Raw genomic sequence first — 113,105 nt, 5'->3', positions numbered from 1 at the left:
GGCGCATAATATCCAGAACGTGCTCGGCATTCAGTCGATCGATACCGGCATCCTCGGCGCGGTGCTGGTCGGCATTATCGTCTATCTGTTGCATGAGCGTTTTAATACCATCCGCCTGCCGGATGCGCTGGCGTTCTTCGGCGGTACGCGTTTTGTCCCGATTATCACCACCCTGACGCTTGGCGTGTGCGGGCTGGTGGTGCCGCTGATCTGGCCGTGGTTTGCCGCCGGCATTAACGGCCTGGGCTGGGTGATTAACGGCGCCGGCGCTTTTGGTCCGATGATCTTCGGCAGCGGTGAACGCCTGCTGCTGCCCTTCGGCCTGCACCATATTCTGGTGGCGCTGATCCGCTTTACCGACGCCGGCGGCACGCTGGACGTCTGCGGCCACAGCGTCAGCGGCGCGCTGACCATTTTCCAGGCCCAACTCTCCTGCCCGACCACCCACGGCTTTGCGGAAAGCGCCACCCGCTTCCTGTCGCAGGGTAAAATGCCGGCCTTCCTCGGCGGGCTGCCGGGCGCTGCGCTGGCGATGTACCACTGCGCCCGGCCGGAAAACAGGCATAAGATCAAAGGGCTGCTGATTTCCGGCGTGGTCGCCTGCGTGGTGGGCGGCACCACCGAACCGATCGAGTTCCTGTTCCTGTTCGTCGCGCCGTTCCTGTACCTGATCCACGCGATCCTCACCGGCCTCGGTTTTACCGTGATGGCGCTGCTTGGCGTCACCATCGGTAATACCGACGGCAACATCATCGATTTTGTGGTGTTCGGCATTCTGCACGGCACCGCCACCAAATGGTATCTGGTGCCGCTGGTGGCGGCCATCTGGTTCGCCGCCTACTACGCCATTTTCCGTTTCGCCATTTTGCGCTTTAACATTAAGACGCCGGGCCGCGACAGTGACAACGCCGGCAGCGCGGCGCACGCCCCGTCAGGTACGGTGGGCCAGTCGGGCTATAATGTTCCGGCGATCCTCACCGCGCTGGGCGGCGCCGGCAATATCGTTTCGCTGGATAACTGCATTACCCGCCTGCGGCTGTCGGTGGCGGATATCAGCAAGGTCGACGATGCGGCGCTGAAGGAGAACCGCGCCATCGGCGTGGTGCGCCTGAACGCGCACAGCCTGCAGGTGGTGATCGGCCCGCAGGTACAGTCGGTCAAAGATGAATTAGACTCATTGATAGCGGCAAGCCGGCCTGCAGCAGAACTGTCTGGAGCAACCCATGTTTGATTTTTCCACCCCGATCGACCGTCACGGCACCTGGTGCACCCAGTGGGACTATATCGCCGACCGCTTCGGCAGCGCCGATCTGCTGCCGTTCACCATTTCGGATATGGACTTCGCTACTGCGCCCTGCATTCTGGATGCGTTGCAGCAGCGGCTGCAGCACGGCGTGCTGGGCTACAGCCGCTGGCAGCATGAAGATTTCCTCGGCGCACTGCGCCACTGGTATCAGTTGCGCTTCCAGACCGCGATCGATACCGCCGACGCAGTGTATGGGCCATCGGTGATTTATATGGTTTCCCAACTGATCCGCCAGTGGTCAGCGCCGGGGGAATACGTGGTCACCCATATCCCCGCCTACGACGCGTTTTACAAGGCGATTCTCGGCAACCAGCGTCAGCTGTTGGCCTGCCCGCTACAGAAGGCCGGTAACCAATGGCATTGCGATATGGCCCACCTGGAGGCGCTGCTGGCCCGGCCGCAAAGCAAAATTCTGCTGCTGTGCAGCCCGCATAACCCGACCGGTAAAGTGTGGAGCGCCGAAGAGCTGCAGCAGATGGCAACGCTGTGCGAGCGCCATCAGGTTCGGGTCATCAGCGACGAGATCCATATGGATATGACCTGGGGCGAACATCGGCATCTGCCGTGGAGCCAGGTCGGTGCCTCGCCGTGGGCGCTGCTGACCTCCGGCTCAAAAAGCTTCAATATCCCGGCGCTGACCGGCGCCTACGGCTTTATCAGCGATGAGGCATCGCGCGACGCCTATCTGCACCAGCTTAAAGGCCGCGACGGCCTCTCCTCCCCGGCGGTGCTGGCAATTGTGGCGCATATTGCCGCCTACCGCCACGGCGCCCCCTGGCTGGACGCGCTGCGCGACTATCTGCAGGGCAACCTGCGCTACGTCGCCGAACGGCTTAATCAGGCCTTTCCGCAGCTGGCGTGGCAGCCGCCGCAGGCTACCTACCTGGCGTGGATCGACCTGCGTCCGTTGAATATTGACGACCATGCGCTGCAACAGGCGTTGATCGAGCGGGAAAAGGTGGCGATCATGCCCGGTTTTACCTACGGCGAAGAGGGGCGCGGCTTTGTTCGTCTCAACGTCGGCTGCCCGCGCAGCAAGCTGGAGGATGGCATGGACCGGCTGATCGCCGGCCTGCGGTTTGTGGCAACGCCAGTCTGACGCATCACGGCGGGCCAACGCCCGCCGTTGTCGATTACTGCACAGCAGGGATATCCGCCAGTTGACGATAGACCGTCAGTCCCAGCGCCTCAGCCACTTCCACGTCCTTATCCGCCCCTTGCGAAGCGCCCTCAATACGGTAAATCCCCTGACACTGGGCAATCAGCCGATGCGCAACCGGATACAGGTAGGCCTCGCTGATCTCATCCCCCACCTGCTGTGAGCCGGCGGCGCCGGCCAGCGGCAGCGCCAGCCATTCGCCAATCACCGGCACATGCCCGCGCTGATAGACCGCCAGCGCCGCCTGCTCCAGACGATGCAGATTGGCGGCAATACGCGCCGTATTGCCGTTGGTGCCGCTGCGATAAGGGCCAGCAATCAGAATTTGTTGCGCTTTCATAAGGCGTTCTCCCAGTCAGGATTCAGAGCGATAAATTGTAATAACATGATGGTTTTGGCATCGACGATCGTTCCCTGTCTGATGGCCTGCAGCGCCTCTTTCAGCGTCATCTCCAGCACCTCGACATCTTCACCCTCATCCTCAAGGCCGCCGCCCTGATGCATACGCGCCGAGGCGTCATATTCACCGATAAAGAAATGCAGTTTTTCGGTCACCGAACCGGGGCTCATATAAGCCTCAAAGACTTTCCGCACGTTCTGCACGAAATAGCCGGTTTCTTCTTCGGCTTCTGCACGAATACGCTGTTCCGGCGACGCGTTATCCAGCAGGCCGGCCGCCGCTTCAATCAGCATGCCGTCGTGACCGTTGACGAACACCGGAAAACGAAACTGCCGCGTCAGGATCACCGTTTGCGCCTGGCGGTTGATCAGTAAAATCACGGCGCCGTCGCCTCTGTCATAGGTTTCACGGCTTTGCCGCTGCCAGCTGCCGTCGCGACGCAGAAAATCAAAGGTGTTCTTTTTCAGCACATACCAGTCATCGGATAACACCTGCGTTGACACCATGCGTACGCGATCTTTTGTTGGGATCATCTTGTCTGCTCCAAAGGGGTTGAGGGTCGCATTGATACTATCGTGCAGTTTCGTGTATGATCAAGATCATTCGTGCAAACAAAAAATTGACGGGGACGTATGCTGACCAGCCAGCGCAAGAAGCTAATCCTGGAGAAACTTGCCAGCGAGGGCCAGGTATTGGCCAAACAGTTAAGTGAGATGTTCGGGCTGTCGGAAGACACCATCCGGCGTGATTTACGCGAGCTGGACAGCGAAGGCTTACTCCAGCGCGTGCACGGCGGCGCGCTGCCGGTATCCCCCGCCATCGCTCCATTTGCCGAACGCAACAAGCAGGAGTCCGGTGCCAAACGCGCCATTGCCCGCGCCGCCGCCGCCATGATTTTGCCGGGCCAGGTGGCGATCGTGGACGGCGGCACCACTTCTGCCGAGCTGGTGAAACAGCTGCCGCTGTCTTTACAGGCGACCATTGTCACCCACAGCCCCAGCGTGGCGGTCGGGCTGGTGGACCACCCGCAGATCGAGGTGATCCTGATTGGCGGCCGGCTGTTTAAACATTCGATCGTCACCGTCGGCGCGGCCGCGGTAGAGGCGATGTCGCATATTCGCGCCGATCTCTACTTTATGGGCGTGACCGGCGTTCACCCTACCGCCGGTCTCAGCACCGGCGATTTGGAGGAGGCCTATATCAAACGCGCGCTGGCGGCGCGCGCGGCAGAAACCGTGGTGCTGGCTTCCGCCGCCAAACTTAACGCGGCCTCACAGTATGCCATCGGCGATATTACGCTGGCGCAGTCCATTATTGTGGAGCACGCCACCGACGAGGCCTTGATATCCCCGCTGCAACAGGCGGGCGTCAGCGTCATTAAAGCCTGACGGGCGACATCTGCGCGCGCCGTTTAACGGTGCGCCAGACGCCGCTTACCGGCGAAAAATGCCAAATCCGCAATAAAATGCGATGAATCTCACATTTGTATTAAGTTTTTCCGAATTAGCGGAGCGCCCTTCCCGTCAGCCCATGATTTCAGCGGCTAAATCAATCAACTCTTTGAATAAAAATAAAAAAACCTCAGCGTCCCCAGTATGGCCTGATTCTAGAAATGTGATTTAATTCGCAAAAAATGTCCATAAAACTAATGAGTCAATCGCTATAACGACGATTTTTGTCATTATTTTGTGATGTCGCTTGCAAATTTACCCCTATTTAAAATTCAACAATGACGTTAAAGCAACGAAGGGGGCCTACGATGAAAATCGGTATAGTGATTAGCGGCGGCGATGTCAGCGGTATTAATAATTTTATTTTTCAAATAGCCAATCTGACGCAGGCCGAAATAGTTTTATTTGACGGCGGCATTCCGGGGTTATTGGCAAACCGGCACCGCCCTATGACACAACGCGATCTGATCGATTATGCCATTTCCGCTATTCCGCTTCTTAGCTCCGGCAGAACCAGCCGGAAACTCTACGCATCGGAATATGAAGGCATCAGTAAACAACTCAAGGCACTGCGGATTGACGTCATTATTATGGCCGGCGGCGACGGCTCCCTGCAGTTTTTAAATACCCTGAGCGAATTTGGCGTCAACTGTTTTGGCATCGGCATGACCATTGATAATGACGTATTCGGCAGCAGCTATACCGTCGGTTTTTCTACCGCCTGCGAACAAATACTCAAAGAGGTCGCCAAATTACGTAATACCGGCAGGGCACTGCCCGGCCGCGTATTTATGTTGGAATTGCTTGGCGGATATTGCGGCGAACTGACTCTGCAGTCCGCCATTAAATCCAATGCCGATTTTGCGCTCATTCCGGAGTGTCAATATAACCTGCCGGAGCTGGCCGAGAGAATAAAACACAAGCTGACATCGCAAAACAGCGTAATTATTTTGTGTTCCGAGGGCTACACCAAAGAGTATTCACCGGGCTTCCAGGGGGCGATCGACACCATGATCAAGCAGCTGGAGCCGCATATCGGCGTCCGTATTCGCAAGACCATCGTCGGGTATGGCCTGCGCAACGGCGACCCCACCGGCGAAGAGATTTATCAAGGCACGCTGATGGCCAATGAGGTCGCGCGCTGTATTCAATCCGGCATGAAAAATAAAGCCATCGTGATTAATGCCGGCAATCAGGCAATTCCCATTGATTTAATCAGTATGAAAAAGCGTCTGGTAGATACCGAAGGGCACCATTACAAACTGGCCAAACAGTTAAATATTATTTGAGGAGCAACGTCATGTTAAAAATACTCTGCGTATGCGGCTGTGGTTTAGGTTCAAGCTTTGCTATTGAAATGAGCGCCAAGGCAGTACTCAAAAAACTAGAGATCGACGCGGATATCGACCACACCACTATTTCAGAAGCCGGAGCCTTTAAGTCCGATATTATTCTCACTCAAAAAACGTTTGCGGATATTCTCAATGCCGATGCCAGCGAGGAAGAAAAGAAACGGGTCATTATTCTTAATAAGCTGACGGATAAAGCGGAGATTGAGCAGAAGATCGTCGCGTTTCTTAAAGAACGGAATATGCAAGGGCTGCCATCATGAACAGCATGATAAATTTCATCGTAAAGGACCTGCTGGGTCAGGCATCGGTGCTTATTGCGTTGATTGCCATGTTAGGACTGCTGCTACAGAAAAAGTCCGCGGGTAAAGTGGCCGAAGGCACCTTTAAAACGCTGTTGGGTTTTTTAATCATGATGGCCGGCATTAATATTATCGTCGGCGCCCTGACCTATCTAAACGATATATTCACTCACGGTTTCGGCATGCACGGCTATATTACCGACGTCGCCGCAATAGCCGGGGTGGCTAATCGCGAACTGGGTTCTGAAGTGGCGCTGACGCTGTTGGTCATCTTTGTGGTCAATATCATCATCGCCCGGCTGACACCGTTCAAATATATCTTTCTGACCGGTCAGGCGCTGTTGTGGATGGCCACCATCGGCGCAGTGGTCGGCTATAAGGCCGGGCTGAGCGGGCTGCCGCTGATTCTGACCGGCGGGATCTTTGGCGGCGTGATGGCGGTGCTGATGCCCGCGCTGGCGCAGCCGGTGGTGCGCCGTATTACCGACGCCGACGATGTGGCGCTGGGACACTTCTGCACGCTGGGCTATCTGGTGCAGGCGGCGGTGGCCAAAGTGGTAGGCAGAGGCTCCCGCTCCACAGAAGATCTGCAGTTGCCGGACAACTTTAAATTCCTGCAGGACACCTATGTATCGATGGCGGTGGTGATGGTCCCGATGTACCTGATCCCGGCGCTGGCCGCCGGCCCGCAGTATATCGCCCAATACGCCGACGGCATGAACTACCTGATGTACTCCTTTATGCAGTCCATTCAGTTTGTCGCCGGGGTGTTCATCCTCTACAGCGGCGTACGCCTGTTGCTCAACGAACTGGTGCCGGCTTTCCGCGGCATAGCGCTGCGCATCGTGCCTGACGCGAAACCGGCGCTCGATTGCCCGGTGCTGTTTCCCTACGCCCCCAACGCGGTGATCGTCGGTTTTCTCGCCACCACGCTCGGCTCGGTCATCGGCATGATCGTCTTCCCGATGTTTGGCCTGGCGATGATTCTGCCCGGCCTGCTGACCAACTTCTTCGCCGGCGGCACCGCCGGGATCTTCGGCAATGCGCTGGGCGGACGGCGCGGCGCCATGATCGGCGGCGTCGTGCACGGCCTGTTTATCACCCTGCTGCCGGCGCTGTTAGTGCCCATGCTCGAAAGCTACGGCTTCGTCGGGCTGACCTTCAGCGACTCCGACGTCATCAGCAGCGGGCTGGTGCTGGGCAATGCTCTGCAGCACAACTGGCTGTTCGCCGGCCTGTTTATTGCTTTTGTCGCGCTTCTCGCGTGGTTCGTTAACGGTAAATCAACCAAGCACCATGAGGAAAAAGTCCATGAAACTTTATAACTTTCCCGCGTTGTTACAGCTGGCCAAAGCCCGCAACTACAAAGCGCTCGGCTCTTTCAACCTTCACTGTCTGGAAATGCTGCCCGCCTATTTCCGCGCGGCGCAGCGCGCCGACAGCCCGCTGATGATTCAGATATCCACCGGCACCGCCGAATATCTGGGTTATCAGCTGCTGGTCGACGCCGTCTCTTCTCTCGCCGCCAGCGAGCAGATACCAACCTGCCTGCATCTGGACCATTGCTCCGACCCGCGCGCGATCCGTACGGCCATCGACGCCGGGTTCAGCTCGGTCATGTATGACGGTTCCCACCTGAACATCGATGAGAATATCGCCAATACGCGCCTGGTGATTGAGATGGCCCGGCCGCGCGGCGTTTCGGTGGAGGCGGAACTGGGGGCCATCGGCGGCGCCGAGGATGGGAAGATGGTCGCCGCCGAAGACATCAGTTTCACCACGGTGGCCGATGCCAAGCGTTTTGTCGATGAAACCGGCGTCGATATGCTCGCCGTATCGGTCGGCACGGTGCACGGGTTGTATACCGGCAAGGCGCAAATCCAGCATCAGCGCCTGATGGAAATTACCGCCGCCACCGCTACGCCGCTGGTGCTGCACGGCGGTACCGGCGTCAGCGATGATGATATGCGCCGGGCGGTAAGCGGCGGCATTGATAAGGTTAACGTCGGCACGGAAATGAATGTGCAATGGGTCGGGCGCTGCAAAGAAACGTTTGAGAAAGGCAAAGTCAGCGACAGCGTACGTAAATTTCTGATCCCGGCGAATGAAGCGGTGACTAATGTATTAACTGAAAAAATGAATTTATTTCGCTGAATAATTTTATTCCCTTTTAAACGTTGAAAGAAAATCATGCCTGGCGCCCCGGCGCGCTCCGGGGCTGGAGACAACCATGTTTAAATTTATGAAGCGGCATAAAACGGTGATTGCCGATGACGATCAATATCACCGGGAGGCGGCGCAAATCGCGGAAAGTATCGCCCGCCAGGAACGCCAGTTAGACAGCCATCCGCAGGACGGCGAAATACAGAAACAATTAATGTTGGAATATAACCGGGCGCTAAAAATATACGCTAAAAGTAAAGCGTATCGCGATCGGGTTGATGAACTCTTTGTGAAGATTGATGAGTTACGCAATGTCATAAGAAAAAGTATCTGAGGACCAGCTATGTCGATAAAACAATTGTTGATCGAAGCCAACGCCATCCAGCTCGGCGTTAAGGAGCAGGACTGGCAACGGGTGATTACCCTGGCGGCGCAGCCGCTGGTGACACAAGGTTATATTGAAGCATCCTACTGCCAGGCGGTTATCAACAATACGCTGGCGCATGGCGCATATTACGTTTTTGATGAAGGCATCGCCATTCCTCACGCACGGCCCGAGTGCGGCGTGATTAAGAACTGCTTTAGCCTGGTGGTGCTTGACCAGCCCATCGCTTTCCAGGGCAGCGAAAAAGCCGATATCGTGATCCTGTTCGGCGCCACCAGCAGTGATGACCACATTGAAGCCGGCCTGCGTGCGATTGTTGAATGGCTGGACGACCCGCAGACGATGGCAAAACTGCGGGCCGCAACCCAACGGCAGCAAGTTGTGGAGATCTTATGAGTGCAGCATTCTCTACCAACGGCAATAAATGCGTCATTTTGGTCAACGGCGTTCCCGCCTCGGGGAAAAGCACCGTGGCTCGCCACATTGCCGAACGCTTTGGTTTCCCCTATCTGACCATTGACGGCATCAAAGAGCCTTTTATGGAGCTGTTCGCCCCGGTCGATCGCCAGCTGAACCGTAACATCGGCCGGGCGGCGTATCAGACGATCTGGTCGATTGTCGCGCATGCGCCGGCGAACTGCGTCTATGTGATTGACGCCTGGTTCGGTTTCCAGCCCAGAAGTGAATTGCAGCGCTATCTGCAGCAGGCCGGGATCGCGCACGTCGTGGAAATCTGGAACCAGATATCAGGCGATCTGGCGGCTGAACGCTATGCCAGCCGCTTGCACCAGCGTGCCGACGGCCACCCCGGCGCGGAGTATGTACCGGAATTGCGCCAGTTGGCCGAGCGCGCGACGCCGATGGCGCTGGGGCCGGTGCTGACGCTCGATCAGTCCCAGCCACTCTGCCTGCCGCATATTGAACGCTGGCTGCAGACGCACCACCTGCAGCCCGTCCACGCGCACTCAGAACGGCGGTCCGTTGCGGCGCTTGGGGTGCGCGACTGATCCGACGCAACGGCAGGCTTGCCGTCTGCCGTTGCATAAAAACACGCCACAGCGCGGCTTTATTGTGATTGTGGTCACTTTTTTATGTAACAGAATGGCTATTTTCATCAAATTGTTTTTATACTGTTCTGCACTTTACCTTCCCTCATCAGCGAGTGCACAACATGATTGACCCACGCCTCCCGCTTACCGATATCCACCGCCATCTTGATGGCAACATTCGTGCGCAAACCATTCTCGATCTGGGCCGCCAGTTCAACCTCGACCTGCCGGCGAACGATTTGGAAAGCCTGCGTCCGCACGTGCAGATCACCCATACCGAACCGGATTTGGTCAGTTTTCTGCAAAAACTGGACTGGGGCGTGGCGGTGCTGGGCGATCTGGACGCCTGCCGCCGCGTCGCCTATGAAAACGTCGAGGATGCGGTCAACGCCGGCCTGCACTATGCCGAGCTGCGCTTTTCCCCCTACTACATGGCGCTGCAGCATCAGTTGCCGGTAACCGGCGTGGTCGAGGCGGTCGTCGACGGTATTCGTTCCGGTTGCCGCGACCATGATATCGATATTCGCCTGATCGGCATTCTGAGCCGCACCTTCGGCGAGGCAGCCTGTCTGCAAGAGCTGGAAGGCCTGCTGGCGCACCGCGACGCGATCACCGCGCTCGATTTGGCCGGTGACGAGCTGGGCTTCCCCGGCAGCCTGTTCCTGTCCCACTTTAACCGGGCGCGCGACGCCGGGCTGCGTATTACCGTCCATGCCGGCGAAGCCGCCGGGCCGGAAAGCATCTGGCAGGCGATTCGCGAGCTGGGCGCCGAACGTATCGGCCACGGGGTGAAAGCGGTGGAAGACCCGGCGCTGATGGATTACCTCGCCGAGCACGACATCGGCATTGAGTCCTGCCTGACCTCCAATATTCAGACCAGCACCGTAGCGGCGTTGGCGCAGCACCCGCTGGCGACCTTCCTGCGCCACGGCGTGACGGCGTCCATCAATACCGACGATCCTGCCGTACAGGGCATCGAGATTGAGCATGAATACCGCGTGGCCGCGCCGCAGGCGGGACTGACGCCGGAAGAGATGCGCCGCGCGCAGGAAAACGGCCTGACCATGGCGTTTCTCAGCGAGCAGGAAAAACAGGCGCTGCGCGCCAAAGTGGCCGGTTAACCCTGGCTCAATACCTCAGCAAAACAGCGGCCTCACGCCGCTGTTTTCTTATCTGTCCAGCCGAACTTATTCCGCCGCCGCAGCCTGCTGCTCACGCGCCGTTTTACGCGCATAGCGCTGCGCCAGCACCGCGCAGATCATCAGTTGGATCTGGTGGAAAATCATCAGCGGCAGCACCATCGCCCCCACCGCTGCGGCCGGGAACAGCACGTTCGCCATCGGAATACCGTTCGCCAGGCTCTTTTTCGAACCGCAGAACACAATGGTGATCTCATCGGCGGTATTAAAGCCCAGCAGGCGTGCGGCGTAGGTATTGATGATCAGCACCACAGTCAGCAGCACCAGCGACATCACCAGAATCACCAGCAGCGACATGCCGTCGATTTTATGCCAGATGCCCTCAACCACCGCGGCGCTGAAGGCGGTGTACACCACCAGCAGAATCGAGGAGCGGTCGGTCAGGTTAATCAGCTTGCGGTGCCGGTCGACCCATTTGCCAATCAGCGGGCGCGCCAGGTGGCCAATCACAAACGGCACCATCAGCTGCAGGATAATCGCGCCGATGGCGTGCAGCACGTCGGTATTGCCGCCCTGCGTATGCATCAGCGCGCCGACCAGCAGCGGCGACAGAAATACGCCGAGGATGCTGGAGGCCGAAGCGCTGCAGATCGCCGCCGCTACGTTGCCGCCGGCGGCGGAGGTAAAGGCGATTGCCGACTGCACCGTCGCCGGCAGCGCGCACAGATACAGGAAGCCGAGATACACCGTCGGCGTCATAAAGCTCGGCACCAGCAGGTTCATCGCCAGTCCCAGCAGCGGGAACAGCGCAAAAGTGCTGAGAAAGACCACCAGATGCAGTTTCCAGTGGCTCATGCCGGCGATAATCGCCTGTCGCGACAGCTTGGCGCCGTGCATAAAGAACAGCAGCGCGATCGCCGCGGTGGTCAGCCGCTCAAAAAACACCTGCCATACCCCTTCACACGGGAACAGCGAAGCCACCACGACGACCAGAATCAAAACCAGTAAAAATTTATCGATACGCAGACGTTGTAACCAAGACATCAATCAGAATTCCTTGCCAAAAAAACGGGCTCAGCGGCTGAGCCCGTCATAAAAAAGACCTGCGGGTTAGCTGACCGGCAAAGCGGCCTGCTGTTTGTCCGACTCAATCCCCAGTTCGATCATTTCCATCACGGCGATCGCTTCGGCGGCAGGCACCGGATTGGCGCCGTCGCCGTTAATCGCGTCGCGGATGGCGGCGTAGTAGGCCGGATAGTTGCCGGGCAGCGTCAGCAGCGGCTGTTCCGCCAGCACATCATCACGTGACAGCGTCACCACACCGTCGCGCATATCATAGCCCCAGTCGGCCTGCGGCAGCCGTTCGCCGGCCTTCAGCCGGTCTTCCTGCGGGTCCAGGCCATATTTGATATAGCTGCCCTGGGTGCCGTGCACGATATAACGCGGGCCTTCCGCCGCTGCCAGCATGGAAGCATGCAGCACCACGCGCCGTTTGCCGTACTGCAGCAGCGCGTGGAAATAGTCCACCGACTGCGAGCCGGGCCGCAGCTGGCCCAGATCGACAAACAGCGTCTGCGGTTTGCCGAATAGCTGCAGCGCCTGATCGATCAGGTGCGGCCCCAGATCGTACCAGATGCCGCTGCCCGCGCCGCCCTGTTCGCGCCAGCGCTGGCGCACCTGCGGCCGGAAGCGGTCAAAGTGCGATTCAAAGTAGACCACGTCCCCCAGCGAACCTTCCTGCAGCAGCGTTTTCAAGGTCAGAAAATCGCTGTCCCAGCGGCGGTTATGGAATACCGACAGCAGCAGGCCACGCTGCTGCGCCTGCTGCTGCAGCGCACGTGCCTGTGACAACGTCACGGTAAACGGTTTATCCACCACCACGTGCTTGCCCGCCGCCAGCGCCTGCTGCGCCAGCGGATAGTGGGTATCGTTCGGAGTGGGAATGACGATCAGATCCAGTGAGGGGTCGTTGAACAGCGCCTGAGGTTCGCTGACTACCGGCAGCGCCGGCCAGTCGGCGTGCACCTTGCCGGCGTCGCTGCTGACCACCGCCGCCAGTTCCAGGCCCGGCGTGCCGGCAATCAGCGGCGCATGAAAGGTCTTGCTGGCGTAGCCGTAGCCCACCAGCCCAACGCGAAGAGTTTCAGCCATGGTGTTTCCTCTGCAAGGCCAGTTATCACCCTGTGATTTGACACCATGATGCCGGACGGAACAAGAAGTAAATTAAATGTTAATCTGCAGCCGCAACGCCCGGGTTGTTCCAGGCCCGTTCGCGGCCTCGTTGCGCCGGATAATTAATCTCCACGCTGCGGCGACGAAAGTCGCTGGGGCTGACCCCGACGCGCTTGCGAAACACCCGCGAGAAGTAAAGCTGGTCGTCATAGCCCACCACGCGGCCAATGGCGGCGATCGACTCCTGAGTGGTCTGCAGCAGCAGTTTGGCGCGGATCACCCGCTGGTCTTCGCGCCAGCGCAGAATATTGATGCCCACCTGCTCGCGGAACAGGTGCGCCAGCCGCGACGGCGACAGGCAGACGTGGCGCGCCACCTCCTCAATACGCAGCTCCCCCGCCAGATTGCCGGTAATAAACTGACAGGCTTCAATCACCCGCGGGTCCATAATTTTCTGCGGGCTGAGCGGGTCTTCTTCCATCGCGCGCAGCAGCAGACGCTCCAGCAGGTTCATGCTCATCTCTTCCGCCAGCCGCCTGCCGGAACGCTGCGTCTGCTCGATATTGGCGAACAGGCGGTCGAACTCCTGCAGCAGCTGGCCGTTGGGCAGCGTCAGCCGTCCGACCTGATGATTCTTACTGTGCCATTCCAGCCAGTCGGCCCAGTAGGCGCGCGGGCGGAAATAGACCCAGCGATGGTGCCAGCAGTCGCTCTCCGGCGAGCGGCCGTAATAGTGCGCCGCCTTCGGCGGAAACAGCAGCAGATCGCCGGGATTGCAGTACAGCGTCTCCTCGCCGTCAAACACCTTGCCCTGACCCTTGATGGTCAGATTGAGGATGTAGCCCTTCATGCCGCCCGGCCGGTCGATAAAGAAATCCAACGGCCCTTCCGCCATAATCGGCGTCAGGCCGGCCACCAGGTAGGCGTTAAAACTGTAGCCCGGCATCAGCGGGTCTGACTGGGATTCCTGCGCCATACGATGGTACATCTGGCCTCCATAATACTCGGTTATCCTGCCGCGCTGCCGGCCCTGCGCCGACAACGCGATAGCGTGCCTTAAACGGTACGTTTGCTCTGCTGTTTGTAGCGGTCGAAAATCACCGCCGCCAGCAGGATCGCTCCGCGCACCACGTACTGCGAGAACGGTGAGATATTCAGCAGGTTCATGGCGTTTTCCACCGTGCCGAGAATCAGTATCCCGGCAATCACGTACGAAATCTTGCCGATGCCGCCCTTCAGCGAAACGCCGCCCAGCACGCAGGCGGAGATCACAATCAGCTCATAGCCGATCGAGGTCATCGGCTGGCCGCTGGTCATGCGCGACGCCAGAATAATGCCCGCCGCGGCGGACACCAGCCCGGACAGCACGAAGATGATGATTTTGGTGCGCACCACCGGCACCCCGGCCAGGCGCGCCGCCTCTTCATTGCCGCCGATCGCCAGCGTGTTGCGGCCGAAAGTGGTTTTATTCAGCAGGAAACCGAACAGGATCAGGCAGCCGATGGTGATCCAGATTGGCGCCGGCACCCCCAGCCAGTTGGCGTAGCCGAGGGCGAAGAAGCGTTCATCCTCAATCCCCACCGCCTTGCCGTCGGAAATGATATACGCCAGGCCGCGGAAGATTTGCATGGTCGCCAGCGTGGTGATCAGCGCGTTGATTTTCAGCCGCGCAATCACAAAGCCGTTAATCAGGCCGGAGGCTACGCCCAGCAGCAGCCCGGCGCCGACGCCGATCCACAGGCTTTCGCTCATATTGATCACCACCGCCGTGGTCACCCCGGCGCAGGCGATCACCGACGCCACCGACAGGTCAAAATCGCCGGAGGCCAGGCAGAACAGCATGCCGCAGGCCACCATGCCGGACATGGAGATCGCCAGCCCCAGCCCTTTCATATTGATAAATGAGCCGAAGTTAGGCACCAGCAGTACGCAGGCCAGGAACAGCACCGCGAAGACCACCAGCATGCCGTAGCTGTCCCAGATGCGCGACAGCCCCAGGCTGCCACGGTTTTTTACCGAATTGGTCGTTAGGGTCGACATCTTTTTCTCCTCCACGGTCAGGCCACCGCCGCCGCGGCATCAGGGGTAATATCGGGGGTGCGCAGCATCGCCAGGCTGAGCGCCTGTTCCTCGCTGGCCTCATCGTGCGCCAGTTCGCCGGAAATCGCGCCTTCGCGCATCACCACGATGCGGTCCGCCAGCCCCAGCACTTCGGGCAGATCGCTGGAGGCAAACAGCACCGCGATGCCCTGCTGCGCCAGCTGGTAAATCACGTTATAGATTTCATGCTTGGCGCCAACGTCAATGCCGCGCGTCGGCTCGTCGAGCATCATCACTTTCATCTCCTCCGACAGCCAGCGGCCAAGGATCGCCTTCTGCTGGTTGCCGCCGGAGAGGTTCATAATCAGCTGTTCGGCGCTGGGGGTTTTGATATTGAGCGAACGGATATGCTGCTCCGCGTTGCGGTTTTCCCAGGCGTTGTCGAGCAGGCAGCCCGCCCGCAGGCTTTTGCGCCGCGCGCTGATATTGATATTGTCGCGCACCGAGTGCACCGGGATGATGCCGTCGGCTTTGCGGTCTTCCGGGCACAGCATGATGCCGGCGCGGATGGCGTCGATCGGCGAGCGGATGGTCAGCGGCGCGCCGTCCAGCGTCAACCGGCCGCCGCCGACGCGCGTGGCGCCGAAAATGCCTTTCATCAGTTCGCTGCGCCCGGCGCCCACCAGCCCGAACAGGCCGACGATCTCGCCGGCGCGCACGCTGAGGCTGATCGGCGTTTTCACTCCGGCCGCCTGCAGATTATCCAGCTGCAGCCGCACCGGGCCGTGTTCACGCGGCTGATAGCCGTAAATATCCCCCAGATCGCGGCCGACCATCGCCTGCACCAGCCGCTCGTGATCTACCTGACTCATATCGTCAAAGGTACGCACGTAGCGCCCGTCTTTGAATACCGTGATGGCATCGCTGAGGGCGAAGATCTCCTCCATACGGTGGGACACGTACAGAATGACCCGCCCTTCGGCGCGCAGTTCGCGGATCACCCGGAACAGGTGTTCAATCTCGCGCGCCGACAGTGAGCTGGTCGGCTCATCAAAGGCGATAATCTTGGCGTTGCGCGCCAGCGCCTTGGCGATCTCCACCATCTGCCACTGGCCGATGGAGAGGTATTTCAGCGGCGTATCCGGGTCAATATCCAGCCCGAGATGCTCCAGCTGCAGCCGCGCCTCATAGCGCAGCAGTTTACGATCCACCAGGCCGCGCCTGCTGGGCAACTGCCCCAGGTAGATATTCTCGGCCACCGTCATTTCCGGCACCAGATGCAGCTCCTGATAGATAATCGCCACGCCGGCGTCCAGCGCCTCGGTGGTGGCGTTAAAACGCACCGGCTGTCCCTGCAGTAAGATCTCCCCCTGGCTGGGGGCGTAGTTGCCGCTGAGGATCTTCAGCAGCGTGGATTTGCCGGCGCCGTTCTCACCCATCAGCGCGTGAATTTGCCCGGCCTGACAGCTAAAACTGATATCGTCCAGCGCCTTGACGCCGGGGAAGGTTTTGCCGATGCCGCGGAAGGCCAGATAAGGCGTGCTGGCGGTCATAATGCTTTCCTCATGGCTTGCGAAAACACGCCGCCCGGCGTAAACCGGGCGGCTCAGGCATTACATCAGGCCTTTTTTCTGCAGTTCGGTTTTAAAGTTGTCGCGGGTGATCAGCACCACGTCGGTCACTTCGGTAAACTTCTGCGGTTCAACGTCTTTCGCAACCCAGTCATGCAGCATCTGGATACTCTTATAGCCGTGGATATCCGGGCTTGGCAGCAGCGAGCCGTAGAAGCCGGTGGCCTGCCCCTTGGAGAGTTCGCTGACGGCGTCAACGCCGTTGATGCCGATGCCGATCACGTCCGCCGCCTTGAAGCCCTGGCCCTCGGTGGCGCGCACGCCGCCCAGCACGGTGTTGTCGTTCATGCCGATAATCAGCCAGTGTTTCACCTTCGGATGCTGTACCAGCATGGAGTTGGCTGCGTCAAAGGCGCCGGGGATATCGTTGGATTTGGTCGGCACCTGATAGATCTGTTTTTCCGGGAAGCCGGCGGCCTTCAGAGCGTCCATTGAGCCGGTGGTGCGGCGGCGCGCGGTATCCAGCTCGTTGGCGGTAATCGCCATCACGCCGGTTTCTGCCGCGTTCCAGCCGCGCTTGTTCATCTCCTTCCACAGCTCCTGCCCCTGCCGCTCGCCGATTTTGCTGGCCGCCATCATCACCAGCGGTACGCTGTCCATCGGTTTGCCTTTGGCAGTGACGAACTGATCGTCAACGGCAATGACTTTCAGGTCATAGCTGCGCGCTTTGGCGACGATCGCCGAACCCAGTTTCGGATCCGGCGTACAGATTACAAACCCTTTGGCGCCGCTGGCCGCCAGACTGTCAATGGCGTTCAGGGTTTTTTCGCCGTCCGGCACCGCGATTTTTATCACTTCAAAGCCGAGGTCCTTACCGGCTTTATCGGCAAATTTCCATTCGGTCTGGAACCACGGCTCCTCCGGCTGTTTCACCAGAAAGCCCAGTTTCATGGTTTCGGCAATAGCTGATTGTGACATAACCGCCGCCAGTCCTATCGCCGCCAGCGCCTTAGTGAATTTATGCATAGTGCTCTCCGCTGTGTGGTTCTCCCCGGCGCTGAAAATCTCGCGCAGTGAAAACGTTCTCATTAGGGTATTTTCGGTTGCCTCATCGGTAAGGCGCTTATTGGCGCGCCCTGCCCGGCGTCGGCATGCAGACCGGATAAGTTTTAGCGGTTATTTGTTAATGAAATGTAGAGCGCTATCACATCCAGAGATAACAGCAGACAAGTCCATATATTTAGCCGATTCAGTCTGTCGCCAACTTTTGATAGCCATCACAAAATCGCTGCGGGAAGCAGAAATGTGCATACATCCAGCCAACGTATCCTCACCGGCCCGCCCGGCGCGCTTTTATGGTGATAGCCGTCCTTTTTAATCAGGAGTCACTATCATGACGGCAGACGCAATCGCCCTGGGACTGGACTTCGGCAGCGACTCGGTGCGCGTATTGGCGGTAGATTGCCGCAGCGGCGAGGAGCTGGATACCGAAGTGGCCTATTACCCGCGCTGGCAGCGCGGCGACTACTGCGACGCGGCGCAGAATCAGTTCCGCCATCACCCGCGCGACTATATCGACGCCATGGAACAGGCGATTGTCGCGCTGGTGCAGCGTATGACGCCGCCGCAGCGTCAGAGCGTGATCGGCATCGGCGTCGATTCCACCGGCTCTACGCCGGCGCCAATCGACGAACATGGCCAGGTGCTGGCGCTGCGGCCGGAGTTCGCCGATAACCCGAACGCCATGTTTGTCCTGTGGAAAGATCATACGGCGATCGATGAGGCGGAGGCGATCAACCGCCTGTGCCGCAGCGGCGAGTTTGCGGATTACACCCGCTATATCGGCGGCGTTTACTCATCGGAATGGTTCTGGGCCAAGATCCTGCACGTCTCACGCCAGGATGCGGCGGTGCGCCGGGCGGCGGCCTCCTGGGTAGAGCTGTGCGACTGGGTGCCGGCGCTGTTGTCCGGCACTACGGCGCCGCAGCACCTTATCCGCGGACGCTGCAGCGTCGGCCACAAAACGCTGTGGCACCCGGACTGGGGCGGCCTGCCGCCGCGGGCGTTCTTCGCCGCGCTGGATCCGCTGCTGGTTGACTGTCTGCCCTATCCGCTGTTTGAAGAAACCCGGACCGCCGAACAGCCGGTCGGCACGCTGAGCGCCGAGTGGGCGCAGCGGCTCGGCCTGTCGCCGCAGGTGGTGTTGTCCGGCGGCGCGTTCGACTGCCATATGGGCGCGGTGGGCGCCGGCGCCCGTCCCCATACGCTGGTCAAAGTGATTGGCACCTCTACCTGCGATATTTTGCTGGCCGAGCCTCAGCGCGTCGGCGACCGGGCGATCGCCGGCATCTGCGGCCAGGTCGACGGCAGCGTGGTGCCTGGGCTGATCGGCATGGAGGCGGGCCAATCGGCATTCGGCGACATGTACGCCTGGTTCGGCCGCCTGCTGAGCTGGCCGCTGCGCGAAGCCGCCCGCAGCCGGCCGGAGCTGCAGCCGCAGCTGGCGCAGATTGAACAGCAGCTGCTGACGACGCTGACCGACGCCTGGGCCGCCAATCCTTCTTTGGAACATCTGCCGGTGGTGCTGGACTGGTTCAACGGCCGCCGCACGCCGTATGCCAACCAGCGCCTGCAGGGAGTGATCGGCGATCTTAATCTCGGTACCGACGCGCCGACGCTGTTCGGCGGCCTGATCGCCGCCACCGCCTTTGGCGCACGCGCCATTATGGAGTGCTTTGAGCAGCAGGATATTCCGGTGGAAAACGTGCTGGCGCTGGGCGGTATCGCCCGTAAATCGCCGACCATCATGCAAGCCTGCGCCGATGTGATGAACCGCCCGCTGCAGATTGTCGCCTCCGATCAGTGCTGCGCGCTGGGGGCGGCGATTTTCGCCGCCGTCGCCGCCGGACGGCATGCCGATATCCCGACGGCACAGCGCCATATGGCCTGCGGCCTGGAGCGCACCCTGCAGCCCGACCCGCAGCGCGTAGCGCGCTACCAACAGCTTTATCAACGCTATCAACAGTGGTGTCAGGCCGCCGAACCGCGCTATGCCGCGCCGGCATCATGCCCTGACCATGCCCAATAACCGCCAACCGACCTGGAGTTTCTGATGGACGTATTTACACAACGCGAAGTCTGGTTTGTCATCGGCAGCCAGCACCTGTATGGCCCGCAAACCCTGCAGCAGGTGAAACAACACGCCGAACAGGTGGTTAACAGCCTTAATCAGGACGCCGGCCTGCCGGTGAAACTGGTGTTAAAACCCCTGCTCACCACGCCGGATGAAATCAGCGCCGTCTGCCGCGACGCCAACTATCAGCAGGCCTGCATCGGTATTATCACCTGGCTGCACACCTTCTCGCCGGCCAAGATGTGGATCGCCGGTCTGTCAATCCTCAGCAAGCCGCTGCTGCAGTTCCATACCCAGTTCAACGCCGAGGTGCCGTGGGACAGTATGGATATGGACTTTATGAACCTGAACCAGACCGCGCACGGCGGCCGCGAGTTCGGCTTTATCGGCGCACGCATGCGCCAGCAGCACAGTGTGATCACCGGCCACTGGCAGGATAAGCAGGCTCATCAGCGCATTGCGCAGTGGATGCGCGTCGCCGCCGCGCGTCAGGAGAGTCAGCAGCTGAAGGTCGCGCGCTTTGGCGACAATATGCGTCAGGTGGCCGTGACCGAAGGGGATAAGGTCGGCGCGCAGATTCAGTTCGGCTATGAGGTCAACGCGCACGGCATCGGCGACCTGGTCAGCGTGATTAACGAGGTCGGCAACGGCGAGGTGGACGCGCTGATCGACGACTATGAAGCCAGCTACACGCTGAGCGAGGCGGTCACCCTGCACGGCGCCAAGCGGCAGAACCTGCTGGACGCCGCACGTATCGAACTGGGGATGCAGCGTTTCCTGCAACAGGGCGGTTACCACGCCTTCACCACCAACTTTGAAGATCTGCACGGCATGCGGCAGTTGCCGGGGCTGGCGGTGCAGCGCCTGATGCAGCAGGGCTACGGCTTCGGCGGCGAAGGCGACTGGAAAACCGCCGCGCTGCTGCGCATTCTGAAAGTGATGGCCGACGGACTGCAAGGCGGCACCTCCTTTATGGAGGACTATACCTATCACTTCCAGCCAGGCAATGATTTGGTGATCGGTTCTCATATGCTGGAGGTCTGCCCGTCGATTGCCGAGCAGAAACCGCTGCTGGACGTGCAGCCGCTCGGCATCGGTGGTAAAGACGATCCGGCGCGGCTGATCTTCTCCACCCCGGCCGGGCCGGCGGTCAACGCCAGCCTGATCGACATGGGCGACCGCTTCCGTCTGCTGGTGAATCAGGTCGATACCATAGAGCAGCCGCACCCGCTGCCGAAGCTGCCGGTGGCGCGCGCCATCTGGCGGGCGCAGCCGTCGCTCGCCACCGCCGCCGAAGCCTGGATCCTCGGCGGCGGCGCTCACCATACGGTGTTCTCACAGGCGCTGAGCGCCGACTACCTGCGTTTATATGCAGAGATGCACAACATTGAGTTTCTGCTGATTGATAATGAGACGACGCTGCCGGTATTCAAGAATGAACTGCGCTGGAATGAAGTGTATTACCAACTGAACCGCCGGTGATTTTTTCACCACACGGTCCGGATGCCGGTCAGGTTCACTGACCGGCATTTCCTGCTCCCCCCGTAGCGTAAACCGTTATAGAGGATATACGTATACCTGCGATGCGGGTCGATATCGGCCCGTCCCTGAGCCGCATCCCTACCGAATCGCCGGCGCACCTGACCTTGCACACCGGCATCAATAACGCTTACTTCACCATCGCGATTTGTTCACGCATCGCCGCTTTCGCCTTTACCCGCCGCGACCAGATCGCGGTCACGATCGGCACCAGAATCGACGTCACAATCACCGAGGTGGCCACCAGCGCGGTCGCCGCTGGCGCCACCGGCTTAAACTGCGGCACCATTTCGGCAATCAGCACCGGCGTCGCCACGGCAGCGCCGGCCGAACTGGAAGCCGCCACGCCGGCGGTGCCGTCGCCGCCGCCAATCAGTTTATCGGCGACGATCAGCGGAATGCCGGTGACGATAATCACCGCGACGCCCAGCAGGATCCCCAGCAGGCCGGTCTGGGCGATAACGCTCAGATCGATGGTGTTGCCGAGCGCGAAGGCAAAAAACGGAATCAGCGTCTGCACCGCTTTGCCAAACAACTCGCGCAGTTCCGGGTCAAGATTGCCCAGCACAAATCCCACCAGGAACGGCAGCACCGCGCCGATAAACACATGGGGTTCAAACGAGGCGATACCGGCGGTACCGAGAATAATCATCGTCATCAGCGGCCCGGATTCCAACGACATCAGCACAAACGCCCCGGCCTCTTCTTTCGTGCCGTACTGCTGCATAATCGACGCGTACAGGCCGCCGTTGGTCATATCCATCGCCGCCACCAGCGCCAGCGTCGACAGCCCGGCAAAGAAGCCGACTTCCACCCCATGTTCCGGCAGCAGGCGCGAGGCCACCGCCGCCACCACCCAGGCGACGGCGATCTTGGTCACCACCAGCGTACCGGATTTGCGCAATACGGTGCCGGTGGCGCTCAGTTTGATCGCCGCCCCCATACAGAAGAACCATACCGCCAGGATCGGCACCGTGCCGGACATCAACCCGTTGGTAAACGAACCGAAATATTTGCCTGCCCCCGGCGCAAAGGTGTGGCAAGCCGCACCGATGAACAACGGCACCAACATCATGCCGCCCGGGATCTTGTCTATCGCACGTTTTATCTGCATCACTCACTCCGTCTGGATGAACTGGTTATAGCAACGCATCGTCGACTGCCGCCTTCCCGGGCCGCTGCGAAACGATTGGGTTATCCACACTAACGGTTCACGACAGGAATAAAAGTGATCGCATGCATAAAATTAAAACGATGTTTTGTTTTTATAGGGCCGCCATTCCAAAATAAAACACAGCGCACAAAAAAGGCGGCAGCTGCCGCCTAGTGACATGGAGGTCTGCTCAGCTCAATACCGTACTGCCAAACGCCGCCTGCCAGTCCTGCTCAAACGTCGCCAGCGCGGCGTCCACCGCCGGCGTGGCGATCAGCTGCTCGGCCACCTCGATCGGCAGCGTTACCGCGCGGCAGCCCGCCAGCATGCACGCCAGCACCTGACGCGGCGTTTTAAAGCTGGCGGCCAATACTTTGGCGTGCGGCGCATGCAGCGTCAGCAGTTGCTGCAGCTCCCGCACCATTTCAAGCGCATCGCCGCCCTGCGCATCGACACGGTTTACGTACGGCGCGACATACTCGGCGCCGGACAGCGCCGCCAGCAGCCCCTGCGTGGCGCCGTACACCGCCGTGCCCAGCGTCGGAATCGACATCGACTGCAGCTTTTTCATCGCCGCCAACCCTTCGCCCGTCGCCGGGATCTTCACAATCAGCCCCGGTACGCGCTGATTCAGCAGCACCGCGTCCGCCACCATCCGCTCCGCATCGTTCGCCATCACCTGTGCAAACAGTTTGCCGGTGCCGCCCAATGCATCACGCAGCGCCGGCAACACCTCCCAAAGCGGCTTGCCTTCTTTAGCGACAATGCTCGGGTTGGTGGTCACCCCCTGTAACGGCAACACCCGCGCCAGACGCTTTACCGCCGTGACATCCGCACTATCGAGGTAAATCTCCATTTCGGACTCCTGCATAGTTATCTGCTGATTCAAACGCCGTTTGCCCTATGCTAAACCAAAAGCGCGCCGCTGACGATGCGAGGGGCTTTAGCGCATTACCCTGCCGACGCAGCATGCTATTATCCCCCCATCTATCTCTTTGAAAACAGGCGCACTCCGCCCATCAGGAGCCTATGAACGCAAGACAACAGAACATTTTGCAATGGGTCAACGAGCGGCGGCGCATCAGCGTCGGCGAACTGGCGCGCGCGTCTGGCGTTTCGGAAGTGACCATCCGGCAGGATCTGAATCTGCTGGAAAAGCGCAGCTATCTAAAGCGCATCCACGGCGCCGCCGTGGCGCTGGAAAGCGATGACGTCGATGCCCGCATGATGTCCAACTTCGTGCTTAAACAGCAGCTGGCGCGCTATGCCGCGTCGCTGGTCAACGACGGCGAAACCATCTTCATCGAGAGCGGCAGCGCCAACGCCCTGCTGGCCCGCTACCTGGCGGAACGCCGGCATATCACGCTGATCACCGTCAGCCATTACATCGCCCATCTGCTGAAAGAGAGCGACTGTGAGGTGATTGTCCTCGGCGGGATGTATCAGAAGCAGAGCGAAACCGTGGTCGGCCCGCTGACGCGCCTGTGCATTCAGCAGGTGCATTTCAGCAAGGCGTTTATCGGTATCGACGGTTATCACGCCGATACCGGCTTTACCGGCCGCGATATGATGCGCGCCGACGTGGTCAACGCCGTACTGGCGAAAGGCGTGGAGAATATCGTGCTGACCGACGCCTCCAAATTCGGCCAGATACAGCCCAACCCGCTGGCGACGCCGCAGCAAATCAGCCGGGTGATCACCGACACGCGGCTGGCGCCGGCCTATCAGCAATTACTGCAGCATCAGGGCGTGCAGCTCGATATGGTGGGCGAATAACGCCCTGCGCTTACTGGCCGTAGTAGGCATGCTTGCCGTGTTTACGCAGGTAGTGCTTATCCAGCAGGGTCGGCTGCATCTGTGGCAGATCGGGCGACAGCTGGCGTGAAAAGATCCCCATATAGGCGATCTCCTCCAGCACCACGGCGTTATGCAGCGCATTAGCGGCGTCCGCGCCCCAGACAAAAGGACCGTGTGAATGCACCAGCACCGCCGGCACCGCGGCGGCGTCCAGCTGACGCTGGCGGAAGGTTTCCACAATCACCTGACCGGTTTCCCACTCATAGCGGCCTTCGATCTCGGCATCGTGCATTTTGCGGGTGCAGGGAATGTCGCCGTAAAAATAATCGGCATGGGTGGTGCCCCAGGCGGGAAGATCCAGACCGGCCTGCGCCCAGATGGTGGCATGGCGGGAATGGGTGTGCACCACGCCGCCGACGTCGTCAAAATTCAGGTACAGCGCGCGGTGCGTTTCGGTATCGGATGACGGCTTTTTGTTGCCTTCCACCACCTTGCCGCTCTCCAGCTCCACTACCACCATATCTTCCAGCGACAGCGCCTCATATTCGACGCCGGACGGTTTGATCACCATCAGCCCCGCCTGGCGATCCACGCCGCTGACGTTGCCCCAGGTAAAGGTGACCAGTCGGTGGCGCGGCAGCGCCAAATTCGCCGCCAGAACCTGTTGTTTTAGCGCGTTAAGCATCGTCTTTCCTCAATTCACCGGCTTTGCCGCTATTGTCAAAGGCGCCGGCGGCAACGGGTATGGGCAAATTGGCTAAAGACAGGCAGCTTTCTGCTGCCGCGGGCAAAGCGTGCGATCGGGCATACTTCGGATTCTGGCGATAGAACACGCCAAAAGTTTCAGAATATTTACCTGCAAATGGAAATGTAACTATTTATACTGAATTACTGCGGCACAACCTGCCGCGTTTTTATCTGCCGGCATGGCGCCGGCGGTTTATTTGCTACTGTATGGGTGTGAATAGCAGGCTTGATGTATGGTTTACGCCTGTGCCCGGCCCCTTTCTGCAGCATACGCTGGCGGCGGCACTCAACGCCGGCGTCAACAAAAAAGCAGCAGGAAAGTGACAGGGTATATACTTACTTAAGGCACTTCCATATAGCCCATGCTAAGGAGAAGTCATTATGATGATCATTAACAAACGTTTTGCTACCGCCGCTCTGGCGATTACGCTGGCATTTTCGCTGAGCGCCTGCTCCAACATGTCCAAGCGCGATCGTAATACCGCTATCGGCGCCGGCGCCGGCGCAGTCGGCGGCGCAGTACTGACCGACGGCAGCGCGTTAGGTACGCTTGGCGGCGCGGCAGTCGGTGGGATCATCGGTCATCAGGTTGGTAAATAACCCGGCGGATGGCGCAGACCGCTGTCGGTAAACCGGCAAAAGCGGCAAGTTTGTAGATAACGAAAAAAATAATTTCAGGTCGCTCTGTTTTGTCTGTGGCTTTTTCCTGCAGTCACCGGGTTCACCACCCAAACACACGATAAGCCATGCCGCAATGCACCACCGCGGCATGGCAATAAATCCGCTTAACCGCCCGCCAGCTTGACCTTCATGCCTTTTGCTTCCAGCAGCTGTTTGAGCAGATCGCGCTTGTCGCCCTGAATTTCGATGACGCCGTCTTTCACCGAACCGCCGCAGCCGCACTTCTTCTTCAGCTCCGCCGCCAGTTTGTCCAGTGCGCCGTCATCCAGATCGAGACCGCTTATCAGGCAAACGCCCTTGCCTTTACGGCCGCTGGTTTGCCGCTGAATGCGTACGATACCGTCGCCGCGCGGACGCTGCGGTTTGGCCTCTTCTTCTTTCACCCGCCCGCCGTCGGTGGAGTAAACCAGCCGGCTATTGCTGTCTTTCATCCTGACCTCCGAATTATCGCAATGATGCGCGGATAGCGGCCAGCGTGGCGGCCGGATCGGCGGATTGGGTAATCGGACGACCGATCACCATATAGTCGACGCCGGCAGCCTGCGCCTCGACCGGCGTCATTACGCGGCGCTGATCGCCGGTCGCGCTGCCCTGCGGGCGGATCCCCGGCGTCACCAGTTGGAACTGGCTGCCGCAGGCGGCTTTCAGCCGCTGCGCTTCCTGTGCGGAACACACCACGCCGTCCAGGCCACAGTCGCGCGTCAGGCGCGCCAGACGTTCCGCCTGCTCCGCCGGGCTGATGTCGATGCCGATCGCGCGCAGGTCTTCCGCCTCCATGCTGGTCAGCACCGTGACGGCAATCAGCAATGGCGCATCGGCGCCATATGGTTGCAGCGCCTCTTTTGCCGCGCTCATCATGCGCGCGCCGCCGCTGGCGTGGACGTTAACCATCCACACGCCCAGCTCGGCCGCCGCCGCCACCGCATGCGCCGTGGTGTTGGGAATATCGTGGAATTTTAAATCGAGGAATACGTCAAAGCCGCGCTGGTGCAGATCGCGCACCAGCTGCGGGCCGAACAGGGTAAACATCTCTTTGCCCACTTTTAAGCGGCAATCCTGCGGGTCGATGCGATCGACAAAGGCTAACGCGGCGTTCTTATCGGCATAATCCAGCGCAACAACGATCGGAGATGATTTTAAGCCATTGTTATTAACGTTACTTTCAGAACTCATTGCTTTTACCCTTTGTAAAATGGACATCGGCCTTCCCCGGAGTACTCCGCAGGGCGAACCCGCAAAAACGGCACGCCGCATTCTACATGCCGGCCGCCGGAAATCCCAGCCGCAAGACGTTAACTGCACGATGTCTGGGCATTCTGCCCCGCACTTCTTTTACCTGCGGAGCCAGCCTCCGCTGACAGGCCCAATATTAAATTTTTGTGACTCACTAGACGGTGTAGCCTGGCTGGATTAGCGTGAAGTCTCCCTATCTCATACAAGGCTGTGACATGAGCGAGATATCTACCCTAACGATAAAAATCCCTCTTGAGCTGAAAGAGAAAGTCAGAGCCGCAGCGCTGGCCGGCGAATGCTCGCTGAGCGCGGAAGTTTGCCAGCGCCTGGCGGACAGTTTCACCACGCCGGCCGCCGGTCAGAAAAAGGCGCAGCGACAGGCGGAGATTGACAGCCAGGAAACCACAGAAGTGGTTGAAGCCCCATTGAGCCAGAAAGAGTTGAGAAAACTGCGGCAGTTGCTGAAGATAAACGTCAAAAGCGGCAAGAAGAAATAGGTCACGCTTAAAAAAACGGGGCGAAAGATTCACCCCGTTTTTTATTGGCCATCCAGACCGCGGATCGGCTTCACCGAAGCCCAGGAGCGGCATGACGGGCAGTGCCAATAGAGCGAATGGGCGGTAAAGCCACACTTATGGCAGCGATAGCGCGGCTTGGTGCGGATCTGTTCTCCGACCATATCGCGCAGCAGCAGCAGGCTCTCCTTCGCACGGCCGTCCTCCGCGTCAGCCAGGTGGTAGTCCATCAGGCGGTAGAACACCAGCATGGTCGGGTGACGCTGCAGCTGACGGTTGATATACACCTGCACCACGTCGCGCCCTTCATGCTGCTCGATCACTTCGGCCAGCATCAGCTCTGCCGTCGCGCCACAGTTCTCCTCCACGCAGCGCTTGAGGAACTCGGCCCAGGCGGCTTCCTGCTGCGGCAGGTGCTGATAGCATTCCTGCAGCATCGGCAAGGTTTCACTCACCAGATCCTTATCCTGATCCAGCACGCGCTTGAGCGACTCCACCGCCTTGGCATACTCGCCCTGCGCCATACAGATGCGGCCGACCATGATCGATACACGGGCGCACTGCTTGTCCGCGGCGGCGGCACGTTTCAGCAGCGACATCGCCTTATCGAGATCGTCGCTGCCCATCGCCTGCAACGCCAACTCACAGTAGAAATGCGCGATTTCGCCGCGCTGTTTGTCTTTACCCAGCTTGACCAAACGCTCGGCTACTTCAATGGCCTTCTGCCAGTCGCTGGTCGCCTGGTGAATCACCAGCAGTTGCTGCAGCGCGGCCAGCCGGAAGTCCTGCTCACCGGTCAACTGGCTGAACATATCCTCAGCGCGGTCATACAGCCCGGCGGCCATGTAGTCGCGCCCCAGTTGCTGAACTGCCAGCAGGCGTTGCTCAAAGGTGAGCGACGAGCTTTCCATCAGCGCCTGGTGAATACGGATAGCGCGGTCGACTTCGCCGCGGGAACGAAACAGGTTACCCAACGTCAGGTGGGCCTCCACGGTGTTGCTGTCCTCTTTCAGCATATCGAGGAACAGATCGACCGCTTTGTCCTGCTGGTTGGAAAGCAGAAAGTTAACCCCGGCCACATATTCACGCGACAGACGGTTGGCTTCCTGCTGTTTATCCTGCTGAGCACTTCTGCGCCCCATGTACCAGCCATAGGCGGCAGCCACGGGCAGCAACAGAAACAGCAGCTCTAACATAGAAGGTTATTCCTTGCTGACAACGGGCTGAGTCACCGGTTCAGCTGGCGTTTCCAGCTGCGACTCCAGCCTTTTTACTTTCCGCTCGGCGCGGCTCAGGGCAAGGCGCGTACGCAGATAAAACAGGCCGCAGATAATCCAGCCAAGTACGAACCCCATGCCGAACAGCGTCGCCAGAAGTGTGGATACCCGGTAATCGCCCTGCGCCACCAGATAATTAAACGTCACAACCTGATCGTTCTGCGCGCCAAGCGTTACGGAAATAACGAAGATCACCAGAACCAGCAAAAAAATAAGTAAATATTTCACATTCTTTCCCGCGATGCCGAGTTTATCGGATGAATTATGCCCAAGGGTGGCGTCCGTAATACATTAAGTTAGCATTTCCCGCAGCAGCAGGGAAACCCTGGCGTGCGATAAATGCATAAAGACGCTGGTATATTCGGCAATAACGACGTCACCGGACACCCAGATGAGAACGCATCTCAAAATAGTGAATTAATAATGAAATGGGGGCGAAAGCGATCAATTACAAGGCGGGGGGATTAATACGTTGGCGACGGGCATTCGTCGCCAACGTGACATCGTCACAACAACGGCCTAACGCCTGTGGCCGCGATGCGCGATCTCCTGCTGTTCTTCCGGCGGCGGCGTCAACGGCCCGAACCAGCGCTGCGCCAGCCAGCAGACGATCGCCACCAGTAATGCGCTGATTAAGGTCGCCACCGCCAGATCGCGCGGCCAGTGCATCCCCAGCAGCAGACGGCTGATCATCACGCCGGCGGCCCAGACCATCAGCACCGCCACGGTTTTATAGTGCCGGCGCGGCCACAGCAGACCAACGCCCAGCAACGCCCAGGTGGCGGCAAACGTGGTATGGCCGGAAGGGAAAGCAAAGCCGGTTTCAAACTGCCAGTGCTTGCGCAGCCACTCCGGCACCAGCGGCTGCCCCTGCAGCTGATCTTTCACCAGCGCCGCGCGCTGCTTACGCTTCAGCGAATAAAAGTGTTCCTCACTGATATTGTGCTGCTGCTCCAGCCACATCACGAACGGTCGCGGCGCCTGCACCTGCTCTTTTATCAGCGATTTTATCCCCTGGCCCACCAGGATCGAGGCCAGCAGCAGCACCATCAGCCCGATCGCCGGTTTAAGACGAAAGCGCAGGCACCACAAAAACCAGGCCGACAACAGCACGCTGGTCAGTATGCCCCACGGCGCGGTGACCGTTTCCGTCATCCAGAACATCACTTTCAGCAGCGCATTATCGCCGCCGGGCTGCCATTGCCAGCCGGTCAGCCAAACGGCCAGCGGTATTAACAACAGCAACAGGGTTCCGCCGGCGGTGCGTTTTGCGATATCAAACATTTTATCATCCCGGTTATGGTTCAGAGCGCAGTGTAACAACCTTGTAATCTCAAGAACATAGCAGACGGCACGGACGCAGGCCGCCAGGCGGAGGAAAGCCCGGCCCCCTATTGCATCAATAGGTGGCGCACGGCGCCGGATGCTGGTTTGCTGAGCACCACTGGGCAAGAAGTTATGGCAGAATAGTCGATAATAAGCCATTAGAATACGCGGCGGCGCGTTTAATGCTGGTCAGGCGTTCATGTCGGACGTACCATGCGTTGCAGCGATTGAATCGAAAGTGTTGGAGAGTAACATGCAGCTTAAACGGGTGGCAGAGGCTAAACTGCCGACACCTTGGGGCGATTTCCTGATGGTGGGTTTTGAAGAACTCGCCACCGGGCACGATCATCTGGCGTTGGTTTTCGGCGATATCAGCGGCGATACGCCGGTGCTGGCGCGCGTACATTCGGAATGTCTGACCGGCGACGCCCTGTTCAGCCTGCGCTGCGACTGCGGTTTCCAACTGGAAGCCGCGCTGGAGCACATTGCCGAAGAAGGCCGCGGCATCCTGCTGTATCACCGCCAGGAAGGCCGCAACATCGGCCTGCTGAACAAAATCCGCGCCTATGCGCTGCAGGACAAAGGCGCCGATACGGTGGAGGCCAATCATCAACTGGGCTTCGCGGCGGATGAGCGTGACTTCACCCTGTGTGCGGACATGTTTAAACTGCTGGGCGTGGATGCGGTGCGTCTGCTGACCAATAACCCGAAAAAGGTGGAGATCCTGAGTGAAGCCGGGATTAACATTGTCGAACGGGTGCCGTTGATCGTCGGCCGCAACCCGAAAAATGAGCGTTATCTGGCGACCAAAGCGGCCAAAATGGGCCATCTGCTGGACCAGAAGTAACCCACGCTAAAATAATCAGGGCGCCCGCAGGCGCCCTTTTTTATTACAACATTTTCCTGATGACGTAATGCAGGATGCCATCGTTCTGGTAGTAGGTCAGCTCGGTTTGCGTGTCGATGCGGCAGCGGGTATCCACCACCTCTTCACGGCCGTCGGCATAGGTGATATGCAGCGGCACCGTCTGCCCCGGCTGCAGACTCTGCAGGCCGCCGACGCTGATGCTCTCATCCCCGCTCAGCGCCAGCGTTTTGCGCGTCACGCCCTGCGGAAATTCCAGCGGTAGAATCCCCATGCCGATCAGGTTTGAGCGGTGAATACGTTCGAAAGACTCGGCGATCACCACGCGCACCCCGAGCAGGCGCGGCCCTTTGGCAGCCCAGTCACGGCTGGAGCCGGAGCCGTACTCTTTACCGGCGACCACCGCCAGCGGCACCTGCTCTTGCTGATAACGCATCGCGGCGTCATAAATCGCCATCTCTTCCTGTGACGGGATATGGCGCGTATAGCCGCCTTCCACACCCGGCACCATCTCGTTGCGGATGCGGATATTGGCGAAGGTGCCGCGCATCATCACCTCATGGTTGCCGCGACGTGAGCCGTAGGAGTTGAAGTCACTGTCCGCCACCCCGTGCTCGCTGAGGTAACGTCCCGCCGGGCTGTCGTGCTTGATATTGCCCGCCGGGGAGATGTGGTCGGTGGTAACCGAATCCGCCAGGATCGCCAGCAGACGCGCGTTGTTGATATCCTGCACCGGCTCGGGTTTTTCCTGCATGGTGCTGAAGAACGGCGGATGGCGAATATAGGTGGAGTCATCCTGCCAGTTATAGGTTGCCGACGCAGCCACCTCGATTGCCCGCCACTCCTCGTCGCCGTTAAACACTTCGCTGTATTCCTTACGGAACATCTCGGTGCGGACTTCCTCTACCGCCTTGGCGATATCGGTATTGCTTGGCCAAATGTCTTTCAGATACACCGGTTTACCGTCGCGCCCTTCTCCCAATGCATCCTTGGCCAGATCCAGCTGCATATTACCGGCCAGCGCATAGGCGACCACCAGCGGCGGCGACGCCAGCCAGTTGGTTTTTACCAGCGGATGGATACGTCCTTCAAAGTTACGGTTGCCGGACAGCACTGCACCGACGGTCAGATCGCCGGTTTTAATCGCCTGCTCGATCGGCTCCGGCAGCGGGCCGGAGTTACCAATACAGGTGGTGCAGCCGTAACCCACCAGATTAAAGCCCAGCGCTTCCAGATAAGGCATCAGCCCGGCGCTGGCGAAGTAGTCGGTCACGACTTTGGAACCCGGCGCCAGCGAGGTTTTCACCCATGGCTTCACCTGCAGGCCTTTATCCACCGCATTTTTCGCCAACAGGCCGGCGGCCATCATCACGCTGGGGTTAGAGGTGTTGGTGCACGACGTGATGGCGGCAATCACCACCGCGCCGTTGCTGAGCGGATGTGTTGCGCCGTCCAGCGTGAAAGGAACGGAGTCCGCCCGGTTTTTCTGGCCGCCGATGTCCAGCTCGGTCGCGGCCTGGAAGGCCTGCGGCACTGCCGACAGCGCCACCCGATCCTGCGGCCGCTTCGGCCCGGCCAGACTGGTTTCCACCGTCGACATATCCAGCGCCAGCGAACTGGTGAAGACCGGCTCATCGCCGGGATGACGCCACATACCCTGCGCTTTGGCGTAACTTTCCACCAGCGCGATCTGCTCGTCGCTGCGTCCGCTCAGTTTCAGGTAGCCGAGCGTGACCTCATCAACCGGGAAGAAGCCACAGGTAGCGCCATATTCCGGCGCCATATTGGCGATGGTGGCGCGGTCCGCCAGCGGTAATTGCGCAAGGCCGTCGCCGTAAAATTCCACGAACTTGCCGACCACGCCGTGCTTACGCAGCATCTGCGTGACGGTTAACACCAAATCGGTGGCGGTGATGCCCTCGCTGAGTTTACCCGTCAGTTTAAAGCCCACCACATCCGGGATCAACATCGATACCGGCTGCCCCAGCATCGCCGCTTCCGCTTCGATACCGCCGACGCCCCAGCCGAGGATGCCCAGGCCGTTAATCATGGTGGTGTGGGAATCGGTGCCCACCAGCGTATCCGGGTAGGCGATGCGTTTGCCGTCCTGCTCCTCATGCCAGATGGTCTGGCCCAGATACTCAAGGTTGACCTGGTGGCAGATCCCGGTGCCCGGCGGCACCACACGGAAGCGGTTAAAGGCTTGCTGCCCCCAGCGCAGGAAGGTGTAACGTTCGTGGTTGCGCTGCATTTCGATACGCACGTTATCGGTAAATGCCTGCTGGTCGCCGAACTCATCGACGGTTACCGAGTGGTCAATCACCAGATCTACCGGCGACAGCGGGTTGACCTGGTCGACATTGCCGCCCAGCCGCTGCACCGCTTCGCGCATCGCCGCCAGATCGACCACCGCCGGCACGCCGGTAAAATCCTGCATCAGCACGCGTGCCGGGCGGTAGGCAATTTCACGGTCGGCATGTCCGCTGCGCTGCCAGTCGACGATCGCTTGTAAATCCTCAACCTGCACCGTATCGCCGTCGATATGACGTAGCAGGTTCTCCAACAGCACTTTCATGGACTTCGGCAGCCGGTCGATATCTCCGAGCTGTTTGGCCGCCTGTGGCAGGCTGTAATAGTGATATTCGCTATTCAGTGCAACCAGCTTATCCATACTCGTTTCACTAAGATTGGACGACATAGCTCCTCCATTTTTATTATGTCAAAAACAGGGTAATTACTGAGGTCTTGTTTAAAGATAACACAAACGTGATGTAACGTTTTGATAACAACACGATTTGATCACAGCGATAGGCAAAAGCGATGGCGCGCCGACAAGTGTTAGCTAAGTCAAAGGGTTAGGATGAAACCCACCAAAAAAGGAGTAATAAATAACCACATCATTGGCAAGGATTGTGGACGCCGCGTGCGACAAAAGACAGGAAAACACCGAGGCATCGGCAGGCAAAAAGTAACGCCGGGATCCGGCAGGAATTAATCGTTCTGCACTTTGGTCAATACCGCTTCACCAGTGCCGCGATTAAAAGAGAGATAAAAAACCGCGCCGCCATGTCGTTCCTGCTGCGACCAAACCTCATTAGCGCCAAGTCGCCGCTTATCCAGAGCGTAACCCAAGCCCCGCAGATAAATCCTGAGCGGCTCGATGTCAGAGGCACGTTGAAAAATAATAGCGTTTGATGGTGCATGCCCGTCGCCGGGCTGCGAGACAAAAACGTAATCCGCTGAAATACGCGGCGCTTGCGCGATCTCTTTATCCGTCAGGATGCGATAGGTAAAAAAGTCGTTTTCCGTGTATTCAGTCACCTCATTAACGCCTGATGCAACGACATAGATAAACACACCACTAAGAAGAAGCACGCCCATCAGCGTCAAACTGCCCCACTTCAACAACGTTCTCACGGTTACCTCACTCCTTTGAATTCAAATGATGTTCCATTGCCCGTAAGAACGTTGACAGTCCCGGACGTAAAGTCATCCCACGGACGCATCCACGTCATAAAATGTGGAAGGTTTACCTTGTACGGTTGGCGCCTGACACAAGGGTCGCTTGGATCAGGAAAAAGTATCGGTAGAAAACCGCTATTTTTATGGGAGCCGATAGAGCCGTAATAATCCCATCGACGCACAGCCGCAGTATAACTCACGGGCCTGACTCGATAATCATATCGGCCAGGAATCATATAACGATAAAATCCAAACAGGTTAGAAACGAGATCTTCACCACTATAGCCGCTGTCTGTATACCACGAAAAAACACGCTGGCTTTGTAAGTTTTCAAAGAAAAACGATGTATTCAACATCATCGCCAACATAATACGGTTAACATCACTACCGCTGCGCCCTCACTTGATCTGCCACCGTGAAAATTTCCCGATACCCAACCGGCTCCCAAATCTGGCAATACGCATATCTTGGCGATACATCACGGTATAAAAATCTTTCCCGCTATTCTCACCCGCCAAGAACTTGCGTTTCAGGGCAATGATATCATCACCGCGAGCGTGCCCCATATCAAGCCACCCTAAGACCTCGGTGTAAACAAGCCCGCTTGTCAGCCATTCAAATTTCGCTCCATCCTGTATATCCCGTCGAGTACTCATAACCTATATCCTTTCAGGTTAACATATTGATTTTTATTAATATTTAGCACATGCATGCTGGAAAATCTGCAGATTATTTTAAGGGTATAAACAGAAAAAGATGCGACCTGGGTCTAGAGTAAATTTACAGTGAATAGCCCAGATGACACTTTTGAATGCGTGACCCACTCCATGTTAGTAAAAAGCTATCAGACCATAACTCAGCTCTATAGATGATAGCGTCGAGGGCACGTTAGAAGGGATGTGTGGTGAGTATGTAACGTGAATCAATATCGCCTTGGCGCTGCGCTCTAAGGAGATATGAAAACGGGAGGGATAAATGTTCCCTCCCGGTAAGTCTGGCTTTACAGCCTGTTTCAATCAACAGATTGAAACAGGTGAGCGAACACCCGAGTGTTGATCCTGCGGTAAGTCGTTAATTTTACGCCCTACTTCACCGGCAGTTTGATGTCCTTGAACATCGCCTCGATCTCTTCATTCGAGCGCAGCGCCACCGCGGTGTCCACCACGTCGCGCGTCAGATGCGGCGCAAAGCGCTGGATAAAGTCGTACATATAGCTGCGCAGGAAGGTGCTGCGGCGGAAACCGATTTTGGTGGTGCTGTAGGTGAACACATCGCGGGCGTCGACGGTCACCAGATCCGGATCCTGCACCGGGTCGACCGCCATGCTGGCAATCACCCCCACCCCTAACCCCAGGCGGACGTAGGTTTTGATCACGTCGGCATCGGTAGCCGTGAACACGATACGCGGCGTCAGCCCGGCACGGTTAAAGGCGGTATCCAGCTCTGAACGACCGGTAAAGCCGAAGGTGTAGGTCACTATCGGATATTCAGCCAACTCTTCAATGGTGATATGGCTTTTGCCGGCTAACGGATGATCGGGTTTCACCACCACCGCGCGGTTCCAGTGGTAGCACGGCAGCATAATCAGATCGTCGTACAGATGCAGCGCCTCGGTGGCGATAGCGAAGTCGGCGGTGCCTTTGGACACCGCTTCGGCAATCTGCGTCGGCGACCCCTGATGCATATGCAATGAGACGCGCGGATAACGTTCGATAAAGCCTTTGATCACGTTAGGCAGCGCATAGCGCGCCTGCGTATGGGTGGTGGCGACGTACAGGGAGCCTTTATCCGGATAAGTATGTTCGCCGGCAACCGCTTTGATTGCCTCGACCTTGGACAGCACCTCGCGCGCGATGCGGATAATCTCCTGGCCTGCCGGCGTCACCTGCGTCAGGTGTTTGCCGCTGCGGGCAAAGATCTGAATACCCAGTTCATCCTCCAGCATACGCACCTGTTTGCTGATGCCAGGCTGAGAGGTATAAAGCCCTTCCGCTGTCGATGACACATTCAGGTTGTGATTAACCACTTCCACAATGTAACGAAGCTGCTGCAATTTCATATCTTATACCATCCTAGGTTAAACACTGCGGCCAGGCCGCATTCAGGTATATCGGTGTTTCCCGGTATGCTGAAAAGTTGGTGAGCCATAACACAGTGTTAACCCAGATGCTGCAGAAAACGCCGTTGTTAATAAGCTTTAATCATAAATACATATTTTTATATAACCACTATATCACGCCATAGCTTCAAGTATAGATCCACGTCACACTATGATAACGATTATTTCGCATTACTATCAATGCGCAACGCCGGTCCACGGTGATTAAAACGCACCAGAATGGCCGGTTTCCCCGGGCACGGGCATAAAAAAACCAGCCGCCCGGGCTGGTTTTTTAAGATTGCTGCCGTCAGCAACGATTACTTTTTGGTTTCAACCCATTTGCCATCCACGAAGAATGCGGTCCAGCCGGTGGCCTTGCCCTCTTTCTCCGAAGAGACGTACTGCTGCTTGGTCTTACGGCTGAAGCGCACCAGCGTTTTGTTGCCTTCCGGATCGGCCACCGGAGCATCGGCCAGGTAACGCAGTTTTTCCGGCAGACGGTCCTTAAAGCGCTGCAGTTCTTCCACCAACGGCGCACGGGTTTCGCGCGATTTAGGGAACGTATTGGCTGCCAGGAACACGCCGGCCGCGCCGTCACGCAACACAAAATAGGCGTCCGACTTGGCGCATGGCAATTCCGGCAACGGCACCGGATCTTCCTTCGGTGGCGCGACTTCACCGCTGCGCAGGATTTTACGCGTGTTCTTACAGTTTTCGTTGGTGCAGCCCATGTATTTACCGAAGCGCCCCATTTTCAGGTGCATTTCGGAACCACACTTCTCACACTCAACCACTGGGCCGTCATAGCCTTTCAGGCGGAACTCGCCCTCTTCAATCTCGTAACCGTCACAGGCCGGGTTGTTGCCGCACACGTGCAGTTTGCGCTGGTTATCGATCAGGTAGCTGTCCATCGCGGTGCCGCACTTCTGGCAGCGACGGCGCGCGCGCAAGGCGTTGGTTTCCGCATCGTCCCCTTCCAGTATGTTAAGCACTTCGGCTTCCGGCACCAGGTTGATGGTGGTTTTGCAACGCTCTTTCGGCGGCAGCGCATAGCCGGAACAGCCGAGGAACACCCCGGTGCTGGCGGTGCGAATGCCCATCTGGCGGCCGCAGGTCGGACAGTCGATGCTGGTCAGCACCATCTGGTTCGGGCGCATCCCGCCTTCTTCCGGGTCTTTTTCCGCCGTTTCCAGCTGTTCGCTGAACTCGGCAAAGAACTCGTCCAGCACCGCTTTCCACTCCGCGTGGTTGTTCGCCACCTGGTCGAGGCCATCTTCCATGCGGGCGGTGAAATCGTAGTTCATCAGCTCACGGAAGTTCTCTTCCAGCCGGTCGGTGACGATTTCGCCCATTTTTTCCGCATAGAAACGGCGGTTTTCCACCCGCACGTAGCCGCGATCCTGAATGGTGGAGATGATCGAGGCATAGGTGGAAGGACGGCCGATGCCGCGTTTTTCCAGCTCTTTCACCAGCGATGCTTCGCTGTAGCGCGCAGGCGGCTTGGTAAAGTGCTGGCTCGGGATCAACTGCTGCAGATCCAGCTCGCTGCCGATGTCGACAAACGGCAGAGTGCGATCTTCGTCGCCCTTGCGCAACGCCGGCATCACCTTGGTCCAACCGTCGAAACGCAGCGTGCGGCCTTTGGCGCGCAGCTGGTAATCACCGGCTTTTACCGTCAGCGTGGTGGAATCGTACTGCGCCGGCGTCATCTGACAGGCGACAAACTGACGCCAGATCAGCTGATACAGTTTTTGCGCATCCGCTTCCATATCTTTCAGCTGTTCGGCCACCACGTTCACGTCCGAAGGACGAATCGCTTCGTGCGCTTCCTGAGAATTCTCTTTGCTGCTGTACTGATTCGGCGCTTTCGGCAGGTATTTCTCGCCGAAGCTGTCGCCGATATAACCCCGCACCATATTGAGCGCATCCTGGCTCAGGTTGGTGGAGTCGGTACGCATATAGGTAATGTGGCCCGCTTCATACAGACGCTGCGCCATCATCATGGTTTTCTTCACGCCGAAGCTCAGACGCGTACTGGCCGCCTGTTGCAGCGTGGAGGTAATAAACGGCGCGCCCGGCTTGCTGCTGGTCGGTTTGTCTTCACGATCCTGCACCGTGTAGCGCGCTTTCTCCAGCAACGCCACCGCCGCGTAGGTCTGGTCGCGGTTTACCGGTTTGAACGGTTTGCCGTGCGCATGGGTCACTTCCATCTGCAGCGCGGTTTCACCCTGCGCCAGCAGGTCGGCGCGCAGTTCCCAGTACTCTTCCGGCACGAAGGCTTTGATATCGCGCTCGCGCTCCACCACCAGGCGGACGGCCACCGACTGTACGCGGCCGGCGGACAGGCCGCGGGCAATTTTCTTCCACAGCAGCGGCGAGACCATATAGCCCACAACGCGGTCCATAAAGCGACGCGCCTGCTGGGCGTTAACCCGGTCAATATTCAGTTCGCCCGGCTCGCTGAACGCCTGCTGAATGGCGTTTTTGGTGATTTCGTTAAACACCACGCGGCTGAAGCGCTGGTCGTCGCCGCCGATCACTTCCCGCAGGTGCCAGGCAATGGCTTCCCCTTCGCGGTCCAAGTCGGTTGCGAGATAAATGTGGTCGGCGTTTTCCGCTAACGATTTTAACTCTGCGACAACTTTTTCTTTACCAGGCAGGATTTCATAATGCGCTTTCCAGCCGTGATAAGGATCGACGCCCATTCGGTTTACCAGCGCCGTCGTTGCGTCTTTTTTAACTTTTTTCTTGGCCTTGGTTTTGTCTTCGCTTGAGTCAGCGCTCTTTTTGCTGGCTGAGCCACTGGTCGGCAAATCACGGATATGACCGACGCTGGACTTCACCACGTAGTCATTACCCAAATATTTATTAATAGTTTTGGCTTTTGCCGGGGACTCAACTATTACAAGAGCTTTACCCATATTTACCTTTACCTAATTTATTTCTTCTGAAAAGAAGTCTTTTATCTCGCCGTGCCGCGGCAATTCACATCTCTTTTTTATATTGCGGCAGTCTGGCCGGAGATCAACATGTTTTTTTCCGTTGGCTGCTTAACTGCTCAACCTGAACGCAAGTTGCTGATCGCCCCCGCCTTTCAGCCATGCTCCAGAGGTATGGCCGTCTATGGCTCGCCGTTGGCGTAAACAAAAATTTCCACCTGAGGCCGCAAAATCCCACACTGTACCTGATAAAAAGCGCCACGCAACCTAATTAGCACGGAAAACGCTTTTTCGCCAATTTCCATAGCCTGCCAGCCGTCCGGACGGCAGCTAAACCTTAGTTTATTTGCGGATAAACGGAAAGCAGCGCTAGTATATGCGCAGTAAAGATATCCGGAGTGCAATAAATGAACAATGATACTTCACCGATTAACCGCGAAGCGTTACTCAAAGAAGCAAATAACATCATCCGTCAGCATGAGGATTATCTCCACGGCATGGTCGCCACCGATGTCGAACAAAAAAACGGCGTGTTGGTATTTCGCGGCGAATTCTTTTTAGACCCGGACGGTTTGCCGACGGCAAAAACTACGGCGGTATTTAATATGTTTAAACATCTCGCCCACCGACTTTCAGAAAAATACCATCTGATCGATTGAGCGACGGATAAAAAAACGGGGGCCAAGGCCCCCTCGATACTCCCCGGCTTACAGCAGCGGCTTTTCTCCGCGCTGCCACCAGCGCAGCAGCAGGCGATCGGCGCTTTCCGCCGCGCTGCCGGTAAAGCGGTCGATCAGCCGTTTATGGCGGGTATAGCGCACCCCGATCACCTCATGGGTTTCCATTTCGGCAATCAGCAGGTCATCGCTGGTGCCCACCGCGTCGACCAGTCCTTTTTCCCGGGCCTGCGTGCCGAGCCAGTGCTCACCGGTCGCCACGCTGTCGATATCCAGCGAAGGACGTTGCTGATGGACGAACTGCTTGAACAGCAGATGGGTTTCATTCAGCTCCTCGCGGAACTTCTCACGCCCTTCGTCGGTGTTTTCACCAAACAGCGTCAGCGTACGTTTGAACTGGCCGGCGGTGTGCAACTCGACGTCCACATTGTTCTTTTTCAGCAGGCGGTGGAAGTTGGGGATCTGCGCCACCACGCCGATGGAGCCGATGATGGCAAACGGCGCCGCCACAATGCGATCCGCCACGCAGGCCATCATATAACCGCCGCTGGCGGCGACTTTGTCCACCGCCACCGTCAGGCGGATGCCGCCGTTGCGCAGGCGTTCCAACTGCGAAGCGGCCAGGCCGTAACCGTGTACCACGCCGCCAGGGCTTTCCAGACGCAGCAGCACTTCGTCCTGCGCAGTCGCCACCGCCAGCACGGCAGAGACCTCTTCGCGCAGTGAAGAGACTTCATGCGCGTCCATGCTGCCCTTGAAATCCAGCACGTAGAGACAAGGCTTACCCGCCTCCACCGCGCCCGCCTTCGCCCGCTGCTTTTTGAGCTTATCGTCGGCCTTGGTCTGCTTCTTAAACTGCTTGTTCCAGATTTTTTGCTCTGCCGCATCCATCCGCGCCAGACGCATATCACGCTGCATATCGCGGTATTGTTCGCCGAGATCGGTCAGCCGCAGCTCCCCTTTTTGCTGGCTCTTGCGATGTCCCAGACTTACCGCCAGCAGCGCCAGCGCGGCGATAGCGATCGCCACCGTGGCGACCTTGGCCAAAAACAGGCCGTAAACAGATATAAACTCCACAGATTCCGCCTTGATAACAGGTTGTTAGTTGTCTTCGTTCATTCTAGCCAACTGTTCCCCCGGCTGTCGCGGCAAATTCCCCTTCCTGGAATACGCGACGCATCGGATGAGCGTCTTCACCCGGGCGGCACGCTGGGATTGTTCCGTTTTTGTTACAAAAGAATGCCGTTTCGCCCGCCTTATCATTGAAAATGCGATCCGTTTCAGGCATATAACACGCATTATTTATCAATGTGATCATCGCATTCGCTGCGGGGCCAGCGCGACCGTCGAACCGACACGCCCGCCGCCGGCCTCCCACACCCACTGCATTTCCCCGAAAACGGTGGAAATTGCCCGTCACGGCGCGAGGAATTATTGTGCATTACAACCCTAAACACGATCTGCTGGAGCAACGCATCATTCTGGTTACCGGCGCAGGCGACGGCATCGGCCGCGAAGCCGCATTAACCTATGCGCGTTTCGGCGCACAGCTGGTGCTACTGGGCCGCACCGAAAGCAAACTGTTGGCGGTTCGCGACGAAATTGCCGCCCAGGGCGGCGCGCCGGCGCTGACCGTCACGCTGGATCTGCTGCATGCCACGCAGGAGCAATGCCGCCAGGTCGCCGCCGACCTGACGGATCAGCTGCCGCGTCTGGACGGCGTACTGCATAACGCCGGCCTGTTGGGTGATATCGTGCCAATGGCCGAGATCGATATGGCAATGTGGCACGATGTGATGCAGGTCAACGTCAACGCCACCTTTATGCTGACCCAGGCGCTGCTGCCGCTGCTGTTAAAATCCCCTGCCGGCTCGCTGATCTTTACCACCTCCAGCGTTGGCCGCATGGGACGCGCCGGCTGGGGCGCTTATGCCGTCTCCAAATTCGCCACCGAAGGCATGATGCAGGTGCTGGCGGAAGAGTATAAAAGCCGCCATCTGCGGGTAAACTGCATCAATCCGGGCGGAACGCGCACCAGTATGCGCGCCGCCGCCTTCCCGCATGAAGACAAAAACAAGCTGAAAACCCCGGCGGATATCATGCCGCTGTACCTGTATCTGATGGGTGATGACAGCCGCCGTAAAACCGGCATGAGCTTTGACGCCCAGCCCAACCGCAAACCCGGCGCCGCCGAATAGGGAGAATGCCTTATGGCTGAAGATCGCCACCAGCAGCGTCAGCAGCGGTTAAAAGAGCAGGTCGACGCGCGTATTGCCGCCGCGCAGGAAAGCCGGGGGTTACTGTTGGTATTCACCGGCAACGGGAAAGGGAAAACCACCGCGGCGTTCGGCACGGTCACCCGCGCGGTAGGCCACGGCATGCAGGCCGGCGTCATTCAGTTTATCAAGGGCGAATGGCCCAACGGTGAAAAGAATCTGCTGCAGCAGCATGGCGTGGAGTTTCAGGTGATGGCTACCGGCTTTACCTGGGAGACGCAAAGTAAAGAGAACGATACGGCGGCCTGTCAGGCGGTCTGGCAGCACGCTAAACGCATGCTGGCCGATGCGTCGCTGGATGTGGTGCTGTTGGATGAGCTGACCTATATGGTCGCATACGGCTATCTGGAACTGGAAGCGGTAATGACGGCGCTGGCGCAGCGCCCGGCCCATCAGACGGTGATAATTACCGGCCGCGGCTGCCATCGTGATTTACTGGAACTGGCGGATACGGTGACGGAGATGCGACCGGTGAAACATGCGTTTGACGCCGGCATCAAAGCCCAACAGGGCATCGACTGGTAATCATCCTCCGCGTAGCCGTCGATTGGCGGCTACGCGGGGCTGCGGATTAGCTGCGTTTACGCGTCGGCTTGGCGGCAGATTTAGCGCCCGCCGGCTTGCCGCCGCCGTTGCCACGGCGTCCTGGAGAGACCTGGCTGTGACGCTTCACCGCACGGCGAATCTGGTTGGCCTTCACGCGGCGACGCTCACGCTCGACCGGCAGCTTACTGACCGTTTCCGGCTTCAACTCCACCAGTTCGCGCAGGTAGTTGATCGATGACAGATCCAGTTCAGCCCAGCCGCCGCGCGGCAGGCCTTTCGGCAGATCGATATCACCATAACGCACGCGGATCAAACGGCTGACCTGTACGCCGACCGCCTCCCATAAGCGACGCACTTCGCGGTTGCGTCCTTCGGTCAGCGTTACGTTGTACCACTGGTTCAAGCCTTCCCCGCCCTGGAACTTGATGGTGCGGAACGCCGCCGGGCCATCTTCCAGCTGTACGCCACGGCTCAGCTGTTTCACCTTGTCGTCGTCAATCTGACCGAATACGCGCACGGCATACTCACGTTCAACTTCACGGCTCGGGTGCATCAGACGGTTGGCCAGTTCACCGTCGGTAGTGAACAGCAGCAGCCCCGAAGTATTCACATCCAGACGGCCCACGGCCACCCAGCGCGAACCACGCAGTTTCGGCAGACGATCGAACACCGTCGGGCGCCCTTCCGGATCGCTGCGGGTGCAGAGCTCGCCTTCCGGTTTGTAATAAGCCAGTACGCGGCACACAGCCTCTTCCGACTCTTTTACCGACACCACATGGCCGTCAATACGGATTTTCATCGCCGGATTCACTTCCACGCGATCGCCCAGCGTCGCCACTTTACCGTCGACGCTGACGCGTCCGGCTTCAATCATGCCTTCAATTTCACGACGCGAACCGTGACCGGCACGCGCTAAAACTTTCTGTAATTTTTCGCTCATGGAGCAACCTCTTGCGTCGCCTTCACAGGCGTCTGCGTATACTATACGTTCAATCAGTTACGGCAATCGGCGCCATAACCCTATAATCTTGCACACTTTTTGGCACGCTGCATGGCACACGCGGCACCACACCAGCTACCACGCATCATTCAACGTGGCCGCACATTCTACACAAATTTTAGAATTAATGATTCTAAAAAGAATGTTCGTTTTTCACCCAGCGCTGACAGCCTGAAATAAGCCTAATAACGCATAAGCACGTTTCTACGCACACCATGCGCATGACGCCAGCGCAAAGCATGTGGAATGACGGTGTACCGCCAGGAATTATCAGTAACCGCCTCGGCCACAACACAGGCGTTACTTTATGCTAGCCGGATATCACCAGGGATCAGGTGCCAAGGGTAAACGCTGAGAATCTTACAAAGTGGGGAATACGGCATCAGCCGCAAGACAGGGCCGGCGAGCGCCAGCCCTCTGACAACATTAGTGACGCTCGCAAGGATAAGCGGCTGCCAGCGCCAGCATAATCACCGACGGCGCCGAATAGTGCAGTTGTTCAGGATGGTCGTTGAGGTATTGCATCACCGCGTCGGACGCCGTGCCGACGCTCATTCCGGCATCCGGGCAGATGTTGCGGTTGCCCTGCATCGAATAAGTATCGAATACCCCGGCGACATAGCCCATGAACATACCGCCGTTCAACGCCTCGGCGACGGTCGCCACGCCGTTTTTATTCTTCACATAGCCGTCACTTTCCGCTAACAGCGCGCTGCCAGAATAAAAACCGGCGTTCGCCGCCGAAGAAACCAGTAAGGAAGCGACCAGTAAAGTCTGTTTTATCATTGTTACGCGCCCTGCCATTACTTATTATTTTGTTATCGTAGAATAGCGGTTTTCGCCACGTTTGCGGTCGCGAAAGCCGATTTTCAGAATTTCTATAGAGTTATCAGCGGAACGGCGACGGGTCGCCGGCACCCTCGCGCATCACTTCCGGCGCGGCCTCCGTCAGGTCTACCACCGTGGTCGGCTGCTGCCCCAGGAAGCCGCCGTGGATCACCAGATCGACCTGTTTACCCAGGTGATCGCTAATCTCTTCCGGGTCGGATTCGGCAAAATCATTGCCCGGCAGCATCAGCGTGGTCGACATCATCGGTTCATTGAGCGCTTCCAGCAGCGCCAGCGCAATCGGGTTGGACGGTACGCGCAGGCCGATAGTTTTACGCTTGTCGTTCATCAGGCGACGCGGCACTTCTTTGGTCGCCTTGAGGATAAAGGTGTAATGCCCCGGCGTATTATTCTTGATCAGGCGGAATGCCGTGTTATCCACGTAGGCATAGGTCGACAGCTCCGACAAGTCGCGGCACATCAGCGTAAAGTTATGGTGGCCGTCCAGTTGACGGATACGGCAGATACGCTCCATGGCCGATTTCTCTTCCAGCCTGCACCCCAGCGCATAGCCGGAGTCGGTCGGATACACGATCACCCCGCCTTTGCGCAGCACATCAACCGCCTGATTGATTAAACGCGGTTGCGGGTTGTCCGGGTGAATATAAAAAAGCTGGCTCATCTGTTACTCCTAAAAGTGCTGCACGCGGACGCCGCCGCCCGCACTCATGCCTGATGCGTCAGGCTAACCAATCATTGCCGCGCCAGCGGCCAGTCACGCCACACCGGCTCTACGCCGCCGGGCAGCCACAGTTTGCGTCCCAGTTCAATCCAGGCGCAGGGTTGATGAAAATCTGAGCCCTGCGACGCCAGCAGCTGAAAATCCTGGGCATATTGCGCCAGCTGCGTACGTTCATTCGGCGCCTGCTGACACTGGGCAACTTCCATCGCATCGCCGCCGTGTTCGGCAAAATACGCCAGCAGGCGTTTTAGCCATTTCGCCGTCAGATCATAACGACCGGGATGCGCGACAACCGCCTGTCCGCCGGATTGATGAATCACATCAATGGCTTGTTCTATTGTACACCACCGTGGCGGAACGTAGCCGGTTTTCCCCTTGGCCAGATATTTTTTAAACACCTGGGCGATATTGTCGGCGACGCCGACCTGCACCAGGTAACGGGCAAAATGTCCGCGCGTTACCGCTCCGCCGTCGGCCAGCCGCTGTGCGCCTTCAAAGGCGCCTTCGATACGCGCTTTGGCCAAACGGACGCCAATTTCCTGCGCGCGCTGCTGCCGCCGTTCAATCTGCTCCGCCAACAGCTGCACCATCGCCGGATGTGCCGGATCGATGCCCAGACCGACGATATGGATCTCGTGATTTTCCCACAGGGTGGAGATCTCCACGCCGTTGACCAGCCGCAGCGGCAGCGCCTGCTGCTCGATGGCCGCCGCCGCCGCCGCCAGGCCATCGGTGGTGTCGTGGTCGGTAATCGCCAGTACGCCGACGCGCATCTCCGCCGCACGCTGTACCAGTTGTGCTGGCGTGCAAGACCCGTCTGAAGCGGTAGTGTGGCTGTGGAGATCGTACAGGGTAAAGGCGGAGGATGGAGCAGTGGTGTCAGTCAAAAGAAATATCCTGCAATGGCTTAGCTTTTTATCATAACCGCTAATGCCGTCCGGACGGAAATCTATTCTCCGGCCCCGACGATGCGTTGGATGAAAATAATTCACGACGCTGATAAAAACATTGCTGATTAAAAGTATTGACATCGCAGCCATGAACCAGTTAACTAGTACACAAGTTCACGGCAATCCCCGTGTTGGATGATAATTAGCGAGAGCGCGATAATGAGCAAACAAACTTCTCTTCTTCGTTGGTGGCGTACCTCCCTTTCGCGGGCGGTGTAATCACGCATACCTGTCATCCGACAATGCAGATTCTCCAGGCCCGCAGTAATGCGGGCTTTTTTATGGGCAAAATTTAACGGGAAGTACAGTCAATGAGCAAACCACAACTGACATTACTCAAGGCGCAAGCCGACTACCGGGGCGACCCCACCACCCTGTTCCACCAGCTGTGCGGCGCCCGGCCGGCCACACTGCTGCTGGAGTCGGCGGAAATTGAAAGCAAACAGAACCTGCAAAGCCTGCTGGTGATCGATAGCGCACTGCGCATTACCGCGCTGGGGCGTCAGGTCAGCCTGCAGGCGCTGAGCGCCAACGGCGCCGCGCTGCTGCCGCTGCTGGATGAGGCGCTGCCGGCCGAGGTGCAGATTGCCGTACGCCCCAATGGCCGTGAGCTGACCTTCCCGCAGATTGATGCAGTGCAGGATGAAGATGCGCGTCTGCGTTCGCTGTCGGTATTCGATGCGCTGCGCACGCTGCTGAAGCTGGTCGACTCCCCGGCCGACGAGCGCGAGGCAATGATGCTGGGCGGGCTGTTCGCTTACGACCTGGTGGCCGGTTTTGAAGAGCTGCCGCAGCTGCGTCAGGACCAGCGCTGCCCGGATTTCTGCTTCTATCTGGCGGAAACACTGCTGGTGCTGGACCACCAGCGCGGCGTCGCCCGCCTGCAGGCCAGCGTGTTTACCGGCGACGATGCGGAGCAGCAGCGTTTGCAACAGCGTCTGCAACAGATACAGCAGCAGCTGAAGCAAACGCCGCAGCCGATTCCCCACCAGACGCTGGAAAACATGCAGCTAAGCTGCAACCAGAGCGATGAGCAATATGGCGCGGCGGTCAGCGAACTGCAGCAGGCGATCCGCCACGGAGAAATCTTCCAGGTGGTGCCGTCACGCCGCTTCTCCCTGCCTTGCCCGACGCCGCTGGCGGCCTACCAGACGCTGAAGGACAACAACCCCAGCCCGTATATGTTCTTTATGCAGGACAACGATTTCACGCTGTTCGGCGCATCGCCGGAAAGCGCACTGAAATATGACGCCGGCAACCGGCAGATTGAAATCTATCCAATTGCCGGCACCCGCCCGCGCGGCCGCCGAGCCGACGGCTCCCTGGATCGGGACCTCGACAGCCGCATTGAACTGGAGATGCGCACCGACCATAAAGAGCTGGCGGAGCACCTGATGCTGGTCGATCTGGCGCGTAACGACCTGGCGCGCATCTGTCAGGCCGGTAGCCGCTACGTGGCCGATCTGACCAAAGTGGACCGCTACTCCTTCGTGATGCATCTGGTGTCACGCGTGGTTGGTACGCTGCGTCAGGATCTGGACGTGCTGCATGCCTATCAGGCCTGCATGAATATGGGCACGCTGAGCGGCGCGCCGAAGGTGCGCGCCATGCAGCTGATCGCCGCCAGCGAAGGCAGCCGCCGCGGCAGCTACGGCGGTGCCGTGGGCTATTTCACCGCCACCGGCGATCTGGATACCTGCATCGTGATTCGTTCCGCCTATGTGGAAGACGGCATCGCCACCGTGCAGGCCGGTGCCGGCGTAGTGCTCGACTCTGTCCCGCAGGCGGAAGCCGACGAAACCCGCAATAAAGCACGCGCCGTGCTGCGCGCCATCGCCACCGCGCATCATGCCAAGGAGGTGTTCTGATGGCCGATATCTTACTGCTCGACAACGTCGACTCTTTTACCTACAACCTGGTGGATCAGCTGCGCGCCAGCGGTCATCAGGTGGTGATCTACCGCAACCAAATCGCCGCCGAAGTGATTATTGAACGGCTGAGCCAGCTGGAACAGCCGGTGCTGATGCTGTCGCCGGGGCCTGGCGCACCGGCCGACGCCGGCTGTATGCCGGAGCTGCTGCAGCGTCTGCGCGGCCGGCTGCCGATTATCGGCATCTGTCTGGGGCATCAGGCGATTGTGGAAGCCTACGGCGGCCACGTCGGCCAGGCCGGCGAAATCCTGCACGGTAAGGCCTCGGCCATTCGCCACGACGATGACGCAATGTTCGCCGGCATGGCGAACCCGCTGCCGGTCGCGCGCTACCATTCTCTGGTGGGCAGCAACATCCCCGCCGCCCTGACGGTGAACGCCCGCTTTGGCGACATGGTGATGGCGGTGCGGCACGATGACGATCGCGTCTGCGGCTTCCAGTTTCATCCGGAATCGATTTTAACCACGCACGGCGCGCGCCTGCTGGAACAAACGCTGGCCTGGGCATTGGCTCAGCCGCCAAAGGGGGCAGAATAATGCAGCCTATTCTTGAAAAACTGTACCGCGCCGAGTCGCTGAGCCAGCAGGAAAGCCAGCAGCTGTTCAGCGCCATCGTGCGCGGCGAACTGGAAGCCAGTCAGCTGGCCGCCGCGTTAATCAGCATGAAAGTACGCGGCGAGCGGCCGGCGGAAATTGCCGGCGCGGCCAAGGCGCTGCTGGCGGATGCTCAACCGTTCCCTCGCCCGGACTACCTGTTCGCCGATATCGTCGGCACCGGCGGTGACGGCACCAACAGCATCAATATTTCCACCGCCAGCGCCTTTGTCGCAGCGGCCTGCGGCGCCCGGGTGGCCAAACACGGCAACCGCAGCGTCTCCAGCCGTTCTGGATCTTCCGACCTGCTGGCGGCCTTCGGCATCCGTCTGGATCTGCCGGCCGAACAGGCGCGTCAGGCGCTGGACGATTTGGGCGTCTGTTTTCTGTTCGCCCCGCAGTACCACACAGGGTTCCGCCATGCGATGCCGGTACGTCAGCAGTTGAAAACCCGCACGGTGTTCAACGTGCTGGGGCCGCTGATTAACCCGGCGAGACCGCCGCTGGCGCTGATTGGCGTTTACAGCCCCGAACTGGTGCTGCCGATCGCCGAAACGTTGCGGGTGCTGGGCTATCAGCGCGCCGCCGTGGTACACGGCGGCGGCATGGACGAGGTGGCGATCCACACCAGCACGCAGGTGGCGGAGCTGAACAACGGCGATATCACCACCTATACCCTGACGCCGGAGTCATTCGGCCTGCCGAGCTACCCGCTGGAAGCGCTGCTGGGTGGGACGCCGGAAGAAAACCGTGACATTCTTGCGCGGTTGTTACAAGGTAAAGGCGAGCCTGCTCACGCCGCAGCAGTGGCGGCTAACGTCGCGTTACTGCTGAAATTATTCGGACAGGAAGACCTGCGCCAAAACGCGCAGCAGGCATTAGCGATGATTGACAGCGGCCAAGCCTATGAGCGAGTAACCGCGTTGGCAGCAAGAGGATAAATGATGCAGGAAACCGTGCTCAACAAGATTGTTCGTGATAAAGCGCTCTGGGTCGCAGCACGACAGCAACAACAGCCGCTGGCCAGCTTTCAGAACGAACTGGTCCCCAGCGAACGCAGTTTTTACCATGCCCTACAGGGCGCCAAAACGGCGTTTATTCTCGAATGTAAGAAAGCCTCGCCTTCCAAGGGGCTGATTCGGGAAGATTTCAATCCGGCGGAGATTGCCGGCGTCTATAAAGAGTACGCCTCAGCGATTTCCGTGCTGACCGATGAAAAGTATTTCCAGGGCAGTTTTGACTTCCTGCCGCTGGTCAGTAACGCCGTCAGCCAGCCGGTGCTGTGTAAAGACTTTATCATCGACCCTTACCAGATTTACCTGGCGCGCCACTATCAGGCCGACGCCGTTCTGCTGATGCTGTCGGTGCTCAGCGACGAGCAGTACCGACAGCTGGCGGCGGTCGCGCACAGCCTGAAGATGGGCGTACTGACCGAAGTCATCAGCGAAGAAGAGCTGCAGCGGGCAGTTACGCTCGGCGCCAAAGTCGTCGGTATCAATAATCGCGACCTGCGCGATTTGAGCATCGACCTGAACCGCACCCGCACGCTGGCACCGCAGGTGCCGCACGGCGTCACGGTGATCAGCGAATCCGGCATCAATAACTACGCGCAGATCCGCGAGCTCAGCCGCTTTGCCAACGGTTTCCTGATCGGCAGCGCGCTGATGTCGGAGCCGGATCTGCGTGCGGCGGTGCGTCGCGTGATCCTCGGCGACAATAAAGTCTGCGGCCTGACCCGGCCGCAGGACGCGGCGGCGGCGTATCAGGCCGGCGCCAACTATGGCGGGCTGATTTTTGTCGGCCGTTCACCGCGCTATGTGGATATCAGCCGTGCACGCGAAGTGATCGCCGGCGCGCCGCTGAAGTACGTCGGCGTGTTCTGCGACGCGCAGGTCGACACCGTGGCGCAAACCGTTGAGCGTCTGGGCCTGCGCGCCGTACAGCTGCACGGCGCCGAAGACCAGGATTATATCAGCGCCCTGCGCGCCCGCCTGCCTGCCGACTGCCAGATCTGGAAGGCCCTGAGCGTTAAAACGCAGGTGCCGGCGCGCGATCTGCAGCACGTCGACCGCTATCTGTTGGATAACGGCGCCGGCGGCACCGGACAGCGCTTCGACTGGAGCGTACTGCACGCCGAGCCGCTGGATAACGTGCTGCTGGCCGGCGGCCTGAGCGCCGATAACTGTATTGAGGCCGCACAGCTCGGCTGCGCCGGTCTGGATTTCAATTCCGGGGTGGAAAGCGAGCCCGGCATTAAAGACGCGCAGCGTCTGAGCGCCGTCTTCCAGACGCTGCGCGCTTACTGAACGGCAGACATTTTTAACGAATTAACGCATAGGACGGGAACCTCGATGACGCTGCTTAACCCTTATTTTGGTGAATTTGGCGGGATGTACGTGCCGCAAATTCTGATGCCGGCTTTGATCCAACTGGAAGAAGCCTTTGTCAGCGCCCAACGCGATCCAGAGTTTCAGGCCGAGTTTATCGACCTGCTGAAAAACTACGCCGGGCGCCCTACCGCGCTGACGCTGTGTAAAAACCTGACCGCCGGCACCAACACCAAACTGTATCTGAAACGTGAAGACCTGCTGCACGGCGGCGCCCACAAAACCAACCAGGTTCTGGGACAGGCGCTGCTGGCGAAACGCATGGGCAAAACTGAAATTATCGCCGAGACCGGCGCCGGCCAGCACGGCGTGGCGTCGGCGCTGGCCAGCGCGCTGCTGGGGCTGAAGTGCCGCGTCTATATGGGTGCCAAAGACGTTGAGCGCCAGTCGCCGAACGTATTCCGCATGCGGCTAATGGGCGCCGAGGTGATCCCGGTGCACAGCGGCTCCGCCACGCTGAAAGATGCCTGTAACGAAGCGCTACGCGACTGGTCCGCCAGCTATGACAAGGCGCACTATATGTTAGGCACCGCCGCCGGCCCGCATCCCTATCCGACCATCGTCCGCGAATTCCAGCGCATGATCGGCGAAGAGACCAAGGCCCAGATGCAAGAACGCGAAGGCCGCCTGCCGGATGCGGTATTGGCCTGTGTGGGGGGCGGCTCCAACGCCATCGGCATGTTCGCCGATTTTATCGATGAGACCAGTGTTAAACTTATCGGCGTCGAGCCTGCCGGGCTGGGCATCGAAACCGGCCAGCACGGCGCGCCGCTGAAACACGGCCACGTCGGCATCTACTTTGGCATGAAATCGCCAATGATGCAGACTGCGGAAGGCCAGATCGAAGAATCCTACTCGATCTCCGCCGGTCTGGATTTCCCGTCCGTCGGGCCGCAGCACGCCCATCTGAACAGCATCGGCCGGGCGGATTATGTCTCCGTCACCGATGACGAAGCGTTGGAGGCCTTCAAGGCGCTCTCGCGTCACGAAGGCATTATTCCGGCGCTGGAGTCCTCCCATGCGCTGGCGCACGCCCTGAAAATGATCCGTGAAACGCCGCAGAAAGAGCAGATTCTGGTGGTGAACCTGTCCGGCCGCGGAGATAAAGACATATTTACCGTTCACGATATTCTGAAAGCACGGGGAGAAATGTGATGGAACGTTATCAGCAACTGTTCAAGCGCCTGGCGAGCCGGCAGGAAGGCGCCTTCGTGCCGTTCGTCACGCTGGGCGACCCTAACCCGACACTGTCGCTGCAGATTATCGATACGCTGATTGAGAACGGCGCGGACGCACTGGAGCTGGGCATCCCCTTCTCTGATCCGCTGGCGGACGGCCCTACCATTCAAAACGCCACGCTGCGCGCCTTCGCCGCCGGCGTAACGCCGAGCCAGTGCTTTGAAATGCTGGCGGCCATCCGTCAGAAGCATCCCGATATTCCTATCGGCCTGCTGATGTATGCCAACCTGGTGTTCCATAAAGGCATCGATAATTTTTATCAGCGCTGTGCCGACGTCGGTGTGGATTCGGTGCTGGTCGCCGACGTGCCCTTTGAAGAATCCGCGCCGTTCCGCGCCGCCGCGCTGCGTCACGATATCGCGCCGATCTTCATTTGTCCGCCGAATGCCAATGACGATCTGCTGCGCGAGATTTCGTCTCACGGGCGCGGTTATACTTACCTGCTGTCCCGCGCCGGGGTCACCGGCACCGAAAGCCGCGCGCAGCAGCCGCTGAACCACTTGATCAATACGCTCCGTGAATATCATGCCGCGCCTGCGCTACAGGGGTTTGGTATTTCAGAGCCGTCTCAGGTGCGTGAGGCCTTGCAGGCCGGTGCTGCCGGCGCGATTTCCGGCTCCGCCATCGTGAAAATCATTGAGCAGTACCAGCAACAGCCGGCAGAGATGCTCGCCAAGCTGGGCAAATTCGTCAGTGAGATGAAGGACGCCACCCGCGGCTGAACCTTGCTTTACCGGGTGCGCCCCACGCACCCGGCTTTAAGAATAACCTCATCATATTTCCCAATATCCGATTGACTAATCTGTCCTTTGTTTCACACTAATGATGGCTGCGGCAATCCGTACGCCAACGTAGTCTGTCGTTAAAAAAATAACATGGCATGGAGAGTAACTATGAAGCTATTTAAAACCCTTGCGGCACTGTGTATGGCCGGTGTGATGGCGCTGGCGGTAACGGCCTGCGCGCCGACGGCGAAATCAGAGGGAACTGGCGGCTATATTGACGACACAGTAATCACCACCAAGGTGAAATCGGCGCTGCTGGCGGATAAAAACATCAAATCGCGGGAGATCAGCGTGGAAACCTTTAAAGGGCGCGTGCAGCTAAGCGGTTTTGTCAGCACCAGCGCAGACGCCAACCGTGCGGTGCAGGTTACCCGCGGCGTCGCCGGCGTGAAGTCGGTAGAAAACGTGATGCAATTGAAGTAAACCCCAAGGAGGCGCCGCAAGGCGCCTCCCCGTGAAACACGCGCTGCTTAGAAACGGTAGCCGGCACCAAACATGAATACCCACGGATCCAGGCGCGTATCAATGCTGTGATGGCCGCCGGACGCATCGTCAAAGCGGGCTTTGGTTTCGATGTTCATCCACCACACTGACATGTTCAGCATCCAGTGCTCATCCAGGTTATAGTCCAGGCCAGCCTGCGCCGCAACGCCCCAGGAGTCTTTCAGGCTCAGGTTGCTCAGACCGGTGTCCTTGCCTTTCTGATTGAATTTTTCATCAAAGAAGGTGGTGTAGTTGACGCCCACGCCCAGATAAGGACGCAGCTTATCCTGACGGTCGCCAAAGTAATATTGCGCCATCAGCGTCGGCGGCAGGTGGTGCACGGTAGCGATATCGCCGCTGACCGCCTGGCCGCTGAGCGACACTTTATGGCGGAACGGGGTTGCCGCCAGCAATTCAACGCCGATGTTGTCCGTTACCATATAGCCGAAAGTCAGCCCAAGCTGGGTATTGTTACTGGCGTCGAATGAGCCCTGACCCAGCACGTCATCCGAACCGGTGGTCGGACGCACCGTCGCCGCGCCAGCGCGCAGCAGGAAATCCCCGGCCTGATGCGCATTTGCCGCCATTGGCACCATTGGCGCGACCATCGCCGCCAATACCGCTAAAGTAGTCTTCTTCATCATCATCCATTCCATATGTGTGGTTTCTAGCCCTGCCGAATATACCTATTACAAGGTATTTTTGATCGCATAGAGATCACATCTTATGTGTAAAACTATTAATTCGCACAAAAATCAGGGTTACCTAAGCGATTAATAAATCAAGAATTGATCTAAATCAAAAAAGGTCATTTGTTGTGAAAAATGTAAACAAGTGAAATATCAGTTGCAGAAATGCGCGGCGCTGAGTAATTTTTTCGCTCCGTGTTGGTTTTGGTTGGTGACCGTTAGGAGATGGTGGCAATCAAGATGAGCGAAATTCTCAATCCCTGTGTTAGCTGTGGCGCGTGCTGCGCCTATTTTCGAGTGTCATTCTATTGGGCTGAAGGCGATGACGGCGGCGGCGTGGTGCCAAGCGCGCTCACCGAGCCGTTAACCCCGTTCCTGCGCTGTATGCAGGGAACCAACAGCAGGTCTCCGCGCTGCACCGCGCTCGACGGTGAAATCGGCCAGGCCGTATCCTGTTCTATTTACCTTAACCGGCCGACGCCGTGCCGCGAATTTGACGCCTCGGGCGAAAACGGGCTGCGCAATGAAGCCTGCGATCGCGCACGCGAACGCTACGGCCTGCCGCCGCTGCCCGTTCCTCAGCCGCTGGCGCTGCCGGAAACGATAATCGCTGAAGAAATCAGCGCCATAGCGCTTGCGGGGTGCCACAGCGAGCCGGAACAAGGTACAATCCACCACTGATTATCTCTGTTCCCGACGCCAAGGAGTCTGCATGTCCATCACGGCTAACACTGTGTACCGTGACAGTTTTAACTTTTTCCGCAACCAGCTGGCTACGATTCTGCTGCTGGCGCTGCTGACCGCGTTTATTTCGATACTGCTCGATCAGGCATTCCAACCCGACGCCGAACAGCTCAAGATACTGGACGCCGCGTTTAATGAGCTATCTACATCCACCGGAATGGGGCTGCAGGAGTTTGTGGCGCAGATGACCCCGGAACAGCAAATGGTGATGCTGAAAAAATCAGCCGCGGCCACCTTTGCCGCGCTGGTGGGGAATTTACTGTTGGTCGGCGGTATGCTGACGCTGATCCGTCTGGTTTCTCAGGGGCAGCCGGTCAGCGCGCTGCGTGCGATCGGCGCTTCCGCGCCGGAGTTGCCGCGCCTGCTGCTGCTGCTGTTTATCTGCACCTTGCTGATTCAGCTCGGCCTGACGCTGTTTGTCGTGCCCGGGGTGATTATCGCCGTCGCATTTTCGCTGGCGCCGGTGATTTGCTCTGCAGATAAGCAAGGCGTGTTCGCGTCGCTGCGGCAGAGCACCAAGCTGGCCTTTGCCAACGCCCGGCTGATTGTACCGGCCATGATGCTGTGGCTGGCGGCCAAGCTGCTGGTGCTGCTGCTGGTCAGCCACCTGTCGGCGCTGGCGCCAAGCGTTGCCGGCGTGGTGCTGACCGCGCTGAGCAATCTGGTGACCGCGCTGCTGCTGGTATATCTGTTCCGTCTGTATATGCTGCTGCGCAACTGATTACGGCCGTGGAACGCTTTAAGGGCACGCTTCGGCGTGCCCTTTTATTTTCACCGTCGCGCACGGCGCCCCATAAAGTGACAATGTCACTATAATCCTCCCCTCCACAACCCTGCCTCCTCCGACGTTCTGATGCCAACCACTTTCCATGGTAAATTATCAACGGACGCTATTGCTCCAGGTAGACAGCCGCGGGCGGGATGCCCTTTGGTAATTTTATGCAAATTCTTGCCCGGAAAGCGGAAATCTGCGGACAAAACGCCGATAATCAGCGCCCTCCGGCGGTACACAGATCCGGCCGAATCCGGTATAGTCGGCCGACGAACAGATGATGGATTGATTTATGAAGCAGTTTCTTGATTTTCTCCCGTTAATTGTCTTTTTTGCGTTTTATAAGCTTTACGATATTTACGTCGCTTCCGGCGCGCTTATCGTGGCGACCGCACTGGCGTTGGTGTTCACCTGGGTGAAATACCGCAAGGTAGAAAAAATGACGCTGATCACTTTCCTGATGGTGGCGGTATTTGGCACGCTGACGCTGGTGTTCCACAGCGATCTGTTTATCAAATGGAAAGTCACGGTGATTTATACGCTGTTCGCCATCGCGCTGCTGGTCAGCCAACTGGTGCTGAAAAAACCGCTGATCCAGCGGATGCTGGGCAAAGAGCTGACGCTGCCGGACCGTATCTGGAGCAACCTCAATCTGGCCTGGGCGCTGTTCTTCCTCGCATGCGGGCTGGCCAATATCTATGTGGCCTTCTGGCTGCCGCAGAGCGTGTGGGTCAACTTTAAAGTATTCGGCCTGACCGCGCTGACGTTGGTGTTTACCCTGCTGAGCGGCGTCTATATTTATAAGCATATGCCGGAAGAACAGAAAAAATAGTTACAAAATTGTTAATGCCCGCGGCGGCAACTGCGGGCAATATAATGTGATCCACTTCTCAAAAAAATAAACGACTATGACACAACAACGACCTTTACCCAGCGGGGAGCTGGTGCTCCGCACGCTGGCCATGCCGGCGGATACTAACGCCAACGGCGATATTTTTGGCGGCTGGCTGATGTCGCAAATGGATATCGGCGGTGCGATTCAGGCCAAAGAGATCGCCGAAGGCCGCGTTGTTACGGTGCGCGTCGACGGCATGACGTTCCTTAAACCGGTCGCCGTCGGCGATGTGGTGTGCTGCTATGCCCACTGTATCCGCACCGGCCGCAGCTCGATTACCATCAATGTTGAAGTGTGGGTGAAGAAGGTGTCCACCTCGCCGATTGGCCAACGCTATCGCGCGACCGAAGCGCTGTTTACCTATGTGGCGGTGGACGACGAAGGCAACCCGCGCGCGCTGCCGGACGGCAAGATGAACTTCCGCGTCGGCTTTGAAGAGTAAGCCGCAACAAACGCAAAAATAACAAGGGTCGCTAACTAGCGACCCTTTTTCTTTAGCTGTTTGCCGGCATTAATTCAGCGAGGCGGTGCCGTCCAGTTTGAACTGAATATTGACGATGCGGTCTTTCGCTGCTTTCGGTTCATAACGCCATTTACGCATCGCCTGTTTCACCTCACGCTCGAACATATTGCGCGGCTGGGCCGACAAAATGCGTACGTTGCTGATGCGGCCATCGCTGTCGACGTCGAACTGTACCCGCACTCTGCCCTCAATCTGCAGCGCCTGTGCACGCGGCGGGTATGATGGCGCCACGCGGCTCAGCGGCTTCGGCCCGGTATCGGTTGAACGCCCCTGCACCGGCGCTGCCGGCGCCTGCTTCACCGGCGCTTTATCGACCGGTTTGGCCGGCGCATCATTTTCAAACGGCGAAGGCTGACGCGGCTCGGCTTTCTTCGGCTCGCGTTTTACCGTTTTTTCCACCTTCGGCTTCGGTTTTGGCTTAGGCTTTGGTTTCGGCTTCACCGGTTCCGGCTTGGGAATCGCTTTCGGCACCGGCGGCGGCTCCGGGATCGGTTCAGGTTCCGGCTCTGGTTCTACCTGCGGCTCAGGCTCCGGCTCGGCAGGCGCCGGCGGCGGCGGTTCCGCCAGCGCGGCGGTATTGACCATCATGACGCTGATCGGCGCATCCTCTGGCTTGGGCGGCATCATCACCTCCTTGACGGAGGCATAGAGTAAAGCGGCCACCAGGGCGCTGTGTAAGCCAACGGAGAGGACAATCGGCACTGACAAACGGCGAATTGGGAACATCTTTTTTAGCAGCATAATGGTTCAGTTTCCTCTGGTTCGCCAAGTTTAAATGCAAATAGCAATCATATTCAATAACGAACGGCAAACTATCGCTGTAATCGGCATGATTCGTCACTTCCGCCGCCAAAAACGCAAAATGGTTAACTGACCGTTAGCCTTTATACGCCGCTGCTACACGTTTTTTTAACCTGTGTTTCTCCCGCCGGGCACAAAAAAACCGTATCAAGCCTGCGTATAAATGACGCAGGATGTAAAACCAATAAATTAACAGCTGCAGGAAATGTGACGTTGTGGAGGGAACTGCAGATACCGTTGGTGTACGTCATTCGTGATGCGCGCCAAGTCGCAACGCATCACGAATCCGCGAACAGATAGGCCAGGTCAGCCGACCGTTTCATCTGGCGGCGAGAACCTGGCCGCCGCGCTCAACACCGCCAGTACCGAAGCAGTGACGATGTTCGCGTGTTGACCCACGCCAAAACGTGAGCCGGGCACGCCGGGCATGGCAGCCTCCACAATGGCCAGCGCCGCCGCACCGGAACCCGCGCCCAGGCTGCGCTCCTCATAGCTATCGATGCGTAACGATTGGCCTAACGCCGCTACCGTCGCAGCAATCGGGCCGTTGCCTGTCCCCTCGACCGTCTTGATATTGCCCTCCGCATCCGCCATTTCCAACGCGATACCTTGCCCGTCCGCGTGCTCGAACAGGCGATGCCCGCGATAAATGAAACGGGTCTGTTCCCATGTCGGGGCAAGATAAGTGCGTTCGAACACCGCCCATATTTGCTCGCTGGTCAGTTCCGTTTCGCTGCCGTCGGCCAGAGCCTGAACGATGGCGCTGAACTCCACCTGCATGCGGCGCGGCATGGTGATGCCGTGATCGCGTTGCAGCAAAAATGCGATACCGCCCTTTCCCGACTGGCTATTGACGCGCACGATGCTGTCGTAGGTTCGGCCCAGGTCTTTGGGGTCAATGGGCAAATAAGGCACACGCCAAATCGCATCACCCTTTTGCGCGTTCAGACCCTTGGCGATGGCATCCTGGTGCGAGCCGGAGAACGCCGTGAATACCAGGTCGCCCACATACGGATGTCGCGGGTGAATGGGCAGCGCGGTACACTCCTCGGCCACGCGGGCAATCGCCGCAATGTCGGAAAAATCTAACCCAGGCGCGATGCCTTGCGTATACAGGTTCAGCGCCAGCGTCACCACATCGAGGTTGCCACTGCGTTCGCCATTGCCAAACAGGCAGCCTTCGACCCGTTGCGCACCGGCCAGCATGGCTTGTTCGGCGCAGGCCACGCCTGTCCCCCGGTCATTATGCGGATGCACGGACAGCACAATGTGCTCGCGCCGTTCCAACCGCCGATCCATCCATTCAATCTGGTCGGCGAAGACGTTGGGCGTAGAGACTTCTACCGTGGTTGGCAGGTTGATGATCATCGCCCGCTGTGGCCCGGCATCCCAGGCACGAATAGCGGCGTTGCAGACGGCCAGTGAAACATCCAGCTCGGCCATGCAGAAAGTTTCAGGCGAGTATTGCAAGACCCATTCGGTTTCCGGATGGGCATCCGTCAGTTGCCTGAACAGCGTAATGTGGCGTTCTACCATTTCGATAATCTGCGGTACGCCCATGCCGAACACCATCTCGCGCCATGCGGGTGCGATGGCGTTGTAGAAATGCACGATCACGCGCCGCGCGCCTGCCACACTGCGCACCGTCTCGGCGATCAGATCATCCCGCAGTTGCGTCATGACCATCGGGGTGACGTCATCAGGGATCTGCCCTGCGTCAATAAGGTGGCGAACAATGTCAAAATCAGTGCGCGATGCGGCGGGAAAACCGACTTCAATTTCTTTGAAACCGATGCGCACCAATTTGTGGAACAAGCGCAGCTTGCGTTCGCGATTCATCGGCTCAAACAACGCCTGATTGCCGTCGCGCAAATCGGTGGACAGCCAGATCGGGGCCTGCGTCAGGGTACGTGATGGCCATTGACGCTCGGCAAGAACGACCGGTGAGATGGGACGGTATTTTTGGGAAGGATCGGTCAGCATAAAAACACTCCAGGGGAATCATTGACACCCGATTCCCCTGGCTCGGAACAAGCTGACGATGGTCGGGGTCAGGGGGAATCAGGATGGGTCATGGCGCGAACGGGCGCGCGCAGACCCCGACCGGGAGCCAGTGTTAGTAGCCGTTGCAAAAGCCCAAGTGCGTGCATGAGTAAATAGTCCCGGTTGATTGCCTGCCTTCGATATTAGGCTTGCGCACCTCGGCCATCTACATAAAAATAGACATATTCTTTATTTATTTGGACAAACTGCAGCGGTATGGGCTTTTCCTCTCCTGAAAACGGCGGTCACGCGCTCGACCTGAGCACCAAAGATACCTGCGGCCTGCCGGTATTTGGCGTAGCCGTGCGCTACCCTGCGGGCCATATCGTACCCTTGCATAAACATGCGTATGGTCATCTGATATATGCCAATCACGGTCTGTTACGTGTGGAAGCTGAAAGCGGACAATGGCTGGTGCCGCCTACGGCGGCGGTCTGGCTGCGCTCTGGCGTGGCGCACCGTCTGGTTGCCCCCGTGGCGCTGCAAGCATGCGGCCTGTTCGTGCGCGAAGATGTCTGCCCCCGCCTGCCGGAGCGCGATTGCGTCGTCCATGTCTCCGGCCTGCTGCGCGAGTTGATCATGGCGCTGGCCCAGGCCGACCACCAGATCATACCGTCTAAACGTATACATTTGCTCGGTGAGCTTTTGGTTGAAGAACTACATACCCAGCCGGCGCTGCCGCTTCATCTGCCGTGGCCAACGGGCGATGCCAGCAACCCGGTGCAGCATGTATGCCAGGCGCTACTGGACAACCCAGGCGATAGCGCCACCGCCGTCGAGTGGGCAAACAGGCTGGCAATGGGCGACAAAACGTTCCACCGGCGCTTTCTTCAATCGACCGGTATGACCTTCGGCAAATGGCGTCAGCAACTGCGGTTGATGTCGTCGTTAACGCTATTGATGCAGGGAATACCGATCACGCAGGTGGCGCTGGCGAGTGGTTACGATAGCCACAGCGCCTACAGCACGGCATTCAGTAAGCAATTCGGCCGGCCGCCTTCGGTATTTGCTGCGAATCTATAATTCGCCATTCCCCGCCTCGTTCAGCCTGACAGAGCAGGATTATTCCTCGTCATCACCATAATACAGTACGCCCAACTTGATTAACGGGCGTCCCTGCGCTTTGCGGTGCAGGTTGGTATCGCGCAGCGAATAGACGCAGCCGCAATATTCCTGCTGATAAAAACGTTCGCGTTTGCTGATGTCGATCATGCGCGACGCGCCGCCCTTCTTGCGCCAGTTATAATCCCAATACGTCAGTTCAGGATATTTCTGCGCCGCGCGAATGCCGCAGTCGGTGATTTGCTGCATATTTTTCCAGCGCGAAATACCCAGTGAACTGGAGATCACGTCATAGCCATGCTCATAGGCGTACAGCGCCGTACGTTCGAAGCGCATATCGAAACACATGGTGCAACGGATACCGCGTTCCGGCTCGTGCTCCATCCCTTTGGCGCGCGCGAACCAATTATCGGTATCGTAGTCAGCATCAATGATCGGCACCCCATGTTTCTCCGCAAAACGAATATTTTCCTCTTTGCGCAGCAGGTACTCTTTTTGCGGATGAATATTGGGGTTATAGAAGAAGATGGCATAATCGATACCGGACGCCTGAATCGCCTCCATCACCTCGCCTGAACAGGGTGCGCAACACGAGTGCAGCAGCAGTTTGCTTTTCCCCGCCGGCAGATTGAGTTTTTCCCGCACAAATTCCGTCATACTTTCACCTTAATTCTTCTCTCGTCCCGATGCGGGCCGCACTATACGAATAAAAACTAGCGCCTTCAAGGCATTAACGCCAGTCTCCGCAAAAATCATTTCTTTGCCGATGCTTTTAGGCTACTTTGGTTTACCCCTGATATAACGATGATTTTAAAGGTGAAACATGCTGTATCTGATCTATGCGCAAGACCTGCCCGGCACGCTGGAAAACCGTCTGGCGGTGCGCCCGGCGCACCTCGCCCGCCTGCAGGCGCTGCGCGATGAGGGCCGTCTGGTGGTGGCCGGGCCGAACCCCGCCATCGACAGTAACGATCCCGGCAGCGCCGGCTTTACCGGTTCGACGGTGATCGCCGAGTTTGAGTCGCTGAGCGATGCGCAGCAGTGGGCGCAGCAGGATCCCTACGTTGCCGCCGGCGTGTACGGCGACGTGGTGGTCAAACCCTTCAAACAGGTATTTTAGGCAAAAAAAAGCCAGCGCGGAGTCGCTGGCCAAGTGGGTTCTTCGAGGGAATATGTTGTGGTGTAAACATACTCCGCCGCGCCGGGCATCGCCATCTATCGGTGCGATAGGCGATGCCGCCGCGTTATGACGCCGACTGCGTATCCAGAATATAGCGCTGCATATCGGCAAACATGGATTCCCACTCCTGTTCCGAGATATCCATCAAACCAAAGTAACGCAGCATAAAGGCGCCTTCAGTGGCCAGGAACGCCAGCCGGGCGCGTTTATCCTCTTCGCAGGCCAGATCGAGGCCATCAATCCGCTCGCGGTACCACTCCCGGCTGCTCTGCAGATGTTCCGGCGTTTGTATCAGGGTCGCCATCAGGCCTGCCGCCTTGGCGCTGGAGGTGTGATCGGAGTTGCAGGTCGCCAGCATATGCGCCCGCACCCTGGTCAACGGTGCAGGGTCGTCGCCGGCAATCTGGTCGAAAACGTTATCATACGCCTTGCCCCAGCGGTCAAACATGGCGTCAATCAGCGCATCCTTACTGCCGAAACAGTACTGTACGCCGCCCTTCGAAATCCCCATTGCCTTCGCCACGGAATCAATCGTCAGGCCGGATGCCCCTTGCGTTGCAATGATTTCTTCCGCCGCATCCAACACTCGATCGCGATCGATACTTCGCTGTCGCCCCATTGCATTCCCCTTTTCAATACGAACGTATGGATTTATAGTATGCGCGTTAACCCCACAAAAACTTGGGGATAGGTTACGGCAGCGTTTCGCCGCCCCGTTTCTATTTAGGATGTCATTATGCACGCAAATAACCGCTGGTTGATCCTGGCAATGATCTCCAGCGCGCTTTTTTTAATTATCATTGATATGACCGTGCTGTACACCGCGCTGCCGCGGCTGACGACGGCGTTGGAAGCCAGCGCATCGGAAAAATTATGGATCGTTAACGCCTATCCGCTGGTGGTCGCCGGTCTGCTCCCGGGCGCCGGCATGCTCAGCGACCGAATCGGCCACAAAAAAATGTTTATCGCCGGTCTGCCGATGTTTGCCGTCGCCTCGCTGTGCGCCGCCTTTGCCCCCAGCGCCGCAATGCTGATTGCCGCCCGCGCCTTTTTGGCCGTCGGTGCCGCCATGATGATGCCGGCGACGCTTTCTATCGTACGCCACGTATTTACCGAGCCAAGCGAACGGGCGCTGGCGATCGGCATCTGGTCGGCGGTCGCCTCCGGCGGCGCGGCGGTCGGGCCGGTAGTCGGCGGCATCTTGCTGGAATACTTCTGGTGGGGATCGGTATTTCTGATCAACGTTCCGGTGGTATTGGTCGTGCTGCCGCTGGCCTGGCGGCTGATTCCCCAGTGCGGCGGCAACAGCCAGCGTCCCTTTGACGTGGTGGGTTCGCTGCAGATTATGGTGGGGCTGGTCAGCAGCATTTATGCGTTAAAAGAACTGAGCAAGACCCAGCCGTCACTGCCGATTCTGGCGCTTTCCGCTACGTTGGGGCTGCTGTTTTTAATCCTGTTCGCGCGTCGGCAGCGTCGGGCGGCATCGCCGATGATTGATTTCTCGCTGTTCAGCAACCGGCTGTTCGCCAGCGGCGTCGCCGTGGCGGTGATCTCGATGATCGCTCTGGTGGGCATTGAGCTGGTATTGAGCCAGCGCCTGCAACTGGTCAGTGGCCTGACGCCGCTGCAGGCCGGGCTGTTTATCCTGCCGATTCCGCTGGCTTCCGCCCTTTCCGGCCCGCTGGCGGGGCTGCTGCTGCCGCGCTGGGGAGAGCGGCCTCTGATACTGGGCGGTCTGCTGCTGACCACGCTGGCCATCGCCGGACTGATTGGGTGTTATCACGGTGCGCCGCTATGGCAACTGGCGCTGCTATTTGCCGCCGGCTTTGGTCTGGGCGCCGCCATCACCGCCGCATCCACCGCCATTATGCTCAATGCGCCGGAGGAAAAGTCCGGTATGGCGGCGTCAATTGAGGACGTGGCCTATGAGCTGGGCAGCGTTTTGGGCATCACGCTGCTGGGTGGCCTGATGACCGTGGTTTACAGTTACAGCCTGCTCCTGCCTGCCGATCTGCCGGTGACGCAGTTGGCCTATGACAGCCTGGATGAGGCATTACGCCAGGCCGGTGAACTGAGTGCGGATCAGGGAGCAACGCTGATTAAACTGGCGCGCGCCTCCTTTGACCAGGCCTTTATCGCCGTGCTGGCCGCCGCCGCCGCCCTGATGGCCATCGGCGCCGCTGTGCTTTCCCGCGCGATGAAAAAGTAACGCCCCAACGAAAAACAGTCCCGTCAGGGACTGTTTTTATCGCTCTCGCCGTCGCTTCACCATTCACAAGACACAGTAAACAGCAAGGCTCGCCGGTGCTGATTATCCAGGAGCCGCCGCACCTGCATAATATGCCGATACCCTCTCGACTGGCGTTCCAGCCAACGGTGCCTGCGCCGCTGATTCTGTCGCATCATCCGCCAACGGGCCACTTCATTTCTACTGCGTCTCATAATTTTACCACTTATACGTCATTGCCAAACGCGGGGCATTATATACCTTTCGCCCCCCCGGCTGCACCCCGTCTGGCCGGCAGTGATGCAATGAAACAGTAATAAACGGCGCGTTATGCCAAATAAAAAGTTATTTCCACGCTGTACATCCCGTTTCTCTTCGACACATTTATGTCACTTAAGATCCGGGAAAAGGTTTCCCCTTTGATGATCTGTGCGTACACTCATCGTTGGTGGTTTGCGAACGGGATTTTTCGCCTTTATGACAACATTTTATACCGTAATCAGTTGGCTGCTGGTGTTCGGCTACTGGCTACTTATCGCCGGTGTTACCCTGCGTATTTTGATGAAACGTCGCGCCGTGCCTTCGGCTATGGCCTGGCTGTTGATTATCTACATTCTGCCGCTGGTCGGCATCGTCGCCTATTTATCCTTTGGCGAGCTGCATTTGGGGAAACGTCGCGCCGAGCGCGCCAAGGCCATGTGGCCTTCCACCGCGCGCTGGCTGAATGAGCTGAAGGAAAGCCGTCGTATTTTCGCCACGCAATACAGTGAAGTGGCGCGGCCGCTGTTTCAGCTCTGCCACCGGCGTCAGGGCATCGACGGCGTCAAAGGCAACCAGCTGCAGCTGCTGACCACCACCGACGCCACGCTGAAGGCGATGATTCGCGATATTGAGCTGGCGCGCCACAATATCGAGATGGTGTTCTATATCTGGCAGCCCGGCGGGCTGGCCGATCAGGTTGCCGAGTCGCTGATGGCCGCCGCGCGCCGCGGCGTCCACTGCCGGGTGATGCTCGACTCCGCCGGCAGCCTGCAGTTCTTCCGCAGCCCTTATCCGAATATGATGCGCAACGCCGGCATCGAAGTGGTCGAAGCGCTGAAGGTGAATCTGTTCCGCGTATTCCTGCGTCGCATGGACCTGCGCCAGCACCGTAAGGTGGTGCTGATCGACAATTACATCGCCTATACCGGCAGCATGAATATGGTAGACCCGCGCTATTTCAAGCAGGACGCCGGCGTCGGTCAGTGGATCGATCTGATGGCGCGTATGGAAGGCCCGGTTGCCACAACAATGGGGATTGTGTACGCCTGCGACTGGGAGATTGAAACCGGCAAGCGGATATTACCGCCACCGCCGGATATGAATATTATGCCGTTCGAGCAGGAAAGCGGCCATACCATTCAGGTGATAGCCTCCGGCCCCGGCTTCCCGGAGGAGATGATCCACCAGGCGCTGCTGACGGCGGTCTATTCTGCGCGCGAGCAGCTGATTATGACCACCCCCTACTTCGTGCCGAGCGACGACCTGCTGCATGCCATCTGCACCGCCGCGTTGCGCGGCGTTGAGGTCAGCATTATCGTACCGCGCGATAACGACTCGATGATGGTGCGCTGGGCCAGCCGGGCCTTCTTCTCCGAGCTGCTGGAGGCCGGGGTGAAAATTTACCAGTTCGAAGGCGGCCTGCTGCATACCAAGAGCGTGCTGGTCGACGGCCAGCTGAGCCTGGTGGGCACCGTGAATCTGGATATGCGCAGCCTGTGGCTGAATTTTGAAATCACGCTGGTGATCGATGATGACGGTTTCGGCAGCGATCTGGCCTGCGTTCAGGACGATTATATCGCCCGCTCCAGACTGTTGGAGTCCAAAGAGTGGCTGAAACGGCCGTTCTGGCACCGAATCCTTGAGCGCGTATTTTACTTTTTCAGCCCGCTGCTGTAATTAGCGCCGGGCATGGTTTACTATTTGCCACATCATTTATGACTGGAATTTTTTATGGATTTGAATAACCGCCTTACCGAAGATGAAACGCTGGAACAGGCATACGATATCTTCCTCGAACTGGCCGGCGACAATCTGGATCCGGCGGATATTCTGCTGTTCAACCTGCAGTTTGAGGAGCGCGGCGGCGCCGAGCTGTACGATCCGTCGGAAGACTGGCATGAGCATGTCGATTACGACTTAAACCCGGACTTCTTTGCCGAAGTGGTGATTGGCCTGGCGGAAAGCGACGGCGAACCGATCAACGACGTGTTTGCCCGCGTGCTGATCTGCCGCGAGAAAGACCACAAGCTGTGCCATATTTTGTGGAAAGAGTAACCACAAGGTACTGATAAAAAAACCTGCCAAACGGCAGGTTTTTTTGTTTTTCCGCCGTTGGTTACAGCGGGTCCACCTTCAGGCAGGAGACCGCATGGCGGAAACTGCCCTCCAGCAGCGGACGCGTTTTGGCGCACTCCGGCCCGGCAATCGGGCAGCGCGTACGGAATACGCAGCCGGAAGGCGGGTTAATCGGCGAAGGCAGCTCCCCTTCCAACAGCTGGATTTGCTTGTCCTGCTCTTTATCCGGATCGGGCACCGGCACCGCCGACATCAGCGCCTTGGTATAAGGATGCTGCGGGTTGTGATACACCTCGTCATAGGTGCCCAACTCCACCGCATGGCCGAGATACATCACCAGCACGCGGTCGGAGATATGCTTCACCACCGCCAGGTCGTGGGCGATAAAGATCAGCGACAGCCCCATCTCACGCTGCAGTTGCTGCAGCAGATTGACCACCTGCGCCTGAATGGAGACGTCCAGCGCCGATACCGGCTCATCGCAAATCACCAGCTTCGGCTCCAGAATCAGCGCGCGGGCGATACCGATACGCTGACACTGGCCGCCGGAGAACTCGTGCGGATAACGGTTGACCAGGTTCGGCAGCAGGCCGACCTTCATCATCATCGCCTGGACCTTGTCGCGCACTTCCTGGCGCGGCATCTTCGGATAGTAGGTGCGCAGCGGTTCGGCGATGATGTCGCCGATGGTCATGCGCGGGTTCAGCGACGCCAGCGGGTCCTGGAAGATCATCTGGATATCGCTGCGCGCCTTGCGCCAGTCGGTGTCGCTCATGCCGAGCAGATCTTTGCCCAGCCAGGCCACCCTGCCGCTGGTGGCCTTGACCAGGCCGATAATCGCCCGGGCAAAGGTCGACTTGCCGCAGCCCGATTCCCCCACCACGCCCAGCGTCTCCCCTTCAAACAGGCGCAGCGTCACGCCGTCTACCGCTTTCAGCGTTTTCGATGGCTGCCAGAACCACTTTTTGTCATCATTAATATCAAAGTGCACCTTTAAATCGGCTACTTCGAGCAGAACGTTCTTTTCGGTTGCTGTCGTCATACCAAGGCCTCCACCGGCTTGAAACAGGCGCGCAGGCGCCCTTCACCAAACGGCTCCAACGCGGGAGCGCTCGCACACTGATCCATGGCATACGGGCAGCGCGGCTGGAACGGGCAGCCTTTCGGCAGCCGCAGCAGGTTCGGCGGATTGCCGGGGATGGTCAGCAGCGATTCCCCTTCGGCGTCAAGACGCGGCACCGCATTGAGCAGGCCAATCGAATACGGATGACTCGGCCGGTAGAACACGTCGCGGGCGCTGCCGTACTCCATGGTGCGCCCGGCGTACATCACCAGCACCTTGTTGCAGATGCCGGCAACCACGCCCAGATCGTGGGTAATCATCACGATGGCGGTATTGAATTCGCGCTTCAGCTCGTTCAGCAAGGTCATAATCTGCGCCTGTACCGTCACATCCAGCGCGGTGGTCGGTTCATCGGCAATCAGCAGTTTCGGCCGGCACAGCAGCGCCATGGCGATCATCACCCGCTGACGCATCCCGCCGGAAAACTCATGCGGATACATACGCATGCGCTTGCGCGCCTCCGGCATTTTAACCGCATCCAGCATCCGCACCGACTCTTCAAACGCCTGGCTTTTGCTCATGTTCTTATGCAGCATCAGCACTTCCATCAGTTGTTCGCCCACGCGCATATAAGGATTGAGCGACGTCATCGGATCCTGGAAGATCATCGAAATCTCTTCGGCGCGCAGTTTGTTGAGCTGCTTCTCCGGCAGGTTGAGAATTTCCCGGCCGTTAAAGCGTGCCGAGCCGCCGATACGGCCATTGGCCGCCAGCAGTCCCATCAGGGCGAACGCGGTTTGCGACTTGCCGGAACCGGATTCGCCGACAATGCCCAGCGTTTCACCGGCGCGCAGGTCGAAGTTGAGATCGTTAACCGCCGTCACGTCGCCGTCCGGCGTCGAAAACGTCACGCGCAGATCGCGCACGTCCAGCAGCGGCGCGCCGTCGGCCGCCTGTGCGCCCGCAGCCTGCGGATATTCAAGGGTAGTCATGATGGCGCTCCTTAACGATCTTTCGGGTCGAGGGCGTCACGCAGGCCATCGCCGATAAAGTTGAAACAAAACAGGGTGACCACCAGGAAACCGGCCGGGAACAGCAGCAGCCACGGTGAAACCTCCATCGAGTTGGCGCCGTCGCTGAGCAAGGCGCCCCAGCTGCTTAACGGCTCCTGCGTCCCTAACCCCAGGAAGCTGAGGAAAGACTCAAACAGGATCATGCTGGGCACCAGCAGCGAGGCATACACCACCACCACCCCCAGTACGTTCGGCACAATATGGCGCAGTACGATGTTGCGGGTGGAGACGCCGCACACCAGCGCCGCTTCGATAAACTCTTTACGCTTCAGGCTCAGCGTCTGGCCGCGTACGATACGCGCCATATCCAGCCACGACACCATGCCGATCGCCACGAAGATCAGAAAAATATTCTGACCAAAAAAGGTCACCAGCAGGATCACGAAGAACATAAACGGGAAGGAGTTGAGGATCTCCAGCAGGCGCATCATCACCGAGTCGACTTTGCCGCCCAGATAGCCGGACAGCGAGCCGTACAGCGTACCGACCACGACGGCCACCAGCGCCGCCGCCACGCCGACCATCAGGGAAATACGCCCGCCGATGGCCACGCGCACCAGCAGGTCGCGACCGGAGGAGTCGGTGCCGAAATAGTGGGCGGACTCCAGATCCGGCGGCGCCGACATCATCCCCCAGTCGGTGTCGTCATACGCAAACTGCGACAGCCACGGCGCGATAATCACAAACAGGGTAATCAGCGCCAGCACGATCAGGCTGCCCAGCGCCGCGCGGTTATGCATAAAGCGCCGACGGGCGTCCTGCCACAGGCTGCGCCCCTCGACCTCCAGCTTTTCGCTGAAGTTTTCCAGAGCTTCGCTGTTCTTTTTGGTCAACATCATTGGCGTGCTCCAGATTAATAGCGAATTTTCGGATCGATAACGGCATACAGCACGTCAACAATCGCATTGAACAGAATCGTCAGGCCGCCGACCAGGATCGTCAGGCTCAGTACCAGCGAGTAGTCGCGGTTCAGCGCGCCGTTGACGAACAACTGCCCGATGCCCGGCAGGCCGTAGATGGTTTCAATCACCATCGAGCCGGTAATGATGCCAACAAACGCCGGGCCCATATATGACAGCACCGGCAACAGCGCCGGTTTAAGCGCATGGCGGAAAATAATGCGCCGCATCGGCAGGCCTTTGGCGCGAGCGGTACGGATAAAGTTGGAGTGCAGCACTTCAATCATCGAGCCGCGGGTAATACGCGCGATGCTGGCGATATAGGCCAGCGACAGCGCCACCATCGGCAGGACCATAAATTTGAAGGCGCCGCCGTTCCAGCCGCCGCCCGGCAGCCACTTCAGCGTGATGGCGAAGATCAGCACCAGCAGCGGCGCCACCACGAAACTGGGTATCACCACCCCGGTCATGGCGAACCCCATCACCGTATAGTCCCATTTGGTATTTTGCTTCAGCGCCGCGATCACCCCGGCGCTGACGCCCAGGATCACCGCCAGCAGAAACGCCGCCGCCCCCAGTTTGGCCGATACCGGGAATGAACCGGCCACCAGATCATTCACCGAATAGTCTTTGTATTTAAACGACGGGCCGAAATCCCCTTTTGACAGCTGCAGCAGATAATTGCCGTACTGTTTCCAGATGGGATCGTTGAGATGATATTTGGCCTCGATATTCGCCAGCACTTCCGGCGGTAACGCGCGCTCGCCGGTAAACGGGCTGCCGGGCGCCAGGCGCATCATAAAGAATGAAATGGTAATAAGGATAAATAGTGTCGGGATCGCCTCTAACAGGCGTCGAAGTATAAATTTCAGCATTGCCCTAACCCTGTGCTACAGCCTGATAACGGCTTATTATTTTGACCGGGCCAGTGACAACGTCACCGGCCCTTACCGTATCAATGTTTAATGATGTACAGATTTTTATCGTACACGTTATCAAGCGGGTCTTTACCGGTATAACCGCCCACGTAAGGTTTCACCAGACGGGCGTTCACATAGTAGTAGACCGGCACGATGGCTGAGTCTTTATCCAGCTGCACTTCCGCCTTCTGGTAGAGAGCGGCGCGCTCATCTTTGCTTTTCGCCGTCAGCACATTGGCCATCAGCTTATCGAAGGCTTCACTCTTATAGTGCGGCGTGTTACTGCTGCTGTCGGACAGCATCATATTCAGGAAGGTGCTCGGTTCGTTATAGTCAGCGCACCAGCCGGCGCGCGCCACGTCATAGTTGCCCTGATGACGGGTATCGAGGAAGGTTTTCCACTCCTGGTTAACCAGCTTGACGTTGACGCCCAGATTTTTCTTCCAGATGGAAGCGGCGGCGATGGCCAGTTTTTTATGCAGGTCCGAGGTGTTATACAGCAGGCTGAAGGTCAGCGGCTTATCCGGGCCGTAGCCGGCTTCCGCCAACAGTTTTTTCGCTTCTTCGTTGCGTTTGTCCTGCGTCCAGCCGAACCACGCCGGCGGCGTCAGTTTCGCCCCGTCGGTATACGGCGGCGTAAAGCTGTAGGCCGGCAGATCGCCCTGGTTCTTCACTTTATGCACGATAATGTCGCGGTCGAGGCCCAGTTTCAGCGCCTCACGCACGCGCGCATCGGTAAACGGCGCTTTCTGGTTGTTGATTTCGTAGTAGTAAGTGCACAAATAAGGATCGACGTGCACCTCTTTCGGCCGCTCTTTTTTCAGTTTCTGGAACAGTTCGATCGGCATATTGTTGTAGGTCATGTCGATCTCGCCGGTGCGGTAACGGTTAACGTCGGTCACCTCGGAAGAAATCGGCAGGAACGTCACTTTATTGATGATGGTTTTGGCGTCGTTCCAATACTCCGGGTTGCGCTCCAGCACGATGCGTTCGTTAACCACCCAGTTCTTCAGCTTATACGCGCCGTTGCTGACATAGTTTTGCGGTAGCGTCCACTTCTCGCCAAACTTCTCCACCGCCTCTTTATACACCGGCTTCATGGCGTAGTGCGGCGTCATTTCCACCAGATAAGGCACCGGTTCGGTCAGCGTCACCTGGAAGGTATGGTCGTCCAGCGCCTTCACGCCCAGGGTCGATTTATCTTTTTTACCGGCGATAATGTCATCGACGTTTTCAACGTGCGCGTACTGCAGGTAGCTGGCATATGGCGAGGCGGTGTTCGGGTCCACCAGACGCTGCCAACTATAGACGAAGTCCTGCGCCGTTACCGGTTTGCCATTCGACCATTTGGCGTCTTTGCGCAGGTGAAAGGTCCATACCTTATAATCCTTGTTGTCCCAGCTTTCCGCCACGCCCGGCTCAATGCCGCCGTCCGGCGTATTGTTGGCCAGGCCTTCCATCAAATCGCGGGTGACGTTATTTTCCGGCACCCCTTCAATTTTATGCGGATCCAGCGACTGCACTTCAGAGCCGTTATTTTTAACGATCTCCTGTTTGTCAGCCAGTTGAACCCCCGCCGGCACCTCGGCGGCGAACGCGCCGGCGCTGATGCCTAGCGCGGCCATAATCCCCGCGGCCAGCAGGCTTTTCTTTGTGATGTTGGTCATATTATCCACTCCAGTTTTTTATTATCACCGGCTCGATGTCGAGACGGCGTGGCCCGTTATGCGAGCCGTGTATCCAGCCGTCGCGGAACGACTGCGGCGGCTGGCTTCTCCCCCGTATTACCCGCCGTTGCCGGCATGGTGTAATACCCATTACTGCTTGATCATGTACAGATTTTTCACATCGATATAATCGAGCGGATCTTTACCGGTGAACCCACCCACCGTCGGCTTGATCAGGCGCGCACTGACGCGGTAATAAACCGGCACCAGCGCCGAATCTTTATCCAGCTGCGTCTCCGCCTGCTGATACACCGCGGTGCGCGCGGCGGCGTCCGGCGCCTGCAGGCTGGCGGCCATCAGCGCGTCAAAGTGTGCATTTTTATAGAACAGGGTATTGTTGCTGCTGTTGGAGAGCGCCAGATTCAGGAAGGCGCTCGGTTCGTTGTAATCGCCGCACCAGGTGGCACGTGCAACGTCAAACTCCCCCTGATGGCGACTTTCCAGTGACGTTTTCCACTCCTGGTTTCTCAGGGTAACGTCTGCGCCGAGGTTCTTTTTCCACATCGACGCAGCGGCTATCGCCTGCTGTTTGTTTTGATCGGAAGTGTTGTACAGCAGCGAGAATTTCAGCGGGTTACCCGCACCGTAGCCGGCTTCGCTCAGCAGTTGCCTGGCGCGTTGATTGCGCTGGGCCTGTGTCCATGTCGCCCACTCAGGCACGGTGAAGTTGCCACCCTCGGTAAAGGTTGGCGTAAACCCGTAAGCCGGGATCTGTCCCTGCCCCATAATTTTGTTGGCGATGATGTCGCGGTCCAGCGTCAGCTTCACCGCTTCACGCACCCGCGGATCGGTAAACGGCGCCTTCTTATTATTGATTTCGTAATAGAACGTACACAGGTAAGGATTGACGTGCAGTTGCTCAGGGATTTCACGTTTCATCTTGCCAAACAGCGTTGGCGGAATGGCGCTGTTACTGATATCGATCTCACCGCTGCGGTAGCGATTAACGTCGCTGACTTCTGAGGCGATCGGCAGGAAGGTGGCTTGCTCAATCACCGACGCCGCATTGTTCCAATAGGTGTTGCTGCGTTCCAGCACGATGCGCTCGTTAACCACCCACTGCTTCAGCCGGTAGGCGCCATTGCCGACGTAATGCTGCGGCAGCGTCCATTTATCGCCAAACTTCTCTACCACCGACTGCTTGACCGGTTTCATCGAGGTATGCGTCAGCATACTGAGCAAATAAGGCACCGGCTCGCTCAGCGTCACCTGCAGGGTGTGTGCGTCAAGGGCTTTCACGCCCAGGTCCTGCGGCGGCTTTTTACCGCTCAGAATCGCGTCGGCATTGGCAATCTTGGCGTACTGCAGGTAGCTGGCATAAGGCGACGCGACGTTAGGATCCGCCAGACGACGCCAGCTATAGACGAAATCTTCCGCAGTCACCGGGGAGCCGTCGCTCCAGCGTGCCGTATTACGCAGATGGAAAGTCCAGACTTTAAACTGCTCATTCTCCCAACGCTCCGCAACCGCCGGTACCACATGGCCATTGGCGTCGGAACTCACCAGCCCTTCCAGTAAATTGAGAATTATGTTGCTTTCCGGGTTGCCCTCTACTTTATGCGGATCGAGTGACGCCACTTCCGAACCATTATTCACCACAATAGTTTGCTGCGGTGCCAGTTGAATACCGGCGGGCACCTGAGCCGCCTGGCTGACATTCAGCGCAGAAAAAAACAATCCGGTAATAAAAACGGCTAAAGGCGTACGCGTTACGACTTGCTGCATAGTCGGGGACTCCTCGCTATCAATAAGCATGACTTATGGAATTTTGTGAAATGCTTATAATTATTTTAAATAAACGGATACCAGCAAAAATCATTCCTGTTTATCAGCGACGCGTGCAAACAGCGCGGAAAAGTTGCTCGGAAATTAGCAGATGCCAAAATCCACCGCCAATAAATTTTATAAAAATGTTAAGCAATTCTCTTTTGTTAGCGGCATCCTCAGCGCTTCCCATCAGGTCCCCATAGAGAAAAGTCACATTATCACAATGATTTTACTGATAAAACCAACAAAGATAGCCATCCGGCACACCGCCAACACGTCGCGCGCCACCTAAAACAAACATTAAATTAACAAATAGAACATTCAAAGAATAAACATCTGGCAATGCGAGCCTAGTCACTAATATCACCTGGATGAGGCCGAGACAAGCCCCACAGAATGATGTGATTAAATTAACAACAAAAGTTCACCAGATAATCAAAAACAGCGGGGAAGGCGCAAATAAAGGTTAAAAAAATAACGTGATGGGTACTTTATCGCCAAATAAAGTGAGAGCTATGCCACAAAATAGTGCATTGGTATAAAAAACGGACGCATCGTGCACCCTATTAATGCATTAATTAAATAAGTTTAAAGTTTAAAAATAATTTGAGCCGAAAATGACGCTTCCGGCTCAAATTACACCCTCAGAGTAAACCGGGGAAAATAGCCTTCACGCCGGTAACAATAAATTCAATGCCCAACGCCATCAGCAACAGGCCCATAATGCGCGTGATTACGTTGATGCCGGTCTGCCCCAATAGACGGACTAATAAAGGCGCGGCGCGAAAAAGCAGCCAACAGCAGAAGGCAAACAGCGCGATTGCCAGCGTAAACCCCAGCAGGTTCTGCCAACTGTGGTAGCGGGAACTCCAGACGATGGTCGAACTGATGGCGCCCGGCCCGGCCATCAGCGGCAGCGCCAACGGCACCACGCCAATGCTTTCGCGAATCGCGCTTTCCGACTTCTCCTGCTTGTTCTGTTTATCTTCCCCCAGCTTGCCGCTGATCATTGACATGGCGATGGTCACCACCAGAATCCCGCCGGCAATACGAAACGAATCGATAGAGATGCCGAACAGGCGCAAAATCCCCTCGCCGATAAACAACGACGTCCACAGGATAATCGCTACGGAAAGGTTGGCGGTGAGATTGGTTTTATTACGTCCGGCTTCCGCCTGGTAGCTGGTCATACTGATAAAAACCGGCAAAATCCCCACTGGATTCACCAGCGCAAACAGGCCGACAAAGAATTTGATATAGCCGGAAAAATCCAACAATGATTGCCCCACAAGAACTCCGCATTAATCGCTGTATTAGGGCGCACTGCCCCATGCGCGCTAATGTAATGGAAATAGTGCGGCTAATCCATCCGCCGAAGACAGCATTTTTCTTTCAGACAAGGTTTGTAATAACCACCTTGCTAACATGTTATCGCAATGTGTTTTTTAGTGGTTTTTATGTTTCAAGAAGGCAACAATGCGCTTCAAATAAGAATTTTCTCGATAACGCCAAGCTGAAAGGTGTCAGCTTGCACTTTTTGTGATTTAAATCATAAAAACACTACCCAAGAGTAGTTAAGCTTTTAGTCGTAGTCAGACAGCGTGCAACTTCCGCCGTTGCCTGAGCGACATCAAGTTCCTGAGCAAAGCTCTTTAAGCAAATCAGCATCATAGGTAGCTGACCAGTAAAGAAAACCGACGTTTTCCATGGTGTTCCGATACCTGACTATACTTGCTGCTTACACGGCTTATTTACTGAAAGAGTTTAACATTATCAGGAGAGCATTATGGCTGTAACAAATATCGCTGAATTGAACGAGCTTGTTGCACGTGTCAAAAAAGCCCAGCGCGAATACGCCAACTTCACCCAGGAACAGGTTGACGCTATCTTCCGTGCTGCTGCCCTCGCCGCTGCCGATGCGCGTATTCCGCTGGCCAAAATGGCCGTTGAAGAATCCGGTATGGGTATCGTTGAAGACAAGGTGATTAAAAACCACTTTGCCTCCGAGTATATCTACAACGCGTATAAAGATGAAAAAACCTGCGGCGTGCTGTCCGAAGACGATACTTTCGGCACCATCACCATTGCCGAGCCTATCGGTCTTATCTGCGGCATCGTGCCCACCACCAACCCGACCTCTACGGCCATTTTCAAAGCGCTGATCAGCCTGAAAACCCGTAACGGCATTATTTTCTCGCCGCACCCAAGAGCCAAGAACGCCACCAACAAAGCTGCAGATATCGTGCTGCAGGCGGCAATCGCCGCCGGTGCGCCTAAAGACATCATCGGCTGGATCGATCAGCCTTCCGTCGAGCTGTCCAACCAACTGATGCACCACCCGGATATCAACCTGATTCTCGCCACCGGCGGCCCGGGGATGGTCAAAGCGGCCTACAGCTCCGGTAAACCGGCCATCGGCGTCGGCGCCGGCAATACGCCGGTGGTGGTCGATGAGAGCGCCGATATCAAGCGCGTCGTCGCCTCTATTCTGATGTCGAAGACCTTTGACAGCGGCGTGATCTGCGCCTCTGAGCAGTCCGTGATCGTTGTCAATGAGGTGTATGACGCGGTGCGCGAACGCTTCGCCTCGCACGGCGGCTACCTGCTGCAGGGTAAAGAGCTGAAGGCGGTACAGGATATTATTTTGAAAAACGGCGGCCTGAACGCGGCCATCGTCGGCCAATCGGCGCCGAAAATTGCCGAAATGGCGGGGATCAGCGTACCGGCCAGCACCAAGGTACTGATCGGTGAAGTCAAACTGGTGGACGAATCCGAGCCTTTCGCCCATGAAAAACTCTCACCGACGCTGGCGATGTACCGCGCCAAAGATTTTGCCGACGCCGTCGACAAGGCGGAAAAACTGGTGGCGATGGGCGGCATCGGCCATACCTCCTGCCTGTACACCGACCAGGACAACCAGGCGGAACGTATCGCCTTCTTCGGCGATAAGATGAAAACCGCCCGTATCCTGATCAACACTCCGGCCTCGCAAGGGGGCATCGGCGACCTGTACAACTTTAAACTGGCGCCTTCGCTGACGCTGGGCTGTGGCTCATGGGGGGGCAACTCCATCTCGGAAAACGTCGGTCCAAAACACTTGATCAACAAAAAAACCGTAGCGAAGCGAGCAGAAAACATGTTGTGGCATAAACTTCCGAAATCTATCTACTTCCGCCGTGGCTCTCTGCCTATCGCGCTGGAAGAAGTGGCGGCCGATGGCGCAAAACGCGCGTTTATTGTCACCGACGGCTACCTGTTCAATAACGGCTATGCCGACCAAATCACCAGCGTGCTGAAGTCCCACGGCATTGAGACAGAAGTATTCTTTGAAGTGGAAGCCGACCCGACGCTGAGTATCGTGCGTAAAGGCGCAGCACAGATGAACGCTTTCAAGCCGGACGTGATTATCGCGCTGGGCGGCGGTTCGCCGATGGATGCGGCCAAAATCATGTGGGTGCTGTACGAACATCCGGAAACCCACTTCGAAGATCTGGCGCTGCGCTTTATGGACATCCGTAAACGTATCTACAAGTTCCCGAAAATGGGCGTGAAGGCGAAGATGATCGCCGTTACCACCACCTCCGGCACCGGTTCTGAAGTTACGCCATTCGCCGTGGTGACCGATGATGAAACCGGCCAGAAATACCCGCTGGCGGACTATGCCCTGACCCCGGATATGGCGATTGTCGATGCCAACCTGGTGATGAACATGCCGAAATCGCTGTGTGCCTTCGGCGGCCTGGATGCGGTAACCCACGCGCTGGAAGCCTATGTGTCGGTACTGGCGAACGAATATTCCGACGGCCAGGCGCTGCAGGCGCTGAAACTGCTGAAAGAGTATCTGCCGGTCAGCTATAAAGAAGGTGCGAAGAACCCGGTGGCGCGTGAGCGCGTGCATAACGCGGCGACCATCGCCGGCATCGCCTTCGCCAACGCCTTCCTCGGGGTCTGTCACTCCATGGCCCATAAACTGGGCTCTGAGTTCCATATTCCGCACGGTCTGGCTAACGCCATGCTGATCAGCAACGTCATTCGCTATAACGCCAACGACAACCCGACCAAGCAGACGGCCTTCAGTCAGTATGACCGTCCGCAGGCTCGTCGCCGTTATGCAGAAATCGCCGACCACCTGGGCCTGAGCGCTGCGGGCGACCGTACCGCACAGAAAATTGAGAAGCTGCTGGCATGGCTGGACGAGCTGAAGACCGAGTTGGGTATCCCCGCCTCTATCCGCGAAGCGGGCGTACAAGAGGCCGATTTCCTGGCGAAAGTCGATAAGCTGTCCGAAGACGCATTTGACGACCAGTGCACCGGCGCCAACCCGCGCTATCCGCTGATTGCCGAGCTGAAACAAATCATGCTGGATACCTTCTACGGCCGTGAGTTCAGCGAAGCTGAAGAAGCCGTAAAAGCGCCGGCCGCCGCCAAGGCGGAGAAAAAAGCCAAGAAGTAATCTTCCGCAGCTAAACACAAAAACCCGCCGTCAGGCGGGTTTTTTTATGCGATATCACGCTGCAGATTAATCCTCCGCGTGCATCGCCTCTTTGTAATGTTTGCGGCACACCGACACATAGCTCTCATTGCCGCCAATCACCACCTGAGCGCCCGCCTGCATCGCTTTGCCGTGTTCATCAAGCCGCAACACCATATTCGCCTTACGGCCGCAGTGGCAGATGGTTTTCAACTCCACCAGCTTATCCGCCCATGCCAGCAGGTACTGGCTGCCGATAAACAGTTCACCGAGAAAATCGGTACGCAGACCGTAACACAATACCGGAATATCCAGCTGATCAACCACGTCGCACAGTTGCTCGACCTGCGCTTTACTCAGGAACTGACTTTCGTCCACCAGCACACAGTGTACCGTCTGTTGCTGGTGCTCCTGATTAATCATGGCAAACAGCGACGTGTCATTATTATACAACTGCGCCTGTGATGAGAGACCAATCCGCGAACTTACCTTCCCGACGCCAAAGCGGTGGTCAATCTCTGCAGTGAACACCAGCGTACGCATACCACGTTCTTGATAATTATATGAAGATTGCAACAGCGCGGTGGATTTCCCCGCGTTCATTGCCGAGTAATAAAAATAAAGTTGAGCCATGAGCCAGCAATTCCAGGTGGTATAAGAAATATTCAGATATCGATTCTGAGAATCAAGTGTATCACAAGCTGACGATGCGCCAGTATCGATAACCGCGTAGCGTAAAACGCCCTGCTGTCCCTCCCCCCCTTAGGCTATTTACCGCCGGAGGATGGCCCACACACTATTAATTAATGCTAATGGTTTGCCCTGAGATAAAAGATACGGGCTACCCATTACGTTTAGATGTAACGCCGTATAGCCCAGACACCATCCTTGTTAGCTAAATAAATTACCCACAGGGCGCGAACTGCTATTTATAGTTCGTCATCCTCAAACATCACATCCTGACAAAATCTTTACGCATATACCCCTATTGTTTACATACCATCATGTCGGATTGACTCGTCAATGCAGAGGCTAATATCGATATAAAATGCAATTATTTCCCGGCAATGAAAGCCTGCAGCTCACAAACATGCACAATTGCTGTTGAAAAATTGGCTTAAAAAGCCCACCATTAAAACCGAACATAAAGCGGTGTAATAACCCGGACTGTTCCGAGTAATGGTTTTTAAATGGCATATTTGGGGACTCTTCGCAATTTGGCTATTGCAGAAAAGAAAAGAGCACTCTATTATTATCCAGACGCCCCCACCAATATAAATTGAGACTAGGACAATGAGCGAAGCCTTAAAAATTTTGAACAACATCCGTACTCTGCGCGCGCAAGCCAGAGAATGCAGCCTGGACACTCTGGAAGAGATGCTTGAGAAACTGGAAGTTGTTGTGAACGAACGTCGCGAAGAAGACAGCCAGGCTCAAGCAGAAATCGAAGAGCGTACCCGTAAACTGCAGCAATACCGTGAAATGCTGATTGCAGACGGTATTGATCCTAACGAACTGCTGCAGACCATGGCCGCTAAATCCGCTGGTAAAGCAAAGCGTGCTGCACGTCCGGCTAAATACCAATATAAAGATGAAAACGGCGAAACCAAAACCTGGACTGGCCAGGGCCGTACTCCAGCCGTGATCAAGAAAGCTATCGAAGAGCAAGGTAAATCTCTGGAAGATTTCCTGCTGTAATAGCGCTGCTTAATCGCATTAAAAAGGCTCCTGCGGGGGCCTTTTTGCTGTCTGTCGCCCTCTCGCAATATCACGTTTCGTTACGTGAAATGAGCCAGGCATGTCAAATGATGCCATAAGCGGAAATAGAAAAAGGGGCCGTAGCCCCTTTAATTTTCGCAGTAAGCAGCTTGTTTACTGCACGTGATAAAACGCTTTATACCAATCGACAAAACGCTTCACCCCTTCCTCGACGCTGGTCGCCGGCTTAAAGCCAATCGTGCTATACAGCTCCTTGGTATCTGCACTGGTATCCAAAACGTCGCCAGGTTGCATCGGCAGCATATTTTTATGCGCCGTCACGCCTAACGCATTTTCCAGCGCGCTGATATATTCCATCAGCTTAACCGGTGAACTGTTGCCGATATTATATACATGGTATGGCGCGGAACTGGTGGCCGGAGACCCCTGCTCAACGCTCCACTCGGCGTTCGGTTGCGGAATGATATCCTGCAAACGCACTATGGCTTCGGCAATATCATCGATGTAGGTAAAATCACGATGCATCTCGCCGTGATTATATACATCGATACTTTCACCGGCCAATATTGCCTTGGTAAACTTGAACAGCGCCATATCAGGGCGCCCCCACGGGCCATAGACGGTAAAGAAACGCAGGCCTGTGGTAGGTAAGCCATATAAATGCGAGTAGCTGTGTGACATCAGCTCATTGGCTTTTTTCGTCGCTGCGTACAGAGAAACCGGATGATCGACAGAATCCTCCGTAGAGAACGGCAGCTTGCGATTAAGGCCATAAACCGAACTGGAAGACGCGTAAAGCAAATGCTCAACGTTATTATGCCGACACCCTTCCAATACGTTTAAATGACCGATCAAGTTGGAATCGGCATAGGCCATTGGATTATCCAGCGAATAACGTACCCCGGCCTGAGCGCCAAGGTGAATCACCCGCTGAAACTGGTGTTCGGCAAACAATGTTGCGATCCCTTCACGGTCCGCCAGGTCCAGCTTGATAAACTGAAAGGCCGGATACCCGGCCAAAAGGTCAAGACGCGCGACTTTCAGGCTGACGTCATAGTAGTCATTCAGGTTGTCGATACCGACAACCTGATGCCCTGCGGTCAACAAACGCTCGGCAACGTGATAGCCAATAAACCCAGCGGCGCCTGTAACCAAAAATTTCATACTCACCTCTTAAATGACCGGCTGCACCGATGCACCACGGCCAATCGCATAGTATGTGAAGCCACGGTTTTGCAGACGCTCAGGATCGTACAGGTTACGGCCATCGAAGATCACCGGCTCCTTCAATGCGCCTTTAATCGCGTCAAAGTCCGGCGCGCGGAAGTTCTGCCATTCGGTGCAAATGACCAGTGCATCGGCGCCTTTCAGCGCTGCTTCTTTGGTCCCCATCAGTTTCAGATCGTCGCGGTCGCCATAGATGCGCTGCGTTTCGTTCATCGCTTCAGGATCATAAGCCTGCACGCTGGCGCCTGCTTCCCACAATGCTTCCATCAGTACACGGCTGGAAGCTTCACGCATGTCGTCGGTGTTCGGCTTGAACGCCAATCCCCACAGTGCGAAGGTTTTACCACGCAGATCTTCACCGAAGTAGTGTTTGATAAACTGCACCAGCTTGCTCTTCTGCTGGTAGTTCACCTGCTCCACCGCCTGCAGCAGTTTCGGCTGGTAGCCAATATTTTCAGAGGTGCGGATCAGCGCCTGCACATCTTTCGGGAAACAGGAACCGCCGTAGCCGCAGCCCGGGTAGATAAAGTGGTAGCCAATGCGCGAGTCGGAACCGATGCCCTGACGCACTTTTTCAATATCGGCACCCAGCAGTTCCGCCAGGTTAGAGATTTCATTCATGAAGCTGATTTTGGTCGCCAGCATGCAGTTAGCCGCATATTTGGTCAGCTCGGCGCTGCGGATATCCATCAGAATCATACGATCGTGATTGCGGTTAAACGGCTCATACAGCTCACGAATCGGCTCGATAACATCTTTGTTATCCGTACCGATAACGATACGCTCCGGACGCATACAGTCGGCAACCGCCGCCCCTTCTTTCAGGAACTCAGGGTTGGAAACCACGTCGAAGGTCAACGTGCTGCCACGTTTTTCCAGCGTCTCGGCCATTACCTGGCGCACTTTATCTGCAGTGCCGACCGGCACGGTAGATTTGTCAATCACCACTTTATGATCGGCCATATGTTCTGCAATGGTACGGGCTACTGCCGTCACATATTTCAGATCGGCAGAGCCGTCTTCATCCGGCGGCGTACCTACGGCGATAAACTGGATGATGCCGTGTTCAATACCGGCTTTGGCATCGGTAGTGAAGTGCAACCGGCCAGCTTCATAGTTCTGCTGCACCAACGGGGTCAGGCCCGGTTCAAAAATAGGGATGTTCCCTTTCTTCAAGTTTTCGACTTTGCGCTCATCAACGTCAATACACATTACGTCATGACCAACCTCAGCCAGCACCGCAGCCTGTACCAAGCCTACGTAGCCAATACCAAAAACGGTTACTTTCATGGGAAATCCTAGTTTTTCAAATTAAGACGGAAAATGGATCAGATCTTTTCAGCGGCGGCAAACTGCTGCAACCACTGGGAAAATTCTTTGCCCAGGCTGGCATGGCGCAGCCCGTACTCGACAAACGCCTGCATATAGCCCAGTTTATTGCCGCAATCGTGGCTTTTACCCTTCAGGTGATAAGCCTCAACCGACTCTTTACGCATCAGCATATCGATAGCGTCAGTCAGCTGGATTTCATCACCGGCTCCCGGTGGGGTGTGAGCCAGCAGCGCCCAGATATCGGCAGACAACACATAGCGCCCGACGATCGCCAAGTTGGACGGCGCCTGCGCCGGCGATGGTTTTTCTACCACGCTGACCATTGGCGCGCTTTCACCCGGCTGCAGATCGTAACCTTTACAATCGGCCACGCCGTAGCTGCCGACGTTTTCCTGCGGTACCGGTTCAACCATAATCTGGCTGGTGCCGCTCTGTTCGAAACGCGTCAGCATGTCATGCAGATTGTCTTTGGTCAGATCCGCGCTGTATTCATCCAGAATGACATCCGGCAGCACCACCGCTACCGGCTCATCACCGACCAACGGATAGGCGCACATGATCGCGTGGCCCAAGCCTTTCGCAACCCCCTGACGTACCTGCATAACCGTTACGCCTGGCGGACAAATAGACTGAACCTCGTCAAGCAACTGGCGCTTCACGCGTTTTTCCAGCATGGCTTCCAGTTCAAAGCTGGTATCAAAATGGTTTTCGATAGAGTTTTTAGAGGAGTGCGTTACCAGAACGATTTCGTTGATCCCAGCGGCAATACATTCATTGACGACGTATTGGATCAGAGGCTTATCCACCAGCGGCAGCATCTCCTTCGGTATCGCCTTTGTTGCCGGTAACATCCGTGTGCCTAATCCAGCCACCGGGATCACTGCTTTTCTGACTTTCCGATTTAAAGCAGACATTATTCCTCTCTTAAACTACGCTCAATTTATGAGCTTTTATCCGTTATACAAAACTCTCGGAGTATACCAGCTAAATAGCAGCGAGCATTACCCCTTATTGAAATCGGGAGAAATTAGGACAATTACCCAAGTGCCGGGTTTACGATGATTATTAACCCTTAATTGCGTGGTAAATTATGTCGAATATATGGACACAATTGCGTATTCATTCCGCACTGAGCATCAAGCGTAATCGGCCGCCCGTCCCCCACACCTGACACTGCCAAGCCGCGCAGCGCTGGCTGATTTGGTTCATGTAGGCCGCGCCCAGGGTGCCCAGCGGCACGCCGTTGCTCAGTTGTATTTGATTATCACCGGTATTGACGTTGGCGTGCAGGCCGGCAGAAACCAGAATCAGGTTTTTATATTCGGCATGGTAGTAACCAAGCAGCAGGGGAAATTGCCCGTCCAATTTCCCCTGACGCAATAATTGATTAACTTGTTTTAACAGTGTTGACATTTGCGGCAGACGGTGACGCTGATTAGCTAAATGATCTTGTAACAAGCCATTAAATAAAGCGCGCAATAATAACGCGGCCAGCACGCCATTATCACCGGCGCGAGTGACATCCAGACAATAAAACGCCAAATCGTTCTCTGACAGCGCCGCGATATCCAATACCAGGCCGGGATTCTCACCGGTGGTCAACTGACGGTAATTTATACGACAATGGGCAATCGTCTGTTGAACCGGCGGCTGCAGCTGCTTCAGCAAACGCGCCGCCTCGGAAGGGTTCTTACTCAGCGCATCCCAGTCCTGCAGCAGGTCGGCTTCCTCTAACGCCGGTGAGGTGAACATATTGGGGTATAGGCAGGCCAGCACCGCTTCGCGCAGGCGATTAAGATCGGTTAACGGCTTCAGTAGTACATCCTGGACGCCCAGACGCAGCACTTTAGCGATATCCGCCATTTTATCGGTGGCCGAAATCACCAGAATCGGGATCTTGTCCCCTTGCAGACGCAGATGCTCAACAAACTCGATCCCGCCCATTTCCGGCATCGCCAGATCGCACAGAATCAGATCGGGCTGCACATCCTCAACGGCACTCAGCGCCTGTAACCCATTACTGGCCTCATGCGATTGCGCGCCCAACGATTTCAGATAGCCGACAAGCACCGAACGAAAGACCTGTTCGTCTTCAACAATCAAAATGCGCTTGCCTGTCAGTGGTAGTGCCATTAGCCGAGCCTCTTCCCTTTTCATGTTGTAATAGTGGCTCAAAATGGCCACTTGCGCCTGCCGGAAATCAGCCTGACGTTGCGTTTTGCCGTGAATCGCGGTAACTATTTTTGTTTTATCAACGGCAACAGCTGCTCAAGCTGTTTTTCCACCGCCAGGCTTCCCGCGGCGATAGCTTCCTCCGCCCGATGAAAATCCAGCGTGGATATTTGCGGACAGTAAGGTTGGATCAGGACATCCGGCGGATCGCCCGCCATACGGTTTCGTTTCAGACGATTCTCTAACACTTGAATCGATGTGCTCATGATTTCCATCGCGGTCGGCGTAAAGTTGGTTTTTTTGATGCGCATTTTACCGATACGCTCACGCAACCGTCCGCGCCAGTTATCCGCCATCGCCACCGGCTCCTCCGCTTCGCTGCGTACCGAAAACAGATCCTGCTGCATTAGATGCGCATCATGCTGCAAATCAACCGCGATGACGATATCCGCCCCCAGCGCACGGGTCAACGAAATAGGCACCGGGTTCACCACCGCGCCGTCCACCAGCCAGTAACCGTCGAACCAAACCGGCGACAGCAACCCCGGCATACTGCACGACGCCCGCACGGCCTGATGAATATCCCCCCGGGTTAACCATAATTCGCGGCCGGTGCTGAGGTTAGTGGCCACCGCGCCAAATTTCAGCGCACACTGTTCAATGTCGTTAATATTCAGCAGTTGCCCCACCGCATTAAAGACCCGTTCACCGCGCAGCAGGCCGCCGCGCCGCCAGGACAGATCCATCAGACGAATCACGTCCCAGTAGCTGAATGAGCGCACCCATTTCTCCATCGCCGGCAGCCGGTGACAGGCATAAGCCGCACCCACCAGCGAACCGACGGAACAACCGGCGACAATATCAGGCTCGATCCCCATTTTCTTCAGGGCATTGATGACGCCGATATGCGCCCATCCTTTGGCCGATCCCGCCCCTAACGCCAGCCCAATTTTGATTTGTCGCATGATCGTCCGCCTTCTGCCGGTGAAATTGTTTTGCACATTGCCTTAAAGGGTACATTGTCACCAATAAATATTGTTAGGTAACATATGCGCTCAATGTGTCTGAATATCGGCCAGTATCGACAATGGCCGCAGGTTTTAGGAGTTATTTTGTCTGAATTATGCCCCTGCGGCAGCGGCGCCGGGTACAACGCCTGCTGTGAGCCTTATATCAGCGGCGTTGCAACCGCACCAACGCCAGGCAAGCTGATGCGCTCGCGCTATACGGCCTATGTCAAGCAGCAGGTCGATTACCTGATCGCCAGCTGGCATCCGGATTGCAACGCCGCACAGTGGCGCGACGCCATCGTCGAAAGTTTTCAAACCACCCGCTGGCTGGGCCTAACGATTGTGGCGGAACAAAACGGCCGAGACGACGATGAAGGCTTCGTCGAGTTTATAGCCCGCTTTACCGACGGCGACCATGCCAGCCCTCAGGCCATGCATGAACGCTCCCGCTTCCTTCGCCAGGAGCAACGCTGGTACTATATCGACGGCACCCGGCCGCAACCGGGACGAAACGACCCTTGCCCCTGCGGCTCGGGGAAAAAATATAAAAAATGCTGCGGGCGTTAAGTTCGCGGTGAAAAGTACGCTGACGCCGGCAATGACCGGCGCTTCAGTATCAGACAGGATCCTCATCCATGCCACACCAAAATATACAACGTAAAGTATTACGCACTATCTGCCCTGACTCGAAAGGGCTGATCGCCAAGATCACCAATATTTGCTACAAGCATCAGCTCAATATTGTGCAAAACAATGAGTTCGTCGACCATCGCACCGGGCGTTTCTTTATGCGCACCGAACTGGAAGGCATCTTCAACGACAGCACGCTGCTGGCCGACCTGGACGACGCACTGCCGGAAGGCTCAGCGCGCGAATTGCACAGCGCAGGACGCCGCCGCATCGTGGTGCTGGTCACCAAAGAAGCCCACTGTCTGGGCGATTTGCTGATGAAAAGCGCCTACGGCGGCCTGGATGTTGAAATCGCTGCGGTGATCGGCAATCACGATACCCTGCAAACGCTGGTGGAGCGCTTCGACATTCCTTTCCATCTGGTAAGTCATGAGGGGTTGACGCGCGAGCAGCATGACCAGCAGATGATCGCCCAGATCGATCAATATCAGCCCGACTACGTGGTGCTGGCCAAATATATGCGCGTGCTGACGCCGGCATTCGTCCAGCATTACCCTAATCAGGTCATAAATATCCACCATTCGTTCCTGCCGGCGTTTATCGGCGCGCGCCCTTATCACCAGGCCTACGAGCGCGGGGTTAAAATCATCGGCGCCACGGCACACTATGTGAACGATAATCTGGATGAAGGCCCAATCATCATGCAGGACGTGATCCACGTCGACCACACCTATTCTGCCGAAGACATGATGCGTGCCGGGCGCGACGTAGAGAAAAACGTTCTCAGCCGCGCGCTGTATCACGTGCTGGCGCAGCGGGTGTTCGTCTACGGCAACCGAACCGTTATTCTGTAATCGTTACCCCGCCATCTCCTGCCGCTTGGTCGGCGGCGGGAGATTGCATAAAAACATCGCACTCTGTTCACAGATGCAGCGCCAAGAATAAAAAAACGGCAAACAATTCATTTTCTGCATTTCAATGCTTTACACCGGCGCTTCATTTGATATGATGCGCCCCGCTTACCGAGACAGCGCTTACGCAGCCAAGGTAGCAAGGGAAGCCGGTCAGCTTCCTGGTAGTTTAAAATTCGTAAAATCCACGAATTTCGTGGTGGGGTTCCCGAGCGGCCAAAGGGAGCAGACTGTAAATCTGCCGTCACAGACTTCGAAGGTTCGAATCCTTCCCCCACCACCATCTTCCTCTTTTCAAGAGGATGCTTAGCAAGCATTATGATGCAGTGCACTCATGTGCGTTACACCTTCTATGTTTGCGTCTACAATTTGTAAATCCATGAATATCATGGTGGGGTTCCCGAGCGGCCAAAGGGAGCAGACTGTAAATCTGCCGTCACAGACTTCGAAGGTTCGAATCCTTCCCCCACCACCATCTCTTCAAAGCTCTCAACGCATACCAGCGTCTCAAAAGCCACATAATTCTCCACACAGGGGGAGGATGAGAAGCTTCGATAAGGTTCGAGTTGAGCGTAGCGAAACAACGCGCTTCAGCGCGGCCCGAAGGGTGAGGAGCGTAGCGACGAATAATCCTTCCCCCACCACCATCTCTTCAAAGCTCCTAACGCATACCAGCGTCTCAAAAGCCACATAATTCTCCGCACTGGGGAAGGATGAGAAGCTTCGGCAAGGTTCGCGACGCGCGCTGTTTTGCGTGCCAAACATCGCGAAACGGCAATATCCTGACCACTTTCCTACGCCCAAACTTGAACTCCCCGGCGCAATTAGCTATACCACATGCTTCTTTTACGCAGTAAGGAAAGGAAAAGTGCATGCGTCATAATATTTGCGTTTTTTGCGGCGCCAGTGAAGGCGTTAACCCCGATTATGCCGAGCACGCCCGCAAGCTCGGACACGCTTTAGCCACTCAGGGACGACGTTTAATCTATGGTGGCGGCAAGAAAGGCTTGATGGGCATTGTCGCGGATGCGGTACTGGAGGCGGGAGGAGAAGCCATTGGCATTATCCCTGAGCGTTTGGTCGAAGCGGAAACCGCGCATCGCGGCCTGACCAGCCTGGAAGTGGTGCCCGATATGCATACCCGTAAGGCGCGCATGGCCGCACAGGCGGACGCGTTTATCGCCCTGCCGGGCGGCATCGGCACGTTGGAAGAACTGTTCGAAATCTGGACCTGGGGCCAAATCGGCTATCACAATAAACCCGTCGGGCTGCTGGATATCAATGGCTTCTACCGCCCTTTAAATCACTTCCTGCAGCACGTTGCCGATCAGGGCTTTATGCGCCATGACTATCTCGGCACCCTGCATACCAGCGACTCAGCGTCTACATTGCTGCAGCAGTTCGATGACTACCAACCGAAAAATTACGATCGCTGGGCAAAATAATGGTCGACGGCCAGCGGCGGCGGTCGCTGGCTTACGTTACATTTAGCGCCAAACTCTGCTACTATCACAACACATTTTTCTCGTGAAAACGGCACCGCTCATGAAGTTTGTCTCTTTTAATATCAATGGACTGCGCGCGCGTCCCCATCAGTTGGCCGCAATTATCGAACAGCACCAGCCCGACGTGATCGGCCTGCAGGAAACCAAAGTTCACGATGACATGTTTCCGCTGGAAGAAGTCAGCAAACACGGCTACCACGTGTTCTACCACGGTCAGAAAGGCCACTACGGCGTCGCCCTGCTGACCAAAGAGGCGCCTATCGCCGTACGTCGCGGTTTCCCGACCGATGAAGAGGATGCGCAGCGCCGCATTATCATGGCCGATCTGGCCACGCCGCAGGGCACGCTGACGGTGATTAACGGCTACTTCCCGCAGGGCGAAAGCCGCGACCATCCGGTAAAATTCCCGGCAAAAACCCGCTTCTATCAAGATCTGCAAGACTATCTTGAACAGCAGCTGTCGGTAGAAAACCCGGTACTGATTATGGGCGATATGAATATCAGCCCAAGCGATTACGACATCGGTATCGGCGAAGAGAACCGTAAACGTTGGCTGCGCACCGGCAAATGCTCCTTCCTGCCGGAAGAACGCGAGTGGATGGCGCGTCTGTTGAACTGGGGCCTGGTTGATACCTACCGCCATGCCAATCCGGAGCGCAACGATGAGTTTTCCTGGTTCGACTATCGCTCCAAAGGTTTCGATGACAACCGCGGCCTGCGCATCGATCTGCTGTTAGCCAGCACGCCGCTGGCGGCACAGTGCGTGGCTACCGGCATCGATTATCAGATCCGCGGTATGGAAAAACCATCCGACCACGCGCCCGTATGGGCCGAGTTCTCGCTGTAATCATCCCACCCCGGTAACTTTGCCGGGGTCTTATTCAAAAAAAGTATGAAAACCATAGACGTGGTTGCGGCCATTATTGAACGCGACGGCAAAATTCTGTTGGCACAACGCGATGCGCAAAGCGATCAGGCCGGCTTATGGGAGTTTCCCGGCGGAAAGGTCGAGGCCGGCGAGAGCCAGCCGCAGGCGTTAGCCAGAGAGCTGGCGGAAGAACTGGGCATTGAGGCGGTTATCGGCGACTATGTCGCCAGCAATAGCTGGCAGGCGGGTGAACGCCTTATTCGTCTGCATGCCTGGCGGGTTGGTGCGTTCAGCGGCGAATTGCAGCAGCGCTGTCATTCAGCGCTGGTTTGGGTAGAGCCGCAACGGGCCGGCGCCTACCCGCTGGCGCCGGCGGACATTCCGCTGCTGGCTGACTATCTGCGCGGCGAAACGCCACATCATTCGTGACACCGTCACCTGCTCAGGCGCACCCAAATCAACGAATGGGTGCCTACCTGTGTTTTATCACGCTGACACTGCAATAACTCACCCTCAACCTTCAGCAGCGCCCCTTCCGAATAGTTCTGATCTTGATATATACAGCAGCGCAGGCATGGCGCAGGTGCCGCCGTACTCTTCGCTGCGCCCCAGATCTCCGGCGCGACCGGCAGCACCACGTCTACGTCGCCGCGATGTGCCCCGGCCATTGAGGAAAACAGCATGCCAGCGACGGCGATCGCCAACGGCATCGGGTAATTCATTCGCTTTTCCCCCGCGCCTTGGCGGCGCTTTTTTTGCGTTTTTTACCACCGGCGCTGGCCGGCGGCGGCAACCCGCGAAACGCCAGGCTGGCTCTGCTCTGTTTAGCCTGATAAATCAGCTCCTGCAAGGTTCCCTCCAGCGGCTGCATAAAATCCTGGTAGCGACAGGATTTCTCACTAATCTGCGTCAGGGTTGCCTCCCAGTGCGCGGTCATATCCGGCCTCGCCGCCAGCTCCGGTAAAGAGTGAATCAACGCCCACCCGGTTTCCGTCGAATGGATATAACGCCCCTTTTTATACAGAAACGAGCGCTTGAACAGCAGTTCGATAATACCCGCACGCGTGGCTTCAGTACCTAAACCATCGGTCGCCCGCAGGATTTTCTTTAACGCTTTATCCTGTACAAAACGCGCGATGCCGGTCATCGCCGATAACAGGCTGGCGTCGGTAAATGGCCGCGGCGGCTGGGTCTGCCGCTCCACCACTTCGCCGCGTTCACACAGCAGTTCATCACCTTTGGCAACCACCGGCAGCGGCGCGCCCTCGTTCTCCTCATCCTGCTCTTTACTGCCTAACAGGGTACGCCAGCCGGCCTCGGCCAGAAAACGCGCCTTAGCAACAAACTTGCCGCCGGCAATGTCCAGTTCGATCACGCATTTACGGAATACCGCATCCGGACAGAACTGCAGCAGATACTGTCGTGCCACCAGCCCGTACACTTTCAGCTCGTCAGTGCTGAGGTTGGCCTTACTGGCGCGCGCGGTAGGAATAATCGCGTGGTGCGCATCGACTTTTTTATCATCCCAGCAGCGGTTGCGGCGTTCGCTGTCGATCACCTCCTGAGGGTAGAGATCCGGCTGGTGAACGCTGATGGCGTTCAACACCGCATGGCGGCCGGCAAAATGCTCCTCCGGCAGGTAGCGGCAGTCGGAGCGGGGATAAGTGATCAGTTTGTGGGTTTCATACAAGCGTTGGCAAACGTCCAGTACCTGCTGGGCGCTGAGGCCAAAACGCTTCGCTGCTTCAATCTGCAGGGTAGAAAGCGAAAACGGCAGCGGTGCGATATCGGACTCACGCTTATCGTTATAAGCGGTAACCAGCGCCGGCTGTCCTTCAATGCGCTTCACCACGTGATCGGCCAGCGGACGGTGCAGTAAGCGCCCCTCTTCATCCTGGTATGGCTCACAGGATTCGCTCGGCTGCCACAGGGCGACAAAACGCGCTTCCTGCGGCGTGACAATATGTGCTTTTACGTCGAAGAAGTCTTTCGGTACAAAGTTTTCAATATCTTCGTCACGGCGTACCACCAGCCCCAGTACCGGTGTCTGCACCCTGCCTACCGACAGCACGCCGTCGTAGCCGGCATTACGCCCCAGCAGCGTATAGGCGCGGGTCATATTGATGCCATACAGCCAGTCGGCGCGTGAACGCGCCAGCGCCGACACGCACAGCGGGATAAAGTCCCGGTTATCGCGCAGACGCTCAACCGCCCGCTCAACCGCCTGCGGGTTAAGATCGTTAATCAGGCAGCGGCGCACCGCCTGACGCTTTTCCGGCGTCAGCGCCAGATAATCCAGCACCTCGTCCACCAGCAATTGCCCTTCGCGATCCGGGTCGCCGGCGTGTACTACTTCATCCGCCTCCAGCAGCAGCTTTTTAATCGCATTCAACTGTTTGCTGACCGACGGGCGCGGCTGCAGCTGCCATTTTTCGGGAATGATCGGCAAATCTGCCAGCGACCAGCGCGCAAAGCGGCTGTCGTAGGCATCAGGCTGGGCCTGTTCCAACAGGTGGCCGACGCACCAGGTGACCACATCATTCTTGCCACAGGCGATAAAACCATCGCCGCGGCGGTGGGGTTTGGGTAACACATCAGCAATGGCGCGCGCCAAACTCGGTTTCTCGGCTATAAACAGTCGCATTATTCACCGTTTTTCTGGCTATACGTCATCAGGAATTCTCTTACTTCAGCATAGTTGCCGCGGAACACAATCCGCCGGGCTTTCTTTTCCAACTGGAAACGGTACATCGGGTCGTAATAGTACTGCAGCAACGGCACCAGCCACTCCTGGTGGGCGTTACTGCTGCCGCTGGCTAGCTGGAACTGCAGCGCCCATTCCAGCCTCTGCGTCAGCAACTGGTAGCGCTCCATGCCTAAACGACGCCGAATGGCGAACAGCCCGTGGTGGAGATATTCGCCGTAGCGCTGCCAGCCGTCCTGTTCGCCGTAGGCCTGGGTAAATGCCTGGCGCATATCGTCAATATACTCCGCCTGCAGACGCGCCAGACGCACGTCGAACGGGTCGTCAATCACCACGACCGGCGCCTGCTGCATACGATTGAACATCGGCAGCGGTATGCTGTTGGCGCCAATCAGGCGGCTCTCATCTTCCAGCACCCACTGACGGCAGCCACCATGCTGTTTTTTCAGTAATAACACAGCCAGACGATTCTCAAAATCGATCTGTGCACTTTGCCCGGCCAGCGTGCGGCCAAATGATGACCCGCGATGGCGCGCCAACCCTTCCAGATCGATACCGGTCGACAGCTCGTTCACCATCAGGGTTTTGCCGCTGCCGGTATTGCCGCCGACGATCACCATCGGCAGCTCGGCGCTGTATTCGAGGATATTCAGCAGATAGTGGCGTAACGCCTTATAGCCGCCGACAATGCGCGGGTAGTCGACGCCCGCTTCGTGCAGCCATTGCTGCACCAACTGTGAGCGCAACCCGCCGCGGAAGCAGTAAATATAACCCGCCGGCCGTTCAGCACAGGCGGCCAGCCAGGCTTCGGTTCGCGCCTGGCGGAGTACGCCGTTCACCAGGCTATGGCCCAAGGCAATCGCCTGCTGCTGGCCATGCTGCTTATAACAGGTGCCCACAGCCTGCCGTTCCCGGTCATTCATCAAAGGCAAATTCACCGCCTGCGGGAACGCGCCGGCGCTGAATTCAACCGGTGCGCGCACGTCAATCAGCGGCACATCCTGCAGGAAAATCTGGCGGTAGTCGTTGCAATCCGCCCTGCTTTGTACCGTCACCGCTACTGAACCTCGATCATCGGTTTACCGGCCACCGCGTCGTGCAGTTCGCCAACCGCTTCCAACCGCAGATCGTGGCGCGCGGCAATCGCCTGCACCTGCGCTTCGCCCTCCGGCATCACCGCCAGCAGCAGTCCGCCTGAGGTCTGCGGATCGCACAGCAGCTGACGCTGTACGTCGCTCATCGGGCCTATCAGGTGGCCGTAACTGTCAAAGTTACGGCCGGTGCCGCCCGGTACGCAGCCTTCGGTGATATAGCGTTCAACGTCCGGCAGCTTCGGCACCCGGTCAAACCAGAGCGTCGCCTGTAGCCCGGAGCCCTGACACATTTCGCTCAGGTGGCCCAACAGGCCAAAGCCGGTCACATCAGTCATCGCACTCACGCCGTCGACCTCGGCAAATTCAGCGCCCGGCAGGTTCAGCCGGCACATCACCTCGGTCGCCAGCCCAGCGTGTTCTGGCCGCAGCTGGCTTTTCTTCTCGGCGGTGGTGAGCACGCCGATCCCCAGCGGTTTGGTCAGGAATAATCTGGCGCCGGCCTGCGCAGCGCTGTTCTTTTTCACCCGTTCGGTGCTGACGATGCCGGTGACCGCCAGGCCAAAGATCGGCTCTGGCGCATCGATGGAGTGGCCGCCGGCCAGCGCAATCCCCGCCTGCCGGCAGGCATAACGTCCGCCGTCGATCACCTGCTGCGCCACTTCTGGCGGCAGTTTGTCCACCGGCCAGCCAAGAATGGCAATCGCCATGATCGGTTTGCCGCCCATGGCATACACGTCGCTGATGGCGTTGGCCGCGGCGATACGGCCGAAATCAAATGGATCGTCGACGATCGGCATAAAGAAATCAGTCGTGCTGATCACGCCGGTGCCGTTGCCGATATCGTAAACCGCCGCATCATCGCGGGTTTCATTACCCACCAGCAAACGCGGATCGACGAATTTGGCCTGTTCGCTGTGCAGAATAGTTTCGAGTACTTGCGGAGAAATCTTGCAGCCGCAGCCAGCACCGTGGCTGTACTGGGTCAGGCGGATGGTTGGCGATGTCATAGTCCACTTCCTTCGGTTAACAGCCTTCAAGATAACATATATGCCGCGATGCCAGCCCGGTGCATCACCCGGCTGAAGGCGCATTGATATGCCACCTGGGTACAACTTCAATCAATTGGAATATAGGGTAGCGCTTGCCGGAGGGATTGATAAGAGCAAGCCGACGATAATGCGTCGACCTGCTCATAAACAGTACAAAAACACAGGGTATTGCGCGTTTTTTGCGTCTCGCCCGGAAAAATTTAGAAGTAGCTGACGAACGGCGCGCTATCCGGCGCGACAACTTTGCTGGCCGCCTTCAGCTGCGGCGTGCCCAGATACAGGAAACCGACGATTTCGTCCTGCTCACGGCAGCCGAACGCTTCACGCACCTGCGCATGCGCGGTCCAGGCGCCGGTGCGCCAGATACCGTTAAATCCTTGCGCCAGCGCGGCCATCTGCATCGCCTGCACTGCGCAGCCGGCGGACACCACCTGCTCCCATTGCGGTACCTTGGGGTTGTCGCTGCAATGGGCGATCACGGTAATAATCAGCGGCGCGCGGAACGGCGCCTGTCTGGCCTTGTCAATCGCCGCATCGTCCAACCCATCCTGTCTGGCGGCCGTCTGCAACAGCTGGCTGAAACGCTCGAGCCCCTGCTCTTCAATCAGCACGAAACGCCAAGGCTGCAGCGCGCCGTGGTCGGGCGCGCGTAAACCGGCATTGATAATATTTTGCCGTACTTCACCACTCGGCGCAGGGGCCGCCAAGCGAGCGGCCGAACGGCGGTTCAACAACAGATCCAGCGCATCCATCACAAACTCCTGATAACAATTTTCATTTTCATCACGGTAGCACAGCTAAACAGCAAGTTACAGCATTGACAATAACGGCTGTCGACAGTGATTTAAAGCTGACATTTGGCTGGCCGCTCATTAGGATAACGGGACATCCTCAGCCCATGTTTGGAGAAAACATGCATACTTTGTGGCGTATCATTGCCGGAACGTTCAGGTGGACATGGCGTCTGCTGAATTTTGTCAGAGAGTTTATTCTCAACCTGTTTTTAATCGTGCTGATTTTGATCGGCGTCGGCATCTATTTTGCCTTCCAGAGCACCCCGCCGGCTGAAAGCACCCGTGGCGCACTGTTGGTCAACCTGAGCGGCGTGGTGGTCGATCAGCCCAGCATGAAAAACCGTCTCCTGCAACGCAGCCGCGAATTCCTCGGCGCCTCCGCCAGCGAGCTGCAGGAGAACTCTCTGTTCGATCTGGTCGACAGCATCCGCAAGGCCAAGGACGATAAAAACATTACCGGGTTGGTACTGCAGCTGAATGATTTTGCCGGTGCCGATCAGCCATCGCTGCAATATATCGGCAAAGCGCTACGGGAGTTCCGCGACAGCGGCAAACCGATCTACGCCATTGGCGATAGCTATAACCAGACGCAGTACTATCTGGCCAGCTACGCCAACAAGATTTACCTGTCGCCGCAGGGCAACGTCGACCTGCACGGTTTCGCCACCAACAACCTGTATTACAAGACCCTGCTCGACAAACTGAAGGTCAGCACCAATATCTTCCGCGTCGGCACCTATAAATCGGCGGTTGAGCCGCTGCTGCGCGACGACATGTCGCCGGCCGCGCGCGAAGCGGACAGCCGCTGGATAGGCAACCTGTGGCAGAACTACCTGGACACCGTGGCAGCCAACCGCCAAATTACGCCGCAGCAGCTGTTCCCCGGCGCTGCCGGCGTTCTCAGCGGTTTGCAGGCCGCCCAGGGCGACACCGCCAAGTATGCGCTCGACAACAAACTGGTGGATGAGCTGGCTTCACGCACAGTAATGGAAAATAAGCTGGTCAAGGCCTTTGGCTGGAATAAACAGACCAACGATTTTAACGCCATCAGCATTTACGACTACCAGCCGGCGCCAACGCCGGAGCAAGGCGGCCAGATCGCCGTCGTGTTCGCCAATGGCGCCATTATGGACGGCCAGCAGACGCCGGGCACGGTCGGCGGCGACACCACCGCTGCGGAACTGCGCCAGGCGCGTCTGGACCCGAAAGTAAAAGCCATCGTACTGCGGGTTAACAGCCCGGGCGGCAGCGTCAGCGCTTCCGAGGTGATCCGTTCCGAACTGGCGGCCGCCCGCGCCGCCGGCAAACCGGTGGTGGTCTCAATGGGCGGCATGGCGGCCTCCGGCGGTTACTGGATCTCTACGCCGGCGAATTACATTATCGCCAGCCCAAGCACCCTGACCGGCTCGATCGGCATCTTCGGCGTGATCAATACCTATCAGGACACGCTGGGCAGCATCGGCGTGCACACCGATGGCGTGGCGACCTCACCGCTGGCCGATCTGGCGGTAACCAAAGCGCTGCCGCCGGAGTTTGCGCAGATGATGCAGCTCAACATTGAGAACGGCTACAAGCGCTTTATCGGCCTGGTGGCGGACTCGCGCAAAATGACGCCGGAACAGGTGGATAAAATTGCGCAGGGCCACGTCTGGACCGGCAGCGACGCCAAAACCAACGGTCTGGTCGATCAATTGGGTGATTTCGATGACGCGGTGAAGAAAGCCGCCGAGCTGGCCAAACTGAAGCAGTGGCAGCTGAACTGGTTTGTTGACTCACCGAGCATGGCGGATATGGTGCTCAGCCAGTTTGGCGTCTCCATCCACGCTATGCTGCCTGCCGCCATCCAATCCATGCTGCCGGCACCGTTGGCTTCGGTGGCGATGGCGATGAAAGAGCAGCCGGGATTGTTTAATAACATGAACGATCCGCAGAACCGCTACGCCATTTGTCTGACCTGCGGCGAGGTGCGCTAAGTCATTAATCTTCGGCCCGGCGCAACGCCGGGCTTTTTTTCTGGATTTATCGTCCTATAATTCAGCCCATCTTATTCTCTACCGATTCCCTGCCATGCAAAAAAAATCCATTTACGTCGCCTATACCGGCGGCACCATCGGTATGCAGCGTTCCGAACAGGGCTATATCCCCGCCTCTGGCCACTTACAGCGCCAGCTGGCGCTGATGCCAGAGTTCCATCGCCCGGAAATGCCTGACTTCACCATTCATGAATATGCGCCCCTGATCGATTCCTCCGATATGACCCCGGAAGACTGGCAGCATATCGCCGACGATATTAAAGATAACTATCACCGTTACGACGGTTTTGTGATCCTGCATGGCACCGACACCATGGCGTTCACCGCTTCCGCGCTCTCCTTTATGCTGGAGAATCTGGATAAGCCGGTAATAGTGACAGGGTCACAAATTCCACTGGCGGAACTGCGCTCCGACGGGCAAACCAACCTGCTGAACGCGCTGTATCTGGCCGCTAACCACCCGGTGAACGAAGTCAGCCTGTTCTTCAACAATAAGCTGTTCCGCGGCAACCGCACCACCAAGGCGCATGCCGACGGCTTTGACGCCTTCGCCTCGCCCAACCTGCCGCCGCTGCTGGAAGCCGGTATCCACATCCGCCGTCAAAGCGGCATCGCGTCGCCGGCCTGTCATGGTGAGCTGAAGGTGCACAATATTACGCCGCAGCCGATCGGCGTGGTGACCATTTACCCTGGCATCTCCGGCGCGGTGGTGCGTAATTTCCTGCTGCAGCCGGTCAAGGCGCTGATTTTACGCTCCTACGGCGTTGGCAACGCGCCGCAAAAAGCTGAACTGGTCGATGAACTGCGCGCCGCGTCCGAACGTGGCATCGTGGTGGTCAACCTCACCCAGTGCATGTCCGGCCGGGTAAATATGGGCGGCTACGCCACCGGCAACGCGCTGGCGCATGCCGGCGTCATCAGCGGTTTTGATATGACCGTCGAAGCCGCGCTGACGAAACTGCACTATCTGCTGAGCCTGCCGCTGACGCCCGCCGAGATCCGCCAGCAGATGCAGCAAGACTTGCGCGGCGAACTGAGCGCCGCGGGCTAAAATACCGGGAGAGACGATGAACAGCGCCCTGTTATTGATTGATTTGCAAAACGACTTCTGCCCCGGCGGCGCATTGGCGGTCACAGATGGCGATGCCGTCATCGCAGTGGCCAACCAGGCGATCGCCGCCAGCCACGACCGCGGCGACTGGGTGGTTGCCAGTCAGGACTGGCATCCGATGCAGCATCGCAGTTTTGCCGTTAATTCATCAGGGCTGGTCGGCGAATTGGGTGAGCTGGAAGGATTGCCGCAGGTCTGGTGGCCGGTTCACTGCGTCCAGGAAAGCGCCGGCGCCGAGTTTCATCCGCGCCTGCAGCAGCGGCAAATCGATGCGGTATTTCGCAAGGGACAGGATCCGGCCATCGACAGCTACAGCGCGTTTTTTGATAACGGCCACCGAGCAAAAACCGCGCTGGATGATTGGCTGCAACAACGCAACGTCAGCACGCTGACGATCATGGGGCTGGCAACCGACTACTGCGTAAAGTTCAGCGTGCTGGACGCCCTGCAGCTGGGTTACGCCGTTCAGGTCATTAGCGACGGCTGCCGCGGCGTTAACCTGCAGCCCGATGACAGCGATCGGGCGCTGCAGGCAATGCAGCAGGCCGGCGCGCAATTAGTGACCTTGTCACAATTTCTGCAGCGCTAAACGACAAACGGGCGATCTGACATCGCCCGTTTGCACACTGCGCCCTGCCCGCCGCTTACTGCGGTTTCAGCTTAATCAGCGGCTCTGCGGCGAACTGCTGCTTCAACTCTTGCTTGCTCTTCATCACGATCTGGCCGTCGGTGCCGATGCTCATATGTTGCGGATCGTGGTTATGCATTGCCTGCCACAGCATCACCGCCTGCAGGCTGTTTTCTTTCTGTTCCGGCGTCAGCGCCACGCCGTCCGGCCATTTACCCAGCTCAACCGCCTGCGCCAGGCGCTGGTAAATCTCCGGCGTCATCGCCGCAACCAAATCCTTCACGTCCATCAGGGCCGTCCTTCACTTATTCCTACTGCCGTTGAATAATAGCTGAATCGATTTTTCTAAAAAATTCGCTCAGCCTGCCGTCTTCTCGCCGTTGGCGGCGTCGGTAAAACTCAGCGAGGCGGAGTTAACGCAATAACGCTCGCCGGTCGGCTGCGGGCCGTCGGGGAACACGTGGCCCAGGTGCGCATCACAGTTACCGCAGCGAATCTCAACTCGCTGCATATTATGTGAATTATCATCAAGATAGCGGATGGCATCGTCGGACACCGGCTCATAGAAACTTGGCCAGCCGCAGCCGGAGTCATACTTGCTTTCGGAATAAAACAGCGGCGCATTACAGCAGAGGCAATGGTAGAGACCATCGCGTTTGTTCTGCAGCAATTTGCCGGAATACGGCGCTTCCGTACCGTGTTCCTGGGTCACATAACGTTGTATTTCATTCAGTTCCGTGACCGGGGTGTGGGGGGCGTGATCTTTGCTCATAGATGCGATTCCCGAAATATGGATAATGTCAACGAAAACAATGATTAATGATAACAAAAAATTAACAGCGCTGCAGGCCTTTTTAGCCTAAACTGTAGCGCATAAAGTCCACGCCGGGGCGTTATGTGATGGCGATCACATATCTGACCCAAGCGCTCTTTAAACTCGGCGGTTTGCCCCCATTTTCCCAATGAGGCCGAACGCAAACGGAATGTACAATAAGCGTGCAAACTCAGCTCTCAGCTTTGACTTGCCGCAAGAATTGACACGATTCCGCTTGACGCTGGGTAAGGTTTTTGTAATTTTACAACCAACCTTTTATTCACTAACAAATAGCTGGTGGAATATATGACTATCAAAGTAGGTATCAACGGTTTTGGCCGTATCGGCCGCATTGTTTTCCGTGCTGCTCAGGAACGTTCCGACATCGAAATCGTTGCAATCAACGATCTGTTGGACGCGGAGTACATGGCTTACATGCTGAAGTATGACTCTACCCACGGCCGTTTCAACGGTACGGTAGAAGTTAAAGACGGCCACCTGGTTGTTAACGGCAAAACTATCCGTGTTACCGCAGAGAAAGACCCGGCTAACCTGAAGTGGAACGAAGTGGGTGTTGACGTTGTTGCTGAAGCAACCGGTATCTTCCTGACCGACGAAACCGCACGTAAACACATCACCGCAGGCGCGAAGAAAGTTGTGCTGACCGGCCCTTCCAAAGATGCGACCCCAATGTTCGTACGCGGCGCCAACTTTGAAAAATACGCTGGCCAGGATATCGTTTCCAACGCATCTTGCACCACTAACTGCCTGGCTCCGCTGGCTAAAGTCATCAACGACAAGTTCGGCATCGTTGAAGGCCTGATGACCACCGTTCACGCTACGACCGCAACGCAGAAAACCGTTGATGGCCCGTCTCACAAAGACTGGCGCGGCGGCCGCGGCGCATCCCAGAACATCATCCCTTCTTCTACCGGCGCAGCAAAAGCGGTAGGCGTTGTTCTGCCTGAACTGAAAGGCAAACTGACCGGTATGGCGTTCCGCGTTCCGACTCCAAACGTATCTGTGGTTGACCTGACCGTGCGTCTGGAAAAATCTGCCACTTACGAAGACATCAAGAAAGCCATCAAAGAAGCCGCTGAAGGCGAGCTGAAAGGCGTTCTGGGCTACACCGAAGACGACGTGGTTTCTACCGACTTCAACGGTGAAGTGCTGACTTCCGTATTCGATGCCAAAGCAGGTATCGCGCTGAACGACAACTTTGTGAAACTGGTTTCCTGGTACGACAACGAAACTGGCTACTCCAACAAAGTACTGGATCTGATCGCTCACATCTCCAAATAATGGCGTGATGTACAGCTGATTGACGAGGGCGACATTAATGTCGCCCTTTTTTATTGGTTTTTCTCCCCTGCTCAGCAAGAGTATATGGCGATAGATAAGGTGACTCGATGAACGAAAAAGTTTTCACCCTGCCCATTAGCAAACAGATTTCTCCGTATATCAGCCAACGACAGCTGGACGAGTTAAGCGTCGTGGTGGTGTCTCACCCCAAAGTTCGCGCGGCGGTAACGCTGCAAGGCGCGCATCTGATCGGCTGGCAGCCGAGCGGCGAACGGCCCGTCATCTGGTTGAGCGAAAACACGCCGTTTAAAGCCGGCAACGCCATCCGCGGCGGCGTACCGATCTGCTGGCCATGGTTCGGCCCGGCCGGCAAGCCTTCGCACGGCTTTGCGCGTAATCAACCCTGGCGCCTGACCGCGCATGACGAAGATCAGGATGGCGTCATCCTCACTTTTACGCTGCAGGATAACGAACAGACCCGCAAGCTGTGGCCGCACGCCTTTACGCTAATCGCCCGCTTCAAGCTGGGGGAGAGCTGTGAAATCGAGCTGGAATCACACGGCGACTATCAGGCCAGCGCCGCGCTGCACAGCTATTTCCAAATCGGCGATATCGCCAGGGTCAGCGTTGCCGGGCTTGGAGAAACGTATCTGGATAAAGTGGCAAACGGCGCTGAAACCCGCCAGAGCGGCGATGTGACCTTTAGCGGCCAGACCGACCGTATTTACACCCAGCCGACGACATGCAGCCTGATCAAGGATCCGGCGCTGCAACGCACGATTGAAGTGCAACACCACTATATGAGCGATGTGATCGCCTGGAATCCGGGCGCTGAACTCTCCTGCAGCATGGCGGATATGGCCAACGACGGCTACAAAACCATGGTGTGTGTTGAAACCGGACGACTCAGCAAGCCGCTGCTGGCGCAGGGCGAACAGCCGGCCCGTCTGGCGGTGACCTTCCGCTGCCGCAAAGACGCCTAAGTCCGTACCGGACGACAGATAAGCAAAAGGGGCGATAGCGCCCCTTTTCTCTTGGCGTACAGCCGCCGTCAGAAGGTGTACGTGACACCGCTCCACAGCATGCCGTCGTAAGACGAGTCCACCATCGGGCTGTCTTTAACTTCATCAGACAGGCGCACGTAACGTCCCATAAAGAAGGCGTTCCAGCTCTTGTTGATCTGATAGTTCGCCGTCAGCTCCAGGTATGGCGCCCAGCTGTCGCTTGGCTTGTAGCTGTTCAGGCCGCTGCGGCGCGACTCGTTGTCGCTCACGCCGTAGTAGTATTTATTCTGGTTTTTGCTGCTCCAGGTCACGCCGACGCCCGGGGCCAGGCTCCAGTCGCCCAGCTGGAACTTGTACAGATAGGCCAGATCGCCGACCAATCCATTGCTGTTATCCAGCGTATCGCCGCTGAAGGCCGCACGCAGCGTGCCCCACTCGGCATTATGCGAATAGGCCATCCCAGCCATCAGCGTGCCGCGACGTTTGTCCAGCCGTTTCATGCTATCGTCATCGCTGTCGCCGGGCTTAAAGTGCAGCGGTGAATAGTACGCCATCACGCTGAGTTTGTTGACCTCATCGTTCCACAGGTAATAACCGGCGGTCAGCGTATGGAAGTAAAAATCCTCGCTGTCATAGTTGATCACCGGCACCGGATACAGGCGGGTGTTGTTGCCCTTGTAAGGGTCCGGCGTCAACAGCGCCGATGCCCCCAGCGACCAGGTTCCCGCCTGAGCACCCTGCGCGCAAAGCAGCGCACCGGCGATTGCCAACGTTTTGAATTTGAAAATTTTCACCCGTTCGATTCCCCTCGTTGTTCTTGTATAAACACGTTGCGTCGCCAGCCCGGCAACGCGCTCCCCGATACAGACGTCCCTAGGCCATCCGTGATACTGCGTTGTCATGCCATGCTCGGATAGGAGCCGTTAAAATAGCGTCATATTCTAGGTGAAATTTTAGTGACGCGCTTTATCTTTACATGTTAAATCACGCCGGATCGGCAACATTAATGTTGAAATATGTATAAGGCATGTCAGAAACATGACGTTTCCCCCCTCAGGCCGCAGCCAATAAGGCCCTCCGTTGACCCTGAAATAACTGAGTCATTGATATGACTTAAAAAAAGCTTTTTCGCTGACAGGAAATTTTCCGCTATGCCAACTAAGCTTAAATCAGAAGCTGAAATTACCCTGAGCCCAGTGGCAATACAGCGCAACTCGCGATAATAAGCGCAACAGGTTGGCATACGGGTTGCTGTACTCAGGTTTTAACTTCTTCTTTCGGGGGCCGGAATGGGTACTCAATGTTATTGAGTTGCGGCGCTACGGCCACAGTCTCAATCCCAACGGGTCTATCACCTGCTCCCTTTAACCTGTGCTAATAACGAAAGGACGGGCATCGCCATGAACATATTTGACCACTATCGCCAGCGCTATGAAGCTGCCAAGGACGAAGAGTTCACACTGCAGGAATTTCTTACCATTTGCCGGGAAGATCGCAGTGCCTACGCCAATGCCGCGGAACGTCTGCTGATGGCTATCGGTGAACCGGTCATGGTCGACACCGCGCTTGAGTCCCGCATGTCGCGCCTGTTCTCCAACCGCGTGATCGCGCGCTATCCGGCCTTTGAAGAGTTCTACGGTATGGAGGAGGCTATCGAGCAGATCGTCTCTTACCTGAAACACGCCGCACAGGGCCTGGAAGAGAAAAAACAGATCCTGTATCTGCTGGGGCCGGTCGGCGGCGGTAAATCCTCGCTGGCCGAACGGCTGAAAGCACTGATGCAGCTGGTGCCTATCTATACGCTAAGCGCCAACGGCGAACGCAGCCCGGTCAATGATCATCCGCTGTGCCTGTTCAACCCGCAGGAAGACGCCGGCATCCTGGAAAAAGAGTACAACATTCCGCGCCGCTACCTGGGCACCATTATGTCGCCATGGGCGGCGAAACGCCTCAATGAATTTGGCGGCGACATCACCAAGTTCAAAGTGGTGAAAGTGCGTCCGTCGATTCTCGAACAGATCGCCATCGCCAAAACTGAACCCGGCGATGAAAACAACCAGGACATTTCCGCTCTGGTCGGTAAAGTGGACATCCGTAAACTGGAAAACCACGCGCAGAACGATCCCGACGCCTACGGTTATTCCGGCGCCCTGTGCCGGGCCAACCAGGGGCTGATGGAGTTCGTCGAGATGTTCAAGGCGCCGATCAAGGTGCTGCACCCGCTGCTGACCGCCACGCAGGAAGGTAACTATAACGGTACCGAGGGCATCTCCGCCCTGCCGTTTAACGGCATCATTCTGGCCCACTCCAACGAATCGGAATGGGTGACGTTCCGCAACAACAAAAACAACGAAGCCTTCCTTGACCGTGTCTATATCGTCAAGGTGCCGTACTGCCTGCGGGTGTCGGAAGAGATAAAAATCTACGACAAACTGCTCGATCACAGTGAACTGACCCACGCGCCGTGCGCGCCGGGCACGCTAGAAACGCTGGCGCGCTTTACCGTGCTGTCGCGGCTGAAAGAGCCGGAAAACTCCAGCCTCTACTCAAAAATGCGCGTTTACGACGGTGAAAGCCTGAAAGATACCGATCCGAAGGCCAAGTCGTATCAGGAATACCGCGACTATGCCGGCGTGGACGAAGGGATGAACGGCCTGTCGACCCGCTTCGCCTTCAAAATTTTGTCACGCGTGTTCAACTTCGATCATACCGAAGTGGCGGCCAACCCGGTGCACCTGTTCTACGTGCTGGAACAGCAGATAGAACGCGAACAGTTCCCGCAGGATCTGGCGGAAAAATACCTGGAGCATCTGAAAGGTTATCTGATCCCGAAATACGCCGAGTTTATCGGCAAAGAGATCCAGACCGCCTATCTGGAGTCCTACTCCGAGTATGGTCAGAATATTTTCGACCGCTACGTGACCTATGCGGACTTCTGGATTCAGGATCAGGAATACCGCGATCCGGATACCGGCCAGCTGTTTGACCGTGAATCCCTTAACGCCGAACTGGAGAAAATTGAAAAACCTGCCGGCATCAGCAATCCGAAGGATTTCCGCAACGAAATCGTCAACTTCGTGCTGCGCGCCCGGGCAAACAACAATGGCCGCAATCCTAACTGGACCAGTTATGAGAAGCTGCGCACGGTTATCGAGAAGAAAATGTTCTCGAATACCGAAGAACTGCTGCCGGTCATCTCCTTTAACGCGAAAACCTCCACGGACGAGCAGAAGAAACACGACGACTTTGTCGATCGCATGATGGAAAAAGGCTATACCCGTAAGCAGGTGCGTTTACTGTGCGAATGGTATCTGCGGGTCAGAAAATCCTCCTGATAACGCGCTGCGAGTGACGTCGTAGAGGGATGCCTTAATAAGCCCGCGGGCTGCGGTTCGCGGGCGCCAGGGCATAGAAAGTTGGCAATGGTTGGGGGAACTATGGCTTATTTCATTGATCGACGGCTGAACGGCAAAAACAAAAGCATGGTGAATCGCCAGCGCTTTTTGCGCCGCTACAAGTCGCAAATTAAACAGTCGATCGCCGAGGCCATCAACAAGCGTTCGGTCACCGACATAGACAGTGGCGAATCCGTATCGATTCCCAACGCCGATATCAACGAACCGATGTTTCATCAGGGGCGCGGCGGCACGCGCCATCGCGTCCACCCCGGTAACGATCATTTCGTACAGAACGATCGCGTCGAACGGCCACAGGGCGGCGGTGGCGGCGGCAGCGGTCAGGGCAACGCCAGCCAGGACGGTGAAGGTCAGGATGATTTCGTTTTCCAGATCTCCAAAGACGAATATCTCGACCTGCTGTTTGAAGATTTGGCGCTGCCGAACCTGAAAAAAAATGAGTACAAACAGCTCACCGAATTCAAAACCCATCGCGCCGGCTTCACCGCCAACGGCGTGCCCGCCAACATCAGTATCGTACGCTCCCTGCAAAACTCGCTGGCGCGGCGTACGGCAATGACCGCCGGCAAACGCCGCGAACTGCGTCAGTTGGAAGAGCAACTGACCACCATGGAAAATACCGAACCGGTGCAACTGCTGGAAGAGGAGCGGCTACGTAAAGAGATTGCCGAACTGCGGCAGAAAATCGAACGCGTTCCCTTTATCGATACTTTCGATTTACGCTACAAGAATTATGAACGCCGTCCGGAGCCATCCAGCCAGGCGGTGATGTTCTGCCTGATGGACGTTTCTGGTTCAATGGATCAGGCGACGAAAGATATGGCCAAGCGTTTTTATATCCTGCTCTATCTGTTCCTTAGCCGTACCTACAAAAACGTCGAGGTGGTGTATATCCGCCACCATACGCAGGCCAAAGAAGTCGACGAGCAAGAGTTCTTCTACTCGCAGGAAACCGGCGGTACCATCGTTTCCAGCGCGCTGAAGCTGATGAGCGAAGTGGTGGAGGAGCGTTACAACCCGGCGCAGTGGAACATCTACGCGGCGCAGGCGTCGGACGGCGACAACTGGGCCGATGACTCCCCGCTGTGCCATGAGTTGCTGGCGAAAAAACTGCTGCCGATCGTGCGCTACTACAGCTATATCGAAATTACCCGCCGGGCGCATCAAACCCTGTGGCGTGAATATGAAAACTTACAGGCCAGGTTCGACAACTTTGCCATGCAGCATATTCGTGAACCGGACGATATCTATCCGGTATTCCGCGAGCTGTTCCACACCCAAACCGCCTGAAGGCCGTCTCTCAGGGCCGGGTATTCCCCGGCCCTCCTCTTCCATCAGGAATCTTTGGTCTGCACCCAAAACGCATGAATCAGGCCCGGGAAATATCCCAGCAACGTCAGAATAATATTCAAAATAAATGCGCCGCCTAATCCTTTGCCCAGCAGCACGCCCAGTGGCGGTATAAGGATGGTAAATACGATACGCCAAAAGCCCATAATGCCTCCTCAGTGTGCTTGTTCCCTGCCAACATATTATATCCGCTTAATATTTTCAAAAACTTATCAGCACTGTATCTCTTTTTCGGCGTAGTCTTACGCCCGGTGATAGCTTGTTGTTTATAGGGATATATGACCCCAGGGAATAACGCGCGCCATGATTAGTCGGCGCTGGTCGTTGATTATACGTGGCGATACTCCTAAAATGCGCGCTGAGAAATATTACTGGAATGGGTTTCATGTCGTCGCTGTGGGTTGCAACACAATATTTTTATTTGTTTGGCTTTTTATTCTCTGTGGTTTTTACTTATCTGGTCAGCCGGGATACGATTAAAATTCGCTGTCTCAGCGCCCTCACCATCGGCCTCACCTGGCCGCTCAGTTTACCGGTCGTGCTCATGTTTTCCCTGTTCTGAGCACCCGCCGAGATCGCCGCGCCGTCCATCCATGCCGGCACGGCGATGCCCATCAGAAGTCGTAACCGACCGTCGCGACCACGCTGCGTTCCTGCCCCCAATAGCAATAGCTGGTGCCGTAACAGGCCGCAACATACTTTCTGTCCGCCAGATTATTGACGTTCAGCTGTACGTACGCCCCTTTCAAGCTCGGCGCCACCTGCGCCAGGTTCATACGTACTGATGCGTCCAGCAAGGTCACGGACGGAATGCGTTGGGTATTTTCATTATCCGCCCACTGCTTGCCTATATAACGCACGCCCGCGCCAAGATTCAGCCCGTAGCCCGCATCATATTGTCCCCACAGCGTCGCCATTTGGTTCGGCGCCAAATATGGCGTATTGCCGTTATTGCCGTCGATGGCGTCTTTAAATTTCACCTTGTTATAGGTGTAACCCGCAATCACATTAAGGCGATCGGTCACCTGGGAACGCGCTTCCAGCTCAATCCCCTGCGAATGCACCTTACCGGCAGGTTCATAATAACTTTGCTGCACCACCCGGTTCGCCACGTCCTTTTGCGTGAGGTCATACAGCGACACGCTGTACAACGATGTGCTGCCCGGCGGCTGATACTTCAGGCCGACCTCATACTGCTTGCTGGTGCTGGGTTTCAGCATATGGCCGTCATTATCCGCCAGCGCCTCTGGGGTGATCGCCGAGCTGTAGCTGGCGTACGGCGAGAAGCCGCTGTCGAAGTGATACAGCAGCGAGGCACGACCACTGAAGTGGTGATCGTTACGCGAATCGGTGCTGTCGGCGGTCAGATTGGTATTTTTACTCTCCAGGCGATCGTAACGGCCGGCCAGGTTGAGATACCAGTTGTTCAAGGCGATCTCATCCTGCAGGTAGACGCCGGTCTGCTGATAGTGACGGCGCGAGTCGGTGCGCACCACGTCGGTCAGCAACGGCTCCCCCGCTACGCCGGTATAGGGATTCAACGGTGACGCTCCGCCGCTTTCATCCCACAGATTATTGCGGAAGCGCTGGTAGTCCAGCCCCAGCAACACTTTATGGTCCAACGGACCGGTGGCGAACTCGGCTTCCAGCTGGTTATCCACGGCATAGGCGTCCAGTGAGGTGCTGGATCCGCTGTAATAGCGATTCAGCAAGGTATGCTCTTCATTCCAGCCCGCCTGATACACCTGCTCCAACTCGACGTTCGAATGGGTGTAGCTGGCGTTTTGGCGGAACGTCCAGACGTCATTAAACCGGTGCGAGAAGGCATAGCTGTAGATCTGCTCCCAACGCTTGAATACGTTATGGCGGCTGTCGCCGTCAAAGAACCCGCGCCCCAGTTTGTCGCCCTGACTGGCATACAGGCTGCCGTCCGCCGGCACCGCACTGTGATAGCCGCCGGACGGATCTTTTTGCAGGTAGGCCTTCAGCAACAGCGAGGTATCTTCACTCGGTTGCCATAACAGCGACGGCGCAATCGCGTAGCGTTCTTCACGTTGGTGGTCATACATGGTATCGCTGCTGCGCGTCATGCCCGTCAGGCGGTATGCCCATTGATCCGACAGCGCACCGGTCACGTCAAACGCGCCGCCCTGGGTATGGTGATTGCCGCCCGTCAGGGTGAGGTGCCCTTCGGTGGCAAACTGCGGCCGCTTACTGGTCAAGGCCACCAGACCGCCAGGAATGCTTTGGCCGTACATTACCGAAGACGGCCCTTTAATCACGTCAACCCGCTCCAGGAACCAGGGATCAACCTGCAATGCGTTGTAACTGCCGCTGTCGCTCAGCAGCCTCAGCCCGTCCAGAAAAGTGTTATTCACATCGCCGCCGTGAAAGCCCCGCAGCGCAATGGTGTCATAACGCGTCGCCCCGCCGGCAAAGTTGGTGAACACACCCGGCGTATACTTCAACGCATCATTGACCGTTAAGGCATTTTGGTCGGTCATCTGCTGACGCGTCACCACCGATACCGCCTGCCCGGTTAAAATCAGCGGTCGGTCGGTTTTTGTCGCCCCCTGGCTGGTGCCGGCGGTATAACCATGAGTTGCCGAATCCGCCGTGTCCGCCGGCTTGGCGGTCACCAGCAGCGTATCCTCCGCCCAGGAGGACAGCGGTAAAAACAGGGCAATAGCGCATAACAGACGGGAGCGTTTGACAGGAAAAATCCCAGACATAGCCGTAATTCCTATTGGAAGCCGTAAAATGTACACCGCAACAAGACAAGACAATTTCGATGACAGTCTGGTCAGAACGTGATGCGGTGCGCTGGTGTTAAGAAAATGAAAATATTGGTAAAGATAATAACAATGATAATTATTATCTTTTATAGGTAGGGAGTTCAAGTACGCCTGGCGTTTGCCATCAGAAAATTACGAGGACTATCGCAGTAAAATCAAGGTGAGGAACAAAAGGCAGGCGATTACTTCGCCGGATGTGGCGGCGTTTTGGAGATATGTGGTTCAGAGATATCCACCATGCGGCAGATTTTGCTGTAGTTGCTGTAACCTTCGCAGACTTTGTCTGCCACAAAGGTGCCCAGATACCCCAGCACCAGCGCATACCCCAACATGCAACAAATAAAGATCAGCGTTCTCACTCCGGCAGCCACCTTCAACAAAACCTATGCGTATCATACCGTGATTCGCCCTTTTTCGCCTGCCTGGAATTGACGCTGCGCGGCAATGCCGGCTTTGTAGTATCCTGTCACTCTCTTTTGGCGAGCAGAGAAACCTGATGCACCATGTGATGTTGGATATAGAAACGCTGGATGTGAAGCCAAGCGCGGTCATTCTGGTGGTTGCCGCCGTATTTTTCGATCCCAAAACCGGTCAGTTGGGCGAGGAATTTGAAGCGGCCGTCAGCCCGCAGAAGGAGCAAGACGGCAGGACAATAAGCCTGGACACCGTCGCCTGGTGGGCCAGGCAATCCGATGAGGCGCGTAAATTGGCCTTTGGCGGCAGCGACAGCTTAAAACGCGTGCTGACCAACCTGAGCCGCTTTATTCATATGCACAGCAGCGACACGGTAAAAGTCTGGGGCAACGGCAAAGAGTTTGACTGCGCCATCCTGGAGCACGCCTTCCAGCAACTGACGATGCCCTGCCCGTGGAAGTTTTGGCACACGCAGGATGTCCGCACCCTGGTGACGCTGGCAGAGCTGCGCGGCTTTAACCCCAAAAAGGCACGGCCGTTTGAAGGTACGCCACACCGGGCGCTGGACGATGCCAAGCATCAGGCCAGATATGTCGCCGACGTGGTGGCCAACTGCTATTTCCGCCACGATGCCGCACTGCTGCCCTGATCCGGACAGGCGCTGTTCCGCTGCCGGCATCGCGCCTGCCGCTCTCTCTGTATAACAACCTGGTGCACCGCCCTTTCCATTTCACTGCGAAGGCACTACCCTAAGCCACTTTGTCACTTGGATGTGCTATTTTTCATTATGCAAAAATTTCTCCTTCTCCTGCTGAGTCTGGTCTTGCTGGGCCCGTTAGGCATCGACCTCTATCTGCCGGCGATACCGGCCATCGCGCTGGGCCTGAACAGCAGCGAAGCGGTGATCCAATCCACCATTTCGCTGTTTATTCTGGTGCTAGGACTGGGGCAGATCGTCGCCGGGCCGCTGGTCGACAACTACGGACGCAAGCCGGTCGCGCTGGCCGGTATTATCCTGTATATGATCGGCGCCGCCATGGCCGCGCTGGCCAACAGCCCGACGCTGTTTATCGCCTCACGCCTGCTGCAGGGCATCGCGGTATGCTGCACCGCCGTAGTGGCGTTTAGCGGCGTGCGCGACCGTATGAACGGCGACGATGCCGCGCGCGCCTTTGGTTTCCTCAACGGTACGCTGAATATTATCCCGGCGCTGGCGCCGCTGTTGGGCGGATTACTGGCGGAAGCGTTTGGCTGGCGCGCCCCTTTCTGGTTCCTGGTCGGCTACGCGCTGCTGGTCTTCGTGCTGATCGCTCTGCGCCTGCCGGAAACCCGACCGGCAGATACGCGGCCGGTCAAAGGGCTCCCCGTACGCCAGTACGCACAGATCCTGCGTCAGTCACGCTTTCTCTCTTTCGCCGTGGTCAATGCCGGGGCCATGGGCATGGCGCTCACCTACGTGTCGCTGGCGCCTAATGTGCTGATGGGCACCGCCGGCCTGACGCCGCTGCAATTTTCCCTGGCGTTCGGCGCCAACGGTTTCTGGATTATGCTGGTGAGCTTCTTCGCCAACCGGGTGATTCGCAAGGTCGGCCGGCCTTTTTGTCTGGCAACCGGCGGCGTGCTGATGGGGCTGGGGTGCCTTGCCCTGCTGTTTGATATCACCTTCCTGACGGCCGATGCGCAAACCCACTGGCTGGCCTATATGCTGCCGGTTGCCATCGGCTGCGCCGGGCTGGCGTTTGTGATGGGCCCGGCCACCAGCTATGCGCTGGAGCCGTATTCCAACGAGGCCGGAGTAGCCTCGGCTCTGGTCGGTTTCGTACAGATGGCCGGCGGCGCGGCGCTGGGATTGCTGGCGATGGCGCTGCCTCTGCAACCGAAAATGGCGCTGGCGCTGGTGATGGCGGCGGGCTGTTTACTGGCGCTGCACGCCCGGCAGCGCAGTAAACAATTAAAGGGACAGTTAAACCGGATCGGCTGAGCTTATGCGCCGGCTTCCACCGGCACCCGCGGCGTCAATGCCGTCAGCAGCTCGTACCCCAGGGTACCGGCTGCGGCGGCCACGTCATCCACCGGCAAATGCCGCCCCCACAATTCCACCTCAGCACCGATAGCCGCCTGCGGGCACGGCGTCAGATCCACCGCCAGCATATCCATCGATACCGTACCTACGGTGCGCGTCAATACGCCGTCAACCCAGATAGGCGTGCCGCTCTGCGCATGGCGCGGATAACCGTCGGCATAGCCGCAGGCGACAATACCGATCCGCTGTACGGCGCTGGCGGTATAGCGCCAGCCATAGCCGACGCTGTCGCCGGATTTTAGCGTCTGCACCGCGA

107 protein-coding genes, 2 tRNA genes, 1 other RNA gene, 2 pseudogenes and 1 other annotated feature (2 of these 113 only partly in view) are annotated in these 113,105 nt (G+C 57.2%); of the genes and pseudogenes, 55 read left to right on the top strand and 57 right to left on the bottom strand.

Annotation, left to right across the window (positions count from 1 at the left end):
- Both malX and HF675_RS11455 read left to right on the top strand, forming a co-directional pair.
- Window positions 1-1,231 carry the 3' portion of a maltose/glucose-specific PTS transporter subunit IIBC gene (malX, locus tag HF675_RS11460; protein WP_187044627.1) on the top strand. Its footprint begins 392 nt before the window's first position, so the window shows 1,231 of its 1,623 coding nt (coding positions 393-1,623); the start codon falls outside the window, past its left edge; its stop codon occupies window positions 1,229-1,231.
- Window positions 1,224-2,405 carry a MalY/PatB family protein gene (locus tag HF675_RS11455; RefSeq protein ID WP_187044626.1) on the top strand — a complete coding sequence of 394 codons (1,182 nt, stop codon included), beginning with the start codon at window positions 1,224-1,226 and terminating at the stop codon, window positions 2,403-2,405. Before malX ends, HF675_RS11455 begins: the two co-directional genes overlap by 8 nt.
- Window positions 2,406-2,439: 34 nt before the next feature.
- Here the strand turns inward: HF675_RS11455 and HF675_RS11450 are convergent, their stop codons facing one another.
- Window positions 2,440-2,805 (bottom strand): NUDIX hydrolase, encoded by a 366-nt coding sequence (locus tag HF675_RS11450; RefSeq protein ID WP_111737012.1) that lies wholly within the window; start codon window positions 2,803-2,805, stop codon window positions 2,440-2,442.
- The gene (locus HF675_RS11445; protein WP_111737011.1) at window positions 2,802-3,398 is read right to left on the bottom strand and encodes an NUDIX domain-containing protein; all 597 of its coding nucleotides are present in this window, start codon (window positions 3,396-3,398) and stop codon (window positions 2,802-2,804) included. The genes HF675_RS11450 and HF675_RS11445 overlap by 4 nt, the downstream gene beginning before the upstream one ends.
- A 99-nt stretch (window positions 3,399-3,497) precedes the next feature.
- On the opposite strand from HF675_RS11445, the gene HF675_RS11440 reads away from it, so the two are divergent.
- The 9 genes from HF675_RS11440 (at window position 3,498) to add (ending at window position 10,685) form a co-directional block, all read left to right on the top strand.
- Window positions 3,498-4,253, top strand: a complete 756-nt coding sequence (locus tag HF675_RS11440; RefSeq protein ID WP_105231283.1) for a DeoR/GlpR family DNA-binding transcription regulator — start codon at window positions 3,498-3,500, stop codon at window positions 4,251-4,253.
- A gap of 371 nt (window positions 4,254-4,624) precedes the next feature.
- Window positions 4,625-5,605, top strand: coding sequence for a 6-phosphofructokinase (locus HF675_RS11435; protein WP_187044625.1), 981 nt, complete (start codon window positions 4,625-4,627; stop codon window positions 5,603-5,605).
- Window positions 5,606-5,616: 11 nt separating this feature from the next.
- Window positions 5,617-5,928: a PTS sugar transporter subunit IIB gene (locus HF675_RS11430; protein ID WP_105231285.1), complete on the top strand. Its 312-nt coding sequence runs from the start codon at window positions 5,617-5,619 to the stop codon at window positions 5,926-5,928.
- Window positions 5,925-7,292 carry a PTS sugar transporter subunit IIC gene (locus HF675_RS11425; RefSeq protein WP_111737009.1) on the top strand — a complete coding sequence of 456 codons (1,368 nt, stop codon included), beginning with the start codon at window positions 5,925-5,927 and terminating at the stop codon, window positions 7,290-7,292. The genes HF675_RS11430 and HF675_RS11425 overlap by 4 nt, the downstream gene beginning before the upstream one ends.
- Complete coding sequence (locus HF675_RS11420; protein WP_105231287.1) at window positions 7,279-8,121, top strand: class II fructose-bisphosphate aldolase; 843 nt, start codon at window positions 7,279-7,281, stop codon at window positions 8,119-8,121. Before HF675_RS11425 ends, HF675_RS11420 begins: the two co-directional genes overlap by 14 nt.
- Before the next feature lie 76 nt (window positions 8,122-8,197).
- Entirely contained in the window at window positions 8,198-8,464 is a 267-nt protein-coding gene (locus HF675_RS11415; protein ID WP_105231288.1) for a hypothetical protein, read from the top strand.
- A 9-nt stretch (window positions 8,465-8,473) separates the two neighbouring features.
- Window positions 8,474-8,911 (top strand): PTS sugar transporter subunit IIA, encoded by a 438-nt coding sequence (locus tag HF675_RS11410; RefSeq protein WP_187044624.1) that lies wholly within the window; start codon window positions 8,474-8,476, stop codon window positions 8,909-8,911.
- A complete protein-coding gene (locus HF675_RS11405) occupies window positions 8,908-9,522 on the top strand; it encodes an AAA family ATPase (RefSeq protein ID WP_187044623.1) in 615 nt (204 codons plus the stop codon). The genes HF675_RS11410 and HF675_RS11405 overlap by 4 nt, the downstream gene beginning before the upstream one ends.
- Window positions 9,523-9,686: 164 nt before the next feature.
- Window positions 9,687-10,685 carry an adenosine deaminase gene (gene add, locus HF675_RS11400; RefSeq protein ID WP_187044622.1) on the top strand — a complete coding sequence of 333 codons (999 nt, stop codon included), beginning with the start codon at window positions 9,687-9,689 and terminating at the stop codon, window positions 10,683-10,685.
- A 66-nt stretch (window positions 10,686-10,751) separates the two neighbouring features.
- Here the strand turns inward: add and HF675_RS11395 are convergent, their stop codons facing one another.
- The 6 genes from HF675_RS11395 to HF675_RS11370 form a co-directional block, all read right to left on the bottom strand.
- Window positions 10,752-11,747, bottom strand: a complete 996-nt coding sequence (locus HF675_RS11395) for a bile acid:sodium symporter family protein (RefSeq protein WP_105231293.1) — start codon at window positions 11,745-11,747, stop codon at window positions 10,752-10,754.
- Window positions 11,748-11,813: 66 nt separating this feature from the next.
- Window positions 11,814-12,854, bottom strand: coding sequence for an oxidoreductase (locus HF675_RS11390; protein ID WP_105231294.1), 1,041 nt, complete (start codon window positions 12,852-12,854; stop codon window positions 11,814-11,816).
- Window positions 12,855-12,933: 79 nt separating this feature from the next.
- Window positions 12,934-13,863 carry an arabinose operon transcriptional regulator AraC gene (gene araC, locus HF675_RS11385; protein WP_105231295.1) on the bottom strand — a complete coding sequence of 310 codons (930 nt, stop codon included), beginning with the start codon at window positions 13,861-13,863 and terminating at the stop codon, window positions 12,934-12,936.
- Window positions 13,864-13,931: 68 nt separating this feature from the next.
- Window positions 13,932-14,915 carry an L-arabinose ABC transporter permease AraH gene (araH, locus tag HF675_RS11380; RefSeq protein WP_105231296.1) on the bottom strand — a complete coding sequence of 328 codons (984 nt, stop codon included), beginning with the start codon at window positions 14,913-14,915 and terminating at the stop codon, window positions 13,932-13,934.
- 17 nt (window positions 14,916-14,932) lie between these two features.
- Complete coding sequence (gene araG, locus HF675_RS11375) at window positions 14,933-16,468, bottom strand: L-arabinose ABC transporter ATP-binding protein AraG (protein WP_187044621.1); 1,536 nt, start codon at window positions 16,466-16,468, stop codon at window positions 14,933-14,935.
- A 60-nt stretch (window positions 16,469-16,528) separates the two neighbouring features.
- Window positions 16,529-17,512 (bottom strand): arabinose ABC transporter substrate-binding protein, encoded by a 984-nt coding sequence (locus HF675_RS11370; RefSeq protein WP_105231298.1) that lies wholly within the window; start codon window positions 17,510-17,512, stop codon window positions 16,529-16,531.
- A gap of 367 nt (window positions 17,513-17,879) precedes the next feature.
- Here HF675_RS11370 and HF675_RS11365 point away from each other — a divergent pair, with 367 nt between their 5' ends.
- Both HF675_RS11365 and araA read left to right on the top strand, forming a co-directional pair.
- Window positions 17,880-19,574 (top strand): ribulokinase, encoded by a 1,695-nt coding sequence (locus HF675_RS11365; protein ID WP_187044620.1) that lies wholly within the window; start codon window positions 17,880-17,882, stop codon window positions 19,572-19,574.
- Window positions 19,575-19,598: 24 nt separating this feature from the next.
- Window positions 19,599-21,101: an L-arabinose isomerase gene (gene araA / locus HF675_RS11360; protein WP_187044619.1), complete on the top strand. Its 1,503-nt coding sequence runs from the start codon at window positions 19,599-19,601 to the stop codon at window positions 21,099-21,101.
- A 187-nt stretch (window positions 21,102-21,288) separates the two neighbouring features.
- Here araA and kdgT read toward each other — a convergent pair whose 3' ends face one another.
- Window positions 21,289-22,272, bottom strand: coding sequence for a 2-keto-3-deoxygluconate transporter (gene kdgT, locus HF675_RS11355; RefSeq protein ID WP_187044618.1), 984 nt, complete (start codon window positions 22,270-22,272; stop codon window positions 21,289-21,291).
- 229 nt (window positions 22,273-22,501) lie between these two features.
- On the bottom strand, window positions 22,502-23,167 hold the full coding sequence (fsa, locus tag HF675_RS11350) for a fructose-6-phosphate aldolase (RefSeq protein WP_105233372.1): 666 nt from the start codon (window positions 23,165-23,167) through the stop codon (window positions 22,502-22,504).
- 173 nt (window positions 23,168-23,340) lie between these two features.
- Here fsa and HF675_RS11345 point away from each other — a divergent pair, with 173 nt between their 5' ends.
- On the top strand, window positions 23,341-24,087 hold the full coding sequence (locus tag HF675_RS11345) for a DNA-binding transcriptional regulator YciT (RefSeq protein WP_105231302.1): 747 nt from the start codon (window positions 23,341-23,343) through the stop codon (window positions 24,085-24,087).
- 10 nt (window positions 24,088-24,097) lie between these two features.
- Here the strand turns inward: HF675_RS11345 and araD are convergent, their stop codons facing one another.
- Window positions 24,098-24,793 carry an L-ribulose-5-phosphate 4-epimerase gene (gene araD, locus HF675_RS11340; RefSeq protein WP_105231303.1) on the bottom strand — a complete coding sequence of 232 codons (696 nt, stop codon included), beginning with the start codon at window positions 24,791-24,793 and terminating at the stop codon, window positions 24,098-24,100.
- A 443-nt stretch (window positions 24,794-25,236) separates the two neighbouring features.
- Between araD and osmB the strand changes: the two genes are divergently transcribed.
- Window positions 25,237-25,455 (top strand): osmotically-inducible lipoprotein OsmB, encoded by a 219-nt coding sequence (osmB, locus tag HF675_RS11335; protein WP_015672500.1) that lies wholly within the window; start codon window positions 25,237-25,239, stop codon window positions 25,453-25,455.
- Window positions 25,456-25,640: 185 nt separating this feature from the next.
- Here osmB and yciH read toward each other — a convergent pair whose 3' ends face one another.
- Window positions 25,641-25,967: a stress response translation initiation inhibitor YciH gene (gene yciH, locus HF675_RS11330; protein ID WP_054307362.1), complete on the bottom strand. Its 327-nt coding sequence runs from the start codon at window positions 25,965-25,967 to the stop codon at window positions 25,641-25,643.
- 13 nt (window positions 25,968-25,980) lie between these two features.
- Window positions 25,981-26,709, bottom strand: coding sequence for an orotidine-5'-phosphate decarboxylase (gene pyrF, locus HF675_RS11325; protein WP_105231304.1), 729 nt, complete (start codon window positions 26,707-26,709; stop codon window positions 25,981-25,983).
- 275 nt (window positions 26,710-26,984) lie between these two features.
- Here pyrF and HF675_RS11320 point away from each other — a divergent pair, with 275 nt between their 5' ends.
- Entirely contained in the window at window positions 26,985-27,266 is a 282-nt protein-coding gene (locus HF675_RS11320) for an Arc family DNA-binding protein (RefSeq protein WP_187044617.1), read from the top strand.
- 41 nt (window positions 27,267-27,307) lie between these two features.
- Here HF675_RS11320 and lapB read toward each other — a convergent pair whose 3' ends face one another.
- The 3 genes from lapB to pgpB all read right to left on the bottom strand — a co-directional run bounded on the left by lapB (window position 27,308) and on the right by pgpB (window position 29,845).
- Entirely contained in the window at window positions 27,308-28,480 is a 1,173-nt protein-coding gene (gene lapB, locus HF675_RS11315) for a lipopolysaccharide assembly protein LapB (protein ID WP_105231306.1), read from the bottom strand.
- Window positions 28,481-28,486: 6 nt separating this feature from the next.
- Window positions 28,487-28,789 carry a LapA family protein gene (locus HF675_RS11310; RefSeq protein WP_105231307.1) on the bottom strand — a complete coding sequence of 101 codons (303 nt, stop codon included), beginning with the start codon at window positions 28,787-28,789 and terminating at the stop codon, window positions 28,487-28,489.
- A gap of 291 nt (window positions 28,790-29,080) precedes the next feature.
- Entirely contained in the window at window positions 29,081-29,845 is a 765-nt protein-coding gene (pgpB, locus tag HF675_RS11305; protein WP_105231308.1) for a phosphatidylglycerophosphatase B, read from the bottom strand.
- A 295-nt stretch (window positions 29,846-30,140) separates the two neighbouring features.
- On the opposite strand from pgpB, the gene ribA reads away from it, so the two are divergent.
- Window positions 30,141-30,734 (top strand): GTP cyclohydrolase II, encoded by a 594-nt coding sequence (gene ribA / locus HF675_RS11300; protein ID WP_105231309.1) that lies wholly within the window; start codon window positions 30,141-30,143, stop codon window positions 30,732-30,734.
- A gap of 43 nt (window positions 30,735-30,777) precedes the next feature.
- Here the strand turns inward: ribA and acnA are convergent, their stop codons facing one another.
- From acnA to topA, 5 genes and pseudogenes are all read right to left on the bottom strand, one after another.
- Window positions 30,778-33,450, bottom strand: a complete 2,673-nt coding sequence (gene acnA / locus HF675_RS11295) for an aconitate hydratase AcnA (RefSeq protein ID WP_187044616.1) — start codon at window positions 33,448-33,450, stop codon at window positions 30,778-30,780.
- 293 nt (window positions 33,451-33,743) lie between these two features.
- Window positions 33,744-34,169 carry a hypothetical protein gene (locus tag HF675_RS11290; RefSeq protein ID WP_105231311.1) on the bottom strand — a complete coding sequence of 142 codons (426 nt, stop codon included), beginning with the start codon at window positions 34,167-34,169 and terminating at the stop codon, window positions 33,744-33,746.
- 2 nt (window positions 34,170-34,171) lie between these two features.
- Window positions 34,172-34,870 (bottom strand): annotated as a pseudogene (locus tag HF675_RS11285) (hypothetical protein).
- Window positions 34,871-35,298: 428 nt separating this feature from the next.
- Window positions 35,299-36,273 carry an HTH-type transcriptional regulator CysB gene (cysB, locus tag HF675_RS11280; protein ID WP_015672511.1) on the bottom strand — a complete coding sequence of 325 codons (975 nt, stop codon included), beginning with the start codon at window positions 36,271-36,273 and terminating at the stop codon, window positions 35,299-35,301.
- 359 nt (window positions 36,274-36,632) lie between these two features.
- Window positions 36,633-39,236 carry a type I DNA topoisomerase gene (gene topA, locus HF675_RS11275; protein WP_105231312.1) on the bottom strand — a complete coding sequence of 868 codons (2,604 nt, stop codon included), beginning with the start codon at window positions 39,234-39,236 and terminating at the stop codon, window positions 36,633-36,635.
- Window positions 39,237-39,661: 425 nt separating this feature from the next.
- On the opposite strand from topA, the gene HF675_RS11270 reads away from it, so the two are divergent.
- A complete protein-coding gene (locus tag HF675_RS11270) occupies window positions 39,662-39,913 on the top strand; it encodes a YciN family protein (protein WP_187044615.1) in 252 nt (83 codons plus the stop codon).
- 48 nt (window positions 39,914-39,961) lie between these two features.
- Here the strand turns inward: HF675_RS11270 and sohB are convergent, their stop codons facing one another.
- Complete coding sequence (gene sohB / locus HF675_RS11265) at window positions 39,962-41,008, bottom strand: protease SohB (protein ID WP_105231314.1); 1,047 nt, start codon at window positions 41,006-41,008, stop codon at window positions 39,962-39,964.
- Between the two features lie 359 nt (window positions 41,009-41,367).
- On the opposite strand from sohB, the gene HF675_RS11260 reads away from it, so the two are divergent.
- Both HF675_RS11260 and cobO read left to right on the top strand, forming a co-directional pair.
- Entirely contained in the window at window positions 41,368-42,129 is a 762-nt protein-coding gene (locus HF675_RS11260; RefSeq protein WP_105231315.1) for a YciK family oxidoreductase, read from the top strand.
- Between the two features lie 12 nt (window positions 42,130-42,141).
- Entirely contained in the window at window positions 42,142-42,732 is a 591-nt protein-coding gene (gene cobO / locus HF675_RS11255; RefSeq protein ID WP_187044614.1) for a cob(I)yrinic acid a,c-diamide adenosyltransferase, read from the top strand.
- 46 nt (window positions 42,733-42,778) lie between these two features.
- Here the strand turns inward: cobO and rluB are convergent, their stop codons facing one another.
- The 4 genes from rluB to HF675_RS11235 all read right to left on the bottom strand — a co-directional run bounded on the left by rluB (window position 42,779) and on the right by HF675_RS11235 (window position 46,210).
- On the bottom strand, window positions 42,779-43,693 hold the full coding sequence (gene rluB / locus HF675_RS11250) for a 23S rRNA pseudouridine(2605) synthase RluB (protein WP_105231317.1): 915 nt from the start codon (window positions 43,691-43,693) through the stop codon (window positions 42,779-42,781).
- Window positions 43,694-44,179: 486 nt separating this feature from the next.
- On the bottom strand, window positions 44,180-44,539 hold the full coding sequence (locus tag HF675_RS11245) for a Rap1a/Tai family immunity protein (protein ID WP_105231318.1): 360 nt from the start codon (window positions 44,537-44,539) through the stop codon (window positions 44,180-44,182).
- A gap of 103 nt (window positions 44,540-44,642) precedes the next feature.
- Complete coding sequence (locus HF675_RS11240; protein ID WP_111736995.1) at window positions 44,643-45,263, bottom strand: L-threonylcarbamoyladenylate synthase; 621 nt, start codon at window positions 45,261-45,263, stop codon at window positions 44,643-44,645.
- A 71-nt stretch (window positions 45,264-45,334) separates the two neighbouring features.
- Complete coding sequence (locus tag HF675_RS11235) at window positions 45,335-46,210, bottom strand: PHP domain-containing protein (RefSeq protein WP_187044613.1); 876 nt, start codon at window positions 46,208-46,210, stop codon at window positions 45,335-45,337.
- Window positions 46,211-46,453: 243 nt separating this feature from the next.
- Window positions 46,454-46,556 (top strand) — a sequence feature (Trp leader region).
- A gap of 28 nt (window positions 46,557-46,584) precedes the next feature.
- Here HF675_RS11235 and HF675_RS11230 point away from each other — a divergent pair.
- The 6 genes and pseudogenes from HF675_RS11230 to HF675_RS11200 all read left to right on the top strand — a co-directional run bounded on the left by HF675_RS11230 (window position 46,585) and on the right by HF675_RS11200 (window position 53,631).
- A complete protein-coding gene (locus tag HF675_RS11230) occupies window positions 46,585-48,141 on the top strand; it encodes an anthranilate synthase component 1 (protein WP_105231321.1) in 1,557 nt (518 codons plus the stop codon).
- A pseudogene (gene trpD, locus HF675_RS23800) lies at window positions 48,141-49,738 on the top strand (bifunctional anthranilate synthase glutamate amidotransferase component TrpG/anthranilate phosphoribosyltransferase TrpD). The gene HF675_RS11230 and the pseudogene trpD overlap by 1 nt, the downstream one beginning before the upstream one ends.
- A gap of 3 nt (window positions 49,739-49,741) precedes the next feature.
- Entirely contained in the window at window positions 49,742-51,103 is a 1,362-nt protein-coding gene (gene trpCF / locus HF675_RS11215; protein WP_187044727.1) for a bifunctional indole-3-glycerol-phosphate synthase TrpC/phosphoribosylanthranilate isomerase TrpF, read from the top strand.
- Window positions 51,104-51,148: 45 nt separating this feature from the next.
- A complete protein-coding gene (gene trpB / locus HF675_RS11210) occupies window positions 51,149-52,339 on the top strand; it encodes a tryptophan synthase subunit beta (protein ID WP_105231325.1) in 1,191 nt (396 codons plus the stop codon).
- Window positions 52,339-53,145 carry a tryptophan synthase subunit alpha gene (gene trpA / locus HF675_RS11205; RefSeq protein WP_105231326.1) on the top strand — a complete coding sequence of 269 codons (807 nt, stop codon included), beginning with the start codon at window positions 52,339-52,341 and terminating at the stop codon, window positions 53,143-53,145. The genes trpB and trpA overlap by 1 nt, the downstream gene beginning before the upstream one ends.
- 171 nt (window positions 53,146-53,316) lie before the next feature.
- Complete coding sequence (locus HF675_RS11200; RefSeq protein ID WP_105231327.1) at window positions 53,317-53,631, top strand: BON domain-containing protein; 315 nt, start codon at window positions 53,317-53,319, stop codon at window positions 53,629-53,631.
- A gap of 47 nt (window positions 53,632-53,678) precedes the next feature.
- Here HF675_RS11200 and ompW read toward each other — a convergent pair whose 3' ends face one another.
- Complete coding sequence (ompW, locus tag HF675_RS11195; protein ID WP_145961170.1) at window positions 53,679-54,332, bottom strand: outer membrane protein OmpW; 654 nt, start codon at window positions 54,330-54,332, stop codon at window positions 53,679-53,681.
- Window positions 54,333-54,620: 288 nt separating this feature from the next.
- On the opposite strand from ompW, the gene HF675_RS11190 reads away from it, so the two are divergent.
- The 4 genes from HF675_RS11190 (at window position 54,621) to yciA (ending at window position 57,233) form a co-directional block, all read left to right on the top strand.
- A complete protein-coding gene (locus HF675_RS11190; protein ID WP_105233374.1) occupies window positions 54,621-55,061 on the top strand; it encodes a YkgJ family cysteine cluster protein in 441 nt (146 codons plus the stop codon).
- Between the two features lie 31 nt (window positions 55,062-55,092).
- Window positions 55,093-55,845 carry a YciC family protein gene (locus tag HF675_RS11185; RefSeq protein WP_187044611.1) on the top strand — a complete coding sequence of 251 codons (753 nt, stop codon included), beginning with the start codon at window positions 55,093-55,095 and terminating at the stop codon, window positions 55,843-55,845.
- A 343-nt stretch (window positions 55,846-56,188) separates the two neighbouring features.
- Window positions 56,189-56,728, top strand: coding sequence for a septation protein A (locus tag HF675_RS11180; RefSeq protein ID WP_111736991.1), 540 nt, complete (start codon window positions 56,189-56,191; stop codon window positions 56,726-56,728).
- Window positions 56,729-56,804: 76 nt separating this feature from the next.
- A complete protein-coding gene (gene yciA, locus HF675_RS11175; RefSeq protein WP_105231331.1) occupies window positions 56,805-57,233 on the top strand; it encodes an acyl-CoA thioester hydrolase YciA in 429 nt (142 codons plus the stop codon).
- A 69-nt stretch (window positions 57,234-57,302) separates the two neighbouring features.
- Here the strand turns inward: yciA and tonB are convergent, their stop codons facing one another.
- Together tonB and HF675_RS11165 are read right to left on the bottom strand one after the other, a co-directional pair.
- Entirely contained in the window at window positions 57,303-58,055 is a 753-nt protein-coding gene (tonB, locus tag HF675_RS11170) for a TonB system transport protein TonB (RefSeq protein ID WP_105231332.1), read from the bottom strand.
- Between the two features lie 366 nt (window positions 58,056-58,421).
- On the bottom strand, window positions 58,422-60,098 hold the full coding sequence (locus HF675_RS11165) for a 2-isopropylmalate synthase (protein WP_187044610.1): 1,677 nt from the start codon (window positions 60,096-60,098) through the stop codon (window positions 58,422-58,424).
- A gap of 276 nt (window positions 60,099-60,374) precedes the next feature.
- On the opposite strand from HF675_RS11165, the gene HF675_RS11160 reads away from it, so the two are divergent.
- Window positions 60,375-61,181 (top strand): helix-turn-helix domain-containing protein, encoded by an 807-nt coding sequence (locus HF675_RS11160; protein WP_111736989.1) that lies wholly within the window; start codon window positions 60,375-60,377, stop codon window positions 61,179-61,181.
- Between the two features lie 39 nt (window positions 61,182-61,220).
- On the opposite strand, the gene HF675_RS11155 is transcribed toward HF675_RS11160, so the two are convergent.
- Entirely contained in the window at window positions 61,221-61,877 is a 657-nt protein-coding gene (locus HF675_RS11155; RefSeq protein ID WP_105231335.1) for an epoxyqueuosine reductase QueH, read from the bottom strand.
- A gap of 166 nt (window positions 61,878-62,043) precedes the next feature.
- Between HF675_RS11155 and HF675_RS11150 the strand changes: the two genes are divergently transcribed.
- Window positions 62,044-62,340: a YciI family protein gene (locus HF675_RS11150; RefSeq protein WP_105231336.1), complete on the top strand. Its 297-nt coding sequence runs from the start codon at window positions 62,044-62,046 to the stop codon at window positions 62,338-62,340.
- A gap of 124 nt (window positions 62,341-62,464) precedes the next feature.
- On the opposite strand, the gene HF675_RS11145 is transcribed toward HF675_RS11150, so the two are convergent.
- Window positions 62,465-63,019, bottom strand: coding sequence for a TetR/AcrR family transcriptional regulator (locus tag HF675_RS11145; protein WP_105231337.1), 555 nt, complete (start codon window positions 63,017-63,019; stop codon window positions 62,465-62,467).
- A 117-nt stretch (window positions 63,020-63,136) separates the two neighbouring features.
- On the opposite strand from HF675_RS11145, the gene HF675_RS11140 reads away from it, so the two are divergent.
- The gene (locus HF675_RS11140; RefSeq protein WP_187044609.1) at window positions 63,137-64,609 is read left to right on the top strand and encodes an MFS transporter; all 1,473 of its coding nucleotides are present in this window, start codon (window positions 63,137-63,139) and stop codon (window positions 64,607-64,609) included.
- Between the two features lie 56 nt (window positions 64,610-64,665).
- Here the strand turns inward: HF675_RS11140 and HF675_RS11135 are convergent, their stop codons facing one another.
- Window positions 64,666-64,842, bottom strand: a complete 177-nt coding sequence (locus tag HF675_RS11135) for a YciY family protein (protein WP_145961123.1) — start codon at window positions 64,840-64,842, stop codon at window positions 64,666-64,668.
- Between the two features lie 262 nt (window positions 64,843-65,104).
- On the opposite strand from HF675_RS11135, the gene cls reads away from it, so the two are divergent.
- Together cls and HF675_RS11125 are read left to right on the top strand one after the other, a co-directional pair.
- Window positions 65,105-66,565, top strand: a complete 1,461-nt coding sequence (gene cls / locus HF675_RS11130) for a cardiolipin synthase (RefSeq protein ID WP_105231339.1) — start codon at window positions 65,105-65,107, stop codon at window positions 66,563-66,565.
- A gap of 54 nt (window positions 66,566-66,619) precedes the next feature.
- Window positions 66,620-66,943, top strand: a complete 324-nt coding sequence (locus tag HF675_RS11125; RefSeq protein ID WP_105231340.1) for an HI1450 family dsDNA-mimic protein — start codon at window positions 66,620-66,622, stop codon at window positions 66,941-66,943.
- Window positions 66,944-67,004: 61 nt separating this feature from the next.
- Here the strand turns inward: HF675_RS11125 and oppF are convergent, their stop codons facing one another.
- From oppF to HF675_RS11090, 7 genes are all read right to left on the bottom strand, one after another.
- Window positions 67,005-68,006, bottom strand: coding sequence for a murein tripeptide/oligopeptide ABC transporter ATP binding protein OppF (gene oppF / locus HF675_RS11120; RefSeq protein WP_187044608.1), 1,002 nt, complete (start codon window positions 68,004-68,006; stop codon window positions 67,005-67,007).
- Entirely contained in the window at window positions 68,003-69,019 is a 1,017-nt protein-coding gene (locus tag HF675_RS11115; protein WP_187044607.1) for an ABC transporter ATP-binding protein, read from the bottom strand. Before HF675_RS11115 ends, oppF begins: the two co-directional genes overlap by 4 nt.
- An 11-nt stretch (window positions 69,020-69,030) precedes the next feature.
- Entirely contained in the window at window positions 69,031-69,939 is a 909-nt protein-coding gene (oppC, locus tag HF675_RS11110) for an oligopeptide ABC transporter permease OppC (RefSeq protein ID WP_105231343.1), read from the bottom strand.
- A gap of 14 nt (window positions 69,940-69,953) precedes the next feature.
- Window positions 69,954-70,874 carry an oligopeptide ABC transporter permease OppB gene (oppB, locus tag HF675_RS11105; RefSeq protein WP_061323594.1) on the bottom strand — a complete coding sequence of 307 codons (921 nt, stop codon included), beginning with the start codon at window positions 70,872-70,874 and terminating at the stop codon, window positions 69,954-69,956.
- Between the two features lie 80 nt (window positions 70,875-70,954).
- A complete protein-coding gene (gene oppA / locus HF675_RS11100) occupies window positions 70,955-72,586 on the bottom strand; it encodes an oligopeptide ABC transporter substrate-binding protein OppA (RefSeq protein WP_105231344.1) in 1,632 nt (543 codons plus the stop codon).
- A gap of 150 nt (window positions 72,587-72,736) precedes the next feature.
- Window positions 72,737-74,371, bottom strand: a complete 1,635-nt coding sequence (locus tag HF675_RS11095) for an ABC transporter substrate-binding protein (protein WP_187044606.1) — start codon at window positions 74,369-74,371, stop codon at window positions 72,737-72,739.
- Window positions 74,372-75,057: 686 nt separating this feature from the next.
- On the bottom strand, window positions 75,058-75,702 hold the full coding sequence (locus tag HF675_RS11090; RefSeq protein WP_015672549.1) for a YchE family NAAT transporter: 645 nt from the start codon (window positions 75,700-75,702) through the stop codon (window positions 75,058-75,060).
- Between the two features lie 497 nt (window positions 75,703-76,199).
- On the opposite strand from HF675_RS11090, the gene adhE reads away from it, so the two are divergent.
- A complete protein-coding gene (gene adhE, locus HF675_RS11085) occupies window positions 76,200-78,866 on the top strand; it encodes a bifunctional acetaldehyde-CoA/alcohol dehydrogenase (RefSeq protein WP_187044605.1) in 2,667 nt (888 codons plus the stop codon).
- 66 nt (window positions 78,867-78,932) lie between these two features.
- Here the strand turns inward: adhE and HF675_RS11080 are convergent, their stop codons facing one another.
- Window positions 78,933-79,517, bottom strand: coding sequence for a thymidine kinase (locus HF675_RS11080; protein ID WP_105231348.1), 585 nt, complete (start codon window positions 79,515-79,517; stop codon window positions 78,933-78,935).
- A gap of 660 nt (window positions 79,518-80,177) precedes the next feature.
- Between HF675_RS11080 and hns the strand changes: the two genes are divergently transcribed.
- Complete coding sequence (hns, locus tag HF675_RS11075; RefSeq protein WP_105231349.1) at window positions 80,178-80,582, top strand: histone-like nucleoid-structuring protein H-NS; 405 nt, start codon at window positions 80,178-80,180, stop codon at window positions 80,580-80,582.
- Between the two features lie 174 nt (window positions 80,583-80,756).
- On the opposite strand, the gene HF675_RS11070 is transcribed toward hns, so the two are convergent.
- The 5 genes from HF675_RS11070 to rssA all read right to left on the bottom strand — a co-directional run bounded on the left by HF675_RS11070 (window position 80,757) and on the right by rssA (window position 86,299).
- Entirely contained in the window at window positions 80,757-81,767 is a 1,011-nt protein-coding gene (locus tag HF675_RS11070; protein WP_105231350.1) for an NAD-dependent epimerase, read from the bottom strand.
- 9 nt (window positions 81,768-81,776) lie between these two features.
- Entirely contained in the window at window positions 81,777-83,120 is a 1,344-nt protein-coding gene (locus HF675_RS11065; protein ID WP_105231351.1) for a UDP-glucose/GDP-mannose dehydrogenase family protein, read from the bottom strand.
- A 38-nt stretch (window positions 83,121-83,158) separates the two neighbouring features.
- Window positions 83,159-84,076 carry a UTP--glucose-1-phosphate uridylyltransferase GalU gene (galU, locus tag HF675_RS11060; protein WP_105231352.1) on the bottom strand — a complete coding sequence of 306 codons (918 nt, stop codon included), beginning with the start codon at window positions 84,074-84,076 and terminating at the stop codon, window positions 83,159-83,161.
- A gap of 205 nt (window positions 84,077-84,281) precedes the next feature.
- The gene (gene rssB, locus HF675_RS11055) at window positions 84,282-85,295 is read right to left on the bottom strand and encodes a two-component system response regulator RssB (RefSeq protein ID WP_105231353.1); all 1,014 of its coding nucleotides are present in this window, start codon (window positions 85,293-85,295) and stop codon (window positions 84,282-84,284) included.
- Window positions 85,296-85,399: 104 nt separating this feature from the next.
- Window positions 85,400-86,299 (bottom strand): patatin-like phospholipase RssA, encoded by a 900-nt coding sequence (gene rssA, locus HF675_RS11050; protein WP_105231354.1) that lies wholly within the window; start codon window positions 86,297-86,299, stop codon window positions 85,400-85,402.
- A gap of 147 nt (window positions 86,300-86,446) precedes the next feature.
- On the opposite strand from rssA, the gene HF675_RS11045 reads away from it, so the two are divergent.
- The 8 genes from HF675_RS11045 (at window position 86,447) to HF675_RS11010 (ending at window position 90,687) form a co-directional block, all read left to right on the top strand.
- Window positions 86,447-86,911, top strand: a complete 465-nt coding sequence (locus HF675_RS11045) for a YchJ family protein (protein ID WP_187044604.1) — start codon at window positions 86,447-86,449, stop codon at window positions 86,909-86,911.
- A gap of 68 nt (window positions 86,912-86,979) precedes the next feature.
- The gene (gene purU, locus HF675_RS11040; protein ID WP_105231356.1) at window positions 86,980-87,828 is read left to right on the top strand and encodes a formyltetrahydrofolate deformylase; all 849 of its coding nucleotides are present in this window, start codon (window positions 86,980-86,982) and stop codon (window positions 87,826-87,828) included.
- 255 nt (window positions 87,829-88,083) lie between these two features.
- Window positions 88,084-88,168, top strand: a tRNA-Tyr gene (locus HF675_RS11035).
- Window positions 88,169-88,275: 107 nt separating this feature from the next.
- Window positions 88,276-88,360 (top strand) — tRNA-Tyr (locus HF675_RS11030).
- A gap of 45 nt (window positions 88,361-88,405) precedes the next feature.
- Window positions 88,406-88,532, top strand: a non-coding RNA gene (locus HF675_RS11025) — RtT sRNA.
- Window positions 88,533-88,757: 225 nt separating this feature from the next.
- Window positions 88,758-89,330, top strand: a complete 573-nt coding sequence (locus HF675_RS11020; RefSeq protein WP_105231357.1) for a TIGR00730 family Rossman fold protein — start codon at window positions 88,758-88,760, stop codon at window positions 89,328-89,330.
- 100 nt (window positions 89,331-89,430) lie between these two features.
- Entirely contained in the window at window positions 89,431-90,237 is an 807-nt protein-coding gene (gene xthA, locus HF675_RS11015; RefSeq protein WP_105231358.1) for an exodeoxyribonuclease III, read from the top strand.
- A 45-nt stretch (window positions 90,238-90,282) separates the two neighbouring features.
- Window positions 90,283-90,687 carry a pyrimidine (deoxy)nucleoside triphosphate diphosphatase gene (locus HF675_RS11010; protein ID WP_187044603.1) on the top strand — a complete coding sequence of 135 codons (405 nt, stop codon included), beginning with the start codon at window positions 90,283-90,285 and terminating at the stop codon, window positions 90,685-90,687.
- A 5-nt stretch (window positions 90,688-90,692) separates the two neighbouring features.
- Here the strand turns inward: HF675_RS11010 and HF675_RS11005 are convergent, their stop codons facing one another.
- The 5 genes from HF675_RS11005 to HF675_RS10985 all read right to left on the bottom strand — a co-directional run bounded on the left by HF675_RS11005 (window position 90,693) and on the right by HF675_RS10985 (window position 95,857).
- Complete coding sequence (locus HF675_RS11005) at window positions 90,693-90,980, bottom strand: DUF1496 domain-containing protein (protein ID WP_111736982.1); 288 nt, start codon at window positions 90,978-90,980, stop codon at window positions 90,693-90,695.
- Window positions 90,977-92,902 carry a DNA topoisomerase III gene (locus HF675_RS11000; RefSeq protein WP_187044602.1) on the bottom strand — a complete coding sequence of 642 codons (1,926 nt, stop codon included), beginning with the start codon at window positions 92,900-92,902 and terminating at the stop codon, window positions 90,977-90,979. Before HF675_RS11000 ends, HF675_RS11005 begins: the two co-directional genes overlap by 4 nt.
- Window positions 92,902-94,017: a tRNA 2-selenouridine(34) synthase MnmH gene (gene mnmH / locus HF675_RS10995; protein WP_187044601.1), complete on the bottom strand. Its 1,116-nt coding sequence runs from the start codon at window positions 94,015-94,017 to the stop codon at window positions 92,902-92,904. The genes HF675_RS11000 and mnmH overlap by 1 nt, the downstream gene beginning before the upstream one ends.
- 2 nt (window positions 94,018-94,019) lie before the next feature.
- Entirely contained in the window at window positions 94,020-95,063 is a 1,044-nt protein-coding gene (gene selD / locus HF675_RS10990; RefSeq protein WP_187044600.1) for a selenide, water dikinase SelD, read from the bottom strand.
- Window positions 95,064-95,305: 242 nt separating this feature from the next.
- Window positions 95,306-95,857, bottom strand: coding sequence for an NAD(P)H nitroreductase (locus HF675_RS10985; protein WP_105231364.1), 552 nt, complete (start codon window positions 95,855-95,857; stop codon window positions 95,306-95,308).
- Window positions 95,858-96,018: 161 nt separating this feature from the next.
- Here HF675_RS10985 and sppA point away from each other — a divergent pair, with 161 nt between their 5' ends.
- The 3 genes from sppA to pncA all read left to right on the top strand — a co-directional run bounded on the left by sppA (window position 96,019) and on the right by pncA (window position 99,632).
- Complete coding sequence (sppA, locus tag HF675_RS10980) at window positions 96,019-97,872, top strand: signal peptide peptidase SppA (RefSeq protein WP_105231365.1); 1,854 nt, start codon at window positions 96,019-96,021, stop codon at window positions 97,870-97,872.
- Window positions 97,873-97,966: 94 nt separating this feature from the next.
- Complete coding sequence (ansA, locus tag HF675_RS10975) at window positions 97,967-98,983, top strand: asparaginase (protein ID WP_105231366.1); 1,017 nt, start codon at window positions 97,967-97,969, stop codon at window positions 98,981-98,983.
- Window positions 98,984-98,999: 16 nt separating this feature from the next.
- Entirely contained in the window at window positions 99,000-99,632 is a 633-nt protein-coding gene (gene pncA / locus HF675_RS10970) for a bifunctional nicotinamidase/pyrazinamidase (protein WP_187044599.1), read from the top strand.
- A 55-nt stretch (window positions 99,633-99,687) separates the two neighbouring features.
- On the opposite strand, the gene HF675_RS10965 is transcribed toward pncA, so the two are convergent.
- Together HF675_RS10965 and msrB are read right to left on the bottom strand one after the other, a co-directional pair.
- On the bottom strand, window positions 99,688-99,960 hold the full coding sequence (locus HF675_RS10965; RefSeq protein ID WP_015672571.1) for a YeaC family protein: 273 nt from the start codon (window positions 99,958-99,960) through the stop codon (window positions 99,688-99,690).
- A 69-nt stretch (window positions 99,961-100,029) separates the two neighbouring features.
- Entirely contained in the window at window positions 100,030-100,443 is a 414-nt protein-coding gene (gene msrB / locus HF675_RS10960; RefSeq protein WP_105231368.1) for a peptide-methionine (R)-S-oxide reductase MsrB, read from the bottom strand.
- Window positions 100,444-100,791: 348 nt separating this feature from the next.
- On the opposite strand from msrB, the gene gapA reads away from it, so the two are divergent.
- On the top strand, window positions 100,792-101,787 hold the full coding sequence (gene gapA, locus HF675_RS10955) for a glyceraldehyde-3-phosphate dehydrogenase (RefSeq protein WP_015672573.1): 996 nt from the start codon (window positions 100,792-100,794) through the stop codon (window positions 101,785-101,787).
- A gap of 107 nt (window positions 101,788-101,894) precedes the next feature.
- On the top strand, window positions 101,895-102,770 hold the full coding sequence (locus HF675_RS10950) for a D-hexose-6-phosphate mutarotase (RefSeq protein ID WP_187044598.1): 876 nt from the start codon (window positions 101,895-101,897) through the stop codon (window positions 102,768-102,770).
- Window positions 102,771-102,838: 68 nt separating this feature from the next.
- Here HF675_RS10950 and HF675_RS10945 read toward each other — a convergent pair whose 3' ends face one another.
- Window positions 102,839-103,585: a MipA/OmpV family protein gene (locus tag HF675_RS10945; RefSeq protein ID WP_269655670.1), complete on the bottom strand. Its 747-nt coding sequence runs from the start codon at window positions 103,583-103,585 to the stop codon at window positions 102,839-102,841.
- A 606-nt stretch (window positions 103,586-104,191) separates the two neighbouring features.
- On the opposite strand from HF675_RS10945, the gene yeaG reads away from it, so the two are divergent.
- Together yeaG and HF675_RS10935 are read left to right on the top strand one after the other, a co-directional pair.
- Window positions 104,192-106,126: a protein kinase YeaG gene (gene yeaG / locus HF675_RS10940; RefSeq protein WP_105233378.1), complete on the top strand. Its 1,935-nt coding sequence runs from the start codon at window positions 104,192-104,194 to the stop codon at window positions 106,124-106,126.
- Window positions 106,127-106,228: 102 nt separating this feature from the next.
- Window positions 106,229-107,497, top strand: coding sequence for a YeaH/YhbH family protein (locus HF675_RS10935; RefSeq protein ID WP_105231370.1), 1,269 nt, complete (start codon window positions 106,229-106,231; stop codon window positions 107,495-107,497).
- A gap of 44 nt (window positions 107,498-107,541) precedes the next feature.
- On the opposite strand, the gene HF675_RS10930 is transcribed toward HF675_RS10935, so the two are convergent.
- On the bottom strand, window positions 107,542-107,703 hold the full coding sequence (locus tag HF675_RS10930) for a YqaE/Pmp3 family membrane protein (protein ID WP_072186051.1): 162 nt from the start codon (window positions 107,701-107,703) through the stop codon (window positions 107,542-107,544).
- A gap of 239 nt (window positions 107,704-107,942) precedes the next feature.
- Between HF675_RS10930 and HF675_RS10925 the strand changes: the two genes are divergently transcribed.
- Window positions 107,943-108,119 carry a GhoT/OrtT family toxin gene (locus HF675_RS10925; protein ID WP_105231371.1) on the top strand — a complete coding sequence of 59 codons (177 nt, stop codon included), beginning with the start codon at window positions 107,943-107,945 and terminating at the stop codon, window positions 108,117-108,119.
- Window positions 108,120-108,171: 52 nt separating this feature from the next.
- Here HF675_RS10925 and HF675_RS10920 read toward each other — a convergent pair whose 3' ends face one another.
- Complete coding sequence (locus tag HF675_RS10920) at window positions 108,172-110,289, bottom strand: TonB-dependent siderophore receptor (protein ID WP_111736976.1); 2,118 nt, start codon at window positions 110,287-110,289, stop codon at window positions 108,172-108,174.
- A 245-nt stretch (window positions 110,290-110,534) separates the two neighbouring features.
- On the bottom strand, window positions 110,535-110,711 hold the full coding sequence (locus tag HF675_RS10915; protein WP_172606275.1) for a hypothetical protein: 177 nt from the start codon (window positions 110,709-110,711) through the stop codon (window positions 110,535-110,537).
- 137 nt (window positions 110,712-110,848) lie between these two features.
- Between HF675_RS10915 and HF675_RS10910 the strand changes: the two genes are divergently transcribed.
- Both HF675_RS10910 and HF675_RS10905 read left to right on the top strand, forming a co-directional pair.
- Complete coding sequence (locus tag HF675_RS10910; protein ID WP_187044597.1) at window positions 110,849-111,415, top strand: 3'-5' exonuclease; 567 nt, start codon at window positions 110,849-110,851, stop codon at window positions 111,413-111,415.
- Window positions 111,416-111,553: 138 nt separating this feature from the next.
- Entirely contained in the window at window positions 111,554-112,747 is a 1,194-nt protein-coding gene (locus tag HF675_RS10905; RefSeq protein ID WP_160030893.1) for a multidrug effflux MFS transporter, read from the top strand.
- Window positions 112,748-112,749: 2 nt separating this feature from the next.
- On the opposite strand, the gene dadX is transcribed toward HF675_RS10905, so the two are convergent.
- Window positions 112,750-113,105: the end of a catabolic alanine racemase DadX gene (dadX, locus tag HF675_RS10900; protein ID WP_187044596.1), read on the bottom strand. It continues 718 nt past the right edge of the window; the window shows 356 of its 1,074 coding nt (coding positions 719-1,074); the start codon falls outside the window, past its right edge — the gene reads right to left on this strand; its stop codon occupies window positions 112,750-112,752.

The organism is Serratia sp. JUb9 (genome assembly GCF_014298095.1).
Lineage (GTDB): Bacteria > Pseudomonadota > Gammaproteobacteria > Enterobacterales > Enterobacteriaceae > Serratia_B > Serratia_B rhizosphaerae.
Note: the sequence above shows the minus strand (reverse complement) of the source record. Positions and strands in the feature narration are given on the sequence as shown.

What these genes read in the sequence shown, in the direction of transcription:
- pyrF (WP_105231304.1), bottom strand. Translation starts at nt 26,709, where the DNA reads ATGAGTTCTGAAAGTAACGTTAATAACAATGGCTTAAAATCATCTCCG.
- sppA (WP_105231365.1), top strand. Translation starts at nt 96,019, where the DNA reads ATGCATACTTTGTGGCGTATCATTGCCGGAACGTTCAGGTGGACATGG.
- HF675_RS11405 (WP_187044623.1), top strand. Translation starts at nt 8,908, where the DNA reads ATGAGTGCAGCATTCTCTACCAACGGCAATAAATGCGTCATTTTGGTC.
- HF675_RS10930 (WP_072186051.1), bottom strand. Translation starts at nt 107,703, where the DNA reads ATGGGCTTTTGGCGTATCGTATTTACCATCCTTATACCGCCACTGGGC.
- HF675_RS11180 (WP_111736991.1), top strand. Translation starts at nt 56,189, where the DNA reads ATGAAGCAGTTTCTTGATTTTCTCCCGTTAATTGTCTTTTTTGCGTTT.
- add (WP_187044622.1), top strand. Translation starts at nt 9,687, where the DNA reads ATGATTGACCCACGCCTCCCGCTTACCGATATCCACCGCCATCTTGAT.
- araH (WP_105231296.1), bottom strand. Translation starts at nt 14,915, where the DNA reads ATGTCGACCCTAACGACCAATTCGGTAAAAAACCGTGGCAGCCTGGGG.
- HF675_RS10965 (WP_015672571.1), bottom strand. Translation starts at nt 99,960, where the DNA reads ATGGACGTGAAGGATTTGGTTGCGGCGATGACGCCGGAGATTTACCAG.
- ompW (WP_145961170.1), bottom strand. Translation starts at nt 54,332, where the DNA reads ATGAAGAAGACTACTTTAGCGGTATTGGCGGCGATGGTCGCGCCAATG.
- fsa (WP_105233372.1), bottom strand. Translation starts at nt 23,167, where the DNA reads ATGGAGATTTACCTCGATAGTGCGGATGTCACGGCGGTAAAGCGTCTG.
- HF675_RS11435 (WP_187044625.1), top strand. Translation starts at nt 4,625, where the DNA reads ATGAAAATCGGTATAGTGATTAGCGGCGGCGATGTCAGCGGTATTAAT.
- HF675_RS10925 (WP_105231371.1), top strand. Translation starts at nt 107,943, where the DNA reads ATGTCGTCGCTGTGGGTTGCAACACAATATTTTTATTTGTTTGGCTTT.
- acnA (WP_187044616.1), bottom strand. Translation starts at nt 33,450, where the DNA reads ATGTCGTCCAATCTTAGTGAAACGAGTATGGATAAGCTGGTTGCACTG.
- lapB (WP_105231306.1), bottom strand. Translation starts at nt 28,480, where the DNA reads ATGTTAGAGCTGCTGTTTCTGTTGCTGCCCGTGGCTGCCGCCTATGGC.
- xthA (WP_105231358.1), top strand. Translation starts at nt 89,431, where the DNA reads ATGAAGTTTGTCTCTTTTAATATCAATGGACTGCGCGCGCGTCCCCAT.
- HF675_RS11115 (WP_187044607.1), bottom strand. Translation starts at nt 69,019, where the DNA reads ATGACTACCCTTGAATATCCGCAGGCTGCGGGCGCACAGGCGGCCGAC.
- ansA (WP_105231366.1), top strand. Translation starts at nt 97,967, where the DNA reads ATGCAAAAAAAATCCATTTACGTCGCCTATACCGGCGGCACCATCGGT.
- rssA (WP_105231354.1), bottom strand. Translation starts at nt 86,299, where the DNA reads ATGCGACAAATCAAAATTGGGCTGGCGTTAGGGGCGGGATCGGCCAAA.
- HF675_RS11200 (WP_105231327.1), top strand. Translation starts at nt 53,317, where the DNA reads ATGAAGCTATTTAAAACCCTTGCGGCACTGTGTATGGCCGGTGTGATG.
- HF675_RS11415 (WP_105231288.1), top strand. Translation starts at nt 8,198, where the DNA reads ATGTTTAAATTTATGAAGCGGCATAAAACGGTGATTGCCGATGACGAT.
- tonB (WP_105231332.1), bottom strand. Translation starts at nt 58,055, where the DNA reads ATGCTGCTAAAAAAGATGTTCCCAATTCGCCGTTTGTCAGTGCCGATT.
- HF675_RS11445 (WP_111737011.1), bottom strand. Translation starts at nt 3,398, where the DNA reads ATGATCCCAACAAAAGATCGCGTACGCATGGTGTCAACGCAGGTGTTA.
- araG (WP_187044621.1), bottom strand. Translation starts at nt 16,468, where the DNA reads ATGACCGCCAGCACGCCTTATCTGGCCTTCCGCGGCATCGGCAAAACC.
- pncA (WP_187044599.1), top strand. Translation starts at nt 99,000, where the DNA reads ATGAACAGCGCCCTGTTATTGATTGATTTGCAAAACGACTTCTGCCCC.
- HF675_RS10985 (WP_105231364.1), bottom strand. Translation starts at nt 95,857, where the DNA reads ATGGATGCGCTGGATCTGTTGTTGAACCGCCGTTCGGCCGCTCGCTTG.
- cysB (WP_015672511.1), bottom strand. Translation starts at nt 36,273, where the DNA reads ATGAAATTGCAGCAGCTTCGTTACATTGTGGAAGTGGTTAATCACAAC.
- yciH (WP_054307362.1), bottom strand. Translation starts at nt 25,967, where the DNA reads ATGAAAGACAGCAATAGCCGGCTGGTTTACTCCACCGACGGCGGGCGG.
- msrB (WP_105231368.1), bottom strand. Translation starts at nt 100,443, where the DNA reads ATGAGCAAAGATCACGCCCCCCACACCCCGGTCACGGAACTGAATGAA.
- gapA (WP_015672573.1), top strand. Translation starts at nt 100,792, where the DNA reads ATGACTATCAAAGTAGGTATCAACGGTTTTGGCCGTATCGGCCGCATT.
- trpA (WP_105231326.1), top strand. Translation starts at nt 52,339, where the DNA reads ATGGAACGTTATCAGCAACTGTTCAAGCGCCTGGCGAGCCGGCAGGAA.
- HF675_RS11395 (WP_105231293.1), bottom strand. Translation starts at nt 11,747, where the DNA reads ATGTCTTGGTTACAACGTCTGCGTATCGATAAATTTTTACTGGTTTTG.
- HF675_RS11410 (WP_187044624.1), top strand. Translation starts at nt 8,474, where the DNA reads ATGTCGATAAAACAATTGTTGATCGAAGCCAACGCCATCCAGCTCGGC.
- HF675_RS11230 (WP_105231321.1), top strand. Translation starts at nt 46,585, where the DNA reads ATGAGCAAACCACAACTGACATTACTCAAGGCGCAAGCCGACTACCGG.
- HF675_RS11005 (WP_111736982.1), bottom strand. Translation starts at nt 90,980, where the DNA reads ATGAATTACCCGATGCCGTTGGCGATCGCCGTCGCTGGCATGCTGTTT.
- HF675_RS11425 (WP_111737009.1), top strand. Translation starts at nt 5,925, where the DNA reads ATGAACAGCATGATAAATTTCATCGTAAAGGACCTGCTGGGTCAGGCA.
- HF675_RS11135 (WP_145961123.1), bottom strand. Translation starts at nt 64,842, where the DNA reads ATGAGACGCAGTAGAAATGAAGTGGCCCGTTGGCGGATGATGCGACAG.
- HF675_RS11245 (WP_105231318.1), bottom strand. Translation starts at nt 44,539, where the DNA reads ATGATAAAACAGACTTTACTGGTCGCTTCCTTACTGGTTTCTTCGGCG.
- HF675_RS11125 (WP_105231340.1), top strand. Translation starts at nt 66,620, where the DNA reads ATGGATTTGAATAACCGCCTTACCGAAGATGAAACGCTGGAACAGGCA.
- osmB (WP_015672500.1), top strand. Translation starts at nt 25,237, where the DNA reads ATGATGATCATTAACAAACGTTTTGCTACCGCCGCTCTGGCGATTACG.
- HF675_RS11370 (WP_105231298.1), bottom strand. Translation starts at nt 17,512, where the DNA reads ATGCATAAATTCACTAAGGCGCTGGCGGCGATAGGACTGGCGGCGGTT.
- ribA (WP_105231309.1), top strand. Translation starts at nt 30,141, where the DNA reads ATGCAGCTTAAACGGGTGGCAGAGGCTAAACTGCCGACACCTTGGGGC.
- HF675_RS11150 (WP_105231336.1), top strand. Translation starts at nt 62,044, where the DNA reads ATGCTGTATCTGATCTATGCGCAAGACCTGCCCGGCACGCTGGAAAAC.
- cls (WP_105231339.1), top strand. Translation starts at nt 65,105, where the DNA reads ATGACAACATTTTATACCGTAATCAGTTGGCTGCTGGTGTTCGGCTAC.
- cobO (WP_187044614.1), top strand. Translation starts at nt 42,142, where the DNA reads ATGGCTGAAGATCGCCACCAGCAGCGTCAGCAGCGGTTAAAAGAGCAG.
- HF675_RS11450 (WP_111737012.1), bottom strand. Translation starts at nt 2,805, where the DNA reads ATGAAAGCGCAACAAATTCTGATTGCTGGCCCTTATCGCAGCGGCACC.
- HF675_RS10910 (WP_187044597.1), top strand. Translation starts at nt 110,849, where the DNA reads ATGCACCATGTGATGTTGGATATAGAAACGCTGGATGTGAAGCCAAGC.
- kdgT (WP_187044618.1), bottom strand. Translation starts at nt 22,272, where the DNA reads ATGCAGATAAAACGTGCGATAGACAAGATCCCGGGCGGCATGATGTTG.
- topA (WP_105231312.1), bottom strand. Translation starts at nt 39,236, where the DNA reads ATGGGTAAAGCTCTTGTAATAGTTGAGTCCCCGGCAAAAGCCAAAACT.
- HF675_RS11000 (WP_187044602.1), bottom strand. Translation starts at nt 92,902, where the DNA reads ATGCGACTGTTTATAGCCGAGAAACCGAGTTTGGCGCGCGCCATTGCT.
- HF675_RS10935 (WP_105231370.1), top strand. Translation starts at nt 106,229, where the DNA reads ATGGCTTATTTCATTGATCGACGGCTGAACGGCAAAAACAAAAGCATG.
- HF675_RS11190 (WP_105233374.1), top strand. Translation starts at nt 54,621, where the DNA reads ATGAGCGAAATTCTCAATCCCTGTGTTAGCTGTGGCGCGTGCTGCGCC.
- adhE (WP_187044605.1), top strand. Translation starts at nt 76,200, where the DNA reads ATGGCTGTAACAAATATCGCTGAATTGAACGAGCTTGTTGCACGTGTC.
- oppB (WP_061323594.1), bottom strand. Translation starts at nt 70,874, where the DNA reads ATGCTGAAATTTATACTTCGACGCCTGTTAGAGGCGATCCCGACACTA.
- HF675_RS11020 (WP_105231357.1), top strand. Translation starts at nt 88,758, where the DNA reads ATGCGTCATAATATTTGCGTTTTTTGCGGCGCCAGTGAAGGCGTTAAC.
- HF675_RS10905 (WP_160030893.1), top strand. Translation starts at nt 111,554, where the DNA reads ATGCAAAAATTTCTCCTTCTCCTGCTGAGTCTGGTCTTGCTGGGCCCG.
- rssB (WP_105231353.1), bottom strand. Translation starts at nt 85,295, where the DNA reads ATGGCACTACCACTGACAGGCAAGCGCATTTTGATTGTTGAAGACGAA.
- HF675_RS11455 (WP_187044626.1), top strand. Translation starts at nt 1,224, where the DNA reads ATGTTTGATTTTTCCACCCCGATCGACCGTCACGGCACCTGGTGCACC.
- oppF (WP_187044608.1), bottom strand. Translation starts at nt 68,006, where the DNA reads ATGACGACAGCAACCGAAAAGAACGTTCTGCTCGAAGTAGCCGATTTA.
- HF675_RS11240 (WP_111736995.1), bottom strand. Translation starts at nt 45,263, where the DNA reads ATGAGCCAGCTTTTTTATATTCACCCGGACAACCCGCAACCGCGTTTA.
- araD (WP_105231303.1), bottom strand. Translation starts at nt 24,793, where the DNA reads ATGCTTAACGCGCTAAAACAACAGGTTCTGGCGGCGAATTTGGCGCTG.
- HF675_RS11320 (WP_187044617.1), top strand. Translation starts at nt 26,985, where the DNA reads ATGAGCGAGATATCTACCCTAACGATAAAAATCCCTCTTGAGCTGAAA.
- pgpB (WP_105231308.1), bottom strand. Translation starts at nt 29,845, where the DNA reads ATGTTTGATATCGCAAAACGCACCGCCGGCGGAACCCTGTTGCTGTTG.
- HF675_RS10950 (WP_187044598.1), top strand. Translation starts at nt 101,895, where the DNA reads ATGAACGAAAAAGTTTTCACCCTGCCCATTAGCAAACAGATTTCTCCG.
- selD (WP_187044600.1), bottom strand. Translation starts at nt 95,063, where the DNA reads ATGACATCGCCAACCATCCGCCTGACCCAGTACAGCCACGGTGCTGGC.
- HF675_RS11080 (WP_105231348.1), bottom strand. Translation starts at nt 79,517, where the DNA reads ATGGCTCAACTTTATTTTTATTACTCGGCAATGAACGCGGGGAAATCC.
- HF675_RS11070 (WP_105231350.1), bottom strand. Translation starts at nt 81,767, where the DNA reads ATGAAATTTTTGGTTACAGGCGCCGCTGGGTTTATTGGCTATCACGTT.
- oppC (WP_105231343.1), bottom strand. Translation starts at nt 69,939, where the DNA reads ATGATGTTGACCAAAAAGAACAGCGAAGCTCTGGAAAACTTCAGCGAA.
- oppA (WP_105231344.1), bottom strand. Translation starts at nt 72,586, where the DNA reads ATGACCAACATCACAAAGAAAAGCCTGCTGGCCGCGGGGATTATGGCC.
- araA (WP_187044619.1), top strand. Translation starts at nt 19,599, where the DNA reads ATGGACGTATTTACACAACGCGAAGTCTGGTTTGTCATCGGCAGCCAG.
- purU (WP_105231356.1), top strand. Translation starts at nt 86,980, where the DNA reads ATGCCACACCAAAATATACAACGTAAAGTATTACGCACTATCTGCCCT.
- HF675_RS11390 (WP_105231294.1), bottom strand. Translation starts at nt 12,854, where the DNA reads ATGGCTGAAACTCTTCGCGTTGGGCTGGTGGGCTACGGCTACGCCAGC.
- HF675_RS11140 (WP_187044609.1), top strand. Translation starts at nt 63,137, where the DNA reads ATGCACGCAAATAACCGCTGGTTGATCCTGGCAATGATCTCCAGCGCG.
- HF675_RS11430 (WP_105231285.1), top strand. Translation starts at nt 5,617, where the DNA reads ATGTTAAAAATACTCTGCGTATGCGGCTGTGGTTTAGGTTCAAGCTTT.
- hns (WP_105231349.1), top strand. Translation starts at nt 80,178, where the DNA reads ATGAGCGAAGCCTTAAAAATTTTGAACAACATCCGTACTCTGCGCGCG.
- trpCF (WP_187044727.1), top strand. Translation starts at nt 49,742, where the DNA reads ATGCAGGAAACCGTGCTCAACAAGATTGTTCGTGATAAAGCGCTCTGG.
- HF675_RS11420 (WP_105231287.1), top strand. Translation starts at nt 7,279, where the DNA reads ATGAAACTTTATAACTTTCCCGCGTTGTTACAGCTGGCCAAAGCCCGC.
- HF675_RS11065 (WP_105231351.1), bottom strand. Translation starts at nt 83,120, where the DNA reads ATGAAAGTAACCGTTTTTGGTATTGGCTACGTAGGCTTGGTACAGGCT.
- HF675_RS10920 (WP_111736976.1), bottom strand. Translation starts at nt 110,289, where the DNA reads ATGTCTGGGATTTTTCCTGTCAAACGCTCCCGTCTGTTATGCGCTATT.
- HF675_RS11145 (WP_105231337.1), bottom strand. Translation starts at nt 63,019, where the DNA reads ATGGGGCGACAGCGAAGTATCGATCGCGATCGAGTGTTGGATGCGGCG.
- yciA (WP_105231331.1), top strand. Translation starts at nt 56,805, where the DNA reads ATGACACAACAACGACCTTTACCCAGCGGGGAGCTGGTGCTCCGCACG.
- HF675_RS11155 (WP_105231335.1), bottom strand. Translation starts at nt 61,877, where the DNA reads ATGACGGAATTTGTGCGGGAAAAACTCAATCTGCCGGCGGGGAAAAGC.
- HF675_RS11270 (WP_187044615.1), top strand. Translation starts at nt 39,662, where the DNA reads ATGAACAATGATACTTCACCGATTAACCGCGAAGCGTTACTCAAAGAA.
- HF675_RS11345 (WP_105231302.1), top strand. Translation starts at nt 23,341, where the DNA reads ATGAACGCAAGACAACAGAACATTTTGCAATGGGTCAACGAGCGGCGG.
- HF675_RS11010 (WP_187044603.1), top strand. Translation starts at nt 90,283, where the DNA reads ATGAAAACCATAGACGTGGTTGCGGCCATTATTGAACGCGACGGCAAA.
- HF675_RS11365 (WP_187044620.1), top strand. Translation starts at nt 17,880, where the DNA reads ATGACGGCAGACGCAATCGCCCTGGGACTGGACTTCGGCAGCGACTCG.
- trpB (WP_105231325.1), top strand. Translation starts at nt 51,149, where the DNA reads ATGACGCTGCTTAACCCTTATTTTGGTGAATTTGGCGGGATGTACGTG.
- yeaG (WP_105233378.1), top strand. Translation starts at nt 104,192, where the DNA reads ATGAACATATTTGACCACTATCGCCAGCGCTATGAAGCTGCCAAGGAC.
- HF675_RS11185 (WP_187044611.1), top strand. Translation starts at nt 55,093, where the DNA reads ATGTCCATCACGGCTAACACTGTGTACCGTGACAGTTTTAACTTTTTC.
- HF675_RS11160 (WP_111736989.1), top strand. Translation starts at nt 60,375, where the DNA reads ATGGGCTTTTCCTCTCCTGAAAACGGCGGTCACGCGCTCGACCTGAGC.
- galU (WP_105231352.1), bottom strand. Translation starts at nt 84,076, where the DNA reads ATGTCTGCTTTAAATCGGAAAGTCAGAAAAGCAGTGATCCCGGTGGCT.
- HF675_RS11165 (WP_187044610.1), bottom strand. Translation starts at nt 60,098, where the DNA reads ATGCTGACCGATCCTTCCCAAAAATACCGTCCCATCTCACCGGTCGTT.
- rluB (WP_105231317.1), bottom strand. Translation starts at nt 43,693, where the DNA reads ATGAGCGAAAAATTACAGAAAGTTTTAGCGCGTGCCGGTCACGGTTCG.
- HF675_RS11440 (WP_105231283.1), top strand. Translation starts at nt 3,498, where the DNA reads ATGCTGACCAGCCAGCGCAAGAAGCTAATCCTGGAGAAACTTGCCAGC.
- HF675_RS11095 (WP_187044606.1), bottom strand. Translation starts at nt 74,371, where the DNA reads ATGCAGCAAGTCGTAACGCGTACGCCTTTAGCCGTTTTTATTACCGGA.
- araC (WP_105231295.1), bottom strand. Translation starts at nt 13,863, where the DNA reads ATGTACCATCGTATGGCGCAGGAATCCCAGTCAGACCCGCTGATGCCG.